The following is an 81,605-nucleotide window of genomic DNA, read 5'->3' on the forward strand; positions in this document are numbered from 1 at the left end:
GCTCGCCACCGGGATCGTCCCGGTCGTGTTGAGCGTCGCCGCCAGCACGACGAACGCCGCCCCGGCGATCCCCGCCGCGCCCTTGGAGGTGAGCAACAGCACCGCGATCAGCCCGAGTTCGTGCCAGACGGTCAGCTCGGTATTCGTCGCCTGCGCCAGGAATACCGCGACCGTGGTGAGGTACAGGCAGGTGCCGTCGAGATTGAACGAATAGCCTGCCGGGATGACAAAGCCGACGACGCTCTCCTCGCAGCCGAGCTTGCGCAGCTTCTGGATGAGCCGCGGCAGCACCGTCTCGGTCGAGGTGGTGGCGGCGACGATGACGATCTCGTCCCAGATATAGCCGAGCAACCGCCACAGGCTGACGCCGCAATACCAGGCGACCCCGCCCAGCACGGATCCTGGCTAATGACGCCATACACGGAGCACCGTCGCCTCCAGGACTTTCGCCCGTTCTCATCGAGGCGGCGGCCCGTATGCAGTGTATGCCGGTTCAATCAGCGCCGCCATCGGTGCTCGGCCGCGTCAGGCACCAGGTGACATATGAGCGCAGTCTGGATCATGGCGGCCGGGAAGCCCGAGTCGGATAGCGACTGCGAATCGGGATGAACAAAAGACCGCTTTTGAGTGAAGACACAGTGCTTCTGAATGGTCGATAATGGTCATCCGTCATCGCGCGCCATACAGTCGCGCCGAGCAGGGTCAGCTTGGCTTACGTAACCTATTGGCGTAGCCTCCCGCCGAAGGGAGAGAATACCATGATAGCTCTTGCGTTGATGGCCTCCGTCGCACTGACTTTCACTGGCCAAGCCGCTCCATCCCCAAGCCGCAACGACGGCAGCGAGAAGAAGATATGCCGCCAAGATCCAAGCACCGGCACCATTCTGCCGAAACGGATCTGCCACACGAAAGCGGAATGGAACGCCATTCGGGCGCACGATGCTGTCGATACCGACAATGCCTTTGATCGGCGAGGTAATAACCGGTTGCCCGACGTTACGAAGTAGCGGCACGCAGGCGGGGCAGCATCTGTGATCGAAGCGCCTGCCGTGCAGCACGGGCAAAGGCGCGGAACGCAGCCTGCCACTTCGCGCCGGCTCCATCCCCCGGGAGATGTTCGTGGATCGTGGCGATGCGGCTGTGCCACAGCGTCTCGACATGAAGCTCGTCGACGGCTTCCACGGCGTTGCTTGGGCAGGGGTGACAGCGCGCGATCATCGTTTCAGCAGATCGGGGCATGGGTGCGGTTCGTGAACGTCCCATTCGCCGACCCGCGAATAGGCGCCGCCCGTCAGGTCGGGTTGCAGGATCACCGTTTCGCTGCGCGGCTCGCCCATGATTCGCTGAACCAGATCCTCGGCCACCGCATCGCGCGCTGCCTCGTCGGTCAGGCCCATCACCCGCTTCGGCGCAGGCTTCAGCACGGTGAACGCCACCCGGATCAGTGTCCGCAACTCGGAGCGTGTCATCAGCCTCAATGTGCCGGCTCCCATGGGTCGCGGGCGTCGAACGTCCGCTCTTCGACGGTGCGACAGCTCACGAGGTGGAGGCAGCCATCCGATGGCAGGCGTCCAGGCAATCCTCGCGTGACAAATTGATCGGAATAGGTGGCGGACCGCCCGATTAGCGCAGGCAGATCGGCGAGGCTCTCGCCGCACGCAGCAGCGAGTGGACGAAGGTTTTCGCGGGGCGACATGGGCGACTCCGAGTTCATCGATACCAAAGACGTTCTACATATGTTCCGGCAATAGCAACCCTGTCGTGTCGCGGAAATTGGGAACGTCCTCGGTCGCTCAGAGCTTTGTGCAGGCGATGACGCCGTCGATCGTGACGGTGTCCGTACCATCGCGCCAGGCGCGGAATGGGTGAGGAGCGTGCGATGCGGTGGCTTCTGGTGGGGATGGGAATGGGCCTGGCGCTGGCGGCATGCTCAAGCCCGGCGAAACAGGCTGAGCAGACCTACGACCTTGCATTTGCCAAGGGCAGCGCCGCCGAGCGCTGTGCGGCTGCGCGGGCGGTGAAGCAGGCCTATCAGAAGGCGGATGATACAGGCCAGGCAGAGACATGGCGCAGCAAGGAGGAAGAGGAGTGTCGGACGGCCCGGCTCGTCGGCAAGGGCAATGCCTCGCCTACCGTAAGTGCGGCCCAGCTCGGACCTAATCCACCACAATTCCACGAGACGCACTGAGCGGGATCGTTGTCGGGCTCGGCGGCACCATCATCGATGGCACCTTGCCCAACTCCCGCCTCAAGACCCTATGTCTGCGTCATCCGGTTTTGCGTCAACGCCGCGTGCCGCCAGAACGTCCCGCAGCTGACGCTGGATGCTGGCCCCGTTGAGATGACCATGAACGCCGTCATGGCCTTCCGCAGTCAGCTGTGATCGGATGTCGCCGACCGAATGGCACGCTCCGGCACGCGCAAGCTGGAACGCCCGTTCGATCGTGCTGATGGTGTTGTCTCTGCTCACGCTTTTGCCCCTGCCTTGGATTATTCTTTAGCCTTTTTCGGATCCGTCGCTCTGCGTCCCGTCGTACGCTCCGCGGCGACGAACTCCGAGGAGCGCAGGTTGATACGATCGTAGAGCTCCAGCAGCCGATTGACATCATCCACGACCGCGGCCTGCTCTCGTCGCCAGCGATCGGAAGCATCGGCAGTGGCGATACCGTCGCGACCGTCGTGGATCGTGAAGCCCTGATCGAGCAACCATAACGCATCCTGCGCCCGCGAGCGTTGCCGCCTCAGATGGGACACCCATTGATCAATAACCCCTGATGGGACCAGTCTTTCAATCTCGCTCATTCTGGCCGCCTATCCGCGTTCCAATGCTCCTACCAGAAAAGGTTGGGGGTCAATTCGGGACCTGCGCCGTCCATGGCGATCCGAAGCCATGCACGCGGCAGGATCGATCGACCTCACAGCCTCATCATCGCCAGAACCAGTCCGGTCGTCGCGCCGTAAAAAGCCACCTGCCACAGCGCCAGAAAGCCGAGCGCCAAGCCCGGATTGCCTTGAGCATATTCGCGCCTGACCGCATTCTTCACGACCGCTGGAATGAGCCAGCTACGGTGCAAGACGTGCAGCATCCTGCGTTCGGCCGGCGACAGTGGATCTTGCATCATACCCCTCGTGATCGTCGCCCGCCGGCCGCATCAAGCGACGGTCAGACCTCGCTTAGAACCCACGCCTTACGATCCGCCACCAGCGTCTGATCCGTTCCAGCCAAGGGCGGCGAACACTTTTTGGCGGCCTTGGCGTCATGCGGCGTCGATCGCGGTAAGTGGTCTTCCGGCGGGCCATGCCCCCTGATGGCGAGCTCGGATTGCATAGACCGTGAACACGATCGTCTGCCGCGGTTCAGCTACGCCTGCCGCCGACACAGCGATGATCAAGGCGAGCCGCAGGATTGGCGCGACGTTGCTGCTTGACGTCGCGAAATGGTCGACGCGGTATCGCGAGGCTCGATCAGCGGGCGGAGGATGCCCAATGGCTCCGTCAAAGCAGGTGCACCGGCTGCCAAGCGAACGCGGGTGGGGCGGGCATATGTTCCGCCCGCGCAAGCCCGGCAGTCCGTTTCGCTACGTCAACGCGTCACCTGCGGTGATTGGCTTGGCGGTGCTGCTGTCCGTGCGCCTCCCGTTGTCGCTGCGGACCGTCGAGGATTTGTGCCCCGGGCGGGGGATCGATAGCCGCCCGTTGCGTTCGACGAAGATGATGCCGCGCAACATCCGCGGGTTGCTCACCAGAGGCTTGCCATGGCTCTTGGGACAATACGGTAACAGCCGCTCAATCGGTACGATGCTCACATCAAATGGGTCCCAACGTTGGACCAGCTTGCGACAGGTCGATCCGACGGCCGGCCTCCGACAATCAAGAGCCAATCTCCAGACGTATCGGGCGCGGCTGGTCGACGTGATCAAACGGGTGAACGATCTTGCTGTCGGGTCGAGGCGTATTTTCCCGGCGGTGTGCGTACCTCCAGACCCCGAATCCGAGCAGAGAGACTGGAGCAGCCTTGTCCAAGCGATCAGCGGAGACCGATTTTGCGCGACTCGCTCTTGCCGAACTCGAAGCAGCAGCGGCTTCCGCCTCGCCTCAAGAGAGGAAGGCCCATTTGGATCAGGCTGCTGTCTATGCAGCCAGGGACGAAGCCGAGCGTCGTGTCATAGTCTCCGCATCGTCACGGCGGCTCGATACGAGACCATGACCCGCGAACCTTACGATGGGATGAGCGGGCTATCGGCCGGCTGAGGCGCCGGCTTCCGGGGTGGCCGCCGCGCGCGGCAGCACGCGGTCCTCATCGACGAACGGCATCGGCAGGGACGCAAGCCGTTCGCCTCGGTCGGCCGAATGCGGGTTTTCAGGGGCGGGTCGATCGGCGGCCATCCTCGTTGACGACGGCAGCTGACACGCGACCGTCAATCGAGCCTGCCGGTCAGCATCAGATGACGAACAGCCTCATCGGCCTGATTGACCGCGCCGAGCCGCTCGATGAGCTGCGCCGGCCGGCTGCCCCTCAGACCGGCAAGCGTCAGCGTCTTGTCGCGGACATAGGTGTACATGCCGCTGACCGCGAACGCCGTGACGTGGCCGATATGCTGCTTCTGCGCCTCGACCGTATCGGAGAAGACGTCGGACGCGAAGAAGCGTCGCCGAACCAGCGGCGTGGCGAAGGTGAGATCGAGGATCGCCAGGCGCTCGCGTTCCGGCGGAACGGTGTGCGCCACGTCCGGCGCGGGGGGCGCGGGATCGCCATTATCATAGACTTCTGGCAGATGCAGGCGGACGCGCAGCAGCGCCGGGTCGGCGGCGAGCGCTTCGGCAAAAGCCGTCATGAACGCAGCGAACGCGTCCGGGTCTTTGGCACCCGGGCCGAAGTGGATGTGCATGCGATCCAACGCATCGTTGCCGTTCGGACTGGGGTCGACGATCCGGTCGACCAACGTCCGCGAGCCGTGCGGCAGCGCATAGGCGATCGTCGCAGCAAACATATTCTGCTCGTCCGAGAAGAGGATCGACGATGCTTCGTTGAAGGTCGCCTGATCGGCAGCATCGGCGAAGCCGATCTCCACCCCGCCATCGAGCACATAGTCGGGGAAGGGTTCGATTCCCGCCTGCGCCGGCCAGAGGTGCGCGTCCTGTTCGCGGTCGAGATGATATTGCACGTACCACCCCAATCCCGGCACCCGCGAGCAGAGCGGTCCGTGTACGTCCCGCCAATAGGTCGCGAACACCTCATGGGGAACCTGCGGCCGCTTCAGGACGGTGGTGTAGGTGTTGATCGCGATGGCAGCGTCGCGGCTGGCGTAATCGGCATCGTGGCGATGATCATGGGTCATGGGCGTTCTCGTATAAGTCGGGTCAGGGGATCAGGCGATCGACACGCAGCTGCTCGAACAGCGCGAAGAAGGCATCGTCGGTCGGCTGATAGGCCGTGAAGCCGAGCCGGCGGCTCTTCGACATGTCGGTCACGACTTCGATGGGGCGGCCGAGATCGGCATCGGTATGCCAGGGGGAGGCGAGCCGGGTGAGATCGGGTTCGGCCAATCCTTCGCGTTCGGCGATGCGACGCCACGTCGGGCCATCATTCGCCATTTGCTGTTCGAGTGGCCGCGGTGTGCCATCGAAGGGCGCGACCTCCAGCCCGAACCAATCGGCAATGCGACCCCACATCCATGCCCAGCGGAAGACATCCCCGTTGACGATGTTGAACGCCTGATCGTGCGCGGCCGGCGTCTCTGCGGCCCACAGCAGCTGTCGGGCCAGCTGGCCGGCGTCGGTCATGTCGGTCAGCCCCGACCATTGGGCGGCCGAGCCGGGGAAGGCGAGGGGGCGGCCGGTCTCGCGGCAGAGGGTGGCGTAGACGGCCAGCGTCGTCCCCATGTTCATGGCATTGCCGACGGCCTTGCCGATCACGGTGTGCGGGCGATGGACGCTCCAGCTGAAGCCGTCCCGCGCCGCCGCCGCGAACACCTCGTCCTCCTGCGCATAATAGAAATTCTCGACGTCAAGCCGGCCCTGTTCCTCGCGGAACGGCGTCTGCGGCAGCGTGCCTTTGCCATAGGCCTCGAACGGCCCGAGATAATGTTTGAGGCCGGTGACGAGCGCGACGTGTCTCGGCCCGGTCGGCTTGGGCAAGCCATCGAGGAGGTTGCGCACCATCGCCGAATTGACGCGAATGTTCTCCGCCTCGCTGTCCTGACGCAGCCAGGTGGTGATGAACACGGCGTCCGGATGGATGCCGGAGAGCGCCGACTTCGTCGCTGCGGCATCCTGCAGATCGGCCGCGATCGGACGGAGGCCGGCTTGTCCGGTGGGACGTCGGGCGAGCCCGTATACCGTCCAGCCTTGCTCGACGAGCAGCTTTGCCGTCGCGCTGCCGACAATACCACTCGCGCCCACCACCAATGCTGTCTTGGCCATGATGATCCTTCCCAGTGTCTCGATCGTCCAGAGCTAGGCAGCGGATCGCCCGGGTTCTAGACGGCACCAAACAGGGGGCCAGGCACCGGGAGGTAACCACATATGCAGCCGGGATCGATCGAGGACGAATGGCGTGAGGATTGCGCGCCGCGGCGCGTGCTGGCGTTGTTCGCGACGAAGTGGACGAGCATGGTTCTGCACACGCTGCACGCCCGGCATCAGGGCGCCTGCCGGACGGGGGCGTTGCAGCGCAGCCTGCCCGGCGTGTCCAAGAAGATGCTGACCCAGACCCTGCGCGAGATGGAGGAGGTGGGACTCGTCACCCGTCATGTGTTCAGCGCCATTCCGCCGGCCGTCGAGTACAGGCTCACGGCGCTCGGCCAACGCTTCGTCGAACCGGTGGAGCTGCTCTACGCCTGGGGTCGCGACAATGCGGACGCGCTCGATCAGCTCGGAAGCCGCCCGACCGCCCGGCGTATCTGATCGAGGCCGCGTCAGGGGTGTTTGAACCGACCGCCGTGCCGCCTCATGCCCGCGACGATGGTGCCGTTTATATCTCGGCTGCGACGTCTGCGGCTTCGCATAGTTTTGCCACGAGCAGCGTTTCGCCGTGTTCCTCGGCAACGGTAATCAGGTAAGCCAGGCATTCGCGGAGATTCGTCATGGCGGATGGATCGTCCGTTCCCGCAGCGCGTGTCCCGCCCCCGTCACCGTCGAGCAATGCCTTGACGATGCAGGATGTATCGATCGGTTTCTCACACCGTTTGAGCAACGCATAGGCGGGGGGGACATCGGCGCGATCGTTGCCCGTGGCGAAGACGCATCTGGCGCCGCGGGCGAGCAGGACGTCGACGACCGGATAGACCTTCGCCTCTCCCAGATTGATGTCGAGCACGGCGGAATCGACATCGTCGTGTTCCAGCAGCAAGGCCAGCGCCCCTTCCACGTCCGATGCGGGGCCGATCACCGTCGCGCCGGCCTTGCGGAGATTGCGGCTCACCGCCTCGGCGATCATATATTCGTCTTCGACGACCAGAACGCGACGATCGTGCAGCAGGGCTTCGCTCATCGGTCTTCCTCACTCTCGTGGCGATCCGCGACCACCGGTACGCTGATCGTGCAGCGGAGGCCGTCGTCGGTAAAGGTGTAGCTCGTTCTGGCTTTCAGCTGGAACGGGAGCGCCCGTTCGATCAGCTCGCGTCCGTAACCGACGCGCGTATCCTTCCCGGCGGCGCGGGGCGGTGCCAGCCCGCTTTCGATCCATTCGACGGTCAGGATCCCGCGTTGGCCATCCTGCCGCGTCACCGACCAGGCAATCGCCAGCCTGCCCGATGCGACGGTCAACGCGCCGTGCTTGACCGCATTCGTGGCGAGCTCGTGCAGCGCCAACGCCAAAGCCTGCACGGCGCCCGACCGCAGCGGAATGCCGGATGGCCCGCGCAGGATGATGCGAGCATCCAGGGTATCGCCATCGTTGGCGCCGAGCGCGCACAGTTCGGATTGCAGCAGCGCGTCGAAGGTGACCTTCCTGCCGGCGCAGGCGTGCGAGAGCAGGCCCTGCACACGGGCGAGGGCCGACAGGCGATCGGCGAAGCGCGTCTTGAAGTCGGCGAGCGACGATGCGCCGTCGAGCGTCTTCTCTGACAGCGCCTGCACAACTGCGATAAGGTTGCGGGTCCGGTGCTGGAGCTCCGCGACCATCACGCCTTGGCGCGCCTGCGCCTGACGGAGATCGTCGATGTCGTTCGCGGTGCCGAGCCATTCGACGATGTGTCCGGCTGCGTCGCGGATCGGCTTGGCGCGCATCGCGAACCACCGATAGGCGCCGTCCTGCCGGCGCAACCGGTGCTCACCCTCGAAGCAGCCGACCGCTGCCGCTTCGGTCCAGGCGGACAAGGCCGCGGCCCTGTCCTCGGGATGGAGGATGCGCAGCCAGCCGAAACCTCGGCTGTCCGCCTCGGACTGACCGGTGAAGGTCAGCCATTGCGGGCTGGCCCAAGTCCATTCCGTGGAGCAGTCCGCCCGCCAGAGCAGCTGGGGGATTCCCTCGAGCACGACTCGGGTGCGGCGTTCGCTGCCCTCCAGTGCCCGTTCCAGCCGCTTGCGCTCGTCGATATCGATGTTCATGCCGAGCCACTTGACGACGTGACCCGCCTCGTCGCGCAGCGGCACGGCGCGGACATTCATCCAGCGGTAGGTGCCGTTCGCCTTGCGCAGCCGATATTCGGCGTCGATGCTGCGCCGCTTACGAACAGTCTCGCGCCATTTCTCGCTGATGGCGGTACGATCGTCCGGATGTATCGCGCTGAGCCAGCCCTGGCCCTTCCACTCGTCGAAGCTTTGCCCCGTATAGGCGCGCCAGTTCGGGCTGTCCGTCTCAACGAGCCCGTCGCTGGCCGTTTCCCAAGTCGCCAAAGCGACGCCGTCGATCAGCAGCTGCGCACGCGCCTCGTTTTCCCGCAACGCCTCGGAGGCGCGCTTCAGCGCATCGATGTCGCTGATCACGCTCGCCTGGCCAGTGACCCGTCCCTGTTCGTCGTGAATGGGAACGGTGGCGACCCTGGTCCACACATGTCGATCCTGATCGACGCGGAAGAGCATTTCCTGTCCAGGCACGGTGCGCTCACCGCGCAAGGCGCGGGCGCCGGGATAATCGTAAAGCGCGAGTACCCCGCCTTCGTCGTTCCATGCCTGCCATCGGCCCCGGTTGGCCGGATCGCGCGACGGCATGATACCTCCCGGCAAAAAGCGGCGATATTCGCTGTTCGCGACGACGATGCGGCCCTGCGTGTCGAGCATGGCAATCCCGGCGGGCACGCTTTCGAATGCCGCCGCCAGCTGTGCCTCACTGATGCGCAGAGCGGCTTTGGCGCGCGAAGCATCGATGGCCGTCGACAATCGGTCCGACGTCTCCTGCAGGATTTCGACATCGGCATCCTTGAAGCTCCGGGGATGCCGGTAGTGCAGGAAGATGAAGGCGCGCAGCGCGACACCTTCGAACAGCGGAAGGGCGATCGCGGCTCCGACCCGCAAGCCGGCATAAGCGGCTTTCTCGACCGAGGTCAAAGCGGGATCATCGGCGACATCGCTACGGACATCGACCGCGCCCCGGCGAAGTCGGTCGCATAACGGTATCGCGAAAGCGGCGGTTTGATGATCCCCGATCAGATATGGAGAGACGATGGCGGTGTCGCTGACCACCGTCACCGACCCGTCCGTCGCCGAGATTTCCGCATAGCCGCTCCGATCCGCCCGGAACTCCTCGTCCAGCATGGCGCAGGCCGTCGCTTGGATCTCCGCGGCGTCGTCGATCGGTCGAACGGCGGCGCCGAGGCGTCGCATGAAGCTCGGCCGATCCCCGATCTCGCCGACAGGCGACACGGTGGGCCCATCGTCGGAGGGTGCCACGCCTTAGGCTCGGTTTCGCATGGTCAATCCAGCGCTCGCTGAGCCGCGTACACGGCCTCCATGGTGGCGATGACGAGCCGATGACCTTTCTCGCTGAGCGCCAGGAACCTGTCCCGCCGGTCGATCAGCCCTTCCTTCTCCAGTGCCGCCACCCATCGTGCCACGACTCTTGGCGACGTCGCGCCGGGAACGTCGAGTTCGCCGATCTCGAGATAGCGGGCGTCGTCCTCCGCCACATGGAGCAGCAGGAGTGTGTCGAGCGGCGTCGACGCGTGATAGCCATGGGGGAGGGAGGCTGCGATCTCGCGAGACGCACTCAGCATGCGCTGGGCAAGCTTCTTGGTGGTCGTCGGCGCGAACCGTGGGTCTCCTCCCGCCGCCTTGAGAACTCTAGACAGCTGACACCCCCTTCGCCGTATCGCGGGAGGCTACCATCCGCCTGTTCGTCCTGTCGATAACCTATTGTTGACGTTGCGTTTGCGCCTTGCGCCGCGGCGTGTCGGGGCGCCGCCGGGCCAAGATTGATGAACAGGTGCCGGACGTCGGGCGGCGTATGCAGCGAGTCGAATGCCTGCAGTTACAGCGATCAGGCCGATGATCACTGTTGAACTATAGTCGAGGCCAGTGCGCATGCAGGATTCCCGCGACCGTGACGTGGCGGCACCATCGCCCGTGACGCTGCCGCCAGCTCCGATGATCGCGTCATCGCCGATCCAGACGGTGCGCCAATCCTTGGGTCGACATCGATCGACAAAGGCTCACCGGTGGAGGCTGCGACCGCCGTCAGCGCTCGCAGCCGTCGGCAATCGACAAAGGCATATCAAACGGAATTCGTCCAACCCATCTCGGTTCTTGCCGGGCCTGCAGGCTGGCCTCCGCGGTTCGCAGCGCTGACCTTCCGTACGCGGACGCCTTGGCTAGCGTGCGCTCCGCCTTCTCCACCGGCAGTTCGGCAACGGACCAGCGGTGATCGGCCTCGCCCATCAGCAGTCCGGCCCGCCCGTGATGATCGTTGCGCCGCGCTCCAACTGTTCCTACCCTTCCGGCAAAGCGTCGCGTGACAGACGGCGATGGTGGGAGAGGGCGGCATGAAAGCACGGTTTGGCATGGCGGCGATCGCCCTGGCGACGGTTTGCAGCGCCGCGCCGGCGCAGCAGGCTGCGGTAAAGGTGACGGTCACCGGCAACGGCACCGGCCCCCGGATCGATCGCAACATCTTCGGTCAGTTCGCCGAAAATCTGGGGTCGGGCATCTATGGCGGCATCTGGGTAGGGGACCACTCGCCGATCCCCAATGTCCGCGGGATCCGCAGCGACGTCGTCGGCGCGCTGCGCGCGCTCAAGGTGCCGAGCGTGCGCTGGCCGGGCGGCTGTTTCGCGGACGAATATCACTGGCGTGACGGCATCGGCCCACGCGCGAAGCGTGCCGTGACGGTGAACGGCAGCTGGGGCAATGCGCTCGAGAAGAACGATTTCGGCACCGACGAATTCTTCGACTTCCTCGATCAGATCGGGTCCGGCGCCTATATCTCGGTCAACATGGGATCGGGCAGCGTCAAGGAGGCCGCCGACTGGATGGCCTATATGACCGCCGATCCCGGGACGACGGCGGGCGCGGAACGCGCCGCCAACGGTCACCGCGCGCCCTATCGGGTCAAGTTCCTCGGGATCGGCAACGAAAGCTGGAGCTGTGGCGGTGCGTACAAGCCGGACTATTATGTCGACGAGATGAAGCGCTACGCGCGCTTCGCACGCAATCTCAACATCGAGCAGAACGGCACCGACAATCCGGCCGGCGGCTCGGTCGCCGGCACCGACCCGATGCGCCGGATCGCGGTCGGCCCCGGATCGCCCAACACCGATTATACCGAGGCGGTCATGCGCGCCTGGAAGGGACATGACTGGGCGTGGAGCATCGAGGGGCTGTCGATGCACAATTATACCTGGGTCGCGTGGCCGCCCAGATATGCCAGCACCGGCTTCGGCGAGCGCGAATATGCCACGCTCGTCAAGGATACGCTGAAGATGGAGGACATGATCCGCATCCATTCGGCGGTGATGGACACCTACGATCCCGAGAAGAGGGTGCCGCTCGTCATCGACGAATGGGGCGTCTGGCTGGAGAAATTGCCGGGCAGCCGCGACGGCTTCCTGCACCAGCAGAATTCGATCCGCGACGCGATCATCGCGTCGATCAACCTCAACATGTTCACGCGCCATGCCGACCGGGTGCGGATGACCGCGATCGCCCAGATGGTGAACGTGCTGCAGGCGATGATCCTGACCGATGGTCCGAAGATGGTCCTGACGCCGACCTATCATCTGTTCAAAATGTATGTGCCGTTCCAGGATGCGACGCGGCTGCCGATCAGCTTCGATGCCGGCAGCTATCGCTTCGGCGACGTGACCGTGCCACGCATCGATGCGATCGCGGCGCGCGGCACCGATGGCAAGGTGTGGATCGCGCTGACGAACGTCGATCCCAATCAGCCCGCGCGGATCGACGTGCAGATCGACGGTGTCCGTGGGCGTTCGGCGTCGGGAACCGTGCTGACCGCGGACCGCGTCGACGCGATCAACAGCTACGAGCATCCCGATAGCGTGGTGCCGCGCCCGATCACCGCGCGCGTTGATCAGGGGCGTGTGCAGATGACCCTGCCGTCGAAGTCGGTGGCGGTGATTTCTGTCGAACCATGAGGTGCGGCAAGACGCGCGAAAAGGTCGGGCATGTCGATCGACGACATGCATCCTGTACCTTTTCGCAGCACGCGCACCTCTGTCCGGGCTTGCCCGGCCTTTCCACGGCATCTCAGGCGAGGGGAGCCCGATGAGCCGCATCACGCCGGCGCAGAACACGCGCGTCAGGCATCCGGTCAGAAACGCAGCGTGAGCGCCCGACCTTCATAGGCGATTTGGCGTGTCTCCGGTGGCCGCGCCGGCGCTCCGCCGGCACCGGCCATCAGCATGACACGCAGCGTCCGCCGCTTGACGAGGGTAGGGAAGGTGCCACGCCGCTCCCCGATCGTCAGGGTCCTCCGGCCGTCATCCCAATGCAGATCGTAGCGCGCCGACTGGCCCTTTTCATAGGCGTAGGTCTCGTTATCGTCCTCGTACAGCGTGAAATCGCCGTTCGCGCCCGGATAGATGCGCACGTCATTCGGCGCATCCGGCTGCTCCGTCGCATAGTGGAGAACGGGTCCCATCGGCAGGATCGTCCCGGCGCGCACGTAAAGCGGGATCACGTCCAGCGGCGCGGCGCGTGCGACGGTCTGACCACCCGGATAGCGGTCGTTGGTCCAGAAATCATACCAGCTGGTGCCGCGCGGCAGATAGGTACGCATCGTCAGATCGCGCGGCGCGTTGCGCACCGCCGCATCGCGGGCCAACGCACCCGGCGTCCGCCAGATGAAGCGGAACACGCGTCCGCCTTCGGGGTGGAAGAACTCCAGCCGCACCGGCAGCCGTTCCCCCTTCTTCAGCGTATAGCGCACCGTGCGGGTACGGGTGGCGCTGCGATTCCAGTCGTCGATGGCGGGCTTGCCGTTGAGGAACAGGCGCATGCCGTCGTTGCCGGTGAGGCCGATCTCATATTCGCCATCCTCCGGCGCGATCAGATCGCCCTGCCATCGCGCGGAGAAATGATCGAGCGAGCCGAGGCCCGGCGGCAGTTCGGCGAGCGGCGGATCGGGCCAGGTGTGATCGATCGTCGCGTCGAGCGCACGCCCGGCGGGCCTGTCGAAATTCTCGCCGGCGAAATATTGGACGGTCAGCCCGGTCTTGCCGTCTGCGCTGCGCAAGACGTCGGCCGGCACCGTACCCGCCGCGGAGGGCAGGATATGGTACATCGCGCGCGTCACCGGGTGGACGAGCAATGACGATCCGAACATGAAGCTGTCGTTGATGCTGCGCACCGCCGGGTCGTCGGGAAAATCCATCGGCAAGGCCCGCATCAGCGTATACCCGTCCGACGTCACCCGCGCGCTCAGGCTGTAGATATAGGGCAGCAGGCGATAGCGCAGGTGCGCGCTGTCGAGCAGGGTCTTGTAGACCGCCGGATCGAGCGTCTTGAAGATATATGGCTCGCGCTCGACGCTGGTACCATGGACGCGCATGATCGGGTTGAAGGTCGCATATTGGAACCAGCGGGCGAACAGCTCGCGCCACGCCGGATTCTTCTCGCCACCGGGAAAGTCGCTGACGAAAAAGCCGCCGGTGTCCTGCGTCCAATAAGGGTTGCCGGTGATGGTAACGTTGACGCCGCCCGACACCTGTTGCGCGAAGGTACGCCAGTTCGCGTAAATGTCGCCCGACCACGATGCCGCCGCGGTACGCTGCGCACCCGCCCAGGCCGAGCGCGTCAGAGTGAAGACGCGCTTGTCGCTGCTGGCGCGCTCGCCGTCATAGGTGCCCTGCGTCGTCAGCAGCGAATAGGGACTGAGGTAGCGCGTGAAGTCGCCCAGCGCGTTGCGACCCAGCGCCTTGGTGTCCCGCACATTGTCGACCGGATTCCACATCGCCGAGCTGACCTCGACCTCGGTGCCATCCATCCACAAGGCGTCGACGCCTTTGTCGAGCAGGCCGGACTTGACGTATCGGAAATAGATCTGGCGGCCGAGCGGGCTGTACGCGTCGTAGACGCGCGCTTGCTTGGATATCCAGTGCAGCGGCTGGAAGCGAAGGCCGTGGCGGTCGAGCGCGCGGGCGAGCGGCGTGTCGTTGCCGACCGAGGGCCAGATCGACACCATCAGCTTCATGTGCAAATCGTGGATGTCGCGGCTCATCGCCACCGGGTCCGGATAGCGTTTCGGGTCCCACATCATCCCCGACCAGGTGCCGTCCTTGTCGCCGCCCCAATATTGCCAGTCCTGCACGATGTAATCGAGCGGGAAGCCTTCGCGCCGGAAGGTGCGCGCGACGTCGACGAGGCGGTCCTGCGTCGGATAGCGCTCCTTGCTCATGAACAGCCCGAAGGCCTGTTTGGGGAACATCGGCGCGTCGCCGGTCAGCCAGCGATAGGCGCCGACCACGCCGTCCATCGTGTCGGCGGCCATGACGTAATAATCGACACCGCCCGGCGCGCTCTCCGCCCAGAGCCGGGCGCCGTCCGCATCGTCCCTGAAGCGCATCTGCGAATAGCTGTCCCACAGCACGCCATAGCGTTCCGTCGAGACCATAACGGGGATGATGATGCCGACGTTGGTCTGCACCAGCAGCAGGTCCTTGCCGCGCCGGTTGACCTCGTCGTCGGCGGTGAAGCCGAAGCCATAAATGCCTTCGTCCGGCTTGAGCGTGAACCGGTTTTCCACCTCGTAGGTCGGCGCGCCGGAGATCATGCGTCTGCTGATCGTCTGCGGCGCGTCGGCTTTCTCGCGCGTGAGCAGCCGGCCCGCCGCGTCATAATAACTGGCGGCACCGGATCGTTTGTCGATGACGATCCGCAGTCTGGCGTCGCTCACCGTAAGCGTGTCTGCGTCGTCGCCAACGGTGAAGGGCACGTTGCCGGGCGCGCGGATCACGACGAGGCTGCGGGCCGTCCAATAGGACTTGCCGAGGTTCGCGCTCACCCGCACGACGCCGGGGGCGTAGAAGATCAGCGATTTGGTCACGCCGCCGAGCGTGAACTGCACGCCGTTGCGCAGGCGCCGGTAGTGGAATCCGGCATCGGCCGGCGCCGGCGCGACCGCCTGTACCTGCCCGAGCGCATCGAGGCCGGTGGGCGCCTGCGCGACGACGGGGGCCGCCGCGCACAGCGCCGCAGCGGGAGCGATCCAATACCCCTTCATGCCTTCGCTCCCCTCGGCATCGCATCGAACTGCCAGCTATCCACATCCACCAGCGACGCGGCGTCACCGCCGCGGAAGATCAGGTACAGATCGTGCACGCCGCGCGCGGCGGAGACGGCGGCGGTCTTCTCCCGCCACGCGCCCGCGTCGCCGACCGGCAGCGTGCCGATCTCCGGCCCGTCGGTACGGTCCAGCCGCAGCTCGATCGTCGCGCCGGGCGTGCCCTTGGCGATGCGGGCGCGGAACGCGCGTGCGCCCGCGCCGAAATCGACGCCGGCGACCTTGATGTAGCTGCGATCGCCGGTGCGGGTGACATAGACGGCGCCGTTGCCATCCCCGGCGGTGGTGACGCCGGGCGTCCAGGCATAGGGACGATCGCGGTCGCGTTTGATCCGCGACGTCCAGGCGATCGTCTCTGCCTCGACCCGTCTATAGGGATCGAGCGTGCCGATCTGCGGTGCGCTGGTCCTGTCCCACCAATGGAGGTTGGGGATGGTGCCGTCGGCATTGTAGCTGAACTTCGCAACCGAGACGGAGCGACGCTCGTGATGGATCGGCGTCAGCGCGAAGTTGAGATCGTAGCTGAAGCCGAACAGATAGGACCCGCCCTTATAGTCGATGATGCCGGGGTGGTTGCCGGTGGCGCGGCTGTCGTGGTCCATGATCGGCCCCTTGTACGTCCACGGGCCGGTCGGCCGCTCGCTCATTGCATAGCCGATGCCTTCGGAGCAGCAGGTCGAGGCGAAGGCCATGTAGTAATGGCCATTGCGACCGTAGAACCACGGTCCTTCCTGATAGTCGGTGAGGCGCGGCTGCCCCTTGGTGACCGGTCCGGAATAGCTCACCATGTCGGGGTTGAGCCGGACGTACCACAGGTCCGGATTACCCCAATACAGATAGGCCTGCCCGGCGCTGTCGATCCAGACGGTGGGATCGAAGAAGCCCTCGCCCGGCGCGATCAGCGGCTTGCCGAGCGCATCGCGGAACGGCCCGGCGGGACTGTCGGCGACCGCGACGGCGATCACGTTGCGCGGCGATCCCGCGACGGTGATCGGCGCGTAGAGATAGAATTTGCCGTTGCGCGCGACCACCTGCGGCGCCCAGGCGTCGTTGGTCTGGTTCGCCCAGGGGAAGGTCCTCAGCGAGGCGACCGTACCGCGATCCGTCCAGTTCGCCATGTCGGTCGAGCTGTACAGGCGCCAGTCGAGCATCCTGAAGCCGTCGGCATCGTCCTCGTCATGGCTGGTGTAGAGATAGACGACGCCGTCATGCACGATCGGCGCGGGATCGGCGGTGAACCGCGTCTGGATAATGGGGTCTGCCTGCGTGGGGACGGGCAGGGTCGCCGCGAGCAGGGCGAGCGCGAGGGGATGGCGGAAGCCTGTCATCGCGGGCGTCTCCCTGAACGGTGCGACGGCGGCCGGTCCGCTGTCGGACATTCGGCGGCGCGGTGCGGGGGAACGGGCCGTACCTTGCGGTGGGTGCGCGTCTTGCGCCGGGCGGAGGCGGAGCCGACCGTGGACTTGGCGCGCACGACCGGAGTCATGAACATCCTACCGACGTCGCCATCGTTCGACACCTTCGGGGTGCGCCGGGTGACGGCAGCGGCGCGAGGCGCTTGGCGAACGGGGATCCCGCTCAGCATCGTTGCGCATCCCGGCAGGACCAGAATGTCCGCACCCTTGATCTCCCGTAGCACCGTGTGTCCGGCTTTGCCGGATAATCTAGCTCGGGAAGCGGCAATTGTCCTACCAAATGTTCCTGTAGTGGGTTGTGTCCGATCAACCTGCTGCGTGCGGCCAGATGAGGCGGCGGCGTCGGCCAAGCCGGTCCGCTCGCGTCACCGCAGGATCGTCGGTAGAGCGTGCGCCGCGAGACGCTCGGACGCGGCTATGCGCTCAGCGCCTCCGCCACAGCAGGCCGCCGACCACCGCGAGCCCGACTGCCGCCCCGACGCCTGCCGCAGTCGCAGCCTTGCGGCGTCGCTGCGGATGGCGGCGGCCGCCCTCGATGCCGCTGGGCGCGGCGGGCGGATCGAACAAGGTGCCGCTGCCGTCCTCGCCGGGCGCGGCCTTTCCGCTCCAGCTGTCCATGAAGCCGTTCATCATCGCGGCGGCGAGGTTGGGGACGAGGAACTGGCTGACCTTCAGCGCCAGGGCGGGGGCGCCGATCGCCGTGGTGTTGCGGGGATGATCGGCGAGGCGCACCACCGCCTTCGCGACCGTCGCCGGGGCGAGCGAGCCCGGCGGCAGCGACAGCGCCGCCCCGGTGTAATTGGCGGCGTGATCGATGCCGGGCGTGTCGACGAAGGTCGGATAGACATCGCAGACATGGATGTGCGGGCGCTTCGACAGCTCGCCGCGCAGCGCCTCGCTGAACCCGCGCAGGCCGAATTTGCTCGCCGAATAGGCCGCGGCATAGGGCGTCGCGACGAAGCCGCCGACCGAGATCATGTTGATGAAGATGCCGTAATCCTGCGCCAGGAAGATCGGCAGCACGGCATGCGCGTCGTTCATATGCCCGACGAGGTTGGTGGCGATGACCTGCGCGTGCTCGGCGATCGGCACGTCTTCGTAGCGGCCGACGACGCCGACCCCGACGTTGCTGAACCAGACGTCGATCCCGCCGAGCTGCTCGCGCGCTTCGGTCGCGAGCCGTGCCACGGCCCCGGCGTCGGTGACGTCGACGACCCGAACGACCGCCTCACCTCCCGCGGCGCGACAGCGGTCGGCGATCGCCTCGAGGCCGTCCTGCCCGCGGGCGGCGAGCATTAGCCGCGCGCCGCGCTCGGCGAACGCCACCGCGGTGGCCGCGCCGATGCCGCTGGAGGCACCGGTGATGACGATCCGTTTCGCTGTCGTGCTGTCGGTCACGCTATATCCTCGCTGAGACGTCACCAAGCGGGACGATCGGTCGCGCGCATCGTTCCGGGCGGCGGCTTTGGCTACATCGTCAGCGGCGTGGTATAGCCGGTCAGCTCCAGATAGCCCCGTCCGCCGTCGGTCCGCACGGCGCCCTCCCAATAGACCGGCTGACCGGCGGCGCGCGCGTCGACCTCCTGATCCGGGAAGACCGGGCGGAGCGGAAAGGCGCGGATGCCGCCGGGCAGCCGTATGCGCAGCATCTGCGCGACCGGATAGCGGGCGCCGGTCCGGGCCGAGCGCCACGTCGCGGTGGGCGAGAAGGCGACATCCGCGGGGGACAGCCGGGTCGTGCGCCCATCGGCGCGGCGATAGGAGCCGCCGGCCCATAATATGCCGCCGCCCTTGCGGCGGATGCGGAAGGCCATCAGCGCACCGCCATCGTCGAGGTTGAGCCCGGTCCAGTCCCAGCCGGCAGCGTCACTGGCGAGATAGTCGGACGACCATTCCCGGTCGAGCCAGGCCTCGCCGCGCAGCCGCTCGGTCCGGCCTGCGCGGACGACCGCCCCCGTCACCGCGAGATGCGGCATGGAGTAATAATAGCTCGCCTGTTCGGGCTTCGGCCCCTTGCGGCTGTACCCGTCCTGCCCCTGCGGCAGCGGCGGCTGCGTCGGCCGGAAGGTCAGGTCGAGCGCGAAGTCGCGGCCGCCCACCCGACTGGCGAAGCGGCCATCGGCCAGCCGGCGGAAGGTCCAGCCGTTGAGCCGCACGTCCGCATCGCCGGTCGCCGCACCCGCGAGCCCGAAGCCGGCGCGCGCGGCGCGCTCGGCGTGGAGGATGTGGCCGACCCGCGAATCCGACAGGGCCGCATGGGCAAAGATCACCTGACGCGCGGCGAAGCGGCTGGGGTTGTCGCCGGCGGCATGCGGATTGACGCGGAAGAAGGTGATCTGGAAGCCGATGTCGCGGCCGTCCTCGCCCTTCAGCCAACCGGTGACGTACCACCATTCGGTGCGGAACGCGGGGTGCGCGCCGTGGTCCGCGGGGAAGGACAGGCGGATGCCGGGACGCACCACGGGATAGGGCGCCGGCGCCGCCAGCCCGGCGGCGGCGGCCAGCGCGAGGAGCGCGCGCATCACCAATCCTCCCTCACCGCGGCGACCGCATCGCCGGCGGTCGCGCGCCGGCCGGCCAGCATCGCGGTCAGCGCCGCCGCGCCGGTCAGCGCCGCCGTCACCCCGGCGATCGTGCCGACCGGCCAGAGCGTCGTCATCGTCCAGTTGAACGACTGCGGATTGACGACATGGATCAGCACCTGGCCGAGCAGCGCGCCGAGCGCGACGCCGGCGACCGCGCCGATCAGCCCGAGCAGCGCGCCCTCGCTCGCCAGCATCGCGGTCACCTGTCCGCGGGTCAGGCCGAGGTGGCGGAGCATGCCGAATTCCTTGGATCGCGCGATCGTCTGCGCCGACATCGTCGCCGCGACCCCTGCGAGGCCGACGAGGATCGCGACCGCCTCCAGCACATAGGTGATCTTGAAGCTGCGATCGAACAATTGCAGCGCGAAGCGGCGCAGCGCGGCGGGCTCCGCGATCGACACGCCCGCAGGCAGCACCGCCGCCGCCGCGCGGCGCACCGTCGCGATATCGGCATGCGGGGGAAGGGTGATCGCCGCCTCGTCGCGACCGCGGTCGTCGGTCAGGCGGACATAGTCGCCATCCCGGATCACCAGCGCACCCTGCTGGCGGGCATAGTCGCGCCAGACGCCGGCGACGAAGAAGCGCGCCGGTCGACCGCCGATCGGAAGCCGCAGCGTGCGGCCGGGCGACCAGCCGTAGAGCCGCGCCGCGGGCTCCGACACCCAGACCGGCGTCGCACCTGCGGGCACCGCCGCCCGGTCGAGCAGCACGAGCAGCGGGTATCCGGCATCACCGCGGACCGGCCGGGCGATCAGCGTCACCGGCGGGCGGTCCGGCGCGACCGTCAGCGGCAATTGGCGGCTGAACGCCACCCGGCCGATGCCGGGGATCGCCGCGATCCGGCGTTGCGTCGCAGGATCGAGATCGCCGCTTTCGGCGCGCAGGTACAGATCGGCCGACAACACCTGTCCGAGCCAGCTGTCGACGGCGCCGCGGAAGCTGGTCACCATCGTCGCCATCGCGATCATCAGCGCGGTGGAGGCGACGATCCCGCACAAAGCGATCGCCGCTTGGCCCGGCGCACCCTGCACGTGGCGGATCGCCAGCAACCGCGGCACCGACGCGATCTCACGCTCCCGCCACGGCCACAGCAGCCAGCGGACCAGCCACGGCACGCCGGCGACGCCACCCGCAAGGAGCAGCGCCATGCTGACGAAACCGAACACCGGCAGGCCGCCCACGGCCGGCAGCAGCGCCGTGCCGCCGCCGGCGAGCAGCAGCACGAGCGCCGGTCGCCACGGCACCGGGGCGCGCGGATCGAGCACGTCGCCGGCATTCTTGAGCGCCGCGGCGGGCGCCGCCCGTGCCGCCGCGCGCGCCGGCAGGATGCTGCCGAGCAAGGCCGCCGCCAGGCCGAGCGCGAAGAAGGTCGCGGCGGCGACCGGCTGGAACACGACCCGCGCGGTGCCGCCGCCGAAATAGCCGCCGCCGAGGTCGCCGCCGAACAGGCGCAGCGCCGCCGACGCCATCGCATAGCCGGCGATCAGGCCGAGCGTCGCGCCGACGAGGCCGATGATGATCCCCTCCAGCGCCACCGCGGCGACGATGCCGCTGCGGGGCAGGCCGAGCGTGCGCACCAGCGCAAAGGCGCGCAGCCGGCGGGTCACCGAGAGCGTCTGCGCCGAAAAGACCAGAAAGCCGCCGGTCAGCAGCGCGACGAGCGCGAGCATGTCGAGATTGACGCGATAGGCGCGGCTGAGCGCGTCGCCTTGTCGCGCCTGACTGTCGTCCGACACGATGGTCGCGTCCGCACCGATCAGGGCGGGCAGGGCGCGCTCGGCGGCGCTGCGGTCGGCGAGCTTGAGGTCGAGCCGGTCGATCCGCCCGAGCCGGCCGAAGCGCCATTGCGCCGCGGCGATATCGATGGTGCCGAGCGCCTGACCGGCCGCCGCGCCGGGCAGCGTGCCGGCGACGCGCAGGCTCACGGTGCGGCCGTTGGCGGTGACGGGCAGGCGGTCGCCGACGCGGGTCCGGGTCGCGGTCAGCGCGGCGCGTGACAGGAACAATGCATCGTCGGCGAAAACGGCGTCGCTGCGTGCGTCGGGTCCGGTGGGCCGCGTGCCGATGAGGCTCGGCGTCACCGCGGCGGCGCGGATCACGTCGAGGCCGAGCAGCGTGAACCGACCCGACCCGACCCGCGCCGACAGGCTGATCACCGGGCTCGCATCCGTCACGCCCGGCGCGGTCGCGATGCGGGGATAGCGGCGTTCGTCGAAGCCGAGCGGGGTGCGGGCGCGGACCTGGAGGTCGGCGACGCCGTTGACACCGGTCACCGCCTGCTCGAACGAGGCGAGCGCCGAGCCGTTGACGAGATGCACCGCGAAGCCGAGCGCGACGCCGACGGCGATCGCCACGGCGGTGGCGGCGAAGCGACCCGGATGCCAGCGCCATTCGCCGAGGACGAGCCAGGCGAGCGCCAGCCGCGAGCGGAGCAGTCCCGCCTCAGCCATCCACGGCCACGAGCGGCTGCTCGACCAGGCCGTGTGCGGTGAGCCGGAGCACCCGGTCGGCGACCGCGGCGGTGGCCACCGAATGCGTCACGATCACCGCCGCCGCGTCTCGCGAGCGCACCGCGCGCGCGAACAGGTCGAGGATGCGCGTCGCGGTATCGGGATCGAGATTGCCGGTCGGCTCGTCGGCGAGGATCACCGCCGGCCGGTGGACCAGCGCCCGCGCGATCGCGACCCGCTGCAACTCGCCGCCGGACAGATCGCGCGCATAGTCGCGGCCACGATCGGCGAGGCCGACCTCGCCGAGCATCGCGCGCGCCTGATCCCGAGCAGCGGCGGCGTCCGGCGAGATCAGCGCGAGTGGCAGTGCGACATTCTGTTCGAGGGTCAGATACGGCAGGATGTGGAAGGCTTGGAAGACGAAGCCGATCCGCTCGCGGCGCAGGCGGGTGCGCGGCGCTTCGGCCAGACCGGCGAGCGCGATGCCCTCGATTCGGACCTCGCCCGCATCGGCATCGTCGAGCCCGGCGAGGATGTTGAGCAACGTCGATTTGCCGACGCCCGAATCGCCGGTGATCGCGACGAGCTCGCCCGGCGCCACCGCCATCGACAGGTCGTGGAACAGCCGGCGGTCGCGCCCCACCGTCTTCGCCAGCCCCCGCGTCTCGATCGCATGCATCGTCACAAAACGGTCCCGCATCGGCTTCGGTCCAGACGGTCCATAGACGGTCAGGCGCGCCCGTCGACCGCGATCAACGGATCGCCGGAGCGCCCGTCCGCCAGGACCAGCGGTCGGATGTCGTGGAAGCCGGCCGTCTCCAAATAGAGCCGGATGAGCGCGGCCTGACCTTCCATGTCGAGGTGGCGCCAGACCGCCACCGCCTTGGTGGGAAAGCAACGGTTCGAGTAGCTGGCGACGACCATGCCACCCGGGCGCAGCACCCGCCGCAGCTCGCGAAAGATCGTCAGCGGCCGTTGCAGATACTGGACGCCGACGCAGATCAGCACGGCGTCGAAGTTGTCATCGGGCTCGGTCAGCCGGGCATCACGGTTGAGGTCCTGGACGAACCAGCGGGACAGGCGCGGGTTGGCGGCGAGCTCAGCGGCGTTCATGCCGTGGCCGACGACGTCGAGGTCGAGCGTCTCGGGCAGATGGCTGACCCAGCTCGACATCAGGTCGAGCACGCGATCCCCCGGTGCGAGCAGCGCGGCATAATGGCGGGTGAGTGCGGCGATGGCGCCCGCGTCGATATGTGTGACGAGGCGCGGGTCGGCGTAGAAGGCAAGATCGCCCCCGTCGTCCTGCTTGTCGAAGGCATGCGCGGGCAGGCCCAGTTCCTCTGCATCGCTCACAGCGCCTCCCGGTCTTCGCATATTAGCGCGCGGTCGGCTGCAGAGCTGGCCGGGCGGCATCCATAAATTCGAGACGCAGGCCGACCTGCAACGTTCCGCAAGCCCTGCACCCGGTGGCTTCCCGGCCTGCGCGTTCCCATATCCGGGCGATGGCGTTGCCGCGGACCCTGATCGACCCGAAGCTCATCTATCTGGAACCGGCGGTGCGCGACTATTCGCGCGGTCGGGAGGTGCTGGCACGCTTTCCCGATGCGGAGCTGGTCGAGGTGGCGAGCCACTGGAAGATCCCGCAGCTCGCCGACCCGGCGCTCGCCGGGGACTGGCTGCGCGTCAAACGCGAGATCCTCGTGCTCGGCGTCAAGAAGGGCATGGCGATGCGGCCGAACGGACGCTCCGCCGATTTCATCGCGCCGTCGTCGTCGAACGGCTGCGCGATGGCCTGCGCCTATTGCTACGTCGGGCGTCGGAAGGGCTATGCCAATCCGATCAGCGTCTTCGTCAACATCGACGATGTGACGCGGGCGCTCGCCCGCCATGCCGCCAAACTCGGGCCCAAGCCGAAGCCCGACACCATCGATCCGCGCGACTGGGTCTACGACCTCGGCGAGAATGGCGACCTGTCCGTGGACGCCTCGCTGTCCGACAATGTCCGCGACCTGGTGACCGCGTTGCGGGACATGCCGAACGCCAAGGGCTCGTTCGCGACCAAATACGTCAATCGCGACCTGCTCGACTATGATCCGCAGGGCCGCACCCGCATCCGCTTCAGCCTGATGCCGGAGACGATCGCGAGGGTGGTCGATGTCCGCACCTCGCCGATGAGCGAACGCATCGCCGCGATCAACGACTTCGTCGCGGCCGGCTATGAGGTGCACGTCAATTTCTCGCCCGTCATCGTCCACGAGGGGTGGGAGGCGGAATGGAAGGCCTTGTTCGCCGAGCTGGAGGCGGCCCTGTCGCCCGCGGCGCGGGCACAGCTCAAATGCGAGATCATCTTCCTCACCCACAATGACGGGCTGCACGACCTCAACCTCCGCTGGCATCCGCGCGCCGAGGACTGGCTGTGGCGGCCCGACATCCAGGAAGCCAAGTGGAGCCAGTCGGGCATGCGCAACCTGCGCTACAAGGCGGCGTGGAAACGGCAATGGCTCGACCGCTTCCTCGGCTGGCTCGACGCGGCGCTGCCGTTCTGCGAGGTCCGCTACGCTTTCTGAAAAAGGCCGATCGACCGCGCCGGCACGATGGCGTGGCCGCAGCGTCGTCCTAGCCAGAGCCATGGAGGCGTTCTTCCGCGACCGCGGCGGTGGCGGCCTGCAGGTCCGCGATCGAGCCGAATTGGAACGACACCTGCGATACATAGGCCGCGCACATCGCGAGCCGGTCGGCGCGATCCTGCTCGGTCAGTGTGTGGCGCAATCGCACCGTCTCGTCGGGTGCGGCGGCGGCGCGGCGAAGATAGGGCCAATCCTCCCAGAGCAGATGGTCCGCGCCGGTCGCGGCGAGCGCGTCGCGGACCAGCCAATGGTCGACGTGATCGCCGATCGCGAGCGGACCGAGCAGCCGATCGGGCGCCAGTCGCTCGATCTGCTCGCCGAGCGCGACGGTAAGCGGCGCGAGCAGCCCGTCGTCGCTCCGCCGGTCGGCGAACAGGGCGGGGGCGCTGGCATAGCCGCGGTGCGGCGCCTCGAGAAACGGCAGGTGCACCGCCTCGGCGCCGATCACGGCGCAGGCATCGCGATCCTCGCCACGACGCAGCACCATATAGTCGACGTCGGCGGAAAGGCCTTTGTCGAGCTGACAGGCGAGCGCGAAGCCGGTCGGCCGCGCGACGTTGCCGGTGAAGCAGGTGACGATGGTGACGCGGTCGCCGGCACGCGCCCGCGCGGCGAGATACCCGCCGACCGAGAAGGCGGCGTCGTCGAGGTGCGGCGAGATGGCGACGATATGGGTCACAGCAGGTGCGGCTCCGCGCGAAAACGGCAGGGCTCGACCGGTATAACGGCGCTGACCCCGGCCGGCGGCGGCGCGGCGCGCACCCTGTCGTAGATCGCCATGATCTGCCGGCCCACCGTGTGCCAGCTGTAGATCCGCCGGCATTCGATCAGCGCCGCGTCGGCAAGCCAATGGCGCAGGCCCTCGTCGTTGACGAGGCGGGAGAGCGCGGCCGCCTGCGCCGCGACATCGCCCGGCTCGATCAGCAGGCCGTTCTCCCCGTCGCGGATGCAATCGACGACGCCGACCGACCGGCAGGAGAGGACCGCCTGTCCGCTCGCCATCGCCTCGAGGATCGTATTGGAGAAGCCCTCCGCATAGGTCGGCGAGACGAAGACGTCGTGATCGCGATACAGGGCGGGAACGGTGTCGTAATCGGCATAGCCGCTGAAGGTCACGCGGTCGGCGAGGCCGAGGTCCGCGGCGAGCGTGCGGGCGGCGTCATAGTCGGGGCCGATCCCCGACACGGTGCACCGCCACTCGCCTTCGACGGCGCGCAGGGCGTGAAGCATGTCGAGCACGCCTTTGCGGCGATCGACGCGGCCGTGATAGAAAAGGCGGACCGGCCCGTCGGCAGGCCGCGGCGCTGCGGGCGGGGTAAAGCGCTCGGTATCGACCGCGCCGGGCACGATCGTGAAGCGCGCCAGCGGTGTGCCGAGCCGCGCGTGCACCTCCTGCGCGAAGCTGGTGCCGCCGATCAGCAGCGCATTGGCGTGGGCGAGTACCCGCTCCATCGCGATCCGGTGCGTGGTACAGCACGATCCCACCCAATGGCCGTCGCCGCCCTGGATCGAGACGACGCAGGGCAGGCCGAGCGCCTGCGCGGCGAGCAGGGTCGCCCAGCCGGTGGGATAGCCATATTGCGCGTGCAGCACGTCGAACGGCGCACGCGCATGTTCGGCGGTGATCGCCGCGACGATCGCGTCGACGTCCCGCTCGAAATCGCCGCCCGCCTGTTCGCCGAGCGCTTCCAGTCCGACGACGCGCACGCCCGCGACCGCCGGCGGCGGCCCGCCGCCGTAGACGCGCGCGCGCGCCGGATCGCCGTAGAATTGGCTGATCATCGTCACGTCGTGACCGGCCGCGACGAGCTGGCGCAGCAGGTTGATCGCATAGATCGACATGCCCGAGATCGCGGGAAAGAAGCGGCGCGAGACGAAGCAGATCCTCACGCCGCGATCCCCCGCAGATAGGCGATCGACTGGGGAATCGCGGCATGCGCCCGCGGACTCTCCCGCGACAGCTCGACGCAGACGAGCCGGTCGAAGCCGATCGCCTCCAGCGCCGACAGCACCGCGGGCACGTCCATGTCCCCCTCGCCGAACGGCAGATGGGTATGATCGCCGCGCCGCATGTCCTCGATCGCGACCGTGCCGATCCGGTCGGCATAGCGACGGATCGCTTCGGCGGGCTCGATGTCCTGCGTCACCAGGCAGTGGCCGGTGTCGAGCGCCAGCCGCAGGCGGGGATGACGCTCGGCCAGCGCCGCATATTCGCCGACCGTCTCGATCAGCATGCCGGGCTCCGGCTCGAAGCTCGCCTCGACGCCGACCGCCTCGGCATGGTCGAGGACGCGGTGGAGACCCTCGTCGAGCCACAGGCGCGCCTGCTCCCGCCCGACGCCGGGCTTCGGCACCCCGGCCCAGAAGGACATCGTCTCGCTGCCCAGCCGCGCCGCGACGTCGAGTGCGCGGCACAGGAAGGCGACGCGCCGGGCGCGCCCGTCCGCCGTCGCGGCGATCAGCGTGGGTTCGTGCTTGTCGCGCGGATCGAGCAGATAGCGCGCGCCGGTCTCGATCACGCTGCCCAGCGCGAGCCGGTCGAGCAGATCGGCGACGCGCGCCGACTCGCGCTCCCAATCGGGTGCGAAGGGATCGAGGTGGTGATGGTCCAGCGTCAGGGCGACGCCGGCATAGCCCGCGTCGGCGATCAGCCGCAGCGCATCGTCGAGCCGGTGATTGGCGGCGCCGTTGGTGTTGTAGGCATAGCGCAGGCTCATGCCGGCGCTCCCCGCCAGCCGACGTGATGCGCCTCCGGCTCGCGATAGAGCGGGTAGAGCGGCCCGACGAGGCGATCCGCCGCCTCGGTATCGAACAGCGGATGGCCGAGGCGGTCGGCATCGGCGGCGGGCAGGCGGATGCGCTGCAACGCCGCCCCGGCCTCACCGAACTGGATCAGCGGCGAATCCATCGCCAGCAGCTTCTCGGTGTTGCGCGTGCCGATGCGGTAATAGCTCATCGTCTCGACCTCCATGCCGGGGACGATCACCTTGACCACGCTGACCGCGCGATCGTCGGGCGACATGTCGACGTAGAGGACGTCGAACCCCGCTGCCTCGACCGCGGCACGCGCGGCTGCGGCGCGGGCATGGCCGTCCGGCGCGGGCGCGGAGGGCAAAGCGGAGAAGGCGTGGCGCGACCGTTCGGAGAGGACGCTGTCGCCGAGCCAGTCGCGCAGCGTCGCCGCATCCTGCCGCGTCCATTCCTGCATCGCGGTGAAGGCGCGCGGGTCGCTCGATTTCGCCGCGCCGCCGGCCTGCGCCATGAAGCGACGGACATAGCCATCCGGCGCGACGGTCTCGACCAGTGCGCGCGGGCCGTGGGCGAAGGCCTTGCGTGCGCGGCTGGCGGCATATTCGGTCAGGCACTTGTCCAGCGCGGCGGTGCGATCGGGGTGGCAGGCCTCGCCGCACGCCGTCACCATGATCGGCGCGGCGGGTTCGCCGCGCGTATCGACGCCGACGCAATAGAGATTGGGCAGACCATATTGGTCGGTGGCGAATTTCGGCATCGCGCGGATACCCGCCGCGTCGAACCGGGCGAGGATCGCCTGCGTCGCGGGCGGCAGCGGTTCGTCGAGATCGAGCATCACGCCCTGGTCGAGCGCGCGGAACAGCAGGCCGTTGCCGTCGCGCTGCAGGATCTCGCACAGGCCGTGGCCGATCGCCCAGTCGAGATCGGGACCGGCGCCCATACCGTTCGAGATGATCGTGGTGAACGGCACGTAGCCCGGCGCCAGTTCCTTCGACGAATACGCCGCGAGGTCGATCGGCACGAGCACGGTCGAGCCGTCCGCCCAGCGCTTCGCCTCGACCCAGTCGAGTTCGCTGTCCCAGTCGACCGGCGATCCCGCGGGCAGGCCGAGCGTCAGCGGGTCGGCGACCGCGCGGCTCCCGAGGGTACGGACGAGATCGGCGTAGCTGCCCCGCGTCTTCGCCCGGCGGGCGAGCGTCAGCGTCGGCCAGACCATCTCCGCGATCTCGCCGAGCCCGCCGAGGATCGCGGCCTCGTCGGTCGCGCCATAGCCGACGCCATAGGGCATGATCCCCGACAGGGCGGCATCATCCGGGAACAAAGCGACCACCCACACCGGCAGGCCGAGTCGGTCGAGCGCGTGGATCGGGAAGGCGACCACGTCGCCCTTGGGAAAGGCGGCGAGATACCGCTGCGCCGCGGGGCCGAGGTCGGCCGGCATTCCGGTCATTCGCGGGGTCGATGTCACAGCGTCATCCTCTTTACGCCGGGCGCCCGCGCCAGCCCGTCGTCGAGCGCGCGCAGCGCCAGCGTCCGGTCGATGTCGGGGGCGAATTCGAACGGCGTCAGCACCGCGTCGAAGGCGAGCGGTTCGATTACCGCGCGGTACCGGCGCAGCTCGGCATGGGTCAGCGGAATGTCCTTGTGGAACGCCTTGTGGCTGGAGATCGCGTAACTGCGTCCCTCGCCATCCTGGTCGATCTTGAACATGTCGCCGCAGAACAGCCGCCGGCCGGGGGCATCGTAGAGGCAGGCCTGCCCCTCATAATGGCCGCCGACGTGATGGAGGGTATAGCCCGGCGCGAGTTCAAGCAGGTCGTCGAACGGGGCGGTGACGCGGAACGCCTTGGTCATGCGCAGATCGTCGCGCTGGATCGCGACGATCGCCGGATCGAAGCGGCGTTGCAGCTGGAACAGGGCGCCATAGCCGTGCGCATGGCTGGCCGACAGACAGGCGATGCCGCCCAGGGCGGCGATCTGCTCCAGCATCGCGTCCGAATAATAAGGCGCCGCCTCGAAGGCGATGTTGCCGCCGTCCCGCACGATCAGCCAGCCGGTACCGGCGAGGCCGAGCACGGGACGGGTGGTGAATGCCCACAGCCCCGGCGCGACCTCGCGGCCGCCGCCGTCATGCGTCGCGGCGACCTCCGCCTCGGGCAGGAAGTGCCAGCCGTCCTCGGGCAGGTCGTTGCGCACGTCGCTGCACACCGGGCAGTCGGGCGGGGCGAAATGATGCTGCCAGAAGCCGCAATTGGCGCAGGCGAACCAGCTCAAAGCCATGATCGGGCCTCTCCGTAGGCGCTGTCGAACAGCCGCATCAGCGCGAGGTCGCGCGTCATCGAGAAGTCGTGCGGCGCGCCCGATGCCGCCCGCATGAACGCCTTGGCCTGTGCCGTGAAGGGCGACGTCGCGGCATCGAAGGCGATCGGCGTCTCGTCGCCGGTCGTCGCGCAGCGCCGCACCAGCGTGCCGCCCGCGGTCTGCCCCATCGTGTCGGTGGCGACGAGCAGACCACGCTCGCCGAGCACCTCCAGCCGGCGGCGCGGCAGGACCTCGGCGCAATTGTAGGCGACGTGGCTCTGGAAGAGCACGCCGCTCGCCGTCACCCCGGTCAACATGCCGCCGTCGTCGACCGGATAGGCGTGGATCCGCCGTTGCAGCGCGATCGACAGCCGCACCAGCGGCTCGTCGAGCAGGCGCTGGCACAGATCGAGGCCGTGCAGCGCCAGATCGATCACCGCGCCGCCGCCCGCGCGCACCGGATCGGCGCGCCAATTGTCATGCGCCCCGCCGTCGGGCGTCCAGGCCGGATCGACCCAGCAAGCGTAGACGATCCGCACCGCGACCGGCCGCCCGATCCCATCCTCGGCGATCACGCGCGCGAGCGCGTCATGCGCGGGATGGTGACGCTGATCGAAGGCGGTGCCGTAGAGCATGTCGCCCGACACCGCCGCCGCCATCGCCTCCGCCTGATCGAGCGTCGCGGCGATCGGCTTCTCGCACAACACCGGCACGCCCGCCGCGGCGCAGGCGCGCACCGGATCGAGATGCGCGTCGTTCGGCGTCGCGACATAGACGAGGTCGCAGGCGCCCGCGGCGAGCATCTCCGCCACGCCGTCGAACACCGCCAGACCCTGCGCCTCCGCGCGCGCTCGAGCGGTGGGCGACGGGTCGGCAATGGCGGTGACCCGGCCGCCGGCCGCGGCGATGCCGGGCGCCATATAGTCGCGTGCCACCCAGCCATATCCGGCGATGCCCCAGCGCATCACCAGCGCTCCGGCAGATCGACGAGCCGGCGCAGCCGGGCGGCGTCGGGGGTCGGTACAGCCGCATCCGGCTGCGCCCACAGGCAGCCCTTGCCATATTCGTCGCGATAGCGATCGGACGGCCACACCGCCCCATGCGGACCCAGTAACGGGTTGGGGCGCAGCGTCGCGCCGGGGAGCGGCATCGCCAGGCCGCCGTCGACGGGGCGGGCGGGGGCGTCGCCATGCCGCTCGACCAGCGACCAGGCCTCGACGTCCGTATCCGCCACCCACCCGACCGGGCCCGGCGCGGTCCGTCGCATCAGCGCGTCGAGCAGGGTGCGTTCATCGTAGACGATCGCGTCGGCGAAAATCGTTTGCCATGCGTCCGTGCGTCGCGCCGGTCCCTTGGCGCCGCCGGCATAGTCGAGATTGTGGAGATGGCTGATCGCCAGCACGCCGCCCGGTGCGACCGCGGCGCGCAGGCTGTCCGCCACGCGCGGCTGATCGGGCAGGAAGTAGAAGGCGTCGTGACAGGTGACGAGATCGAAGCGCGCATCGGCGATCGGCCACGGCGCCGCCGCATCGAACACGACGTAATCGGCCGCCGGCGCTACCCAGTTCTTGGCGAGCCAGCATTTGGCGAACACGACGTCGGCGCCGGTGCACGCGACCCCGCGGGCGGTCAATTCGCGGAGGTAATGGCCGATACCGCAGGCGAGTTCGAAGGCGGTGGCGGGGGCCTGCCAATGCGCTTCCACCAGCGCGAGGCCGGCGAGATAGGTCGGATCGCTCCAGCGATAGGCGAAATAATCCGCCACCGGCCCCAGCCGCAGCAAGGCCATCGCCTCGCGCAGCGTCAGCTCGTCGCGTCGGCGGACCAGTTGCTTGAGCTCGCCGAGGTCGGTCGCCGGGCCGGTCCACCAATCGTCCTGATCGGTCAGCAGCGCGACGAGCGCATCGTCCGGACAGCCGGCATCGAGATGGTCGAGCGCGACCGAAACCAGCCCCTCGCTGTCGGTGCGCAGATAGGCGATGCCGTCGACGACCGGCCAGCGCTCGCCCGGCGCGGTCAGCGAATGGGGCGTGTCCGCGACGAGCAGGCGGCCGGTGACGGGCGAACGATAGCTCACGCCAGACCTGCGTCCGCCAGGATGCGGTCGTGAAACGCCTTGACCGGGCCATCGTGGACGAGCCCGTACTCATCGAGCACGATCCCCATCGACAGGCGCGCGGCGCGCATATGCTGTTCGATCTCGAGGACGCGATCGAGCACGTCCGCGACGTGGAAGGCGCGCGCCTCCGGCGTCTGGTCGCCGGCGATCGGCGCCAGCGCCTCGCGTATCGTCTCGGCCAGCGCCGGATTGGCCGCGGCGAGTTCGTCGAGGCTGGCCTCTCGCGCCCGCTCGATCACCGCCTCCAGCAAATCACCGAGCAGCATCTCGCCGGAGTAACCGCTGTCCGGCATGTCGGCATTGTGCAGGTGATGCGCCATGCCGGCGAGGAAGACGCGCACCGGATCGGCGCCGTGCCACGGGCTCGCCAGCACGCCGTAGACCGCGACCATCAGGCAGTGTTCGGCATGGTTCTCGGCCGGCTGCAAAACGATGCGCGGTGCGCCGGGGCAGGTCACGCCGGCGCGCGGCTGGCGCGCCAGCTTGCCGACGAAGGCCGGCGTGGCGCCCGGCGTCGGCCTGCCCTGCGTTAAGGCCCGACGCAGCCGCGCGCGCAGCGACGGATCGAGATCCGCCGTCATCGCGTCGAAGGCGCGGGCCAGCACGTCGACCGCGCCGTCTCCCGCGCCGAGCGCTTGCAACGCGGCCAGATCGAGGTCGCCCAGCCGCGCCGATACCAGCGCCGCGCCGACGACCTGCGCCATCACCTGTGCCGGGGCGTCGCCGCGGACCAGTGCGGCCCAGCCGGAGACGAACAGGCGCTCGGCGATCGATCCCGGCGCCGTGGCAGAATGAATCCGCTTCAGGTCGCCGAGTTCGCGGAAGAGGGGGAGGGCGGCCGGCGAGAGCCTATCCGCCCCCGCCGCGTCCGCCGCCATCAGGCTCACGCGCGCGTGCCGTTCAACCAGGTGTCGAGGATCAGCTGCTGTTCGGGCACGCCGTGCACCGGATCACCCGCGCCCTGCGTCTGCGGCAGCTTGAAGAACAGGCCCATCTGCTCCTGCACGCCGCCCTCGCCGCGCTGCTGCGCGAGGTCGAGGCAGCGCGCGATCTCTATCGCGAGCGGCGCCGCCAGGATCGAGTCCTTGCAGAGGAAGTTGAGCTTGAGCTGCATCTTCTGGCCCATGAAGCCGGTCAGGTCGATATTGTCCCACGCTTCCTTGTCGTCGCCGCGCGGCCGGTAATAATGGATCATCACGATATGATCCTCGACCGGATAGCCGAGGATGGAGTTGAGCACGCTGCCCTTGGTGCCGAGCTTCGATTGCAGCGACTTGGGATCGTCGAGCGCGAGACCGTCCGAATTGCCGAGGATGTTGGTCGAGAACCAGCCGTCGACATGCAACGCGCGGTCGCGCAGCGCCGGGGCGATCACCGTCTTCATGAAGGTCTGGCCGGTCTTGCCGTCCTTGCCGGCGATCGGCACGTTGCGTTCCGCCGCCAGCGCGGCGAGCGGCGCGACGTCTGCCGCGACCGAGGGCGTGAAATTCGCGTAGGGCGTGCCCGCGTCGATCGCCGCATAGGCGTAGAGCATCGCCGGACTGATCGCGGCATCGTCGGTATCGAGCCCGCGCTCAAACCCCTCGAGCGATTGCAGCGCCGCCTCCGCGAAGTCCGGCACGCGCTCGGTCGAGGCGAGGTTGACGACGACCACCCGGTCGAGCTGGCGGTCCGCGGCGAAGCGCTTGAGATCGTCCTGGATCTGGCGAACCGCCGCCCGATGACCGCTGGCCAGCTTGTTGCCGCCGTCGATATTCGCGCAATAGCCGGTCGAGCCGGCCGCTTTCCAGGCGCGCATGTCGTTGAGCGCGGAGGCGCCGTCGGCGAGCTCTTTCTCACCGATCACACCGTGGCGCAGCGCCAGCGTGCCGAGCGTCTCCTCGGATAGGTCCCAGCCGCCAAATTCGAGATCGCGATAGGCGATCATCCCGGCGATGTCGCGATGCGCGAGCGGCAGGCCGTCGAAGCTGTTCGACCCCGCCTTGATCATCTCGATCCCGGCGATCGCCGTCGTCGCCACCGCGCCGCCGACCCCGACGATCGCCACACCCAAACGTTCCGCCACTTATCGTCCCCGCCAACACCCGATCGGGCCAGTGGGGCGGAAAGGTCGGGGCGGATGCCCCCGTTCCCGCGTTTCGCGCGAACCGGAAGATATTCGGCGCTGGCGATGACCTACGTCACCGAGCGGCGCTTTCGCGGTGACTTAGATCATTTTCTTACGCCGGTTCTGCGCCGACCGGCGGCAGCCAGTCGACGTCGATCTGGCTATGCCGGTCGTTGAAGTCGACCAGCGCCGCGAGCTTGTTGATATCGCTGATCCGGATCACCCGACCGACACGCGAGACGAGCCCGGTCGCCTCCAGCGCCTTGAGCGAGCGATTGACGTGGGTCTTGGTCAGACCGACCGCGTCGCCGAGATCCTTCTGCGTCAGCGGCAGTTCGAACGAACAGCCTTCGAGATTGTCGACGACGCGCAGCCGCGACCGGATGTCGAGCAGCAACGTCGCGATGCGGGTGAAGCCGTCAGTCTTGCTGATCGAGGTGAGGCGATCGGCCATCGCGACCTGTTCGGAGGAGGCAATGGCGAACATCAGCGCCCCCAGCCGCGGATGCTTGCGGAAGAGATGGCCGAACGCCTCCTTCGGCATCTGGAACAGGGTGGTGTGGCTCACCGCCTGCAGCGTGGCGGCGCTATAGCCCCAGGCGATCGAGAAGGTGGTGGTGACATCGCCGACGAAATAGAAGCGGAGGATTTGCCGATCGCCGCCCTTCATCTCGGTTGAGCCATGCAGCCAGCCGCTCGCGACGATGTACAGGCTGTCGAGCCGCTCGCCCTCGCGCACCACGACTTCCCCCGCCTTGAACGACCGCTCCCGCCGCTCCAGCGCGCGCAACGTCTCACGTTCAGAAAAGGTGAGGTCGAGATGCGTGGCGAGACGGGCTTCGAGCGGGCTAGACAGCATGGGGGCCAAACGCGGCAGATGACGAAGCTTTCCCGCCATGGCCGTTTCCCGCAACGGCGCGGCCGGAGGTGTCGCATCGGCGGATATGCAAAGCGGGTGACATCCGTTGATGGGGACAAAGCGCGCCGCTCGCCGATGCCGGCCGTGCGCCGGCCGGCTTGCGAGTCCTGAGGAACCGGCGCCGGTCGCTGTGATGGCCGACCGATGCCCGGCAGCCGCTTACGACTTGCCGGGTCCCTTCAGCTTGTCGAGCAGGGACTTTGCCGCTTCTTCGGCGTCCTTGCCTGCCTTTTTGGCGGCGTCCTGGACGGCCTGGAGCGCGCTCTTGGCGGCATCGTCGGCGGCCTTCTGCGCGTCCGCGGCGTCTTTCGCCGCCTTGGCGGCGGCATCGGCGGCCGCCTTGGCGGCGTCCTGCTGCGCGGCCTTGGCCGCCTTCTCCGCATCCTTCGCCGCCTGATCCGCCTTGGCCTTGGCAGCCTCGTCGGCGGCCTTCTGCGCGTCCTTCGCCGCCTTGTCGGCGTCCTTGTCCGTCGCCGCCTTGGCCGCATCCTTCGCCGCCTTGTCAGCGGCGGCGGCGGCGGCATCGGCATTGGCCTTGGCTGCGTCGCGCGCGGCCTTGTCCGCCGCCGCCCGCGCCGCATCCTCGGCCTGTTTGAGCGCCGCGGCGGCCTGATCCGCCGCCGCCTTTTGTGCATCCTTGGCGGCGCGATCGTCGGCGGCCTTTTGGGCATCCTTGGCGGCCTTGTCGGCGGCGGCAGCGGCAGCGGCCGCATCGCGCGCCGACTGCGCCGCCGAGGCCTGCGCGGCCTGATTGGCCGCTGCGGCGGCCGCGGAACGGGCGGCCTGGTCGGCGGCGGCCTGCGCCGCGTCGTGCGCCGCCTGTTCGGCCGCCGCGCGCTGATCGCCGGTTGCAGCCTGTGCGGCGAGTGCCGCCTGCTCCGCCGCATCGCGCGCCGCCTTGTCGCTGGCGGCCTGCGCCGCGGCGAGGGCGGCGGCATCGGCGGCAGCCTTGGCGGTGGCGGCGGCGTCCTGACTGGCCTTGAGCGCCTGCGTCTGCGCGGCGGCGTTCGTAGCCTCCTGCTGCGTCTGGGCGGCGGCGGCCGCGGCGGCGGCGGCCGCGGCGGTCTGCGCGGTATCGTTCTTCGCGGCAGCCGCAGCGTCGTCCGCCGCCTTGGCCGCCGCGACGGCGGCCGCCTGCGCCTGCGCCTGCGCGGCATCGCGTGCGGCCTGTTCGGCGCTTGCCTTGGCGGCGTCTGCTGCCGCCGCGGCGGCGGCCTTGGTCGCCTGATCCGCGGCCGCCGCCGCGGCCGCCTTGGCCGCCTCGCTGCGATCCTGATCGGCCTTGGCGGCGGCGGCTTCGGCCGCGGATTGTGCGGCGGCGGCGGCGGCCGCCTGCGCGGTACGGTCGGCATCCGCCTTCGCCTTGGCAGCGGCGTCGGCCTCGGCGGCCGAACGCTGCGCCATTTCCGTCGCCTGCTCGCCGCTGCGCTGCGCGGCGTTGAGGGTGGCCGCGACCTCGACCACCTTGACGGTCGCGGTGGAGGCTTCGGTGGCGACCCGCGTCGCCTTGGCGACTTCCGCTATGTCGGCGCCGCCGCCGAGCATGCCGTCGACCAGCCCGCCCGTCGTCCCCGACAGCGAGACGGGTTGTTCGTACACGGCGGCGGTGATCGTCGGAACCGGCGCCGCGGCCGTCTCCACGACCGCGGTCGCGGCAGCCGTCGTCGTGGTGGTGGCAGCGTTCGTCGTCGCATCGGCCGTCGTCGCGGCGGTCGCTTCGGCCGGCGTGGCGGTCGAGGCGGAGGCGGCGGTCGCCGTCGGTGCGGCTTCCGCCGGCGCGGCGGGGGAGGTGATCACCTTGGTCACGCCGCCGCTCTCGACCTGCATGCGATAGCGGTTGCTCGAGGAGATCAACGCGACCGCGCCCGGCAGCACGAGATCATGCGCGCCCCCGTCGACCGTCGACACATCGACCGCGCCTTCGAGCACCTGGAGTGCCGTGCCCTGCTCGCCGACCCCGACGCTGAACGTCGTGCCTTTGACGACCGCGGCAAGATAGGGCGTCTTGACCTCGAAATGCGGCGTCATCTTCTTCTTGATCATGAAGACGACGTTGCCGAAATCCTCGAACACCCGGGTGAAGCCGCCGGCTTCCTCCTGCGCGGCGGGGAGGCGCAGCTGCGACGCAGGGGCGACCATCATATATTCCGTACCGCGGACGAGCACGGCGCGTCCCCCCTTGCCGGTGGTCACCGTATCCCCGGCGGCGACCACCAGGCCGCGGGCGCCCGCCTTGATGAGCCCGGCATGCGACACCTGCACCGGCCCGGAAGCTTCGCTGAGCGTCCATTCGCGCGGACCGGCCAAGGCCGCCGATGAACAGGTGACGGCCAGCATCACCAACAGCTTGCTACGCATTCCCAACTCCAGACCTGGGGGGCCCCTGTTCCACCCGATTTGACGCTATCTGTCCCCGCTGCTTTCGAGGACGTTGCCTGCCAAGGTAAACGGCCGCTTAGGAGCTCGCTTAAGCTAACTAAATCCAAAGACTTCTCCGGATAGGCGCAGGCATGTTCAGGGGAAGCAGGATGTCGGCGGCGGTGCGCATTTCACGTCTTATTGGTTCTATCGGAGCGGTCGTACTGGGAACGTCGGTCTCCGCGCAGGTGCGCCTCGATCAGGCGGATCCGACGATCGTCGAACAGGCGCTGCCCCGCCCGGTCGCGCCAACGCCGCAGCAGCCCGCCGTCCAGGTCGACACCGCGGCGGCCGGCAAGGCAGCAGGTCCCGCGGTGACCGGCATGATCAACGCCGTGGTCATCGACGGGATCGATCCCGCGGATGCCGCGCGCTACGCACCGGCCTATCTCTCCGTCATCGGGCGCGAGCTCGGTGAGGCCGAGCTTGCCGGCCTGGCCGGACGGATCGCCGACGTGGCGCGGCAGGACGGCTATCCGTTCGCCGTCGCCTTGATCGGTGCGCAGCGCGTCGAGAATGGCGTCGTCCGCGTGACGCTCGATCTCGGCAAGATCGATGCGGTGCGCGTCATCGGCGCGGCGAGTCCGCGGGCCGACGCGATCCTCAATCGCTTGCTGGTGACGGACAAGCCCGTGCGGCGCGACCAGCTCGAAAAGGCGATCCTGCTCGTCGGCGACGTGCCGGGCGTGCGCGTCGTCAACAGCCGCTACGTCCGGCAGAATGGCTTCGGCATCCTGCTCGTCACGATCAGCGTCGATCGCTTCAGCGCCTATGCGCAGCTCGACAACCGCGGCAGCGCCGAAGTCGGACCGATCCGCTCGACGATCCTCGCCAGCGCCCGCAGCCTGCTGCAATCGGGCGACGAATTTGCCTTCCTCGCAGCGCAGACGCCGGTGCAGCCGACCGAATTCGCCTTCGTCCGCGGCCGCTACAGCGCGCCGGTCGACGATGTCGGCTCGGTCCTCTCGGTGGCGGCGTCCTATGGCCGCTCGCATCCGGGGGCGTCGCTCAAGCCGCTCGATGTCGTCGGCCATAGTGTCGACGTGGCGGTAGCGTACAGCCGGCCGATCGCCCGCAGCCGCGCCACCAGCCTGTCGTCGACCACCGAATTCCGCGCGGCGTCGATCGATCAGACGCTCGCCGGCCGGACGATCCGTCACGACCGGCTGGCGACGCTGACCGAATCGCTGATCGGCTTCACCGCCGCGGGGCCCGGTACGCTGCGCGGCGAGGTCGGCGTGACCGCCGGTCTGCCGCTGGCGGGGGTGACGCATCAGGGGGACGCGATGACGTCGCGGTTCGACGGCGACGCGCGTTTTGCGCTGGTCGGCTATACCGTGGACTGGACGACCAAGCTGGCCAAGCCGCTGACGCTGGTCCTCGCGTCGGCAGGGCAGCTCGCCTCGCGGCCGTTGCTGGCGACCGCGGAGATCGGCATCGGCGGCCCCGCCTTCGCCCGTGCCTATGATTATGCCGAGCGCACCGGCGACAACGGCATCATGGCATCGATGGAGATCCGGGCCGACGCCGGGCGCGTCATTCCGGGGGTGATCGAACGGCTCCAGCTGTACGGCTTCGTCGACGGCGGCAAGGTCAGCAATCTGCGCGACGGCTTCGGCGGCGGCGAGCTGTTCTCGACCGGCGCCGGCGGCCGGTTCGGGATCGGTACGGCGGACGGCATGATCGAGATCGCGCTGCCGCTCAACGCGGATCGCTTCGACACGGGCGATCGCAGCCCGCGCATTTCGCTGCGCCTGTCCAAGGGCTTCTGATGACCGTCCGAGCGCCGCGCCGATCGTCCATCGCCATCCTGATCCTTGCCGGGCTCTGTGGTGTGTTGCTGCTTCTGCCGGGGCTGGGCGGGCCGATCGATCGTGCGATCGACCCGCTGCGGCTGGCATTGCGCAGCGGCACGGCGAGCCAGAGCGTGGCGATCGTCGAAATGGATGCCGCGAGCGTCGCGGTCATCCGGAGCTGGCCGTGGCCGCGGCGTCATTATGCCACGGTGATCGACGCGCTGCGGCAGGCGGGCGCCGCCGCGATCGTCTTCGACGTCGATTTCTCCTCGCCCTCCGATCCGGCCGACGATCGCGCGATGGCCGACGCGTTGCGCCGCGCCGAGGGGCAGGTCGCCCTGCCGACCTTCGCGCAAAAGGCCGGCGTCGCCGACAGCCGCAGCCTCGACGCGCTGCCCATTCCGGCGTTCCGGCCGCATGTCGCGCTGGCGTCGGTCAGCATGGCGCCCGACGCCGATGGCCTCGTCCGGTCGGTGCCGCTGGCGACGATGACCGCGGGCCTGCCGCGCCCGACGCTCTCCGCCTTCATCGCCGGCCGGTCGGGGCGCGCGGATCAGACCTTTCCCGTCGACCTGTCGATTGATCCCGGCACGATTCCGCGGCTGAGCTTCGCCGCGGTCATGCGGGGCCGGTTCGATCCGGCGGCCGTGCGCGGCAAGACCGTGTTGATCGGCACGACCGCGATCGAGATGGGCGACCGCTATGCGGTGCCGCGCTGGGGCGTGTTGCCGGGCGTCGTCATCCAGGCGCTCGCGGCCGAGACGCTGATCGCCGGCCTGCCGACGACCGGGTCAGCGGTCCTGCCGCTGCTCGCCGCGCTGCTGCTCGGCGTCGTCATTCTGTGGCGGCGGCGCACCGTCGGTCTGGTCCTGACCACCTCCGCGGCGCTGGCGGTGCTGTTCGGTTCGATCCTGATCGCGCAATATCGGCTCCACGTGATCTATCCGATGGCCGGCGCCGTATGCACGATCCTGCTGGTCGCCGGCGGCTGCCTGATCCGCGACATCGTGCGCCGCTTCCGCATCCAGCGGCACACCGACGGGGAAACCGCTCTGCCCAACCGCGCCGCCTTCCTCGATCGCCGCTTCGCCGCACCGGTCGATGTCGCGGTGGTCCAGATCGGCAATCTCGACGCGATCATGGCGGTGGTCGGTCCCGACGATCTGAAAAACGCGCTGATCCGCACGGCCGAGCGGCTCAAGATCGTCAGCATCGACCAGCAGGTCTATCGGGTCCGCGGCCACCATCTCGCCTATGTGATCGGTCCCGATCAGCAGCTCGACGAGGCGATGGCAGGCCTGCGGGCGTTGCTGATGCAGCCGGTCGAGGTCGGCGGTCGCAGGATCGATATCCGCACCTGCGTCGGGACGAGCCAGGGCAGCGACCCCGACCGGTTGCTGACCGAGGCGGCACTGGCCGCGGAACAGGCAGAGGCGGCCAGCCTGTTCTGGACGCGCAGCGCCGCCCGGCACGACGATCTGGAACGCGCGCTGTCGCTGATGAGCGACCTCGACGACGCGATGACGGCGGGCCATATCGAGGTCTTCTATCAGCCGAAGCTGTCGCTCACCGTCGATGCCGTCACCAGCGTCGAGGCGCTGGTGCGCTGGCGCGACCCGGAGCGCGGCTTCATCGGCCCCGACCAGTTCATCCCGCTCGCCGAGAAATCCGGCCGTATCGAGAAGCTGACGCTCCATATCTTCGATTGCGTCCTGCACGACGCGGCCGCGTGGCGCGCGCGCGGTCATGACCTGGCCGTTGGCATCAATATCTCGGCGACCCTGCTGACTTCCCGCTCGTTCAACGATGCGATCGAGCGGCGCATCGCCGCATCGCCCGTACCGCCGGCGACGCTGATCTTCGAGGTGACGGAGTCCGCGGCGATGGACGATCCCGACGCGGCGGTGGCGGCGTTGCGGCGCTATCGTGACCTCGGCGTCGCGGTATCGATGGACGATTACGGCACCGGCCAATGTACCTTGAGCTATCTGCAGCTGCTGCCGCTCAACGAGCTCAAGATCGACCGGAGCTTCGTGCAATTCGCGCACACCAACCACCATGATGCGATCCTGGTGCGCTCGACGATCGATCTCGCCCACAGCCTCGGCCTCAAGGTCGTCGCGGAGGGGATCGAGGATGCGGAGTGCCTGCACTTCCTGCGGGCGAGCGGCTGCGACATGGCGCAGGGCTATCATATCAGCCGGCCGACCCCGTTTGCGGAGCTGATGACGTTCGTCGAACACCGGAAGGCGGCGGCCGCATAGCCGCCCGATCCGCTGCGGCGGCGTCGTGACGTCGGCGACGCACCATAAACAAAAGGGCAGCGCCGCGGCGCTGCCCTCCGAGTTTTAAAGTATCGCCGCGACGGCTTAGTAATTCGCGCGCAGGATGACCGAGAACCGGCGATCGTTGGTGAAGTAGGAGCGGGGGGCCAGATCGTTGGAGCCCGCCTTATACGCCTGAAGCAGTTTCGTCGTCGTGTTGGTCAGGTTGACGCCCTGCACGCCGAGCTTGACGTATTTGGTCAGGTTGACGAACGCCGAGGCGTCAAGCTGGCCGGTCGCGTCGTTGAAGATCGACGTATAGGGGAAGATCACGTCGGCGGCGGTCAACAGGAAGCGCGAGCGCCAGTTATAGGCGGCGCGCAGCGAGATCGGCCCCATTTCGTAGAAGGCCGTGGCGTTGAAGTTATGCTTCGACAGGCCTTCGAGCGGCAGATTGCCCTTGGCGATCGTCGAGTCGGACGAGGGCGTACCGCCGTTGAGGAACGAGTTGGGCAGGCCCGAGCTGTCGATATAGGTATAGTTGCCCGCGAAGCCGAGGCCCTTGAGGAAGCCGGGCAGGAAGTCGAAGGTCTGCTGATAGGCGACCTCGAACCCCTTGATCTTGCCCTTGCCGGCATAGTTCGCCGGACCACGCGCCTGGATGTTCTGCGTGATGCCGTTGTTGGTGATCGAACGGTTGACCAGCGACTGGTAGAAGAAGCCGTCGACCGTCTTGTAGAAGGCGTCGACCGACAACTGGCCGACGCGGGCGAAATACCATTCCGCGGTGGCGTCGAACTGCCAGGCGGTGGCGGGCTTCAGATAGGGATTGCCGGCGTTGATGGTGACGGTGCCCGAACCCGGCTCCAGCGCATAGGTGACATAGGGCCGGATGTTGGCGAAGTCGGGACGCGTCAGCACCTTCGATCCCGCAAGGCGGAAGATCACGTCGCGCGACAGGCCCAGCTTGAGGTTGGCGCTCGGCAGGAAATAGCCGTAGCTGTTGGTGAAGAACGCCGGTTGCGAGGCATAGCCGTCCGTCGCGAAGTTGCGCAGGCGGTTGTATTCCGACTCGCCTAGGCTGCAGACGCCGCCGGGCTGGGTGGTCACGACCGTCCCGTCAGGCAAGGTCCGCGTCGTCGCGACGCAGCGTGTTGCATAGGGATCGACGACACCCAATTCGGTGCGGTTCGGCACCGCCGTCTGCGTCTGCGACAACACCGTGGTGTGCACGTAGCGCACGCCGACATTGCCCGAGACGCGGATGTTGCCGAACATCGGATCGTTGCTGCCGAATTGCAGCATCGCATAAGCGGCGCTGTCTTCCTGCGTCACGCGCGAGACTTCGGAGGGCAGGAACGCCGTGCCGGGGATCGCGCCGGCGCGCTGGCCCGCCGCGAGGAAGCGATTGGTCGCCGTCGCGCCGTTGGTGTTGCGCCAGATGTCGTTCTGCGTCTGGAAGAAGCTGACCGCCGAATTGTAGCCGTTGATCAGGTCGCCATTGTAATAATAGGCGCTCGGCGGTGCGTTGGTCTTGCCGCGGAAGAAGTTGTCGAAGCTGTAGAGCGACGAGCGGCTGGTGTCGCCCTGGTTGAACGTCACCGGCGCGCCGGACCAGACCTCGCTGATCGCACCCCAATTGTACGCCGTGTAGCGCACGTCCTGCGTCCGCTCGGCGTAACGGGCGCCGAACTTAATGCGGTTGAGGAACTTGCCATCGTCGAACTTATAGGCGAAGTCGCCCTTGATCTGATATTCCGAGCCTTCGCTATGCTCGATGTGATCCATCGCGGCACGCCAGAACTGGAAATCCCGGCTGGAGAAATACTGGCTGTCGGAGGCTGCGGCGAGCGCCGGATTGGGCGTCGCCCAATTGGCGGCGAGCGTCAGCGGCTTGTGCGGGATGACGACCGGGATATTGCCGGTCAGATCCAGCTCCGAGTCCGCGAAGGTCGAGCCGAACACGCTGAGATCGGTGACGTCGTGCTTGGCATACGTATAGTCGACGTCGAGGTTCATCGACCAATGGTCGTCCGGATTGAACTTCAGGTTGAAGCCGGCATCCTTGACGAGGTTTTCGTCGTAGACCTGACGCCGCGACAGCGACTGCTGCGCACCGCCGGTCGGGACGGTGGTTGTCGCCGTGCCGCTCGACGCGGTCCGCCAGCCGGAGCCGGGCAGGGTGATGAAACCGCTCTGGAACAGGCCGTTGTTGTCATAGACGAAGTTCGGATAGGCGCCGGCATCCGGATTGTAGCCGTTGCCGCGCTGATTGGCGCCGAACTGGAACTGACCCGAGCCGTTGAGCGCGCATTCCGCGCGTGTCGTGGCGTTGCCGGCGCCGTTGAGCGGACCGTTGCCGTTCTGCTGACAGCCGGCCGGATAGGTATTGTATTCCGACAGGTCTGGCGCGGTCTCGAACGTATGCTCGCCCCACGCATTCGTGGAATGGGTACGGAGGAACTGCGCGGTGAAGGTGGCGCGCTCGTCGTTGCTCTCCCACTGGACGGCGAGCGCCTGACCATCGCGGCGGCGATCGTAATCCTGGCTGCGGAACTGGCCGCCGATCGGCGCATAGGCGAGGCCCATGGGATCGGCGAAGCCGTCCGCTCCCGCCGTGCCGGCCGCGCCGCAGACGTTGGCCGGATTGGGTACCGCTTCACCGGCGGCGTTGTTGACGGTGCCGGGGATGAGGGTGAAGGCGTCGGTGGTGCCCGGCAGCTGGTTGCGGCAGGTTACGGTGGTGTTGGTACCGGTACCAGTCGCCGCCTGGACGCCGTCGCGCGTCTGATAATTGGTGACCTGGATGCCATCGGCGCGGCTGCGCAGGCGCGAGTAGGAGCCGTTGGCAAGGAGGCCGAACCGGCCGAGCGGCGTGTCCCAGGTGTTGGAGATGAGCAGCGATCCGGTCGGCGCCCACTTCTTGGCGAAATCGCCGTAATTGGCCTCGATCCCGCCGCCGATGTGGAAGCCCTTGTTGTCGAACGGCTTGCGCGTGTTGAGATTGACCGTGCCGGCAAGGCCGCCCTCGATCAGATCGGCGGTCGCGTTCTTGTAGACCTCGACCGAGCCGAGCAATTCGGACGGCACGTCGGCGAAGTTGATCGCCTGGCCGCCGATGCCGGCGGAGAAGGTGTCGCGGCCGTTGAACTCGGAGCGGACGAAGTTGAGGCCGCGGACGTTGACGCCCGAGCCCTCGACCGAGAAATGGTCTGGATCGTTGTTGCCGGCGAAGCGGTTGATCGAGACGCCTGGGACGCGCTGCAACGCTTCGGTCACCGACCGGTCGGGCAAAGCGCCGATGTCCTGCGCGGTGATCGCGTCGACGACCGTATCCGAATTGCGCTTGATCGTCTGGGCGTTGGCAAGGCTCTGCCGGATGCCGGTGACGACGATGTCATTGGCGCCGGCATCGTCGGTGGCGGCGGCATCGCCGGTCTGCGGCGCGGCCGGATCGGTGCCCGGCGTATTGGGCGAGGTCGCGCTGCCCGCGGTATTCTGGCCGCTCGCCGCACCCGTCTGCGCATAGGCCGGGGCGCTCAGGGCGAACACGCACATCGCGGTGACGGATACACTGGTAAGAATTGCTTTGCTGCGAAACCGCGTCTGAACCACGCGCGCAAGCTGCCTATCGTCGGCCATCGTCTAGCATCCCCAACTTACAGTCCCTATCGATGTCTCGTCGCGGCACGCCGCGCGGCATCTTGCTGCATTGGGTACGAGCCCGGCGGCCTCGACGCAAGCAATTTTGTTTGCGCTACCACGATTCTAAAACATTGATCTAAATGACGGTTTGCGGACGCCGAAACTACGGTATGACACGGCTCATCACGGCGCGGGACAGGCGCCGGTCATGGAAGGGGCGGATGGACGGCAAGCGGCAGCGGGTGGTGGTCGTCGGCGGGGGGGCGTCCGGTTGGATGGCGGCCACGGCGCTGGCCAAGCTGCTGCCCACCCGGTGCACCGTCGAGCTGGTCGAATCGGAGGCGATCGGAATCATCGGGGTCGGCGAGGCGACGCTGCCGCATATTCGCGCCTTCAACGAGCGTCTCGGGATCGTCGAGGCGGAGTTCATGGCGGCGACGCGGGCGACCTTCAAACTCGGTATCGAATTCCGCGACTGGGGGCGGGTGGGGGACAGCTATATCCACCCGTTCGGCACCTTCGGCCGCGGCAGCGGCGAGGTGCAGTTCCACCATTATTACACGCGCCTGCTGCGCGCCGGCGTGACGCTGCCGCCGATCGAGGCCTATTCGATGGCCTGTTCGCTGGCGCGGGCGAATCGGTTCGGCCCGCCGGCGCGCGATCCCCAGCAGATCGCCTCGACCTTCGGCTATGCCTATCAGTTCGATGCGGTCGCCTTCGCGCCCTATCTGCGCCGCCTCGCCGAACGGCTCGGCGCGCGCCGGACCGAAGGGCGGATCGTCGCCGCGGAGCGTGACCCGGCGAGCGGCAGCGTGACCGCGCTGATCCTGTCGGACGGCCGGCGTGTCGAGGGCGATCTGTTCGTCGACTGTTCGGGCTTTGCCGCGATCCTGATCGGCCAGGAGATGGCGGAGCGGTTCGAGGATTGGTCGCAATGGCTGCCCGCCGACCGCGCCGTCGCGATGCCGTGCCGGACCGAGACGGCGGTGACGCCCTATACCAGCGCGATCGCGATGCCGGCGGGCTGGCGCTGGCGCATTCCGCTTCAGCATCGCACCGGCAACGGTTATGTCTTCGCGAGCGACTTCCTGTCGGAAAGCGCCGCGACGGATGCCCTGCTCGCCTCGGTCGAGGGGACGCCGCTCACCGATCCGCGCGTGCTGCGCTTCAAGGCGGGGCGGCGCACGCGCAGCTGGGTGGGGAATGTGGTCGCGATCGGGCTCGCCTCGGGCTTCCTCGAACCGCTCGAATCGACCAGCCTGTATCTGGTCCAGCAGGCAATCACCGCGCTGGTCGAGCTGTTCCCCGAGCGCACCATCGCCGATGTCGACCGCGACGCGTTCAACCGCCTGATCAACATGGAATATGATCGGGTCCGCGACTTCCTGATCCTGCATTATCACGCCACCGAGCGCGACGATTCGCCGTTCTGGCGTCACATGCGGACCATGGCCGTGCCCGACAGCCTTGCCGAGAAGATGGCGCTGTTCCGCCGGCGGGGGCGCGTCGTCAAATATCGCGAGGGCGCGTTCCTCGATGCGAGCTGGGTGTCGGTCTATCTGGGCCAGCGCATCGTGCCCGCGGCGGCGGACCCGCGCGCCTCGGCACCGTCGACCGACAGCCTGCTCGCCGGGCTCGAGCGGATGCGCGGCGAGATCACCGGCGCGGTCGGCGCGATGCCCGATCACGCCGCGTTCCTCGCCGACTATTGCCCGATGCCGGCGGCATGACCGCGATCGACGCACCGATCGAGCGGATCGTCGTGGTCGGCGGCGGCATCGTCGGCTGGTCGGCGGCGGTGGCGTTGCGCCGGCGCGTGCCGGACGTCGCGGTGACGATCGTCGCAACGCCGCCCTCGCCCGACGCGCTTGCCGACCGGATCGCGCAGACCTTGCCCTCGACGATCGGCTTCCACGACGATCTCGGATTGCGCGAGGAGGATGCGGTGCTGCGCGCGGGCGGCGTCTGGCGGCTCGGCACGCTGTTCGACGGCTGGGCGGAGGGGCAGCCGCCCTATGTCCATGCCTATGGCCCGTGCGGTCAGCCGTTCGGCACCGCGTCGTTCCACCATCACTGGCTGCGGGCGGCGCGGGCGGGAACGACGGCGCCGTTCGAGGCGCACGCGCCCGCGGCGGCACTGGCGCGCGCCGGGCGGATGCCGGTCCCGCCGGCCGGGCCGATGGCGGAGGTGCAGGCGGCGCTGGTGCTCGACGTGCCGCGCTATCGGGGGATGCTCGAGGCGTTCGGACGGCATTTCGGCGTCGTGGTGCGCGACGGCACGGTCGCATCGGTGCGGTTGCGCGGCGACGACGGCTTCGTCGCTGCGCTGGCGCTGGCCGACGGCGGCGAGGTGACGGCCGATGTCTTCGTCGATGCCTCCGGTCCGCGCGCACTCGTGCGGAGCGCGATCGACGCGCAATGGGAGGATTGGCAGCCATGGCTGCGCTGCGACCGTCTCGTCACCGGAGAGGGCGCAGCCGCACCGCTGACCGCCCTCGATACGGTGTCGGCGCTGCCCGCCGGCTGGCGCTGGCGATCGGCAGCGGTGGGGCGGACGCTGCATGGGCTGTGCTATGCGGCGGAGTTCCTTTCCGAGGCGGAGGCGCAGCAGGCGCTGACCGCGGCGGGCGCGACCATGGTGACCCCGGCGGCGTCTTTCCGGCAGGGGACGCGGCCTGCGCCATGGGCCCGCAATTGCGTCGCGATCGGCGATGCGGCGACGGTGATCGAACCGCTCGACTTCACCCATCTCCACCTGGCGCAGAGCGCGATCGACCGGATCATCTCGATGCTGCCGGGGCGCGCCTGTCATCCGCTGGAAATCGCCGACTATAATCGCCAGGCCTCGGCCGAGGTGATGCGGGTGCGCGACTTCGTGCTCGCTCATTATGCCACGGCGCGGCGGCCCGAGCCCTTCTGGCGCGAGCCGGTCGCCTTGCCGCCGAGCCTCGCCGAGACGCTGGCGCTGTTCGGCGCGCGCGGGCGGCTGCCGTTCTTCGAGGAGGAGACCTTCTCGCGCGACGACTGGCTGGCGGTGCTGATCGGGCAGGGTGCGCTGCCGCGGCGGATCGACCCGTTGATCGACGGAACCGATGCGGCAGACAGCGACCGTGCGATGGCGTCCTATCGCGGCGCGATCGCAGAGGCGGTGATGCGCTGTCCGACGCTCGACGACTATTATCACTCACAGCGGAAACGGCTGAGCAGATGAACGAACATACGATCCGCAGCGTGGTGATCCTCGGCGGGGGAACGGCAGGCTGGATGGCGGCGGCGGCGCTGTCGCGCTTCCTCAACAATGGCGTCACGCGGGTGACGCTGATCGAATCGGAGGAGATCGGCACCGTCGGCGTCGGCGAGGCGACGATCCCGCCGCTGCGGACCTTCAACACCATGCTCGGCATCGACGAGCATGAGTTCATCCGCCAGACCGGCGGCACCTACAAATTGGGGATCGAGTTCGTCGACTGGGGCGGCCTCGGCGAACGCTATTTCCACCCGTTCGGCGCCCATGGTCACGACCTTGCCGGCGTGCATTTCCACCAGCTCTACCTGCGCGAGCGGCAGCGGCGGGTGATGCCCGACATCTCCGCCTGGTCGATGAGCGCGGTCGCGGCGCAGGCCGGCAAGTTCGCACCCCCGGCGGCGCAGGCGCAGTCGGCGGTCAAGGACCTGTTCTACGCCTATCATTTCGATGCGGCCCGCTATGCCGCCTTCCTGCGCCGCTTCGCCGAGCAGAATGGCGTGCAGCGGATCGAGGGCAAGGTGACGGCGGTGGCGCAGCGGCCCGAGGACGGTCACGTCACCGCGCTCAAGCTGGAGGACGGGCAGGTCGTCGGCGGCGACCTGTTCATCGACTGTTCCGGCTTCCGCGGCGTGCTGATCGAGGAGACGCTGGAGACCGGATACGAGGATTGGCGCCACTGGCTGCCGTGCGACCGCGCGGTCGCGGTGCCGAGCGCCTATGCCGGCGATCCCGATCCCTTCACCCGCGCGACCGCACGCGGTTCCGGCTGGCAATGGCGCATTCCGTTGCAGCAGCGGATGGGCAACGGCCTCGTCTATTGCAGCGACTTCCAGCAGCCCGAGCAGGCCGAGCGCGAGCTGCTCGCCAACCTGGAGGGCGAGGCGCTCGCCGCGCCGCGTCACCTGTCCTTCACCACGGGACGGCGCAAGCGGAGCTGGCATCGCAACGTCGTCGCGCTCGGGCTGGCGAGCGGCTTCATCGAACCGCTCGAATCGACCTCGATCCACCTCGTCCAGTCCGGCATCGCGCGGCTGATCGCGCTGTTCCCGGACCGCCGCTTCAACCCGGTCGAGCGCGACGAATATAATGCGCAGATGGACGAGCTCTATGCCGACGTCCGCGACTTCGTCATCCTCCACTATAAGGCGACGCGGCGCAGCGACACGCCGTTCTGGGATCGCTGCCGGACGATGAGCGTGCCCGACAGCCTCGCCCGCAAGATCGAGCTGTTCCGCGCCAAGGGCCGCGTTTTCCGCGAAAACCGCGAGCTGTTCGCGACGACCAGCTGGGTCAGCGTCTGCCTCGGCCAGCATATCGTGCCGGACGATCACGAACCCGCGGTCGATGCGCTCGACGAGGAGAAGGTGGCCGGCGCGCTGGAAGAGATGCGTCGCGGCTATCTCGACGTCGCCGCGCGGTTGCCGAGCCATGGCGACTTCCTGCGCCATGTCGCCGGCCGGCCGGCCGCGCCGCCGCCGCCGCCGCCCACCTCGCCGGAGACGCCGACCTTCTCCTTCGCCTCCGAATCGCCCTTCGATTTCTCGGCCGATCCGCTGTGAGGCAGGACGCGATCCGCCGCGTCGTGATCGTCGGCGGCGGGACCGCCGGCTGGATGGCGGCAGCGGGGATCTCCCGCATCCTCGGCGACATGCCGGGGCTGAGCATCGAGCTGGTCGAATCGGAGGAGATCGGCACCGTCGGCGTCGGCGAGGCGACGATCCCGCAGATCGTGCTGTTCAACACGATGCTCGGTCTCGACGAGGCGATGTTCATGCGCGAGACGCGGGCGACCTACAAGCTCGGCATCGAGTTCGTCGACTGGGTCCGTCCCGGCCATCGCTACGTCCATCCCTTCGGCAGCTATGGGCTCGACATGAAGGGGATCGAGTTCCACCATTTCTGGCTCAAGGGGCGTGAGCTCGGCGACACGACGCCGCTCGACGCCTATTCGCTGGCGATCGTTGCCGGCCTGCAGGGGCGGTTCGGCCACCCGCGACCCGATCAGCCGGGATCGCCGCTGTCGAAGCTAGGCTATGCCTTCCAGTTCGACGCCGGTCTCTATGCACGGCTGCTCCGCCGGCTGGCGGAGGCGAACGGCGTGCGCCGGACCGAGGGGCGGATCGTCGGCGTCGACCGTGACGGCGAAAGCGGCCATGTCGCCGCGGTGACGCTCGCGTCCGGCGCGCGCGTCGAGGGCGACCTGTTCATCGACTGCTCGGGGTTTCGAGGGCTGTTGATCGAGGGCGAGATGCAGGCGGGGTTCGAGGACTGGCGCGACTGGCTGCCCTGCGACCGCGCGGTCGCGGTGCCGTGCGCCAATGGCGGCGAGCGGCAGCCGCTCACCCGGTCGACCGCGCGCGCGGCGGGCTGGCAGTGGCGCATCCCGCTCCAGCATCGCATCGGCAACGGCTATGTCTATGCGAGCGAGCATCTGTCCGACGACGAGGCCGCCGCGACCCTGCTGGCCAATCTCGACGGCGCGCCGCTGGCGGAGCCGCGCTTCCTGCGCTTCACCGCCGGGCATCGCCGCCGCGCCTGGGTCGGCAATGTCGTCGCGCTCGGGCTTGCCGGCGGGTTCCTCGAGCCGCTCGAATCGACCAGCATCCACCTCGTCCAGTCGGCGATCGCGCGGCTGCTGACCTATTGGCCGACGCGCGCGTTCGACCAGCGCGAGATCGACCGGTTCAATGCCGCGCATGTCGAGGACTATCGCGACATCCGCGACTTCCTGGTCCTCCACTATAAGGCGACCGACCGAGACGACACCGCCTTCTGGGACTATTGCCGCACGCTGCCGCCGCCGCCCGGTCTTGCCGACAAGCTGGCGATCTTCGCCGCCAATGGCCGTATCTTCCGCGAGCATGAGGAATTGTTCACCGAGACGAGCTGGCTGTCGGTGATGGTCGGGCAGGGGGTGAGGGCGGGCGGCTATCATCCCGCCGCCGACCTGCTATCGGACGCGGAGACGCTGGCGCGGCTCGGCCATATTCGCACCGTCGTCGCGGAGACGGCGCACCTGCTGGCGCGGCAGGACGATATCCTCGCGCATTATGGCTGCACACTGACCGGAGCCGCCGCATGACCGCGCACCCCCTTCCCGAGATCACCGGCATCGACCGGCGTACCTTCGATACGGAGATCCGGCCGGCCGGGCGCCCCGTCGTGCTGCGCGGAATCGCGCGGGACTGGCCCGCGGTGCAGGCGGCGCAACGCTCGGCGGAGGAGGGCATCGGCTATCTGCGCCAGTTCAGCCATGCGGAGCCGGTCGCGGCGATCCTCGGCGAACCGTCGATCGGCGGGCGCTTCTTCTACACGCCCGACCTCGGCGCGATGAACTTCATGCGCGGCCAGACGCCGCTCGACCCGTTCCTCGAACGCCTGCTGCGCGATCGCGACCGCGCCGAGCCGTTTGCGATGGCGATCCAGTCGGTGCCGCTGCCGCAGCTGCTGCCCGGCTTCACCCAGGCCAATACCACCGATCTGGTCGCGGCGGAGGTGGTGCCGCGCATCTGGCTGGGCAATGCGATCCGCGTCGCGACGCATTACGATCTGATGGAGAATGTCGGCGTCGTCGTGATGGGGCGGCGGCGGTTCACGCTGTTCCCGCCCGATCAGGTCGGCAACCTCTATATGGGGCCGCTCGAGCTGACACCCGCGGGCACGCCGGTCAGCCTCGTCGATCCGGACGCGCCCGATCTGGCGCGCTTCCCGCGCTTCGCCGAGGCCGCCAAGGTCGCACAGACGGCGACGCTGATGCCGGGCGATGCGATCTACATCCCGTTCCACTGGTGGCATGCCGTCGAATCGCTCGATCCGGTCAACGCCTTCGTCAATTACTGGTGGAATCCGGCGCGCGCCGATCTCGGCAATCCCTATGATGCGCTGCTCCACGCGCTGCTGACGATTGCGCCCCTGCCGGCGGACCAGCGCGACGCCTTTCGCGCGATGTTCGAGCATCTCGTCTTCCGCGGCGAAGGCGATCCCGCCGCGCATCTGCCGGAGGCGGCGAAGGGCGTGCTCGGCACGATCCATCCCGCCGCCGCGGCGCGGATCCGCGCGACGCTGCGCGACAGTCTCGCGCGGAGCTAACGCCCGCCGCCGAGCAACCGGATGAGGAAGCCGCGCAGCCGTTCGGTCCGCGCCGGACTCGCGGGGGAGAGGATGCCGCGCGCCGGCTCGGGCAGATGGGCGGCGGCGTCCTGCGCGTCGTCGGCGAAGATGTAATGATCGAACCAGCCGCGCCACGCGGCGCGCTGCGCCGGCGGCAGGTCGCGCACCGCCAGCAGGCCGTGGACCAGCGCGCCGAACGGCGAGGGCGCCGCCGCATCCGCCCACCAGTAATTGACCAGCACGTTGAGCGGATCGAGCGCGGCGACATGATGCCACCAGAGCGCCGGCATGAAGATCGCGTCGCCGGGTTCGAGCTCGGCGACCTGCGCGTGGCGGAGCGCCTCGGCGAAGCGCGGATAGCGGGCGAGATCGGGCCGTTCGGGATCGACCATGCTCGACGGCGGGCCGGCCATCGTCTGGTCGAGCGGCCCGACATAGAGGTTGGCGATCTGGTCGGGCGGGAAGAGCGTGAACCGGCGGCGGCCGTGGACGACGCAGGCGACGTTGCTCGATTCGTCGTAATGCGTCGCGACGCGGGTCGCATTGCCGATCCACAGGCGCGCCGGAGCGTCGCCCGTCGGCAGGTCGAGCCAATTGTCCTCATCCCATCCCGGCAGATGCTCGGGCGCGGTCGCGGCATTGGCGTAGAGCGCATGCGCATCGGCCGCCGCCGCCTCGCTGTAGCGGACGAGCTGGCCGAGCAACTGGCCGAGCGCGACCTTCTGTTTGTGAAAGTTGAAGCCGCTGAGATCGTCGTTGTAGAAGAAGCGGCCGCCGATCTCCGGCGGGCCGATCATCACGTCGAGCGGCTGACCACCGCCGAACCGGGCGAGATAGGTCGCCATCGCGCGGTCGCCACCGCGGCCGGCGCGCACCGCCGCCCAGTCGCGGACCTGCCCGCGCAGCACGACGGGGACGTAGCCGTTCGCGATCTCGCCGGCGAAGGTCGCGGCGTCGACGGCGGGCCGGTCGATGACGGCGGGCGTCATCGGCCGGAACGCTCGGCCAAAGCCGCCGCGCGTGGCTCTGTTCTCATGCAAAATGCGTAGGTTAGTCGGGTGGTCTGGTCAAAGTCATTCACCGGCGAAGCCACGATCCCGACCGCTGCCTTCCAAGGCCGCAGCGCGACGAGCGGCAGGGCAGCAATCGACCGGGGCGCCGCTGTACCGACGCCCCTTCGGCGTCGGAAACGATTGTAGCGCTGTCGATTCCGTCCGAACGTACCCGGATGTTGCAGCATCGCAAAACCGGCGACACAGACGCCGGTCAGCCTTAGACATGCTTCCCATCGCCGATCCCGTCTGGACCCCTGATCCCATGGCCGCTGACACCCGCCTGCTCATTGTCGATGACGATCCGGGCATCCGCGAACTGACCGCGGAATTTCTCACCACGCACGGCTATATCGTCGATACCGCGGCGGACGGCGCGGCGATGCGGGCGGCGCTCGATCGGCAGAGCTATGCGCTCGTCGTGCTCGACGTGATGATGCCGGGGGAGGACGGGCTCACCATCCTGCGCTCGCTCGACCGCAGCAGCGCGCCGCCGGTCATCATCCTGTCGGTGATCGGCGAGGAGGTCGACCGTATCGTCGGGCTGGAGATGGGCGCCGACGATTATCTCGCCAAGCCCGCCAACCCGCGCGAGTTGCTCGCCCGCATCCGATCGGTGCTGCGAAGGCAGGCGGGTCCCGCCGCGGTGGAAGCGGTGGCGGCGCGGCCGCTCAAGCGTTTCGCCGGCTGGCGGCTCGATCCGCTCGGGCGGTTGCTGTTCGATCCCGATGGCGTCGCGATCAACCTGTCCGACGGCGAGTTGCGGCTGATGATGACGCTGGTCGATCATCCCCGCCGCGTGCTGACCCGCGACTTCCTGCTCGACCACGCGCGCGGCCCGAATGCCGAGCATTTCGATCGCGCCATCGACGTCCAGATCAGCCGCCTGCGCCGCAAGCTCAGCCGGACCGACGGCAATGGCGGTGACGATCTGATCCGCACCGTGCGCAACGAAGGCTATATGTTCGTCGCCGATGTCGAGCAGCGCTGACCGCGCGGCGCCGGCGCGGTCGATCGCCCAATCGATCTTCGCGCTGGTCATCGCCTCGGTGCTGGTCGCCACGGCGGTGTTCTTCGTCGTCACCTTCAACGGGCCGCCGCCGCGCGACGCGCCGCAGTCGCTGTCGTCGATCGCCCGCACGCTGCGCACCGGCCGGTTGCCCCGTGACGGCGACAGGCGCTGGCGGCTGAGCATTGCCACGACCCCGCCGGTCGCGGACGAGCGATGGCATGCCGACCCGCGGCTGGCCGCGGCGCTCGCCGGCGAACTCGGCGTGGCGCGGGCCGATGTCGTCGTGCTGACGCGGGCGGAGGGACAGGCCCCCGGACCGGGCGACGCGCTGTTCGGCGACTATCGCCTCGCTTCGCGGATAGGCGACCGCTGGCGACGGCTCGACAGCGTCGAACCGCCGCTGCTGCGCCGCTGGCATTGGGTGACACTCGCGTCGATGTTGGTCGCGATCCTGCTGCTGGCGATCCCCGCCTGGTGGCTGGCAGGCGCGATCTCGCAGCCGCTCCGCCGCCTTGCCGCCGCTGCCGATCAGGCGCGGGCAGGGGCACATCTGCCGGCATTGCCCGACAGCGGATCGCGCGAGGTGCGCGAGCTGGCGCGCGCCGTCGCGACGATGCACGCGCGGCTCGCCGGTCATGCCGAGGGGCGGACGACGATGCTCGCGGCGATCGCGCACGATCTCGGCACGCCGCTCGCCCGGCTCGCCTTCTGGATCGAGCAACTGCCCGATCAGGCCCGCAACCGGGCCGCCGCCGATATCGACGAGATGCGCGCGATGATCCGCACCGCCCTCGCCTTCGCGCGCGACGACAGCGAGGCGCAGGCGCAGGACCGGCTCGATCTCGGCAGCCTGCTCGACAGCCTCGCCGACGACATGCAGGTGGCGGGCATGCCGGTGACGCTCGATCCCGGTCCGCGTGCGGTGATCCGCGGTGATTCGGCGGCGTTGCGCCGCCTGTTCGGCAATCTGATCGACAATGCGATCCGCTATGGCGGCTCCGCGGCGATCGGCTGGCGAGTCGATCCCGGCATGGTCGAGGTGACGATCGACGATCGCGGCGCGGGCATCGACGCGGCGACGGTCGAGCGGTTGTTCGAGCCGTTCGTCCGCGGCGATCCCTCGCGCAACCGTGCCACCGGCGGCACGGGCCTCGGCCTCGCGATCGTCCGCGCGATCGCGGCGCGGCACGGCGGCGGCGCGACGCTGGAGAACGGCCCGACCGGCGGCCGCGCGCGGGTGACGCTGCCGCTCGCCTGACCGGCGCAACATCCTGCAACACTGCTACGATCGATGACATACGGCGGTGCGGTAGCGCGGTCATCCTGCTGCCACGCCAACAGGACAGCGGATGCCATGACCTTCCAGCACGACCAAGATCACGACCACGGCCACGGCCACAGCCTCGCCGAAGACCTCGAACGGATGGAGGCGCTCGTCGCCCGGCGGCGCGCGCTCAAATGGTTCGCGGGGGTCGGCACCGCCGCGCTCGTCGCCGGCTGCGGCGGCAGCGACGGCAGTTCGAGCGACACCGTCGCCGTCACCACCGGCAGTACCGCCACGCCGACGCCGACCGCCACCGCAACGGCGACGCCGACACCGACCGCCACGTCGACCAGCACCGCCTGTATCGCCGATCCCACCGAAACCTCCGGTCCCTATCCCGCCGACGGGACCAACACGTCGGGAGGATCGACCTCGAACATCCTCACCGTCAGCGGCGTCGTGCGCAGCGACATCCGGCCGAGCTTCATTTCGAGCACCACGGTCGCGACCGGCGTGCAGCTGACGATCACGCTGACCCTGGTCAACGTCAATGCGAGCTGCGCCCCGCTCGTCGGCTATGCGATCTATCTGTGGCATTGCGACCGCAACGGCAATTATTCGCTCTATTCGGGCGCGACCGCGGAGAGCTATCTGCGCGGCGTGCAGGTGACCGACGCCAACGGGCAGGTGACGTTCACGACGATCTTCCCCGCCTGCTATTCGGGCCGCTGGCCGCATATGCATTTCGAGGTGTTCTCGAGCCTCAGCAACGCGCTCGGCGGCAAATATGCGGTGCTGACCTCACAGCTGGCGATGCCGGCGGCGACGTGCACGACCATCTTCGCGGACACCAGCGTCTATCCGACGAGCAAGACCAATTTCGCGCAGGTGACGCTCGCCAGCGACAATGTCTTCGGAGACAACAGCAGCGCGCAGCTCGCGGTGCAGACTCCGACGATCACCGGTTCGGCATCGGCCGGTCTGGTCGGGACCGCGACGATCGGCATTGCCACCTGAGTGCCACCATCGCCCGCCGCCGGCCGCCGGCGGCGGGTGATACCGGGTCGCGCCGGTCGGCGGCAGGCACCCTGAACGCTAGTGACGAAACCAGCCGGGAGCGCGGCTGGCCGGCTGATGCAGGATAAGTTTCGAGGATCGGGACACAAAAAGTCACACACGCCGTTATGCGCTTGGGTCGACATTGGGTCGTTCCCGGCAAGGGATGACACCCTATGGACCAGACTGCCTTTCTCCTCGGATTCGCCATCATGTCGCTCGCCTCGCTGGCGATTTATGCGACGGGCAAGAAGACCCCGCCGTCGGGTCATCATACGTTGCTGCATTCGAGCGTGCCGTTCATCGCCGCGACCGCCTATCTGGCGATGGCGTTCGGCATCGGCACATTGCTCAAAGTCGACGGCTCGGCGGTCTATGTCGCGCGCTATCTCGACTGGTCGGTGACGACGCCGATCCTGCTCGCCGGGCTGGTGCTGCTCGCCTTCCACGAACAGGGGCGTACCGGCGAAGTCGGCGGCCACCTGACTGCGATCATCGTGCTCGACGTGCTGATGATCGTCACCGGCCTCGTCTCGGCGCTTGCCGGACCGCCGCTGATCAAATGGGTCTGGTATGCCTGGTCGTGCGTCGCCTTCCTGAGCGTGCTCTATCTGCTGTGGGGACCGTTGCGGGCCAAGGCGGTGGAACGCGGCGCGGCGCTGGGTGGCGCCTATAACAAGAACCTCGCCTTCCTGACGGTGATCTGGTTCCTCTATCCGATCGTCTTCCTCGTCGGGCCGGAGGGGCTGAAGATCATCAGCGATCCCGCCTCGGTCTGGGCGATCCTCATCATGGATGTGCTCGCCAAGGTGGTTTACGCCTTCTACGCGGCGAGCAATCTCGAAAAGGCGCTGGCACAGCACGCCGACTCGCGCGGCGACCGGTGGTGAGCGGGCGCGCTCCGGCGATCGGCTGGAGCGCGCTCACCGTCGCGGCGGTGGTCGCCGCATGCGGACCGCTGCTGCTGCAACTCGCCTTTGCGGGCGTCGCGATCGGCGTCATCGGCATGGCGCACGGGGCGAGCGATCTGGCGATCGTCGCACCGCGGCGGCGCCCGCTGTTTCTCGCCTGTTATGGCCTAGTCTGCCTGATCTGCCTCGGCTGGTGGATCGCCGATCCGGCGGTGGCCCTGCCGGCCTTCCTGCTCGCCTCGGCGATCCACTTCGCGATGGAGGACGCACCGGAGGGGACGTGGGTGGAGCGGGTGGCGCGCGGCGTGAGCCTGATCGCCACCCCGGCGACGCTGCACGCCGCTTCGCTGACGGTGATCCTGCAGCATGGCGGCATTACGCCGGCAATGCTGCCCGGTCTGGTCACCGGGTTGACGTGGCTCGGCGGGATCGCCGCGGCCGGATTGCTGGCGCTCGCCATCGTGCGGCGCGACCCCCGGCTGTTCGCGGGAACGGCGGCGCTGCTGCTGCTGCCGCCGCTGATCGGCTTCTCGCTCGGCTTCCTGATCCTGCATGCGCTGCCGCAGACGTGGCAACGGTGCGAGCGGATCGGATGCATGACGGCGCAATCCTATCTCCGCGCGATCGCGCCGGTGCTCGGCGCGGCGATGTTGCTGGTGCTGCTGATCGGCGGGATCGTCTGGCGGTGGGATGATAGCGGTGTCCGGCCGCTGTTCGCAGCCATCGCGGCGCTGGCGATGCCGCACCTGCTGGTGACGCCGTGGTTCGAGGCGGGGGCGGCGGATCCCGTGACGACCCCGGCGCGATCCGTCCCGGTCTGATGCAGCCGGGGCTGTACGGACATGCCGGTCATCCCTCCAGTCTTTCGCATTGAGGCGGATCAAGTCGGCGGCGGAATCCCGGAACGCTGCCCTCCGCCGGGTCGTTTCCTACCCATGCTACCCTCGAAATCGATGTTCAATTGGGCGGATCCGCATGAGGACGAGGCCAAGACGATGCTGTCGGATTATATCGCCGACCACGGCTTTCCCTGCGTCGGGGCCAAGGCCGCGCTGGCCAAGGGGACGCTCGACGTGCTTGGCGCACGCGATATCGCCAGCGCCTGGGATGATCTGCGTATCCATGAGCGGCTGCGCTGCTTCGCCGCGCGCTATCGCGCCGAACCGTCGCTGTTCCGCAGTTTCGCGGTCGTCTTCTCGGGACCCGACGACCTCACCGAAGAGGCGTTCGAACAGGCGATCTGGCAGCGTATCCAGTCGCTGTCCGACAAGGACGTCTGGCTGGGGCAGGAATGGGACGAGCGCGTCAGTCCCGATCCCGCCAATCCGCATTTCTCTCTGTCGTTCGGTGGCGAGGCCTTCTTCGTCGTCGGGCTGCATCCGCATGCCAGCCGCCCGGCCCGCCGCTTTGCGCGCCCGACGATGATCTTCAACCTCCACGACCAGTTCGAGACGCTGCGCGCGCAGGGACGCTATGAGACGATGCGCGAGAAGATCATGGTCCGTGACGAGACGCTCGCCGGTTCGCGCAATCCGATGCTGTCGCGCCACGGCGAGATGAGCGAGGCGCGGCAATATAGCGGCCGCGCCGTCGACGGTGACTGGCGCTGCCCGTTCCGGTATGCCGGCGAATGAGCGGCGCGGTGCACGAGATCGCCGAGCGCAGCGGCGTCGGTTTTCCGCTCAAGGCCGGGCAGCGGCTGACTGTGATCGACCCGCGCGGTTGTCAGGTGGCCGATCTGCTCGCGTTCAACGCGGCCGACCTCGGCGAGGTGCTGTCGTCGGGACGGACGCTCGATTATGCCGAGACGATCCGGCTGACCACCGGGCACAGGCTCTATTCGAACCGATCGAACGTGATGCTTGAGATCGTCGAGGATAGCGTTGGCGTGCACGACTTCCTGCTGACGCCCTGCTCCTATGCGACCTTCGACCATTTCTACCCGGACCTGCCGCGGCATCGCGGCTGTTTCGGCAACCTTGCCGAGGCGCTGGCGCCCTATGGCGTGGTGCCGGACCAGATACCGGTCGCCTTCAACTGCTTCATGAACGTGCCCGTCGACGCCGGCGGGCGGCTGTCGGTGCTGCCGCCGGTCAGCCGCGCCGGCGACCGGATCGTCTTCGTCGCGGCGATGGATCTGGTGATCGGCCTCACCGCCTGTTCGGCGCCGGCATCGAACGGCGGATCGTTCAAGCCGATCCACTATCGCGTCGAGGACGCCGCAGCTTAGGCCGCCACCTCGACGAGATAGGGATGGGCGAGAACGCGGGCGGCGTTGCGGGCGCCGATCGCGGTATCGTTGACGAGCCGGCTACCCGGCACGGTACGATAGAGCGCTACACAGGCGTCGATGCGGACGAAGCGCGCGCCCGCCGCCGCGGCGCGGGTGTAGAAGTCCCAGTCGTTGCAATTGTGGAAGCTCGGGTCGAAGCCGTCGACCCGCTCGACGATCGCGCGGCGGACGATCGACCAGCTCGGTCCGATCACCCCGCCGCTGGCGAGGCCGGCCCGGATGCTCGCCCCGTCCCAGCCGCATTCGGGCGGCTGCGGCGCGCCGTCGCCTTCGATTCGCGCGAAGTGCCCGACCACGATATCATGGCCTCCGGCCGCGCCGCTCAGCAGCGACCGTGCCGCGCCCGGCAGCCAGATGTCGTCGCTGTCGAGGAAGGCGATCCAGTCGGCGCGCGCCAGCGCCGCGCCGCTGTTGCGCGCCTGCGATGCGCCGACGTTGCGCGGCAGGATCATCGCCACCACCGCATCATGCTGCGCCGCGAGCGCGCGGATCATCGTGGCGCTGTCGTCGGACGAGCCGTCGTCGACGACGATGACGCGCTGCGGCGGGTGATCCTGCGCGAGGACGCTGGCGACCGCGTCGGCCACGACATGCGCGCGATTGTGGCACGGGATAACGACGTCATACGCCGCGAACGGCGCGAAACACGATGAAGCATGGAGCATCGCCGTCCCATGCCCGATTTCACTGCCGCGGCAAAGGGGCCGGTCCGCGTCAGCGGCCGCCGAACCGGACCTTGGCGCCCGCGTAGAAATAGCGGCCGACCGGCGAGATCGGCACGTTGGTCTCGAAGCCGATATCGGGCTTCTGGTCGGTGACATTGTTGACGCCGCCGTAGAAGGCGAAATTGCGTCCGACCTCGACCTGCCCCTGGATATCGTGCTGCCACAGCGCCGCATGGCGGAAGTAGCGCGGATCGACATAGGTCGGATTGCCGTCGGTCTCGAAGCGGGTGAAGCGGCGGACGGCGTCCTGCCAGCGCAGATTGTAGCTCAGGGTGAACGCGCCGTTGATCCAGGTCGGCGACAGCGTCGCATTCCACTGCGGGCGGAAGGGCTGGTCGACATTGTCCTCCGCCTGCGCGCCCGGCGTGGCGATCTGTTCGAGCTTATGAAGATAGCCGCCGACCAGGCGCAGGTCGAAGGTGCCGGCGCTCGCCGTGGTGACGCGATAGGCGATGTTGAGCTCGGCGCCCGAGGTGCGGAACGCCGAGACGTTCTGCGGGCTGATCGTATAGCCGTTGATGAAGCCCGTGCCGGTCTGCCGGCTGATCTGGCCGCAGAAGGCGTTGTCGAGCGACGGCTGGTCGACGCAGAGCGCGGCGATGCTGTTGGCGGCGCCGCCGTCCGGGTTGTTGATCGCATCGCGCAGACGGATGTCGTACCAGTCGACGCCGATCGACAGATTGGGGATGAAATCGGGGCGCAGCACGATGCCCGCGGTCCATGTCCGCGCGATCTCCGCCTTCAGATTGGCGTTGCCCGAGACCGTGCCGGGGATGAAGATCGTCGCATTGGGATTGTTCTGCGCGGTGAAGGTCGCCGGATTGCCGCCGAGGCTGTTGATCAGCGCGACGCAATTGGCGGCACGGCTGCTGCTGCCGGCATTGCGGTTGCCGATATAGCAGGGATCGGAGAAGAAGGCGCTCGACCCGGTTGCCGGGCGGAACAGCTCGCCGATATTGGGCGCGCGGACCGATTGGCCGTAGGAGCCGCGGAAGCTGATCGCGCGGATCGGCGCCCAGATGCCGTTGAACTGATAGGCGCGCGTCGAGCCGACCGTCGAATAGTCCGAATAGCGCCCTGCCGCCCCGACCGACAGCAGGTGAAAGAACGGCTTGTCCTTGATCAGCGGCGCGTTGAGCTCGCCGAACGCCTCCCACACGTCGAATTTGCCCGACGACGGCGTCGGGATGATATATTCGTCGTATTGATAATAGAGATTGTCGACCAGCGATTGCGACGGCGTGAAGCGGCTCGTCTCGCGCCGGTATTCGCCCCCGACGGCGAAGGCGACCGGCCCGCCGGGCAGTTCGAACAACTGGCCGAAGTCGCCGGTGACCGAGGCGTTGGCGACCTGCTGGGTGATCCGCGCGTCGCTGACCGGATTGTCGATATAATAGGCGTAGGACGCCGGATCGACGGTGTTGCCGCCGAAGGTGTTGACCGGCACGCAGCCCGCCGCCTGCGCCGCGGCCGAGCGGCAGACGATCGTGTTGTTCGGCCCGCGCACCGCGTCGAGCGCTTCAAGGAAGCGGCTGTTGAGCCGGTCGTTGAGCTTGGTCGCGCGGACGTCGGTCTGACCATAAGTGTACGACACGTCGTAGCTGCTATGATCGTTGATCCGGCCGGTGACCGCGACGACACCGCGATAGGTCCGGCGCCGGTCGGTTTCGCCGCGGCGCGGGATGTCGAAATTGTTGCGGTTGACGTCGACCGAGGTCAGCCCCGCCGCCTGTGCCGCGGCAAGGATGCTCGCTGGGATAGAGGGGTTGTCGAGCGCGATCGTCGCCGGATAATTGCCGCCATAGCCGCTGAAGCTGGTGATCGTCGACTGGACGAACTTGCCCTCCAGGCTGATCTTGAACGCGTCGGAGGCATCGTAATGCGCCAGCGCGTTCACCGCATGGCGGCGGGTGCGGGGATAGATGTCGCCGATATAGCCGGCGACCGGAGTGTCGTCGCCGCCGATGCTATAACCGTCGTTCTGCAAATACCGGCCCGGCGTGTAGACCGCGCCGTCGCCCCGGAACGTTTGGTCGCCGATGTAGACGATACCCTGGTTCGAGCTGTACGGATAGCGAAGGTCGCCGAGCGGCGCCTTCTGGTAGCTGCCCGCGACCCCCGGTGTATAATTGTCGACATTGACGAAATAGCGGCGCTGACCGGCGGCGAGATAGCTGCGGCTGTCGTTGGCGAGCGGCTGGTCGGCGTTATATTCGTAGGCGAGGGTGACGTTGGCGCGACCGTCGGCGAAGTTGCGCCCGGCGACGATCGAGGCGAAGCGGTTGGCGGCGTCGCCGCGCTGCGAGATGCCGAATTGCGAACGCGCGGCGATGCCGTCGAAATCGCGCTTCATCACGAAATTGACGACGCCCGACACGCCATCGGCGCCGTAGACGGCGGAGGCGGCGCCGGTGAGCACGTCGACGCGGTCGATCAGGTCGGTCGGGATCGCGTTGATGTCGACCGCGGCGGTGTCCGGCTGACCGGCGACATGCCGGCGGCCGTTGACCAGCACCAGCGTCCGGTTGGGGCCGAGCCCGCGCAGGTCGAGCAGGTTGAGGCCGACCTGCCCGAAGCTGCCGTCCGCCTGATTGCTGCCGGCGGTACGCGTGTTGTCGAGCGAGTTGGTGAGCGCCGGAACCCGCTGGAGGAAGGTGGTGACGTTGGTATTGCCCGATTGCTGCAGATCGGCGGCGCCGAACGAGACGATCGGATTGGGCGCGGCATAATCGGGCCGCTGGATGCGTGACCCGGTGACGACGATATCCGCCGCCGGGGCGTCTGCCTCCGCCGGAGTCGCCTGTGCGGGTTCGGCAGCGGGAGCGGCCTGCTGCGCCTGGGCGAGCGGGGCGACGAGCATGGCCGCGCCGGACAGCAGCCAGCGGCTGCGATGGAAACGCGACATACTCTTCTCCCTGTGTGCCGGCTCGGGCCCCCGCCGGCGTCTCGTCACCTATGTTGTACGGCCATGTTACAGGCCGACACAATCGGACATGCCGCCGCTAGTAGAAAAAACAGTCATGATCCTAGCGCTTTACCCGCTTGTACGGGTGGTGCGGCGGCGACGGATGCGCCATCGTCGCGGGGATGGGAGCGGGGATCAGCGAGGGCGGGTGGACGCGCAGGGCGATGCTCTCGGCGGTTCCGGTGATCGGCCTCGCCGGCTGTCAGGCCCGCGCCGACCACCGGCCGCTGTCCTTATGGGCGATGAGTTACGAAGGCGATTATTCGCCGCTGCTGATCCCCGCCTTCACCGCCGCGACCGGGCTCGATGTCGAGGTCCAGTCGCTGCCGACCACGGCGAGCCATGAAAAGCTGCTCACCGCCTTCGCCGGCGGCGCGCTCCCCGACGTGCTGATGCTGTTCAACAGCTGGGTGCATGAATTCGCGACGATCGGTGCGATCGCGCCGGTGACGCGGCCGGCGCTGCTCGCGCAGATGGTGCCGGGTATCCTCGCGTCGACACGCGTCGCCGGGCGCGACTTTGCAGTGCCCTGGTCGGTCGCGCCGCAGGTGCAATTCTACCGCCGCGACATCCTCGCCGCGGCGGGATGGGACGCGGCGCCGAGCGACTGGGCGGGCTGGCGGGCGATGGCCAAAGCGGTCAAGCGCCGGCGGCCCGACGACTACGTCTTCCTGATGCTGCTCAACTGGCCGACCGCGCTGATCACCATGCTGGTGCAGGCGGGCGCGACGATGCTGCGCGACCGCGATACGCGCGGCGCCTTCCAGACGCCGGAGGCGCGGGCAGCCTTCGCTTATTATGTCTCGCTCTACACCGACGGCTATGCGCCGATGGCCTTGTCCACCGAGATACAGGACCCGGTCGCCGCCTTTGCCGCCGGCTATTGCGCGGTCTGGCCGAGCGGGCCGACGACGCTGGTCGATTTCACCCGCCGTGCTGATATCCTGCCGCGCGAGCGCTGGTCGACCGCGCGCCTGCCGGCCCCCGACGGCCCCGGCGCGGTGTCGGGCCTCGCCTCCAGCCTGTGCGTCTCGACGCAGACGCGCCGGCCGGATGCGGCCTGGGCGCTGGTCCGCCACCTCACCTCGATCCCGAGCGAGCTGCGCTATCAGCGGCTGATCGGCAACCTGCCGGCGCGGATCGACGCCTACCAGTCGCCACAACTCGCGACGGCGGTGCTGCGACCCTTTGCCGAACAGATGCACCAGCCCGCAACGCTGCCGCCGGTGATCGAATGGGAGCGTATCCAGATCGAGATCCAATATGCCGCCGAACGCATCGTCCGCGGCGTGCAGACGATGGACGCCGCGCTCGCCGCGCTCGACGACCGGGTCGACCGGCTGCTCGCCAAGCGCCGCGCGCTGCTCGATGCCGGGGCGATCGCATGACGCGGCAGGAGCGGGCCGCCTGGCTGTTCACCGCGCCGGTGCTGGCGATCATCGCGCTCGTCTTCGTGCTGCCGACCAGCTTGGCGTTGGCCCTGTCGGTGACCGATTATTCGATCTACGCGCTCGCCGACTGGTCGAACCTGCGCTTCGTCGGGCTGGGCAATTTCACCGAGTTGCTCTCGACGCCTTTGTTCTGGCGCGCGCTGGGCAACACAATGCTGTTCGCCGGGATCGGCGTGCCGATGGCGATCGGCACCTCGCTGTTCACCGCCCTGCTGCTCGACGATGTCACGGTGCGGTGGAAGCCATTGTGGCGCGTGCTGCTGTTCGCACCCTATGTCACCAGCGTCGTCGCCACCGCGGTGGTCTGGCGCATCCTGTTCAACGAGCGCTTCGGGCTGATCAACCGCGCGCTCGGCGCGATCGGCATCGCGCCCGTCGACTGGCTCGGCGATCCGCATCTGTCGATCCCGGCGATCCTGATCTTCGTGACGTGGAAGATCTTCGGCTACAATATGATCGTCTTCACCGCGGCGCTGTCGGCGGTGCCGGGCGAGCTGATCGAGGCGGCGCGGCTCGACGGGGCAGGGCGGTGGGGGCGGTTCCGCCACGTCACGCTGCCGGCGATCGGGCCGACATTGCTGCTCGCCACGGTGATGAGCGTCGCCGGTTTCCTGCAGATCTTCGCCGAACCCTATGTGATGACGCAGGGCGGCCCGGCGCAGAGCACGACGACGGTGCTGTATTTCATGTTCGACGAGGGCTTCAAATGGTGGAACCTCGGCCAGGCGAGCGCGGTCGCCTTCATCCTGTTCCTGATGATCCTTGCGGTGACATTGGTGCAGACGCGGATCGGCAGGCGCTACGAATGGCTGTGAGACGCCTGCGCCCGCTGCTGTCGACCGCGCTCGTCGCGGCGATCACCGCGCTGACGATCGCGCCCCTGCTCTACATGGTCGTCGTCTCGTTCATGCCGCGCGGCGAGTCGACGACGCTGCCGACGCCGCTGTGGCCGTCGCACTGGTCGGGCGAGAATTATTACGAGCTGCTGGTACGGCGGTCGATCGACGGCGCGTGGTTCGATTACCGCATCGTGCCCGCGCTGGTGAACAGCCTCGCCATCGCCGCGATCGCCACCGCGCTGGGGCTGCTGCTCACCGTCCCGGCGGGCTATGCCTTCGCCAAGCTGCGCTTCCGCGGGCGGGCGCGGCTGCTCCAGATCCTGATCGGCTCGCTGATCGTGCCAGGGCAGGTGGCGATGCTGCCGCTGTTCCTGATCTTCAAGGAGTTGGGGCTGGTCAACAGCTATGCCGGCGTCATCCTGCCGAGCCTCGCCGGGATATTCGCGATCCTGTTCGTCCGCCAGGCGACGCTCGCCATTCCCGACGAGATGATCGACGCGGCGCGGATCGACGGCGCGGGCGAGGTGCGGATCTTCGTCAGCATCGTGCTGCCGCTGCTCACCCCGATCGTGGTGACGCTGGCGCTGTTCCTGTTCCTCGGCAGCTGGAACGACTTCCTCTGGCCGCTGATCGTGCTCGCCGACCAGCATCTCTATACGCTGCCGGTGGCGATCGCGGCGATCGGACGCGAACATGCCGCGGACGGCGAGCTGATGATGGCGGCGGCGGTGGTGACGACGATGCCGGTGCTGCTGCTCTTTCTTGCGCTGCAGCGTTATTACCTGACCGGGCTGCTCGGCGGCAGCATCAAGGGATAGGCGCGGCCGTCGCCGTCGAACAGATGCGTGTCGACCGGCGCGACGGTGAAGCGCAGCGTCTCGCCGAGGGCGACGGCGCGGTCGCCGGGCAGTTGCGCGACGATCGTGCCGACCGCGCCCTGCGCGCCGAGATGCGCGAAGGATAACGGCCCGAGCCGCTCGAACAGCTCGACCGCCCCGGCGAACGGGCCGTCCGCCGCGGCGACGAGATGCTCCGGGCGGACACCGAGCGTCGCCGTCGCGCCGGTCGCGGCGGCGGGAACTTGCGCATCGGTCTGCACCACGCCGCCATCGGGCAGGCGGACGCGCGCGCCCGCGTCGCTGGCCTCGACGATCGTCACCGGCAGCAGGTTCATGCCCGGCGAGCCGATCGCCGCGGCGACCGCGAGGCTGGCGGGCCGGCGGTAGACGTCGATCGGCGCGCCGACCTGCTCGACCCGGCCTGCGCTCATCACGACGATGCGGTTGGCGAGCGTCATCGCCTCGAGCTGGTCGTGGGTGACGTAGATCATCGTCGCGCCGAGCTGCTGGTGGAGCCGGGCGAATTCGTGCCGCATCCGCGCGCGCAGCGCGGTGTCGAGGTTGGAGAGCGGCTCGTCGAGCAGCAGCACGCGCGGCCTGCGGACGATCGCGCGCGCGATCGAGACGCGCTGCCGCTGGCCGCCGGACAGCGCGCGCGGCTTGCGATCGAGCAGCGCGACGAGGTCGAGCATCTCGGCGACCGCGGCGACGCGCGTCGCGATCTCCGCCTTGGCGACGCCCGCGACCTTGAGCGGGAAGCCGATATTCTGCGCGACGGTCATCTGCGGGTAGAGCGCATAGGATTGGAACACCATCGCGACGCCGCGGTCGGACGGCGCGGCATCGGTGACGTCGCGGCCGCCGATCGCGATCCGCCCGGCGCTCGGCTGTTCGAGACCTGCAATCATCCGCAGCAGCGTCGACTTGCCGCAGCCCGATGGTCCGACGAGGACGAGAAACTCGCCCTGTTCGACGTGCAGGTCGGTGGGGTGAAGCGCGACCGACTGGTCGAACCTTTTGGTCAGTCCGGCGATGTCGACCGTGCCCATGTCCTCTCCCTCACGCGCTCGCGTGGCGGGGGACTAAACCTATGTCAAACCTTAGTTATGCCGCGACCGGTCAGGCCGGGTCCTCGAGCGAGAACTGATCCTCGTCATCGTCGAAGGCGAACAATTCGGCATAGCGGCCCCATTCGATCACCGCGCGCAAGGTGGTCGCGGCGAAGTCCGGCGACATATGATCCTCCAGTTCGTCGCGGAAGCGCCGCGCCGGGGCCTGATGCGAGCGGCGCTCGTCGAGCACCTTGCGGATATGGCTGGCGAGGCGGACGTGCTGCTCCAGCGTGCGGCGGAAATTGGCCTTGCGCTGATCGACGCCCTGCTGCGCGAAGGCCGCACCGCGCTCGGTCAGCACGGCATCGCCGTCATCGACGTCGAGGAAGTGGAGCATCTGCAACGTCTCGATGATCGGGAACAGCTCGTTGATCTCGAGCTGCAACGTGTCGGCGAGCGTCGACAGCGGCGCGCGGCCCGAGAAGGGCGGCGCCTCGACCTCTTCGATCAACCCGGCGAGGCTGTTGACCGACACCTCGGGCAGCGGCCGGTCGAGGCCATGATCGACCGGCAGCGCCGGCGCCGCAGCGCGCTGCGTCATCCGCGCATAGATCTGCTCGACGAGATCGCGGAAGCGCGGATCGAGCCGGTCGCGCGGCTGCGGCAGGTCGACCCGGAACTCCGCCGCGATCCGGCCGGGGTTGGAAGAGAGGACGAGGATACGGTCGCACATCAGCACCGCTTCCTCGATATTGTGCGTGACGATCAGGATCGAGGCGATGCCAAGCTGTCCTTCGCCCCACAATTCGATCAGGTCGCTGCGCAGCGTTTCGGCGGTGAGCACGTCGAGCGCGGAAAAGGGTTCGTCCATCAGCAACAGCGACGGCTCGACCACCAGCGCGCGGGCGAGGCCGACGCGCTGGCGCATGCCGCCCGACAGCTCCTTGGGAAATGCATTCTCGAAGCCGTCGAGGCCGATCAGGTCGATCGCGGCGATCGCGCGGCGGCGGCGTTCGTCGGCGGGGACGTGCTGCGCCTCCAGCCCGAGCTCGACGTTCTGCAGCACGGTCAGCCAGGGCATCAGCGCGAAGGACTGGAAGACCATCGCGACCGAGCGCGGCTTGCCCGCGGCGTCGGGAACGAAGCGCAGCTCGCCGCGGCTGGGCTCGACCAGCCCGGCGATCGAGCGGAGCAGCGTCGACTTGCCCGAACCCGAGCGGCCGAGCAGGCCGACCACCTCGCCCTCGCGCACCTCGAGCGCGACATCGTCGAGGATCGGCGCGCCACCCTCGGCGCCGCCATAGCTGTGACCCAGTCCGGAGATGGTGACGACGGGATTCATGCGCAGGGGCTCCTTCACGACAGGCGCAGCCGGCGTTCGGCGATACGGTAGAGCGGTCGGAACAGCAGGCGGTTGATTGCGATGACGAACACCGACATCACCATGATGCCGAGGAGGACGCGCGCACCGTCCCCCGCCGCGGTCGCATCGGCGATATAGCTGCCGAGGCCGCGCGCGCGCAGGTGGGTGTCGCCCCACGATACCGCTTCGGCGACGATGCTGGCGTTCCACGATCCGCCCGACGCGGTGAGCGCGCCGGTGATGTAATAGGGGAAGATGCCCGGCAGGATCAGCCGCCGCCACCAGAGCAGCCCGCGCACCCCGAACATCCGGTGCGCCTCGAGCAGGTCGTTGGGGATCGCGCTCGCGCCGGCGATGACGTTGAACAGGATGTACCATTGCGTGCCGAGCACCATCAGCGGCGACAGCCAGACGTCGGGATCGGCATGCCAGCGGACGATCGCCACCACCGCGATCGGGAAGAGCACGTTGGCGGGGAAGGCGGCGAGGAATTGCGCGATCGGCTGGACGCGCGCGGTCCAGCGCGGGCGCAGGCCGATCCAGACGCCGATCGGCACCCAGATCAGGCTGGCGATGGCGATCAGCACGACGACGCGCAGCAGCGTCAGCAGACCCGATCCGAAGGCGGTCCAGGCATCGGCGAGCGTCAGCGTCGTGCCGAGGAAGCGCACCGCATAGACGGCGGCGGCGGATGCGGCGATCAGCACCAGCCCCGTCCATAGCCGCAGCCCGAGCGGACGCGCCGCGGCGCTGGTGGTGAAGCGACGATGCTGGACCATCAGCCGCGGCGCCGGCTCGGCGAGCGCGACGAGCGCGGCGATGCCGCGGAACGGCGCGGTCAGCGGGGGGAGCAGCCGCGCGCGGCGGAACAGGTCGAACACCCAGGAGCGCGGCGGATCGCCGCTCGCGGTCTGTTCGACGCGGAAGCGGTCCGCCCAGGCGATCACCGGGCGGAAAACGAGCTGATCGTAGAGCAGGATGACGATCGCCATCGCCGCCACCGCCAGCGCCACCGCGCCGAGATCGCGCCGGTCGATCGCCACCGCGAGCCACGAGCCGATGCCGGGCAGCATCACCTGCGTACGGCCGACGCTGATCGCCTCCGACGCGACGACGAAGAACCAGCCGCCCGACATCGACATCATCGCATTCCAGACGAGGCCGGGCGCGGCGAAGGGCCATTCGATGCGCAGCAGCTTGCGCAGCGGCGACAGGCCGAAGCCGCGCGCCACTTCCTCCAGGTCGCCCGGCACCTGGCGCAGCGACTGGTAGAGGCTGAACGCCATGTTCCACGCCTGGCTGGTGAAGATCGCGAAGATCGCCGCGCACTCGACGCCGACGCGGCTGCCGGGGAAGAGCCCCATGAAGGCGGTGACGGTGAAGGTCATGAAGCCGAGCACCGGCACCGATTGCAGGATGTCGAGCGCGGGGATGATGACCAGCTCGGCACGGCGGCTCTTGGCGGCGGCGGTGGCGGCGACGAGCGTGAAGACGAACGAGGCGGCGAGCGCGGCGAACAGCCGCAGCGTGGTCAGCAGCGCGTAGCGCGGCAGCGCGGCGGCATCGAGCGTGATGGGTTCGACGCGCAGCCGGCTGAGCGGCTCGACCGCGTCGCGTACGCCCGATACCGTTCCGACCGCCACCGCCGCGAGGATCGCGAAGACCGCAAGATCGGACCAGCCGAGCGTCGCCCCCAGCCGTCGTGGGCTGAAGCCGAGGAAACCGATGCGATGGAGCGCGCGTGCCTCAGACCCGGCCACGGCCGCACCCGATCGGCAGCGCCCCGGCGGGGGCGTCGGTTGACGAAACGCGCGCAGGCGCGCGAGCGAAAGCGAGTGTCATGCGACCTCCAAGGCGGTTCGGGCCCGGTGGATCGCTGACGGTCAGCGTGTCGCTGGCGCGTGCGCCCCGTCAGGCCCGGGGAAGACGATCGGATGCAGAGACGCCGCAGCGTCTACTGTCTCCGTCGCCGGTGGTGGGGCTAGATCGGGGCATTGTCGTCCTGTGTCCGCCGGGCGATCCGCTCGCCCGGCTGTCGCGCCCATACACCCGGGCCGAAATGGATCAAGCTGGAATATGGACGTCGGCGACCGGCATCGGCACGACGACGCCGAGGTCGGCCAGCGCGAGATCGAGATAGCGCCGCGCCGCCTCGCGCCACCGGAATCGCGCGGCGCGGGCGCGGCCTGCGGCGGACAGCGCGGCGCGCGCCTCCGGGTCGGCGAGCAGGCGGCGGATCGCGGCGCGCCACGCCGCCGCATCGAGCGCGGGGACGAGCATCGCGCCGTCCGCGCACACCTCCGGCATCGCGCCGGCGTGCGAGGCGATCGTCGGGCAGCCGAGTGCCATCGCCTCGAGCGGCGGCAGGCCGAAACCTTCGGTGGTCGAGGGGAACAGGAACAGCGCGGCGTGGCGCATCAGGGCGGCGAGGTCGGCATCGTCGACGCGGCCGGTGAAGCGGACGCCGTCCGGGACGCGCAGCCCGCGCTCGCTCAGCGTCCCGCGATCGGGACCGCCGAACAGCACCAGCCGGCCGGCGAGATCCGCGTCGGGCGCGACCGCGTCGAAGATCGTCTGTACGTTCTTATGCGCATGGAAGCTCGAATTGGTCAGCACATAGCCGCCGGGCATCAGGCCGAAGCGCGTCAGCACCGCGTCCGACACCGGCTGGGTCAGGACGTGATCGATGCCGTTCGGCACCACCTCGATATCCGCGCGGTCGCAGACAGCATAGCGGACGAGCTGCTCGCGCGAGAAGTGCGAGACGGTGACGAGCCGCTGATAGTGCCGCGCGACATAGGGGGTGATCATCCCGTACAGCACCTTGCTGCGCAGCCCGTGCGAGGCGGGGCTCGACCGGAATTGCGCATCGTGCACGACGACGCAGCCGCTGCGGCGCACGACCGGCGCGGTATTGGTGAAGTTGATGCAATAGCGGCCGCGCAGCGCGCGCGGCAGGTCGAGCTGTTCCCACAGCAGGCCGGTATGACGGCCGACCTCTTCGACCGCGATCCTTTGAAGCGTGATCCGTTCTGCCCCGCCGGGCGGCGCGAGCAAGGTGACGGTGACGCCGCGATAGTCCGGCGTGGCGAGCAGCGTATCGATCGCGCCCGTCACCTCGCGCGCGACGCGCGGCATGCCCTCCAGCGTCGCGAGTAGGAATTTGCCGTTGATGACGATCTCGGCGGCGGTACGCCGGATGGGATCGTAGAACATGCCGCAGGCCCTCGCCAATGATCGTAGCGGCGTTCCTGTAACGGCGGCGGCGTTAAGATTACGCTTCGGTCCCCATCACGTAGCGACGAGGGCGCTGGCGTCGAGCCGATCGATCGTGGTGCGACCGGTCAGCGCCATCGCGACGCGCATCTCGGCCTCGACCAGTTGCAGCATCTGCGTGACCGCCGCCTCGCCCCCGGCGGCGAGCGCATAGACCCAGGCGCGGCCGAGCAGCACGCCATGCGCGCCCAGCGCCAGCAACCGCACCACGTCGAGCCCCGAACGCACGCCGCCGTCGGCGAGCACGGTCAGGCGGTCGCGCACCCGCGCCGCGATTGCCGGCAGCGCCGCCGCGGTCGAGGGCACGCCGTCGAGCTGGCGGCCGCCATGGTTGGAGACGACGATGCCGTCCGCGCCGAGGCTCGCTGCCGCTTCGGCATCCTCGACGTCGAGGATGCCCTTGATGATCAGCGGCCCGGTCCAGCTCTCGCGGATGAATTCGAGATCCCGCCAGCTTACCGTCGGATCGAAATTGTCGCGCATCCAGGCGAAGAAATCCTCCAGCCCGGTGTTCTTGCCGAGCACCGGCGCGACGTTGCCGAGCTGATGCGGTCGGCCGCGCACGCCGACGTCATAGGCCCAGCCGGGCCGGCGCATCGCCTGCCACGTCCGCCGCGCCGCGCCGCGCAGCCCCGCCGCCCCCGCGAGACCGGACCGGTAATCGCGATAGCGCGATCCGGGCACCGGCATATCGACGGTGAAGACGAGCGCGCTGCACCCCGCGTCGCGCGCCTGCGCCATCAGCTCGCGCATGAAGCCGCGGTCGCGGATCATATAGAGCTGGAACCAGAAGGGCGCGTCGGCGGCGGCGGCGACCTCCGGGATCGGGCAGGCGGAGACGGTCGACAGGCAGAAGGGGATGCCGGCCTTGTGCGCCGCGCGCGCCGCCTGCACCTCGCCCCGCCGCGCGTTGAGCCCGGCAAGGCCGATCGGGGCGAGCGCGAGCGGCAGCCGCTGAGTCGTGCCGAACAGGCGGGTCGAGAGATCGAGCGAGGAGACGTCGGTCAGCACCCGCTGGCGCAAGGCAATCGCTTCAAGATCTTCGATATTCCGGCGGAGCGTCACCTCCGCATAGGAACCGCCGTCGATATATTCGAACAGGAAATGGGGCAGGCGGCGGCGGGCAATCTCGCGGAAATCGAGCGTAGAGGCGGCTTTCATGCCGCGCATTATGCCAGAGCGGCGCCGCCGCGGCGAGCATCAACCGTCGTTCGCCTCGCGGATCCGCTCGCTGAGCAGGGTCGCGAAGCCGAGCCAGGCGACCAGCGGCACCGCCGTCGCGGCGGCGGGGCGATCGATCTTCGCCGCGGTGGCGGCGAATCCTGCGCTGGTCACCAGCATCGCTCCGGCGGCGGCGGTGCTGCCGGCGAGCGCGTGACGGCGGAAGAAGATCTCCGTCCATCCGCCGATCATCGCGCTGGTGCCGAGCCACAGCGCCACCGCCGCGGTGCGTGTGGGGCCCGCGGGCTGACGCAGCACCCGATAGCCGCCGATCGCCATGCCGGTCTCGAGCACCGGCCAGACCGCGCCGAACACCGCATCGGGCGGCGTGAAGCCGGGTTTGTCGAGGCGGCGATACCAGCGCCGGATCGCAGGATGGTCGCCGGCGGGCGCATTGCGGCGGCCGAGCCAGGCACTGGCGCCGAGCACGCCGGCGACGATCCCCAGAGCGGCGAGGCGCGGCAAGGCGGGGCGGGGGGCGTCGGTCATGGCGGATCCTCGTGGCGCGGCGCGGCAGGCACCGTCCTCGACAGAGCGTCGGGGCGGCGGCGAGGTTCCGGCACGAGGATGCTTGCCCGGCGCGCAGCGGTCGCTACCAGCGCGGCGATGGACCTCGACGACCAGATCCGCCATTATTTCGGCAGCGACACGCTCGATGCCGTGCCGCCGGCGGCGCTCGCCGCCGGAATCGAGCGGATGACGGTCGACCTCTGGCTGGAGCGCGACCGCGCCCGCCGGTTCGCATTGTGGACGCTGCTTTACATGTTCGACGCGGCGCCGCCGCTCGATGAGGTCTTCGCCGAGGCGGCGGATCGCGACGCGGCGCGAAACTGGATGGACCTGTCGGCGCGGCTGCTCCCGGAGGACTGAGCCTCAGCTGCGGGTGAGGGCGACGCCGAGCGCCACCATCCCCGCCATCGCGACGGCGAGGCAGACGATCGCCAGCAGGATGATGCGGCGCACGGCGGCGGCGTTGCGGTCGTCGGGCATCAGGGCGTCTCCTTGGCGGGGCTCAGCAGCTCGGCGAGCGTGACGGGGGCGAAGCCGCGCGGATCGACGCCGACATCGAACTGGCGCGGCATGGGCTTGAGGCGGCCATGGCTGTGGCCGTGCAGGTTGAGCGCACCACGATGCTGGCCGTTCCAGCTGCGGAAGGGATAATGGCAGAGGACGAGCGCCTGGCCGTCGAGCGTCAGTTCGGCATAGTCGCCGACGCTCGCCCAGCCGGCGGCGGCGCGCGTCGCGTCGGGATCGTTGTTGCCGGCGAGCAGATGCTTGGTGCCGTTGAGTTGGGCGAGTAATGCGGCGACATCACCGGCGCGGCGCGCGACGTCGCCGAGATGCCAGACGGTGTCGTCGGGGGCGACGCGGGCGTTCCAGCGTGCGATCAGGCTTGCGTCCATCGCCGCGGTATCGGCGAAGGGGCGGCGCTGGATGTTGATCGTACGGTGATCGCCGAAATGGGTGTCGGCGGTGAAGAAGACGGCCATCAGCCGCCAACGCGCGCATCGTAACGGCGTTGCGCCGCCTGCACCTCGGGCATGCGCGTTTCCGCCCAATCGATCATCAGCCGCAGCGCCGCGCGCAGGTCGCTGCCGAGCGGGGTGGCTCGATAGCGGACGGTGACCGGCACCGTCGCCTCGGCATGACGCGTCACCAGCCCGTCGCGCTCGAGTGCCCGCAGCGTCTGGCTCAGCATCTTCTGCGAGATGCCGCCGATCCGCTGCTTGAGCTGGCCGAAGCGCAGCTCGCCATCGCCGAGCAGCAGCAGGATGAGCACGCTCCATTTGTCGCCGATCCGGTCGAGCAGCCGGCGCGTCGGACAATCGGCGGCATAGGCGTCGCCGCGCAGGATCGCCGAGGTTACCTGCGGGATACCAAATATGGTCGAAGTGCCGTCTTGCGTCATCGGTCACCCATAGCGACGTTGGTCACCAACGGAAACCATGAGGTGAGTCGACATGACGGTGACGGTGCTGGGGGCGAGCGGGCGCGCAGGCGCGGCGATCACGCGGGAGCTTGCGGCGCGGGGGCATCGCGTGCGCGGTGTCGCGCGCAGGCCGGAGGCGATCCCGGTCGCCGACGGGGTGGCGCCGGTGGCGGGCGATGCGCAGGATGCCGGAGCGCTCGCCGAGCTGGTGCGCGGCAGCGACGCGGTGATCAGCGCCCTGCATTTCGACGTGACCGCGGACACCTTGCTCGCCGCCTTGCGCAAGGCGGGGGTGCAGCGGCTGCTCGTCACCGGCGGGGCGGCGAGCCTGGAGGTCGCGACGGGCCAGCGGCTGTTCGATACGCCCGACTTTCCGCCCGAATGGAAGCCGATCGCCGCCGGCGGCATCGCCTTCCTCGAATCATTGCGGCAGGAGCGCGCGATCGACTGGACCTTCCTGTCGCCACCCGCGTGGATCGAAGAGGGGCCGCGCACCGGCTCCTATCGCACCGGCGGCGATCGCCTGCTTACCGATGCGCAGGGGCAAAGCCGGATCAGCTTCGCCGATTATGCCATCGCGATGGTCGATGAATATGAACGGCCGCAGCACAGCCGCAGCCGCTTCACCGTCGCTTATTGAGCGGCGCGCAGCGGCGCGAGGCGGCCGCGCAGCATCGTCGCGAAGCGGGCGAGGTCGCACCCGTTGGGCGCGCAGCCGGGGATGGCGAGCGGCGTCACATCGACCGCCGGCGACAGCGCGCGCAATGTGTCGGGGGATTGCGTGCGATAGCTCGCCCGGACGAACCGGCGGCCGCTTGCCGGATCGAGCACGCGTTCGAGCCAGATCGCGCCACCGGGGGCGACATCGCCTTCGGCATAGCCCGGCGCGCGCAGCGGCACATGGAGCACGGCTGCGAGAGCGGTGACGTTGGTATCGTGGCCGACGAGCACCGTCACCGCCGGCACCTCGGCGTCGGTCAGCGCGGCGAGCAGGGCGCGACCGAGCGCCGCGCTCTGGTGCGCCGCCATATAGGGGGGGCGGGTGAAGACGTCGAACAAGGCGGCGTGCAGCGCGCCGACGCGTTGCAGCGCGGCGGCATCGACCGGTGGCCAGCCGGGCAGCGCCAGCCCCTCGGCATATTGCAGCAGCAACACCTGCGCGGTACCCGAGGTGGTGCGGATCGGCCCGGTCAGGTCGATGCCGCGTCCGTCCGCCGAGGGCGTGACGCGGGACGGCAGCATCGGGCTGCATCCCTGCGGGTCACCGCAGCCGAGCAGCCGGTCGAGCGCGGCGATGTCCGCGGCATGGCGGCGGGCAAGCGCATCGACGCCGCCGGTGTAACGCCGGATATCGGCGACAGCCGCGGCGGCGTCGAAGTAGGTGACGCCGGCGCGCAGCGGCTCGAACAGCGGATCGGCCCGATCGGCCGACAGGTGCTCGACCGGAAGCGGACAGCCGGGCGCGAGGCCGCGCGCGAACGCCTCGCCGCTTGCGATCGTCCGCTCGGCGGTGTTGCTGTGGATGCGGATCGTCCCCGCCGCCGGACAGCCGTCACTCGGCAATAGGCCGTCGGCGAGCAGCGCCGCACGATCCGCCGCGGCGAGCAGCGTCAGCGCCTGCGCACCGTGCGGGGTGAGATGCTCCGCCGGCACCGGCCAGTGCGGCCAGGGCGCGGCGGTGCGCGTACCGGCGGGTGCCTCGCCGTCGATCGGCGCACGCACCCCGTGGCGGACCAGCATCACCACCCGCTCGACCCGCAACGCCGGTCTGGCGGCGAGCGGTGCGGGGATCAGCAGCAGAGCGGCGGCGAGGAGGCGGGGCAGGGTCATGGCGCGCGCCTATCGCGGCTGTAAGTCAGCCCGGTGACAGATCAGAACAGCCCGTCCTCGTCATGGGCGGGGTGGCCGATCAGCGCCATGCCCGGCAGCAGGAAGTCGACGTGAATGTCGCGCTCGCTCGCCATCGTATAGAGATCGGCGATCGCCGGCAGCAGCGTCCGCAACGCGCCTTCGTCCGCCGGGGCGGGGACGGGCGCCGCCTCCGCCCGTTCGCTGAGCAGCGCCTGCACCTGTGTGATCGGTCCGCCGAGTGCGAATTCGCTGCCCAGCTCCGCCGCGCTCGTCTCGAGCAGCGCGACCAGCCGGCGCGCATCCTCGCTGCCGTCGCGGACCAGCCGCTCGGTCCGCGTCACCGCGGTGCGGATCGTGGTCAGCGCGCGGCCGAGCCGCGCGCCGCCGTCGATGCCGGCGCCGTCATCGCCGAGCAGGCGTTGCGCGCTACCCAGTTCGCCGATCGTCCGGCCGACTTCGGTGGCGGTCGTGCCGAGTCCCGACGCCGACAGGTCGACCTCCTGCGCCACCACCGCGACGGCGCGACCGATGTCGCTATGCTGCCGGCACAGCAGCCGGGTATTGGTGGCGATCTCCTGCACGTCGGTGCGGATCGCGCCGAGCCCGTCGATCCGTGCGGTCAGATCGCCGACGGTCGCCGCGATCAGCCGGCCCATCTCCTCCGCCTGCCGCTGCGCCGCCCTGAGCGGGACGATGATCCGGTCGGCGTCGCTGACGCTGCGGTCGAGCCGGATGAGCGTACCGCGATCCACCTCCCCCGCCTGATCGGCGAGGAGCGCGCCGAGCGCGGCGACGTCGGGGAGCAGACCCTGGAGATTGCCGATCAGCGCGCCGGTCTCGCGCTCGAAGTCCTGGACGATCTGGGCGAGCTGCGCGGCGAGCAGCCGCTCGACATGCGCGCGCGCCGCGGGCGGGTAGGCGCGGGCATCGAGCAGCTCGAGCGCGGCGACGACATGGTCGAGCCGCTGGCGGGTGCGATCGCCGATCTGCATCGCGTGCAGCAGCCGCAAGACCTTCGTCTGGATCGCCCGCGCGATCGCGCTGACGCGCACGGCGATCTGCGCGCTGCCCGAACGATGCTCGCCAAGCGCGCGGGCGTCGGCGAGCAGCCGCTGCGGCAGCGCCGGCACCGCATGGGCGCAATCGCCGGCGAGCCGCCGGTCGGCCTGCTGCACGCCGACGACCGCCGCATCGAGCGCGTTGAGCGCGCGGATCACCTCGGTCAGCAGCGCCTCGCCCGCGGCGATCTTGTCCTCCATCCCCTCGACGAAGCTGACGAACTTCGCCTCGCCCGCGGCGGCGATCTTGATGTTCATGCCGTATGCGCGGAGCATGCGCAGCGAGCGGTGCATGTCGAGCACGTGCGCGCGAAGCAGCGCGGCGATGTCGGTGATCGTCGCGATCCGCCGGCCGCGTGCCGTCAGCGCGGCGGGCAGCGCGGTGATCGCCGCGGCGACCTCGGCAAGATCGTCGGTGGCGGCGTCGGCGTCGCGCGCATCGAGCGCGGACACAACCGCGTCGAGCCCGCCGACGATCTGCTCGCTCAATTCGATCGCCGCCGCCAGCGCGTCGCCGGCGCGGACGAAGCGCGCGTCGAGCTCGGCGGCGATCTGCATCAGCGCGTAGCGGATCGGCGGGGGCGGGGGGCTGGCGACGACCAGCTCGCGCGTGCCTGGCGACATCATCGGCTCCTCCTAGCGGGTGGCGGCGAGCAACAGCTCCGCCGCAATCGATTCGAGCGGGACGACACGGTCGGCGGCGCCGCGCGCGATCGCCTCCTTGGGCATGCCGAAGACGATCGAGGTCGCCTCGTCCTGCGCGATCGTGCGGGCGCCCGCTTCCTTCATCTCGAGCAGGCCGCGCGCGCCGTCGTCGCCCATGCCGGTCATGATCACGCCGACCGCATTCGCCCCCGCACTGCGCGCCGCCGACCGGAACAGCACGTCGACCGACGGCCGGTGCCGCGACACCAGCGGGCCGTTGCGGACGGAGACGACATAGCGCGCGCCCTGGCGGTTAAGCATCGTATGGTTGAGCCCGCCGGGCGCGATCAGCACGCGGCCGCGCAGCACCGAATCGCCGTCCTCGGCCTCCTTGACGTCGACCTCGCACATACTGTCGAGCCGTTTGGCGAAGGCGCGGGTGAAGCTTTCGGGCATATGCTGGACGACGACCATGCCGGGCGAATCGGCGGGCAAGGCGGTGAGCACCTCGCGCAGCGCCTCAGTCCCCCCGGTCGAGGCGCCGACACACACCACCATCTCGGTCGTGCGGCTCATCGCGCGGCCGCTCGGCGGCGGCAGCACCGCATCGGCGGTGAGCCGACGCTGCGGCGTGCCGGTCGCCGCCGGTCGCCGGCCGAGCCGTGCGCGCGCCGCGCCCTTCACCGTCTCGCAGATCTGGGTATGCGCCTCGATCAGATGATCGGCGACGCCGACCCTCGGCTTGAGGATGACGTCGACCGCGCCCGCGTCGAGCGCCTGAAGCAACGTCTCCGATCCGTCCTCGATCAGCGAGGAGCACATCACCACCGGCGTCGGGCATTGCGCCATCAGCCGGCGCAGGAAGGTGATGCCGTCCATCCGCGGCATCTCGACGTCGAGCGTGATGACGTCGGGCACCTCCGCCTGGATGTAGCGCGCCGCGGCGAAGGGGTCGGCGGCGGCGGCGATCACCTCGATCCCCGGGTCGGCGGAGAGGATCTGCGTCATCGCCTGGCGCACGCTGGCGCTGTCGTCGATGATCAGCACGCGGACCGGTTTGGCGCCCATCTCAGCGCTTCCGGAAGATCGTATTGCCGACCAGTTCGAGCGGCAGGTCGAGATCGGCGAGCGATTCCGAATGGCCGAGGAACAGGTGGCCGCCCGGTTGCAACGTGTCGAGCAGCCGCCGCACCACCCGTTCCTGTGTCGGCCGGTCGAAATAGATCAGCACGTTGCGGCAGAAGATCATGTCCATTGGCACGCCGACCGGATAATGATCGTCCATAAGATTGAGCCGGCCGAAGCTGATCGCCTGGCGCAGTGCCGGGACGATCCGGACCTCGTCGCGATCGGGCGCGGTCGCCTGCAATATGTAGCGCTGGCGCAGCGCCGGCGGCACCGGGTCGACCGCGGCGCGCGGGAAGATGCCGCGCCGCGCGATCCCCAGCACCTCGGTATCGATGTCGGTGGCGAGGATGTCGAAGGCGGGGCCGCCGCGATCCTGCATATAGGCGTCGAGCAGCATCGCCAGCGTATAGGGTTCGGCACCGGTCGAACAGCCCGCGCTCCAGAGACGCAGCCGCGGGCGGCGCTCGGCGGCGAGCACCGGCAGCAGCGTCCGCGTCAGAAAGTCGAAATGGCCGGGCTCGCGGAAGAAGTCGGTCTTGTTGGTGGTGACCGCGTTGAGCAGATGCTCCGCCTCGACCGCGAGGCCGGCGTCGTCGAACAGCCAGGCGCAATAGTCGCCGAGCGTCGCATGGCCGGTGGCACGCAGCCGCCGGCGCAACCGTCCGCTCAGCATCGTCGTCTTGTTCGAGGGCATCTTGATGCCCGACATGTCGGTGACGAAGGCGGACAGGCGGGCGAAGTCGCGCGCCGACAGCACATCCTCGGCGATCGGCTGCGAGGCGAGATCGTTCACGTCGCCACCACACTCGCGCCGGGGGCGGTCGATTGCGTCAGCACAGCCTCCATGCCGTCGAGCACGCCCCGCAGGTCGAGCAGTCCGACGAAGCCGCCCTCGCGCCGCAGCACGCTGACGACGTAGCGCGAATGCCAGGCGGTGCCGGTGTCGGGCACCGCCTCGATCGCCTCGGCCGCCCAGGTACTGACGTCGAGGACGCGATCGACGACGAGGCCGATGACCAGCGGCCGGTCGGCAGCGGTCACCGCCTCGACCACCAGCACGCGCGTCGCCACCGTCGGCGGCACGGTCGGCAGGCCGAGGCAGGTGCGGAAATCGACCAGCGGGACCGACAGGCCGCGCACGTCGCACAACCCGATCAGCCAGTCGGGCGCGTTGGGGACGCGAAAGGCATTGGTGTGATCGAGGATTTCGCGGACGACGGCGATCGGCAGCGCGAACAGCTCTTCGC

General features: G+C 68.8%; 69 protein-coding genes. 24 read left to right on the forward strand and 45 right to left on the reverse strand.

Annotation, left to right across the window (positions count from 1 at the left end):
- Positions 1-396: cation:dicarboxylate symporter family transporter (locus tag BW41_RS08550; RefSeq protein WP_037533658.1), on the reverse strand; the 396-nt coding region annotated here is incomplete at its 3' end.
- Between the two features lie 362 nt (positions 397-758).
- Between BW41_RS08550 and BW41_RS20935 the strand changes: the two genes are divergently transcribed.
- Positions 759-1,007: a hypothetical protein gene (locus tag BW41_RS20935; protein WP_152542211.1), complete on the forward strand. Its 249-nt coding sequence runs from the start codon at positions 759-761 to the stop codon at positions 1,005-1,007.
- A 207-nt stretch (positions 1,008-1,214) separates the two neighbouring features.
- Here the strand turns inward: BW41_RS20935 and BW41_RS08560 are convergent, their stop codons facing one another.
- Positions 1,215-1,454 carry a hypothetical protein gene (locus BW41_RS08560; RefSeq protein ID WP_152542213.1) on the reverse strand — a complete coding sequence of 80 codons (240 nt, stop codon included), beginning with the start codon at positions 1,452-1,454 and terminating at the stop codon, positions 1,215-1,217.
- Between the two features lie 425 nt (positions 1,455-1,879).
- On the opposite strand from BW41_RS08560, the gene BW41_RS08565 reads away from it, so the two are divergent.
- Positions 1,880-2,188, forward strand: a complete 309-nt coding sequence (locus BW41_RS08565; RefSeq protein WP_152542215.1) for a hypothetical protein — start codon at positions 1,880-1,882, stop codon at positions 2,186-2,188.
- 302 nt (positions 2,189-2,490) lie between these two features.
- Here BW41_RS08565 and BW41_RS08570 read toward each other — a convergent pair whose 3' ends face one another.
- The 4 genes from BW41_RS08570 to BW41_RS08585 form a co-directional block, all read right to left on the reverse strand.
- A complete protein-coding gene (locus BW41_RS08570; RefSeq protein ID WP_051583370.1) occupies positions 2,491-2,802 on the reverse strand; it encodes a hypothetical protein in 312 nt (103 codons plus the stop codon).
- Between the two features lie 113 nt (positions 2,803-2,915).
- On the reverse strand, positions 2,916-3,119 hold the full coding sequence (locus tag BW41_RS08575; protein ID WP_152542217.1) for a hypothetical protein: 204 nt from the start codon (positions 3,117-3,119) through the stop codon (positions 2,916-2,918).
- Between the two features lie 1,299 nt (positions 3,120-4,418).
- Positions 4,419-5,339 carry an EthD domain-containing protein gene (locus BW41_RS08580; protein ID WP_037533668.1) on the reverse strand — a complete coding sequence of 307 codons (921 nt, stop codon included), beginning with the start codon at positions 5,337-5,339 and terminating at the stop codon, positions 4,419-4,421.
- A gap of 22 nt (positions 5,340-5,361) precedes the next feature.
- Positions 5,362-6,423, reverse strand: coding sequence for an SDR family oxidoreductase (locus tag BW41_RS08585; protein ID WP_037533670.1), 1,062 nt, complete (start codon positions 6,421-6,423; stop codon positions 5,362-5,364).
- Between the two features lie 102 nt (positions 6,424-6,525).
- On the opposite strand from BW41_RS08585, the gene BW41_RS08590 reads away from it, so the two are divergent.
- Positions 6,526-6,906 (forward strand): winged helix-turn-helix transcriptional regulator, encoded by a 381-nt coding sequence (locus BW41_RS08590; RefSeq protein WP_037533673.1) that lies wholly within the window; start codon positions 6,526-6,528, stop codon positions 6,904-6,906.
- 67 nt (positions 6,907-6,973) lie between these two features.
- Here BW41_RS08590 and BW41_RS08595 read toward each other — a convergent pair whose 3' ends face one another.
- From BW41_RS08595 to BW41_RS08610, 4 genes are all read right to left on the reverse strand, one after another.
- Entirely contained in the window at positions 6,974-7,492 is a 519-nt protein-coding gene (locus BW41_RS08595; protein WP_051583371.1) for a response regulator, read from the reverse strand.
- The gene (locus tag BW41_RS20075) at positions 7,489-9,804 is read right to left on the reverse strand and encodes a PAS domain-containing protein (RefSeq protein ID WP_051583372.1); all 2,316 of its coding nucleotides are present in this window, start codon (positions 9,802-9,804) and stop codon (positions 7,489-7,491) included. The genes BW41_RS08595 and BW41_RS20075 overlap by 4 nt, the downstream gene beginning before the upstream one ends.
- 50 nt (positions 9,805-9,854) lie before the next feature.
- Positions 9,855-10,154: a hypothetical protein gene (locus BW41_RS08605; protein ID WP_037533674.1), complete on the reverse strand. Its 300-nt coding sequence runs from the start codon at positions 10,152-10,154 to the stop codon at positions 9,855-9,857.
- Positions 10,155-10,614: 460 nt separating this feature from the next.
- Positions 10,615-10,815 (reverse strand): hypothetical protein, encoded by a 201-nt coding sequence (locus BW41_RS08610; RefSeq protein WP_037533676.1) that lies wholly within the window; start codon positions 10,813-10,815, stop codon positions 10,615-10,617.
- Positions 10,816-10,919: 104 nt separating this feature from the next.
- Here BW41_RS08610 and BW41_RS08615 point away from each other — a divergent pair, with 104 nt between their 5' ends.
- Positions 10,920-12,527, forward strand: a complete 1,608-nt coding sequence (locus BW41_RS08615) for an alpha-N-arabinofuranosidase (protein WP_037533677.1) — start codon at positions 10,920-10,922, stop codon at positions 12,525-12,527.
- A gap of 176 nt (positions 12,528-12,703) precedes the next feature.
- Here the strand turns inward: BW41_RS08615 and BW41_RS08620 are convergent, their stop codons facing one another.
- From BW41_RS08620 to BW41_RS08650, 7 genes are all read right to left on the reverse strand, one after another.
- Positions 12,704-15,613: a TIM-barrel domain-containing protein gene (locus BW41_RS08620; protein ID WP_037533679.1), complete on the reverse strand. Its 2,910-nt coding sequence runs from the start codon at positions 15,611-15,613 to the stop codon at positions 12,704-12,706.
- Entirely contained in the window at positions 15,610-17,001 is a 1,392-nt protein-coding gene (locus tag BW41_RS08625; protein ID WP_037533744.1) for a glycoside hydrolase family 43 protein, read from the reverse strand. The genes BW41_RS08620 and BW41_RS08625 overlap by 4 nt, the downstream gene beginning before the upstream one ends.
- 510 nt (positions 17,002-17,511) lie before the next feature.
- A complete protein-coding gene (locus tag BW41_RS08630) occupies positions 17,512-18,486 on the reverse strand; it encodes an SDR family oxidoreductase (protein ID WP_037533680.1) in 975 nt (324 codons plus the stop codon).
- Between the two features lie 71 nt (positions 18,487-18,557).
- Positions 18,558-19,610: a lipocalin-like domain-containing protein gene (locus tag BW41_RS08635; RefSeq protein WP_037533682.1), complete on the reverse strand. Its 1,053-nt coding sequence runs from the start codon at positions 19,608-19,610 to the stop codon at positions 18,558-18,560.
- Positions 19,610-22,123: an FtsX-like permease family protein gene (locus tag BW41_RS08640; RefSeq protein ID WP_037533684.1), complete on the reverse strand. Its 2,514-nt coding sequence runs from the start codon at positions 22,121-22,123 to the stop codon at positions 19,610-19,612. Before BW41_RS08640 ends, BW41_RS08635 begins: the two co-directional genes overlap by 1 nt.
- On the reverse strand, positions 22,116-22,823 hold the full coding sequence (locus tag BW41_RS08645; RefSeq protein WP_037533685.1) for an ABC transporter ATP-binding protein: 708 nt from the start codon (positions 22,821-22,823) through the stop codon (positions 22,116-22,118). The genes BW41_RS08640 and BW41_RS08645 overlap by 8 nt, the downstream gene beginning before the upstream one ends.
- Before the next feature lie 29 nt (positions 22,824-22,852).
- Positions 22,853-23,476 carry a class I SAM-dependent methyltransferase gene (locus tag BW41_RS08650; RefSeq protein ID WP_037533687.1) on the reverse strand — a complete coding sequence of 208 codons (624 nt, stop codon included), beginning with the start codon at positions 23,474-23,476 and terminating at the stop codon, positions 22,853-22,855.
- A gap of 155 nt (positions 23,477-23,631) precedes the next feature.
- Here BW41_RS08650 and BW41_RS08655 point away from each other — a divergent pair, with 155 nt between their 5' ends.
- Positions 23,632-24,690 (forward strand): spore photoproduct lyase family protein, encoded by a 1,059-nt coding sequence (locus BW41_RS08655; protein WP_200870388.1) that lies wholly within the window; start codon positions 23,632-23,634, stop codon positions 24,688-24,690.
- Between the two features lie 49 nt (positions 24,691-24,739).
- Here the strand turns inward: BW41_RS08655 and BW41_RS08660 are convergent, their stop codons facing one another.
- The 11 genes from BW41_RS08660 to BW41_RS20080 all read right to left on the reverse strand — a co-directional run bounded on the left by BW41_RS08660 (position 24,740) and on the right by BW41_RS20080 (position 37,305).
- Complete coding sequence (locus BW41_RS08660; protein WP_037533691.1) at positions 24,740-25,429, reverse strand: PIG-L deacetylase family protein; 690 nt, start codon at positions 25,427-25,429, stop codon at positions 24,740-24,742.
- Entirely contained in the window at positions 25,426-26,640 is a 1,215-nt protein-coding gene (locus BW41_RS08665) for a glycosyltransferase family 4 protein (RefSeq protein WP_037533693.1), read from the reverse strand. The genes BW41_RS08660 and BW41_RS08665 overlap by 4 nt, the downstream gene beginning before the upstream one ends.
- A complete protein-coding gene (locus BW41_RS08670) occupies positions 26,637-27,467 on the reverse strand; it encodes a sugar phosphate isomerase/epimerase family protein (RefSeq protein ID WP_037533695.1) in 831 nt (276 codons plus the stop codon). Before BW41_RS08670 ends, BW41_RS08665 begins: the two co-directional genes overlap by 4 nt.
- A complete protein-coding gene (locus tag BW41_RS08675; protein ID WP_037533697.1) occupies positions 27,464-28,951 on the reverse strand; it encodes a YcaO-like family protein in 1,488 nt (495 codons plus the stop codon). The genes BW41_RS08670 and BW41_RS08675 overlap by 4 nt, the downstream gene beginning before the upstream one ends.
- A 14-nt stretch (positions 28,952-28,965) precedes the next feature.
- Entirely contained in the window at positions 28,966-29,781 is an 816-nt protein-coding gene (locus tag BW41_RS08680; protein ID WP_037533699.1) for a hypothetical protein, read from the reverse strand.
- On the reverse strand, positions 29,772-30,767 hold the full coding sequence (locus BW41_RS08685) for a Gfo/Idh/MocA family protein (RefSeq protein WP_037533701.1): 996 nt from the start codon (positions 30,765-30,767) through the stop codon (positions 29,772-29,774). The genes BW41_RS08680 and BW41_RS08685 overlap by 10 nt, the downstream gene beginning before the upstream one ends.
- Positions 30,767-31,879 (reverse strand): class I SAM-dependent methyltransferase, encoded by a 1,113-nt coding sequence (locus tag BW41_RS08690; RefSeq protein ID WP_037533703.1) that lies wholly within the window; start codon positions 31,877-31,879, stop codon positions 30,767-30,769. The genes BW41_RS08685 and BW41_RS08690 overlap by 1 nt, the downstream gene beginning before the upstream one ends.
- Positions 31,876-32,799 carry an HD domain-containing protein gene (locus BW41_RS08695; protein ID WP_037533745.1) on the reverse strand — a complete coding sequence of 308 codons (924 nt, stop codon included), beginning with the start codon at positions 32,797-32,799 and terminating at the stop codon, positions 31,876-31,878. Before BW41_RS08695 ends, BW41_RS08690 begins: the two co-directional genes overlap by 4 nt.
- A gap of 5 nt (positions 32,800-32,804) precedes the next feature.
- Positions 32,805-33,986 carry an inositol-3-phosphate synthase gene (locus BW41_RS08700; protein WP_037533705.1) on the reverse strand — a complete coding sequence of 394 codons (1,182 nt, stop codon included), beginning with the start codon at positions 33,984-33,986 and terminating at the stop codon, positions 32,805-32,807.
- A gap of 154 nt (positions 33,987-34,140) precedes the next feature.
- Positions 34,141-34,926: a Crp/Fnr family transcriptional regulator gene (locus BW41_RS08705; protein WP_081792996.1), complete on the reverse strand. Its 786-nt coding sequence runs from the start codon at positions 34,924-34,926 to the stop codon at positions 34,141-34,143.
- A gap of 180 nt (positions 34,927-35,106) precedes the next feature.
- A complete protein-coding gene (locus BW41_RS20080) occupies positions 35,107-37,305 on the reverse strand; it encodes a FecR family protein (RefSeq protein ID WP_051583374.1) in 2,199 nt (732 codons plus the stop codon).
- 248 nt (positions 37,306-37,553) lie between these two features.
- On the opposite strand from BW41_RS20080, the gene BW41_RS08720 reads away from it, so the two are divergent.
- Positions 37,554-39,137, forward strand: coding sequence for a ShlB/FhaC/HecB family hemolysin secretion/activation protein (locus BW41_RS08720; protein WP_235199704.1), 1,584 nt, complete (start codon positions 37,554-37,556; stop codon positions 39,135-39,137).
- A complete protein-coding gene (locus tag BW41_RS08725; RefSeq protein WP_051583376.1) occupies positions 39,137-41,425 on the forward strand; it encodes a putative bifunctional diguanylate cyclase/phosphodiesterase in 2,289 nt (762 codons plus the stop codon). Before BW41_RS08720 ends, BW41_RS08725 begins: the two co-directional genes overlap by 1 nt.
- Before the next feature lie 105 nt (positions 41,426-41,530).
- Here BW41_RS08725 and BW41_RS08730 read toward each other — a convergent pair whose 3' ends face one another.
- On the reverse strand, positions 41,531-44,983 hold the full coding sequence (locus BW41_RS08730) for a TonB-dependent receptor (RefSeq protein ID WP_081792997.1): 3,453 nt from the start codon (positions 44,981-44,983) through the stop codon (positions 41,531-41,533).
- A gap of 308 nt (positions 44,984-45,291) precedes the next feature.
- Here BW41_RS08730 and BW41_RS08735 point away from each other — a divergent pair, with 308 nt between their 5' ends.
- Genes BW41_RS08735 through BW41_RS08755 form a run of 5 tightly spaced genes read left to right on the forward strand, consistent with a single transcriptional unit; the run spans position 45,292 to position 52,406 of the window.
- A complete protein-coding gene (locus BW41_RS08735; protein WP_037533709.1) occupies positions 45,292-46,800 on the forward strand; it encodes a tryptophan halogenase family protein in 1,509 nt (502 codons plus the stop codon).
- Positions 46,797-48,281, forward strand: coding sequence for a tryptophan 7-halogenase (locus BW41_RS08740; protein WP_037533754.1), 1,485 nt, complete (start codon positions 46,797-46,799; stop codon positions 48,279-48,281). The genes BW41_RS08735 and BW41_RS08740 overlap by 4 nt, the downstream gene beginning before the upstream one ends.
- Positions 48,278-49,876: a tryptophan halogenase family protein gene (locus tag BW41_RS08745; protein WP_037533711.1), complete on the forward strand. Its 1,599-nt coding sequence runs from the start codon at positions 48,278-48,280 to the stop codon at positions 49,874-49,876. Before BW41_RS08740 ends, BW41_RS08745 begins: the two co-directional genes overlap by 4 nt.
- Positions 49,873-51,399: a tryptophan halogenase family protein gene (locus tag BW41_RS08750; RefSeq protein WP_037533713.1), complete on the forward strand. Its 1,527-nt coding sequence runs from the start codon at positions 49,873-49,875 to the stop codon at positions 51,397-51,399. The genes BW41_RS08745 and BW41_RS08750 overlap by 4 nt, the downstream gene beginning before the upstream one ends.
- Complete coding sequence (locus BW41_RS08755) at positions 51,396-52,406, forward strand: cupin-like domain-containing protein (RefSeq protein WP_037533715.1); 1,011 nt, start codon at positions 51,396-51,398, stop codon at positions 52,404-52,406. Before BW41_RS08750 ends, BW41_RS08755 begins: the two co-directional genes overlap by 4 nt.
- On the opposite strand, the gene BW41_RS08760 is transcribed toward BW41_RS08755, so the two are convergent.
- A complete protein-coding gene (locus BW41_RS08760; RefSeq protein ID WP_037533717.1) occupies positions 52,403-53,416 on the reverse strand; it encodes a cupin-like domain-containing protein in 1,014 nt (337 codons plus the stop codon). The genes BW41_RS08755 and BW41_RS08760 overlap by 4 nt on opposite strands.
- A 328-nt stretch (positions 53,417-53,744) precedes the next feature.
- Between BW41_RS08760 and BW41_RS08765 the strand changes: the two genes are divergently transcribed.
- The 7 genes from BW41_RS08765 (at position 53,745) to BW41_RS08795 (ending at position 59,952) form a co-directional block, all read left to right on the forward strand.
- Positions 53,745-54,470, forward strand: coding sequence for a response regulator (locus BW41_RS08765; protein ID WP_037533719.1), 726 nt, complete (start codon positions 53,745-53,747; stop codon positions 54,468-54,470).
- Entirely contained in the window at positions 54,454-55,749 is a 1,296-nt protein-coding gene (locus tag BW41_RS08770; RefSeq protein ID WP_051583378.1) for a sensor histidine kinase, read from the forward strand. The genes BW41_RS08765 and BW41_RS08770 overlap by 17 nt, the downstream gene beginning before the upstream one ends.
- Positions 55,750-55,845: 96 nt before the next feature.
- Complete coding sequence (locus BW41_RS08775) at positions 55,846-56,772, forward strand: dioxygenase family protein (protein WP_037533721.1); 927 nt, start codon at positions 55,846-55,848, stop codon at positions 56,770-56,772.
- A gap of 215 nt (positions 56,773-56,987) precedes the next feature.
- A complete protein-coding gene (locus tag BW41_RS08780) occupies positions 56,988-57,701 on the forward strand; it encodes a bacteriorhodopsin (protein WP_037533723.1) in 714 nt (237 codons plus the stop codon).
- Positions 57,698-58,543, forward strand: coding sequence for a Brp/Blh family beta-carotene 15,15'-dioxygenase (locus BW41_RS08785; protein ID WP_051583386.1), 846 nt, complete (start codon positions 57,698-57,700; stop codon positions 58,541-58,543). The genes BW41_RS08780 and BW41_RS08785 overlap by 4 nt, the downstream gene beginning before the upstream one ends.
- Before the next feature lie 132 nt (positions 58,544-58,675).
- Positions 58,676-59,356: a guanitoxin biosynthesis heme-dependent pre-guanitoxin N-hydroxylase GntA gene (gene gntA, locus BW41_RS08790; protein ID WP_037533725.1), complete on the forward strand. Its 681-nt coding sequence runs from the start codon at positions 58,676-58,678 to the stop codon at positions 59,354-59,356.
- On the forward strand, positions 59,353-59,952 hold the full coding sequence (locus tag BW41_RS08795; protein ID WP_037533727.1) for a DUF1989 domain-containing protein: 600 nt from the start codon (positions 59,353-59,355) through the stop codon (positions 59,950-59,952). The genes gntA and BW41_RS08795 overlap by 4 nt, the downstream gene beginning before the upstream one ends.
- Here BW41_RS08795 and BW41_RS08800 read toward each other — a convergent pair.
- A complete protein-coding gene (locus tag BW41_RS08800) occupies positions 59,949-60,680 on the reverse strand; it encodes a glycosyltransferase family 2 protein (protein ID WP_051583380.1) in 732 nt (243 codons plus the stop codon). The genes BW41_RS08795 and BW41_RS08800 overlap by 4 nt on opposite strands.
- Before the next feature lie 49 nt (positions 60,681-60,729).
- Positions 60,730-63,645, reverse strand: a complete 2,916-nt coding sequence (locus BW41_RS08805; RefSeq protein ID WP_235199705.1) for a TonB-dependent receptor plug domain-containing protein — start codon at positions 63,643-63,645, stop codon at positions 60,730-60,732.
- A gap of 224 nt (positions 63,646-63,869) precedes the next feature.
- On the opposite strand from BW41_RS08805, the gene BW41_RS08810 reads away from it, so the two are divergent.
- From BW41_RS08810 to BW41_RS08820, 3 genes are read left to right on the forward strand one after another with little or no spacing between them, the layout of a single operon-like run.
- The gene (locus BW41_RS08810) at positions 63,870-65,093 is read left to right on the forward strand and encodes an extracellular solute-binding protein (RefSeq protein ID WP_051583381.1); all 1,224 of its coding nucleotides are present in this window, start codon (positions 63,870-63,872) and stop codon (positions 65,091-65,093) included.
- Positions 65,090-65,971 carry a carbohydrate ABC transporter permease gene (locus tag BW41_RS08815; RefSeq protein ID WP_037533729.1) on the forward strand — a complete coding sequence of 294 codons (882 nt, stop codon included), beginning with the start codon at positions 65,090-65,092 and terminating at the stop codon, positions 65,969-65,971. The genes BW41_RS08810 and BW41_RS08815 overlap by 4 nt, the downstream gene beginning before the upstream one ends.
- Positions 65,962-66,813 carry a carbohydrate ABC transporter permease gene (locus BW41_RS08820; RefSeq protein ID WP_037533730.1) on the forward strand — a complete coding sequence of 284 codons (852 nt, stop codon included), beginning with the start codon at positions 65,962-65,964 and terminating at the stop codon, positions 66,811-66,813. The genes BW41_RS08815 and BW41_RS08820 overlap by 10 nt, the downstream gene beginning before the upstream one ends.
- On the opposite strand, the gene BW41_RS08825 is transcribed toward BW41_RS08820, so the two are convergent.
- The 6 genes from BW41_RS08825 to BW41_RS08850 form a co-directional block, all read right to left on the reverse strand.
- Positions 66,774-67,883 (reverse strand): ABC transporter ATP-binding protein, encoded by a 1,110-nt coding sequence (locus BW41_RS08825; RefSeq protein WP_037533731.1) that lies wholly within the window; start codon positions 67,881-67,883, stop codon positions 66,774-66,776. The two genes, BW41_RS08820 and BW41_RS08825, sit on opposite strands and share 40 nt — an antisense overlap.
- A gap of 70 nt (positions 67,884-67,953) precedes the next feature.
- Positions 67,954-69,228, reverse strand: a complete 1,275-nt coding sequence (locus BW41_RS08830) for an ABC transporter ATP-binding protein (RefSeq protein WP_037533762.1) — start codon at positions 69,226-69,228, stop codon at positions 67,954-67,956.
- Positions 69,229-69,242: 14 nt separating this feature from the next.
- A complete protein-coding gene (locus BW41_RS08835; RefSeq protein ID WP_235199707.1) occupies positions 69,243-70,892 on the reverse strand; it encodes an ABC transporter permease in 1,650 nt (549 codons plus the stop codon).
- 421 nt (positions 70,893-71,313) lie between these two features.
- Positions 71,314-72,465 carry a glycosyltransferase family 4 protein gene (locus BW41_RS08840; RefSeq protein ID WP_051583382.1) on the reverse strand — a complete coding sequence of 384 codons (1,152 nt, stop codon included), beginning with the start codon at positions 72,463-72,465 and terminating at the stop codon, positions 71,314-71,316.
- Between the two features lie 75 nt (positions 72,466-72,540).
- Positions 72,541-73,686: an FMN-dependent L-lactate dehydrogenase LldD gene (lldD, locus tag BW41_RS08845; protein WP_037533765.1), complete on the reverse strand. Its 1,146-nt coding sequence runs from the start codon at positions 73,684-73,686 to the stop codon at positions 72,541-72,543.
- A 39-nt stretch (positions 73,687-73,725) separates the two neighbouring features.
- Entirely contained in the window at positions 73,726-74,235 is a 510-nt protein-coding gene (locus BW41_RS08850) for a TspO/MBR family protein (RefSeq protein ID WP_051583383.1), read from the reverse strand.
- Between the two features lie 117 nt (positions 74,236-74,352).
- Between BW41_RS08850 and BW41_RS08855 the strand changes: the two genes are divergently transcribed.
- Positions 74,353-74,616, forward strand: coding sequence for a hypothetical protein (locus BW41_RS08855; RefSeq protein ID WP_037533769.1), 264 nt, complete (start codon positions 74,353-74,355; stop codon positions 74,614-74,616).
- 119 nt (positions 74,617-74,735) lie between these two features.
- Here BW41_RS08855 and BW41_RS08860 read toward each other — a convergent pair whose 3' ends face one another.
- Together BW41_RS08860 and BW41_RS08865 are read right to left on the reverse strand one after the other, a co-directional pair.
- Positions 74,736-75,236: a metallophosphoesterase family protein gene (locus tag BW41_RS08860; protein WP_037533733.1), complete on the reverse strand. Its 501-nt coding sequence runs from the start codon at positions 75,234-75,236 to the stop codon at positions 74,736-74,738.
- On the reverse strand, positions 75,236-75,655 hold the full coding sequence (locus BW41_RS08865; RefSeq protein ID WP_051583384.1) for a winged helix-turn-helix transcriptional regulator: 420 nt from the start codon (positions 75,653-75,655) through the stop codon (positions 75,236-75,238). The genes BW41_RS08860 and BW41_RS08865 overlap by 1 nt, the downstream gene beginning before the upstream one ends.
- Before the next feature lie 52 nt (positions 75,656-75,707).
- Between BW41_RS08865 and BW41_RS08870 the strand changes: the two genes are divergently transcribed.
- Positions 75,708-76,316 carry an NAD(P)-dependent oxidoreductase gene (locus tag BW41_RS08870; RefSeq protein WP_037533734.1) on the forward strand — a complete coding sequence of 203 codons (609 nt, stop codon included), beginning with the start codon at positions 75,708-75,710 and terminating at the stop codon, positions 76,314-76,316.
- On the opposite strand, the gene BW41_RS08875 is transcribed toward BW41_RS08870, so the two are convergent.
- The 5 genes from BW41_RS08875 to BW41_RS08895 form a co-directional block, all read right to left on the reverse strand.
- On the reverse strand, positions 76,310-77,506 hold the full coding sequence (locus tag BW41_RS08875) for a histidine-type phosphatase (RefSeq protein ID WP_037533735.1): 1,197 nt from the start codon (positions 77,504-77,506) through the stop codon (positions 76,310-76,312). The genes BW41_RS08870 and BW41_RS08875 overlap by 7 nt on opposite strands.
- Positions 77,507-77,547: 41 nt before the next feature.
- A complete protein-coding gene (locus BW41_RS08880; protein WP_152542218.1) occupies positions 77,548-79,212 on the reverse strand; it encodes a hypothetical protein in 1,665 nt (554 codons plus the stop codon).
- Between the two features lie 9 nt (positions 79,213-79,221).
- Positions 79,222-80,298 carry a protein-glutamate methylesterase/protein-glutamine glutaminase gene (locus tag BW41_RS08885; RefSeq protein ID WP_037533737.1) on the reverse strand — a complete coding sequence of 359 codons (1,077 nt, stop codon included), beginning with the start codon at positions 80,296-80,298 and terminating at the stop codon, positions 79,222-79,224.
- Position 80,299: 1 nt separating this feature from the next.
- Complete coding sequence (locus BW41_RS08890) at positions 80,300-81,151, reverse strand: CheR family methyltransferase (RefSeq protein ID WP_235199706.1); 852 nt, start codon at positions 81,149-81,151, stop codon at positions 80,300-80,302.
- A partial coding sequence (locus BW41_RS08895; RefSeq protein WP_037533738.1) for a chemotaxis protein CheW occupies positions 81,148-81,605 on the reverse strand: 458 nt, incomplete at its 5' end. The genes BW41_RS08895 and BW41_RS08890, both read right to left, overlap by 4 nt.

Origin of the sequence: Sphingomonas sp. RIT328, assembly GCF_000632225.1 — a bacterium.
Taxonomy (GTDB): domain Bacteria; phylum Pseudomonadota; class Alphaproteobacteria; order Sphingomonadales; family Sphingomonadaceae; genus Sphingomonas; species Sphingomonas kyungheensis.

Excerpts from the sequence above, each read along its gene's own strand:
- BW41_RS08745 (WP_037533711.1), top strand. The coding sequence starts at position 48,278 with ATGAACGAACATACGATCCGCAGCGTGGTGATCCTCGGCGGGGGAACG.
- BW41_RS08645 (WP_037533685.1), bottom strand. The coding sequence starts at position 22,823 with ATGCGGGACCGTTTTGTGACGATGCATGCGATCGAGACGCGGGGGCTG.
- BW41_RS08570 (WP_051583370.1), bottom strand. The coding sequence starts at position 2,802 with ATGAGCGAGATTGAAAGACTGGTCCCATCAGGGGTTATTGATCAATGG.
- BW41_RS08870 (WP_037533734.1), top strand. The coding sequence starts at position 75,708 with ATGACGGTGACGGTGCTGGGGGCGAGCGGGCGCGCAGGCGCGGCGATC.
- BW41_RS08815 (WP_037533729.1), top strand. The coding sequence starts at position 65,090 with ATGACGCGGCAGGAGCGGGCCGCCTGGCTGTTCACCGCGCCGGTGCTG.
- BW41_RS08805 (WP_235199705.1), bottom strand. The coding sequence starts at position 63,645 with ATGTCGCGTTTCCATCGCAGCCGCTGGCTGCTGTCCGGCGCGGCCATG.
- BW41_RS08735 (WP_037533709.1), top strand. The coding sequence starts at position 45,292 with ATGGACGGCAAGCGGCAGCGGGTGGTGGTCGTCGGCGGGGGGGCGTCC.
- BW41_RS08865 (WP_051583384.1), bottom strand. The coding sequence starts at position 75,655 with ATGACGCAAGACGGCACTTCGACCATATTTGGTATCCCGCAGGTAACC.
- BW41_RS08880 (WP_152542218.1), bottom strand. The coding sequence starts at position 79,212 with ATGATGTCGCCAGGCACGCGCGAGCTGGTCGTCGCCAGCCCCCCGCCC.
- BW41_RS08795 (WP_037533727.1), top strand. The coding sequence starts at position 59,353 with ATGAGCGGCGCGGTGCACGAGATCGCCGAGCGCAGCGGCGTCGGTTTT.
- BW41_RS08810 (WP_051583381.1), top strand. The coding sequence starts at position 63,870 with ATGCTCTCGGCGGTTCCGGTGATCGGCCTCGCCGGCTGTCAGGCCCGC.
- lldD (WP_037533765.1), bottom strand. The coding sequence starts at position 73,686 with ATGAAAGCCGCCTCTACGCTCGATTTCCGCGAGATTGCCCGCCGCCGC.
- BW41_RS20935 (WP_152542211.1), top strand. The coding sequence starts at position 759 with ATGATAGCTCTTGCGTTGATGGCCTCCGTCGCACTGACTTTCACTGGC.
- BW41_RS08875 (WP_037533735.1), bottom strand. The coding sequence starts at position 77,506 with ATGACCCTGCCCCGCCTCCTCGCCGCCGCTCTGCTGCTGATCCCCGCA.
- BW41_RS08770 (WP_051583378.1), top strand. The coding sequence starts at position 54,454 with ATGTCGAGCAGCGCTGACCGCGCGGCGCCGGCGCGGTCGATCGCCCAA.
- BW41_RS08765 (WP_037533719.1), top strand. The coding sequence starts at position 53,745 with ATGGCCGCTGACACCCGCCTGCTCATTGTCGATGACGATCCGGGCATC.
- BW41_RS08680 (WP_037533699.1), bottom strand. The coding sequence starts at position 29,781 with ATGGCTTTGAGCTGGTTCGCCTGCGCCAATTGCGGCTTCTGGCAGCAT.
- BW41_RS08640 (WP_037533684.1), bottom strand. The coding sequence starts at position 22,123 with ATGGCTGAGGCGGGACTGCTCCGCTCGCGGCTGGCGCTCGCCTGGCTC.
- BW41_RS08670 (WP_037533695.1), bottom strand. The coding sequence starts at position 27,467 with ATGAGCCTGCGCTATGCCTACAACACCAACGGCGCCGCCAATCACCGG.
- BW41_RS08825 (WP_037533731.1), bottom strand. The coding sequence starts at position 67,883 with ATGGGCACGGTCGACATCGCCGGACTGACCAAAAGGTTCGACCAGTCG.
- BW41_RS08695 (WP_037533745.1), bottom strand. The coding sequence starts at position 32,799 with ATGGCGGCGGACGCGGCGGGGGCGGATAGGCTCTCGCCGGCCGCCCTC.
- BW41_RS08830 (WP_037533762.1), bottom strand. The coding sequence starts at position 69,228 with ATGAATCCCGTCGTCACCATCTCCGGACTGGGTCACAGCTATGGCGGC.
- BW41_RS08585 (WP_037533670.1), bottom strand. The coding sequence starts at position 6,423 with ATGGCCAAGACAGCATTGGTGGTGGGCGCGAGTGGTATTGTCGGCAGC.
- BW41_RS08580 (WP_037533668.1), bottom strand. The coding sequence starts at position 5,339 with ATGACCCATGATCATCGCCACGATGCCGATTACGCCAGCCGCGACGCT.
- BW41_RS08755 (WP_037533715.1), top strand. The coding sequence starts at position 51,396 with ATGACCGCGCACCCCCTTCCCGAGATCACCGGCATCGACCGGCGTACC.
- BW41_RS20080 (WP_051583374.1), bottom strand. The coding sequence starts at position 37,305 with ATGCGTAGCAAGCTGTTGGTGATGCTGGCCGTCACCTGTTCATCGGCG.
- BW41_RS08705 (WP_081792996.1), bottom strand. The coding sequence starts at position 34,926 with ATGGCGGGAAAGCTTCGTCATCTGCCGCGTTTGGCCCCCATGCTGTCT.
- BW41_RS08625 (WP_037533744.1), bottom strand. The coding sequence starts at position 17,001 with ATGACAGGCTTCCGCCATCCCCTCGCGCTCGCCCTGCTCGCGGCGACC.
- BW41_RS08855 (WP_037533769.1), top strand. The coding sequence starts at position 74,353 with ATGGACCTCGACGACCAGATCCGCCATTATTTCGGCAGCGACACGCTC.
- BW41_RS08820 (WP_037533730.1), top strand. The coding sequence starts at position 65,962 with ATGGCTGTGAGACGCCTGCGCCCGCTGCTGTCGACCGCGCTCGTCGCG.
- BW41_RS08635 (WP_037533682.1), bottom strand. The coding sequence starts at position 19,610 with ATGCGCGCGCTCCTCGCGCTGGCCGCCGCCGCCGGGCTGGCGGCGCCG.
- BW41_RS08850 (WP_051583383.1), bottom strand. The coding sequence starts at position 74,235 with ATGACCGACGCCCCCCGCCCCGCCTTGCCGCGCCTCGCCGCTCTGGGG.
- BW41_RS08760 (WP_037533717.1), bottom strand. The coding sequence starts at position 53,416 with ATGACGCCCGCCGTCATCGACCGGCCCGCCGTCGACGCCGCGACCTTC.
- BW41_RS08885 (WP_037533737.1), bottom strand. The coding sequence starts at position 80,298 with ATGGGCGCCAAACCGGTCCGCGTGCTGATCATCGACGACAGCGCCAGC.
- BW41_RS08685 (WP_037533701.1), bottom strand. The coding sequence starts at position 30,767 with ATGCGCTGGGGCATCGCCGGATATGGCTGGGTGGCACGCGACTATATG.
- BW41_RS08605 (WP_037533674.1), bottom strand. The coding sequence starts at position 10,154 with ATGCTGAGTGCGTCTCGCGAGATCGCAGCCTCCCTCCCCCATGGCTAT.
- BW41_RS08675 (WP_037533697.1), bottom strand. The coding sequence starts at position 28,951 with ATGACCGGAATGCCGGCCGACCTCGGCCCCGCGGCGCAGCGGTATCTC.
- BW41_RS08725 (WP_051583376.1), top strand. The coding sequence starts at position 39,137 with ATGACCGTCCGAGCGCCGCGCCGATCGTCCATCGCCATCCTGATCCTT.
- BW41_RS08800 (WP_051583380.1), bottom strand. The coding sequence starts at position 60,680 with ATGCTCCATGCTTCATCGTGTTTCGCGCCGTTCGCGGCGTATGACGTC.
- BW41_RS08610 (WP_037533676.1), bottom strand. The coding sequence starts at position 10,815 with ATGGGCGAGGCCGATCACCGCTGGTCCGTTGCCGAACTGCCGGTGGAG.
- BW41_RS08565 (WP_152542215.1), top strand. The coding sequence starts at position 1,880 with ATGCGGTGGCTTCTGGTGGGGATGGGAATGGGCCTGGCGCTGGCGGCA.
- BW41_RS08615 (WP_037533677.1), top strand. The coding sequence starts at position 10,920 with ATGAAAGCACGGTTTGGCATGGCGGCGATCGCCCTGGCGACGGTTTGC.
- BW41_RS08595 (WP_051583371.1), bottom strand. The coding sequence starts at position 7,492 with ATGAGCGAAGCCCTGCTGCACGATCGTCGCGTTCTGGTCGTCGAAGAC.
- BW41_RS08840 (WP_051583382.1), bottom strand. The coding sequence starts at position 72,465 with ATGTTCTACGATCCCATCCGGCGTACCGCCGCCGAGATCGTCATCAAC.
- BW41_RS08860 (WP_037533733.1), bottom strand. The coding sequence starts at position 75,236 with ATGGCCGTCTTCTTCACCGCCGACACCCATTTCGGCGATCACCGTACG.
- BW41_RS08620 (WP_037533679.1), bottom strand. The coding sequence starts at position 15,613 with ATGAAGGGGTATTGGATCGCTCCCGCTGCGGCGCTGTGCGCGGCGGCC.
- BW41_RS08590 (WP_037533673.1), top strand. The coding sequence starts at position 6,526 with ATGCAGCCGGGATCGATCGAGGACGAATGGCGTGAGGATTGCGCGCCG.
- BW41_RS08775 (WP_037533721.1), top strand. The coding sequence starts at position 55,846 with ATGACCTTCCAGCACGACCAAGATCACGACCACGGCCACGGCCACAGC.
- BW41_RS08740 (WP_037533754.1), top strand. The coding sequence starts at position 46,797 with ATGACCGCGATCGACGCACCGATCGAGCGGATCGTCGTGGTCGGCGGC.
- BW41_RS08780 (WP_037533723.1), top strand. The coding sequence starts at position 56,988 with ATGGACCAGACTGCCTTTCTCCTCGGATTCGCCATCATGTCGCTCGCC.
- gntA (WP_037533725.1), top strand. The coding sequence starts at position 58,676 with ATGTTCAATTGGGCGGATCCGCATGAGGACGAGGCCAAGACGATGCTG.
- BW41_RS08730 (WP_081792997.1), bottom strand. The coding sequence starts at position 44,983 with ATGTGCGTGTTCGCCCTGAGCGCCCCGGCCTATGCGCAGACGGGTGCG.
- BW41_RS08575 (WP_152542217.1), bottom strand. The coding sequence starts at position 3,119 with ATGCAAGATCCACTGTCGCCGGCCGAACGCAGGATGCTGCACGTCTTG.